The organism is Pseudomonas sp. FG43 (assembly GCF_057809175.1).
This window is the reverse complement of sequence record NZ_JBMDJL010000018.1, coordinates 57,265-145,294: the sequence shown is the minus strand read 5'-3', so window position 1 is coordinate 145,294 and position 88,030 is coordinate 57,265. Positions and strand designations below refer to the sequence as shown.

The window sequence follows — 88,030 nt, the reverse complement described above, 5'->3', positions numbered from 1 at the left end:
AAGGCGCACCTGCCCAGACTGTGTGAACGTAGCGCCTCTTGATTCCCAAAAAAAAGCCCGGCCAAAAGGCCGGGCCAAAGAGGCGCAAGCCTCAGGCTTGCTTATCGCGAATCCCGCAATTGATATCGGAAACGATCTGTCCGTCGGCCAGCTTGATGATGCGGTCGGCCAGCTGGAAGTACTGATCGTCATGGGTGATGATCAGGATCGTCTTGCCGCGTCGCTTCAGGTCAGGCAGCAGTTCCTCGTAGAAGAACCGTTTGAACGGTGGGTCCTGGTCAGCAGCCCACTCGTCGAGGACGTAGACCGGACGGTCTTCCAGGTAAGCACAGACCAGCGCCAGGCGTTTCTGTTGTCCATAGGAAAGCGCCTTCAGCGTCGAATAACCGTGCCCTTCGATCTTGATCTTGTCAGCCAGCCCCAGGGTCGTCAGGTACTTCTGCGCCAGCGCGCTGCTTGCTTCCTTTTCGTCCGGACCAATCAGGCGGTTGAACAGATGGAAGTCAGAGAACACTGCCGAAAACATATCCCGGTAGTCGCTGCGGTTCTTGTCGGTAACGTCGACACCATCGATCTGCACATGGCCCTGACGCGGGATATAAAGACCGCACAGCACTTTGGCCAGGGTACTTTTACCGCAGCCGTTGCCGCCGACGATATAGATGAGCTCTCCCGCATGAATGTCCAGATCCACAGGCCCCAGGGCGAACCCCGAACCTGCATCGGCATTCTGATAATCCATCTTCACGCCCTTGAGCGAGATGGTATCCCAGGCTTTTTGCGGGAAGTGCAGCAGCTTGGGCACTTCCGCTTCCACAACCTGTGGGTGCTTGTCATTGATACCAAAGCCGAACTCCGCCAGCCGGCTGCTTGCAACACGCCCCTGGGCCAGGATCGGCATGGCAGTCACCAGCAGAGAGAGCGGCCCCATGATGTAAAGCACGGCCAGTACGCTGGCAGTCAGTACGGCCGGATCCAGAGCTGCCACTTTAGGTGCGGCGAACAACAGGCAGCCCAAAAGTACCGACAATGTCAGTTGCCCAACGTTGTCACCGGCCGTGAACCAGACACGTTCGATGAAGTTGAAACGCGCCACCCGGGTTGAGGAAGCATCAATGGCCGAGCGACTGAACCAGTTGCGGCGAATACGATTGAGCTTCAGCTCCTTGAGGCCGAACACCAGCGCATGGGTGTATTCGTTGAACGAGGTGAATTCGTCACGCACCCGGCTCGACACCTTTACGCCACTGCTGAAGAAATACAGATAAAGCACCACTCCCGCGAACATCAGCGACAGCGTGACCGCAAACACCACCCAGGACAGGTAGGCAAGGTAAGCGATACCGAACAGGAATACCGTCGTCTCGACCAGCACGGTGGGCATCACGACCAGCGTGGTATTGAGTTGGGGAATGTCATTGGTGAGCATGGTCAGCACATTCGCCGGCCCGCGCTTGTCCACTTCTTCAAGGGGAGTGCGCAGAATCTTGCGGCACAGCGCGATGCGCAGCCTCGTCATGATGTGCATGCTCGCATAGGCCGGAAAGAACGCTGCGGCATTGCGAAAGACGAACGCCACGACGCTCAGGCCGATGAACCAGTACAGCACATGGGTCCGTGAACCCTCCATATGGATCGCCTGGTTGATCACGTTGACCACTGCAATCGAAGCGACCCCGCTGATGACACCGGTCACCAGAGTGAAAAGGGTCAGCCAGGGATGGCTGCGCCATAACAGGCGCATGATCGAACCCGGACTGGGCTTTTTCTCTTGCTCGTTGCTCATTGCTCAATATCCTTGCATGGACGGGCCAGATGGCAGTACCGATTACGAATCGCTGGTGCATGAACGCTCCAGCTCGTTCGGGAAAAACAGTGAAAGATCAAAAGCCAGTGTACGGACGAGACGGCTCGCAGCTGTCCCGGACTCCGAGTACAAGCGTCAATCATTTGCGTGGCCAGATGGCGTCTCGCGTGGTCATCTCGCCCATGGCCACTGCGATGACCCTTGGCTCTTCATAGGGGTCGCGCGCATGTGCAGCGAGCATGTTGTCGAGCATGACCAGATCACCCTTCTGCCACTGGAACCTGACCGCACAGGCCTCGTAGGCTTCGCCGACCAGGGCCATGACTTCATCTTCGATAGGGCTGCCATCGCCGTAGCTGACCATGCGCGGCAGACGGTCTTCACCAAACATGTCGAACAGGTCTTCGCGCATTTCCTCACCCAGGCAGAACGGGTGATGCAACTGGACCTGATTGAAGAAAGCCGCCTGCCCGGTGACCGGGTGATGAATGACCGCCGGACAATGGGTGTGGATTTGCAGGGTGTCGGCATCCAGCCACTCGAATGCCGTGCCTTGCTCGCGGCAACGAGCCTCTGCCACCTCGGGCCGGTCGGTGCCGAAAAAGCTCTGCCAGCTGGGCTCTACACCTGAGGTAAAGGTACGGATATAGCGCAGCGCCTTGCGCTCGAATGTATCGACCACTTCGGCAGGCAGTTGCAACAGCATCTGGCGAATGTCCACCAAGGGTGTCGCACCGCCCACTTTCGATGGCAGCTCACAGTAGAACCATTGCTTGCGCGGCCAGCTTTCCAGGTGCGAGCTTTCATTGTGATAGAGGATCATTTCCCGCTCGGGATAAGGTGTCGAGCGATACACATTGCGCCCGCCCTCCTTCTTCGGAAGATCACCGTATCCGCCGTGCAATCCCGGGGACAATGCCTCGGCGAAACTCTCGAACAAGGGCACTGTATCGAGACCGAAACCCCGGAACAGAATCGCCCCGTGCCGGCACAGCAACGCTTCGATGCTTTCACGGTTTTCGGCGGCCCAGGCCAGCGGCTCCAGCCCGGCTTCGACGGGCTCGATCACTACTGGCAGGCTGCTTTCAGGGTCCAGCAGCGACAGGCGCACCTTTGCGTCGCTACGGCTGTCCGGCCAGCGCAACGGCTCGGTAATGTTCGCCTGCAAACCGGCAGGCGACGCGATGGTTTCAAGGTTCATGCATAACTCCCGGGCGATGGGTATCGAGGGTCGCGCCTGATCGAGAAACCTCCCGTACCGGCACGCTTTGCGCCAGCATGTAAGCATCGCCCGATACGCCTGTCTGTCACCGCAATCGGGGACATTACGGCCCCCGCAGCGCGTCACCAACTGTCCCCATTTCCCTCGACAGACACCCTTGCGGGTTCGGTGCTGAAATGCCTCCGCTGCGCAGATACGAGCGGTTCGCAAGTACCTCACACTCTTCGGTACGGGCTGCAGAACCTGGTTTCCGAATGCGTCCAGCGCACTGCAACTTGTGATCAAACAGGAGTGTTATTCATGCCGATCAACCCGACTGGCAAAGGGGCAGACAAGCTGTCAGCCCCACTGCGACCCGGCACCTTGCTGCACGAATTGTTCAGTGCCAGGGCCAGAGAATTTCCCGAAAGAACAGCGCTATCCGATGAAACCCGAGCCGTCAGTTACGCAGAGCTCGACGCAGCGTCTTCGTCGCTGGCAGCCAGCCTGCGCAAGCGCGGCGTCAAGGACGGCAGCCTGGTCGGCCTGTGCCTGGAGCGCGATGTCGATCTGGTCATTACCCTGCTCGCCATCCTCAAGGCCGGTGGTGCCTATGTTCCGGTCGACCCGGCCTACCCTGCAAAACGCATCGAGCACATCGTTCAGGACAGCGGCCTGCAACTGATCGTCAGTTCCCGTGACTTGTGCAGCATTCCCAAGACGCCTTCGCTGCAAGTGCTGCTCCTGAACGAGCTGCTGGCAGAAAAGAACCCTGGCGAATTCAAGGCCAGCAGCGCCGATGCGTCTCAGGCTCCGGCCTACGTGATCTACACCTCGGGCTCCACGGGCGAACCCAAAGGCGTACTGGTAACCCATGCCAACGTCAGCAGCCTGCTGGAAAGCACTCAGCGCATCTACCATTTCACTCAAAATGACATCTGGTCGATGTTCCACTCCATCGGCTTCGACTTCTCTGTCTGGGAAATCTGGGGCGCGCTCGCTCACGGTGGACAGGTCGCCATCGTGCCTTACGAAATCTCCCGCTCGCCTGAGACCTTCAGAAAGTGGCTGATCAGCAATCAGGTCACTGTCCTGAGCCAGACGCCATCGGCCTTCCGCGGTCTTGACGAAGCAGATAGCCAGGCCAGCAAGCGTCTGTCGCTGCGTTACGTGGTATTCGGCGGCGAAGCATTGCCCGCCACCGTGCTGCGTCCATGGGTCGAACGTCATGGTGACGCGCTGCCAGCCCTGATCAACATGTATGGCATCACCGAAGCCACTGTGCACACCACCCACAAACGGGTACGCGGCCAGGACCTCGAAACATCGGCTACCGTATCTGTCGGCAAACCGCTGGATGGCTGGAGCCTGCACCTGCTGGATGAAAAACAGCAGCCGGTGAACACAGGCGAAATCGGCGAGCTGTATATCGAAGGCGCCGGGCTGACCCTGGGCTACCTGAACCGTCCGGGCCTGACGGCCGAACGCTTTGTCACCCTGCCAGGCAGCGGCATCCGTGCCTATCGCACCGGCGACCTGCTCAAGCTCGACGAGCATGGCGAATACCACTACGCCGGGCGTAGCGATCAGCAACTCAAGGTTCGCGGCTTCCGTATCGAGGCCGGCGAAGTAGAAGCGTCCCTGCAGTCGAGCAAGAGTATCTCCGCCAGTCACGTTACCGCGTACGACTACGGTCAGGGCGATTTGCGTCTTGTGGCCTACGTCGTTCCCGCCGATGGCTCACAGACCGTGACCCAGGAACTGCGCAGTGAACTGGCGGCCCTGGCCGCACAACAGTTGCCGGACTACATGCGTCCCTCGACTTACATTGGCCTGGCGGCACTGCCGGTCACCGCCCACGGCAAGATCGACAAACAGCAACTGCCTTCGCCGCTTGAGCACGTCAGCGCCATAACCGACCAGGACAACCTGTCGGAGCAGGAACTGCATGTACTCAAGGTCTGGTCCGACGATATCGGCCTCAAGGGCATTGGCCTGAACGACGACTTCTTCGATCACGGCGGCACCTCACTGGCCCTGATCCGTTCACTCAGCCTGCTCAAGGCTCACTACAAGGTTGACCTCAACCCTGGCGTCCTTGCGGACGGAGCCACAGCCAGGATCCTTGCCAACAGCATTCGTACCTCCCTTGCCAAAATCGATCAGGGCAACCTGTCGGAACAGGAGCTGCATGTACTCAAGGTCTGGTCCGACGACATCGGCCTCAAGGGCATTGGCCTGAACGACGACTTCTTCGATCACGGCGGTACCTCACTGGCCCTGATCCGCTCACTCAGCCTGCTCAAGGCTCACTACAAGGTCGACCTCAACCCTGGCGCTCTCGCGAATGGAGCCACTGCCAAGATTCTTGCCGACAGCATTCGCACCTCCCTTGCCAACGCCCATTGACCGAAAAGGAACACGCACATGTCTGAAACAGCAATCAAGCGATTCCACCTTTCCAAGGAGGAACGCGCCACATTCGAGAAGAACGGTTTCATCGGCCCTTTCACAGCCTATGACCAGGATGAAATGAAGGAAGTCTGGAAACGCCTTCGCCTGCGCCTGCTGGACCGCAGCCATGCGGCCTATCAGGATCTGGACGCGATTTCCGGCGGCACCAACATCGCCAACTACGACCGCCACCTGGATGACGACTTCCTGGCCTCCCATATCGGCTGCCCGGAAATCTGTGACCGCGTACAAAGCATCCTCGGCCCGGATGTACTGTGCTGGCGCACCGAGTTTTTCCCGAAATACCCTGGCGATGAAGGCACCGACTGGCACCAGGCAGACACCTTTGCCAACGCTTCGGGCAAGCCGCAGATCATCTGGCCTGAAAACGAAGAGTTTGGCGGCACCATCACTGTATGGACGGCCTTCACCGACGTGAGCATTGCCAACGGCTGCCTGCAGTTCATTCCCGGCACGCAGAACAGCATGAACTACGACGAAACCAAGCGCATGAGCTACTCGCCGGAAACCTCCAACTCGGTGGTCAAGGACGGCGTACGCCGTGGTTTCTTCGGCTACGACTATCGCCAGTTGCAGATCGACGAGAACTGGAAACCCGACGAAGCCAGCGCTGTGCCCATCCAGATGAAAGCCGGCCAGTTCATCATTTTCTGGTCGACCCTGATGCACGCCTCGTACCCGCACAGCGGCGAAAGCCAGGAAATGCGCATGGGCTTCGCGTCCCGCTATGTACCGTCCTTCGTCCACGTCTACCCGGATTCCGATCACATCGAGGAATACGGCGGCAAGATCAGCCTGGAAAAATACGGCGCGGTGCAGGTCATCGGTAATTCCACTCCTGACTACAACCGCCTGGTGACTGAAACCACTCGCGGCAAGAAGTTCAGGGAAGACTGAGTCATCGGTAATCGAGGCGGCAGGTCACCACACATGTCTGGTAAGGAGCGTTTAACCATGTCCAACTTCACTGACGCGGCGACGCGCCTGTGCGAGGCAGTCAGGATGCTCCGGCATCTGGCGACCAACCTCCCCGAACCGATTCGTATCGGCTTCCTCGGGGCCGAGGATGATCGTTCGATCATCGCCGGCCCCGGCGTAGCAGCAACACAGAAGGCGGTCAGCCTGGTTTTCGAACGCCTGGGCGTCCGACACCTGGAATACTGCCACGATGCCATTGCGCAACTGTCCTCTTTTGAATTGTTCATCAGCAGGAAAATCAGTGCCGCGCTGGATTTCAACTATGAGCTGTTTGGCGTTGCCGAACCGGATCCGGCGCAACAGATGCTGATCCAGGATTTCGACTTCAGCCCTCCTCTGCCAGGCATCGCCCGATCAAGCCTGATCACCCGCGACGGTGTCCTGCTCAATACTTACGCCAGTGCCAACCGGCAACTGGCGCCCATCGTACTTGCACTGCCGTGCGGCCTGCCTTTCGAGCTGTGCCGCGAATGGTTCCAGGCGCTGGGCGAACGCTACTTCGTCATGGCCTGGGAAACCCGCGGGCTCTTTGGGGCCTGTATCGACTTCGATCGTCTGGAGGTAGATGCCGACGCTCAGGTTGCGGACCTGTTCGCAGTCATGGATCACTTCGGCCATGACAGCGCACACCTGATGGGGATCTGTGGCGGCGCAGCGATCGCTTTGTGCGCAGCCGCCGCCAATACTGAGCGCGTTCGTTCGCTGAGCCTTTGGCACGGTGATTACAACCTGGCCGATGACAATCTGCGCACAGCTCATCAGCGCAATTTCGAGTGGCTGATGGAAGCCGCCGCAGCCGACCGTAACGAAGCTGCAGATCTGCAGATGCTCTTCGTCGATCAGGCCACGCTGGTCACTACTCCGGAACCCATTGCCCACGTGGCCCTGTTTCCGTACACCAATGCGGAGCTGTTCTACCGCTACTCGAAACTCAATGATGCACTGAACAAGACTGACCTGAACGTGCTGCTCGACCAGATCGTCGTGCCGGTGCTGGTGGTGGCTGGCGACAGCGACCAGACCACGCACATCGGTGGCTCACGGCATATTGCCCAGACTATCGACGGGGCACGCCTGCATGTTGAAGAAAACGGCAGCCACCTGGCGTTTTTCGAGCATGCCCCGCGTTCGTGCGCTACCGCGTTTCGCTTCATGGAAGAACTGGAAGAACCCGCACTGATTTAAATCGGAAATGCATCCATGCAGAATGCGAATTCATTCGCGAGAAGGCATTCAAAACGACATATTTCTGTCTGCCCTTCGCGAATGAATTCGCTACGCCTCAATCAGGCCTGCCCCACCATATGCTGCTCGCGATAGAACTCCATATACATCACTGTCCTTACACCATTCGATGCATTGACCGCAAAGTGATCGAGTGAGCCATCAAACACCACCAGATTGCCGTTGACGCTCTGGCTGAACTGGCCATTGACGTTCAGGTAGTTGTAGTTCTGCCGGGTCGGCGCATCGATGGTCAGTTGCATGTGCAGCAAGCCCTCTTCCCAGGTCCCGCCATGGGAATGTGTGCCCAGGAACACATTGGGCTCCAGGCGCAACAACGCACACAGTTTGATGCCTGGCGTGTTGCTCAGCAGCTCCAGGGTGCGAGGCATCTTTTGCTGGGCAAACGGGATGGGCTGGTCGTAGGCCACCAGCGCGTATTGCGTCCAGTTGGTCATCAACTGGTCGTTGTCGCCCCACCCCCAGAGCCAGCCGTACTCGCCGCCGTTATTGACGTGCTCGGTCAGTTCCTCGAACAACTCGGTGATGGACTTGTTCACGCGATTTATTTCCAGGGTCGGCGCATCCAGAGCCTGAAATTCATCGCGAATCACTTCCCAGTTTCTGGCCAGGTTTTCAAGTTGCGGGAAACGGCTGGCTTCATAAAACGATGGGCGCATGGCACCTCCTTCATCAGCAATTACTGGAAGACCTTCAAGGTGAGGTCATTTGCCTTTCGCCAGGCGAATGCAAGGCGATCAAGCCATTTGGCCTGCGCCACCATGGGCTGTCTGCCACCGTATTCGGGTACACCGATCCACCCGTGCTGCGCCTGCTGTTTGTCCCCACTTCCGGCGACAGACAGTCCAGAACCGATCCTCTAATTTCCAACCATTGCTCCCCGGAAGCGCCCGGTACCCAGGCACGGGATGGTTTGCTCGATTGCGCATTCTTCTCTCGAAAAGCCGGTTCACCGACTGCGACCGCCGAGACGACTTTTATTGATCGAACCTCATGATTCGTCACGCCGATGGGTAATGTCCGCATTGCAGCCTGCCTGCCCACCGCCCGTAGACGAGCCTTCACTGACTGCGCAATACAGGTGATCCAACATGGCCTCGTCCACTCCCCAGGTGCTTGAACAAGAAACCCCGGCGTACGGGCTCGCCTCCGTCCAGCAAGGTATCTGGCTCGATCAGATGGCTCATCCCGAGTTGCCTTACTACAACATAGGCATGGCGATGGAGATCCGTGGCGAGATCAATGTCCCGCTGTTCGAGAAGGCCATCCAGCTGGTTGTGGAACGTCACGATTCCCTGCGCCTGAGTTTCGATGTACAGGACGGCGTCGCCTGCCAGCGTGTCCTGCCTCGGGTCGATGTGGCATTGGAAGTGGTGGATCTCTCCGGCGAGCAGGACCCGGAAAAAGTCGCCAGAGCGTACCTGCAGGAAGAGTTCCGCCGCCCCTTTGCGTCGCTGACCGGTGTGCTCTGGAGTGTTCGTCTGGTGCGTTGCGGGCCACAGCTTTATTACTGGCTGACCCGCTATCACCACCTGATGACCGATGGCATCAGCGTCATGCTGATGGGGCGCGCAGTGGAGCAGGCTTATAACGGCCTGCTCATTGGTGAAGACGATCCGGCCCAGGGGCCATCCTATCTGTCCTTCCTCGAAGAGGATCGCGGCTACCTGGAATCGAGTCGTTTCGAGCGGGACCGGGCGTTCTGGCAGGAAGTCTTCGCCGAGTTGCCACCGCCGCTGCTGCAACAGCGTTTTGCAGTCCCTGGTAACGGCGTTGCACCCAGCGCCCAGGTGCAGACGATGATGCCGCGCAAACTGTTCAACGAACTGGCCGAGTTCGCTACTGGCCAGGGTCTGTCCCTGGCTCACGTGTTCATGACGGTGATCAGCACCTATTTCTGTCGCACCACGGGCGTAGACTCCATCGTGATCGGCATGCCGGTCCACAACCGTACCAATGCCCGGCAAAAGGCGACCGTGGGTATGTTCTCGTCGGTCAGCCCGATCCGTCTGGAAGTCGATACCCAGGCTTCGCTTATAGACCTGATGCAGGTCACGGCAGGCCAGTTGCGCCGTTGCTATCGGCACCAGCGCTTTCCGATTGCCGAACTCAACCGCACCTTGAAGCTTGCCCAGCAAGGTCGTCGGCAGCTTTTTGACGTGTCGATTTCATTTGAAAGCCTCAATGGCGACGCGACGCTGGGCGGTCAGGAAACCGAGATTTTCACCCAGGACAACGGTTACGAGCGTTTGCCACTGGCAATCTTCGTCCGTGACTACCATGCCTCAGACGATGTTTATCTGGACTTCAACTTCAACACCGCCTTCTTCACTCAGGAAGAAGTCCAGGTCATTCAGGGCCGCATGGTGTCGATGTTTGAAGCTCTTATCGAGCACCACGCGCTGCCTGTCGCGCAATTCCCGATCATGCCGCAAACCGAGCAGGACCGCGTGCTGCACACCTTCAACGCCACACAGCATGACTACCCTCGCGATGAACTGATCCACGGGCTGTTCGAGCAGCAGGTCGAACGTACGCCTGATGCGGCTGCGGTCAGCGACCATAACGGCCGGTCGTTGAGCTACGAGGCGCTTAATCAGCGTGCCAACCAGTTGGCCCATCAACTGATCAAGCAAGGTGTAACACCGGATGCCCGGGTCGCCGTGGCCCTGCGCCGTAGCAACGAGCTGGTGGTCGCGCTTCTGGCAATCCTCAAGGCCGGTGGCGCGTACGTGCCGATAGACCCGGACCTGCCGGACAATCGCCGGGACTATATGCTCGACGACAGCGCACCGGTGGCGATGCTGACCTCCGAAGCCCTGCTGGATAACGTGGCACGGGCAGACATTCCCGTGCTGCTGGTTGACGAAGACATCGACCACTCCGCGTTTCCGCACACCAACCCAGACCCGGCATTGCTGGGCCTTCAGGCCACCCATCTGGCTTATGTGCTGTACACCTCAGGCTCCACCGGCAAACCCAAAGGTGTGATGAACGAACACCGGGGCGTGGTCAACCGCCTGCTATGGGCACGGGACGAATACCGAGTCAATGAAACCGACCGGGTGCTGCAAAAGACGCCTTTCGGCTTTGACGTTTCGGTCTGGGAATTCTTCCTGCCGCTGCTGACCGGCGCTCATCTCTACATGGCGCGCCCTGGCGGCCATCAGGACCCAGCCTATCTGGCCCAGGTAATGCGCGAACAAAACATCACCCTGTTGCACTTCGTCCCCTCGATGCTGGAAGTGTTTCTGGAGCATGGCGACAATCAGGGTTTTACCGCCCTGAGCCGCGTGTTGTGCAGTGGCGAAGCCTTGCCTCGCAGTCTGCAGAAACGTTTCGAGGAGCAACTGGCGCCGGTCGAGTTGCATAACCTCTATGGCCCGACCGAAGCCGCCATTGACGTCACATCCTGGCAGTGTCGCCCGAGCGACGAAGGCGACAGCGTGCCGATTGGCCGGCCTATCGCCAATATCCAGATCTATATCCTCGATCCCCATGGCCAGCCAACACCTGTGGGTGTTGCGGGTGAAATCAACATTGGTGGCGTGGGCGTTGCCCGTGGCTACCTGAACCTGCCTGAACTGAGCGCCGAACGCTTTGTGCGTGATCCGTTCTCCAGTGACCCGCAGGCTCGCCTGTACAAGACCGGCGACCTGGGCCGCTGGCTGGACAATGGCGCGGTCGAGTACATCGGCCGTAACGACTTTCAGGTCAAGATCCGTGGTCAGCGTATCGAGCTGGGCGAGATCGAAGCCAAGCTGGCCCTGCACGAGGCCATCAAGGAAGCTGTGGTGCTGGCTCGCGACGAAGCGTCCGGCGAGAAACGTCTGGTGGCCTACTTCACCTCGACCAGCGACTCGCCGCTGGATATCCGTGAACTGCGCGACCACCTGCACGCCCAGCTTCCCGCCTATATGGTGCCTGCCGCTTATGTCGGCCTGGAAACCCTGCCGCTGACTGGCAACGGCAAACTGGATCGCGGCCTGCTGCCAGCACCGACAGCAGACGACGTGATCAGCCGTCGCTATGAAGCGCCTCAAGGCCAACTGGAAAACGCCCTTGCCGAGTTGTGGCAAAACCTGCTGAAAGTCCCTCAAGTGGGACGTGAAGACCACTTCTTCGAGCTGGGTGGGCATTCGTTGCTGGCCATTCAACTGATTTCCCAGATGCGCCAGCAACTGTCCATCGAGTTGGACCTGGCGGAGCTGTTTGCCCACCCGACACTTGCGGATCTTGCGCAGATTGCGGCAAGCGCAGGCAGAAGCAGCCTGCCGGACATCACGCCGGTTGACCGTGAAGCAGACCTGCCGATGTCGTTCGCCCAACAGCGCCTGTGGTTTCTGGCGCAGATGGAAGGTGCCAGCGAGGCTTATCACATGCCGGCGGGCTTGCGCCTGCGTGGCACGCTCGACGTTTCAGTACTGCAGAGCGCGCTGGACCGTGTGGTCACCCGCCATGAGGTATTACGCACCCGTTTCGTGCCCCATGCCAGTCAGCAGGCGGTGCAAGTCATCGATGCCGAGAACATCGGCTTTACCCTGAAACGCATCGACCTGTCGGGCCAGGCAGATGCAGAACAGCAGATGCAGGCCCTGGCCCATGAAGAAGCTCTGGCACCTTTCGACCTGGAGCGCGGCCCGCTGGTGCGTGGCACGCTGATTTGCCTGGGTGAAACCGAACATGTACTGCTGGTGACGCTGCACCACATCATCTCCGATGGTTGGTCGATTGGCGTGCTGACCCGTGAAGTGGCCGCGCTCTATGACGCGCTGCGTCAGGGTCATTCCGACCCATTGCCGCCTCTTGCGTTGCAATACGCCGACTACGCCGCCTGGCAGCGTCGCTGGCTGACCGGCGAGGTGCTGGAGAAGCAAAGCCGCTACTGGAAGGAAACACTGGCCGATGCGCCAGCACTGCTGACCCTGCCAACCGACCGGCCACGCCCGGCGGAACAGAGCTATAGCGGCGCCAGCTTGCCGGTGGCCTTTGACGAAGAGCTGACCCAGGCCCTCAAGACGTTGGGGCAACGTCACGGCGCGACCCTGTACATGACCGTAATGAGCGCCTGGGCCGCCCTGCTCAGCCGCCTTTGCGGGCAAGACGAAGTGGTGATCGGTTCACCCATGGCCAACCGGACCCGTTCCGAGGTCGAACCTTTGATCGGCTTCTTCGTGAACACCCTGGCGATTCGTGTCGACACCTCGGGACAACCCGATGTCGGATCGCTGCTGGCACGGGTCAAGGCCCAGACCCTGGCTGCCCAGCGTCATCAGGATCTGCCTTTCGAGCAGGTCGTGGAAATCGTCAATCCGTTCCGCAGCCTGTCCCACACCCCGATCTTTCAAGCCATGCTCAGTTGGCAGGACACCGGCGTCGGCCAGGCCGAACTGGGCGAATTGCTGCTTGAAGACCTTGGCCTGTTGAACGATATCGCCAAATTCGACCTGTCCCTTGACCTGGGTGAAACCAATGGCCGCCTGAGTGGCAACCTCGAATACGCCACCGCCTTGTTCGATGAAGCCACAGCACAGCGCTATCTCGGTTACTTCGAGCGCATTCTGCGAGCGATGGCCGACGACGACCGTTCGGTGGTTGAACATATCGAACTGCTCGACGCCAGCGAGCGTCAGCGGGTGCTGCAGGATCTGAACCCCACCCGCACAGCTTACCCCCACGACCGGACCATCCATCGTCTGTTCGAGGATCAGGCCAGCGTGCGCGGCGATGAGCTGGCAGTGGCTTTCGAGGGCCAGCGCCTGAGCTACAGCGAACTCAACCGGCAGGCCAACCGCCTGGCGCATCACCTCATCGGCCTGGGGGTTCGACCAGACGACCGGGTGGCGATCTGCGTAGAGCGCAGCGCCAGGATGGTGGTCGGTTTGCTGGGTATTCTCAAGGCGGGCGCGGCCTATGTGCCGCTGGACCCGGATTACCCTGAACAACGCATTGCCTACATGCTGGAAGACAGCGCGCCCTCGGTGCTGGTCAGCCAGCACGAGGTCCTGGGGCGCGTGCCGCAGTTGTCGATCCCGCTGGTGCTGCTGGATGAGCCCATCGAGGGCCGCGATGACAATCCGTTCGTTGCCGACCTGAAGCCTGAGCATCTGGCTTATGTGATCTACACCTCCGGCTCCACCGGCAACCCGAAAGGGGTCATGATCGAACACCGCTCACTGGTCAACTACAGCCTCGATGCGGCCCGTCTGTTCGAGCTGAGCACCCGCGACACCGTGTTGCAGCAGAACACCCTGAACTTCGATCTTTCCATCGAAGAAATCTTCCCGGCCATGTTGGCTGGCGCGACCCTGAAACCGACCCGCAGCCTGTTCGGCACCCGGCAGGATGACGATGAACCCGTCGCGACCATGGTACACATGACCGCCGCCCACTGGCACACCATGGTGGGTGAATGGCACCTGAATGCCGAGTTGGCCACAAGGCAGTTGAAAGACGTGCGCCTGATCAACGTGACCGGCGATGCGCTGTCCGCACAAAAGCTGCAACAGTGGGAAACCATCCGCCCGGCCCATGTGAAGCTGGTCAATACCTACGGCCCGACCGAAGCGACGGTGTCTTGCACTGCCGCCTATGTGCAGGGTTCTGCCGACGATAGCGAAGCCAGCGGCAATGCCACCATCGGCACACCCATGGCCAACACCCGGATCTATCTGCTGGACGAGCAGCAACAACCCGTACCGTTCGGTGCTTCGGGGGAAATGTTCATCGGCGGCGATGGCATAGCCAGAGGCTATCTGAATCTGGAGTCCATTACTCTGGAGCGTTTCCTGGCAGACCCGTTCAGCGATCAGCCTGACGCCCGCATGTACAAGACCGGTGACCTGGCCCGCTATCTGCCGGACGGACGTATCGAATATCTGGGCCGCAATGACTTCCAGGTCAAGGTGCGGGGCTTCCGCATCGAACTGGGAGAAATCGAGGCCCGTCTGGGCAGCCTGCCGGGCATCAAGGAAGCGGCAGTGATTGCCCGCGCCGACAGTGCAGGTGAAAAGCGTCTGCTGGCCTATGTCGTTCCCCGTGACGGCCAGAGCATCGAGGCGTCAGAGCTGCACGCGCAACTGACCCCGCTACTGGCTGAATACATGATGCCCGCTGCGTTCGTGAGCCTGCCGGCCTTCCCGTTGACCGCCAACCGCAAGCTGGACCGCAAGGCGCTGCCCGAGCCCACCGCCGAAGCCTATGCCAATCGCGCACACGAGGCGCCCCAAGGTGCCACCGAAACCCTGTTGGCGCAGGCCTGGCAAGAAGTGCTCGGCATTGAAACCGTAGGCCGTAACGATCACTTCTTTGCCTTGGGCGGGCACTCACTGAAAGCCGTCAGCCTGATCGAGCGTTTACGTGAGCAAGGGTTGGTCGCCGATGTACGGGCCGTGTTCAGTACACCACTGTTGCGGGACATGGCCACAGCCATCGAGGGCGGCAACGACTCGCTGTTCGTCGCCCCGGAGAACCTGATTCCCGATGGCTGCACGGCGCTGACGCCGGACATGCTGCCGCTGGTTCAATTGAGCCAGCAACAACTGGACACCCTGGCCCAGCGAGTGCCGGGCGGCGCAGCGAATGTCCAGGACATCTACCCGCTGGTGCCATTACAGCAGGGCATTCTCTATCACCACATGCTGGGTCACGAGGGCGACGCCTATCTGGTGCGCTCGCTGATCGAATTCGACGACCGCACCCACCTGGATGCCTTTCTCGACGCCTTGCAGCAGGTCATCGACCGCCACGACATCCTGCGCAGTTCCGTTCAGTGGAGCGGCCTGCCACAGGCGGTGCAGATCGTTCAGCGTCAGTCCACCTTGCCGGTAGAGACACTGGCACTCAAAGGCCACTCGACAGCCCTTGAACAACTGCAACGGGCAAGCGACCCGCGCCATCTGCGCATGGACCTGACCAAGGCACCGCTACTCAGTGCCCGGATCGTCCAGGACCCGCAATCCCGGCGCTGGCTGCTGGCGTTGCTCGATCATCACCTGATCAGCGACCACGTCAGCCTTGCGATCATTCTCGAAGAAATCCAGACGATCATGCAGGATCGCAGTGATCAACTGCCGGTACCGATGCCTTACAGGGATTTCGTCGCCCAGACCCTGGCCAGCACGCCCGAGGTTCACGAAGCCTATTTCAGCGAACGTCTGGCAGTAATCGATACACCTACCGCCCCTTTCGATCTGCTCAATGTGCAAGGCGACGGAGCCGACGTCAGCGAAATCAGCCAGTACCTGGAACCGGAGCTGGCCCACGCCATCCGCGAGCAGGCCCGCCGCCAGGGCATGACTCCAGCAGTGCTGTTCCATGCAGCCTGGGCGCAGGTTCTAGCCCGCTGCACCGATCAGAGCGACGTGGTGTTCGGCACTGTGGTGTCGGGCCGTCTGCAAGGTTCGTCCGGCTCCGAACGGGCGCTGGGGGTGTTCATCAATACCCTGCCGGTGCGCATCAGCCTTGCCGGGCAAGGTGTCCGCGAACTGGTCAGCGAAGTGGCCCGGGATCTTGGCCAGTTGCTCGGTCACGAACAGGCCTCGCTGGCGCTGGCCCAGCGTTGCAGCGGCGTACCGGCGTCTCTGCCGCTGTTCACCACCCTGCTCAACTATCGCCATCAGACCGATGGTGGATCTCTGGCCAATGACGAGGCCGTACTGCAATGGAATGGCGTGCGTTTCCTCAGCAACGAGGCACGCACCAACTATCCGATTGAAGTCGCCGTGGCCGATGAAGGCCAAGGTTTCTCACTGACCACCCAGACAGCCGCCGGTGTCGATCCGCAGCGTGTTGCCAGCTATTTCATCCAGGCTGTCAGTACGCTGGTCGACGCTTTGGAACAGACGCCGCTGCGTCTGGCTGACACCCTCGACATCCTGTCCGAAGCTGAACGCCAGCAGGTACTGACCGGTTTCAACCAGACTGCCATCGACTTCGGTACGCCAAGACCCTTGCAGACCTTGTTCGAGGCTCAGGCGCTGACCCGACCGGATGCCATCGCTCTGGTTTTCGAGCAACAACAGCTTACCTATGCTCAGTTAAACCGCCGCGCAAACCAGTTGGCCCAGCGTCTTCTGGTACACGGCATTCAGCCAGAACAACGGGTCGCCATCTTTGCGGATCGCGGCGTCGAGATGATCGTGGCCCTGCTCGCGGTGCTCAAGGCCGGCGGCGCTTATGTGCCAATCGACCCCAATCACCCGGCTGATCGCATCGCCTTTATCCTCAAGGACAGTGCCGCCCGTTTGCTGCTGTGCCAGAAGACCCTGACTCCTCACCTGCCTGCAGCTCGCTATTGCCCGGCGCTGATCCTGCTCGATGAGCACGACCCGGCAGTCATCGATGACGATCCGCAGTACGACGAGAACTTTGACCCGGAATCCGTGGGCTTGAGTGCCGAGAACCTGGCTTATGTGATCTACACCTCCGGCTCAACCGGGCAGTCCAAGGGTGTGATGGTCGAACACCGTTCGGTGTTCAACTTCAGCCACGTCATGGCGCAGACCACCCACGCCCATTGCCCACCACAGGCCAATATCGCGCTCAATGCTGGCTTCTACTTCGACATGTCCATCAAGGGCATCGCGCAACTGTTCTTCGGCCATCGCCTGATCATCATTCCACCGCTGATCCGGGCCAGCGGCCATGAACTGCTGGATTTCCTTGAGAAACATCAGGTCCATGCCTTCGATTCCACGCCATCACAGCTGGATACCCTGCTGGCGGCTGGCTTGCTGGAGCGTCGCAGCTATCAGCCAGTCAGCGTCCTGCTGGGTGGCGAAGCCCTGAATGCTACAACCTGGGACAAACTGCGCCAGAGCCAGAATATCCGCTTCTACAACATGTACGGCCCGACCGAATGCACGGTCGATGCCTCTTTGGGCCTGATCAGCGAGCTGGGCGACCGCCCGAGCATCGGCAAGCCGCTGTCCAACATGCAGGTGCTGGTACTCGACAAGCGTGGTCAGCCAGTGCCGGTGGGCGTGACCGGGGAGCTGCATATCGGCGGTGCCGGTGTGGCCCGCGGCTATCTGAATAACCCGCAACTGACTGCCCAGCGTTTTATCTCCAACCCGTTCTCCAGTGATAAGCAGGCACGCTTGTACAAGACCGGCGACCTGGGTCGCTGGAAAGCCGACGGCAGCCTGGAATACGCCGGGCGTAACGACTTCCAGGTCAAGATCCGGGGCTTCCGTATCGAACTGGGCGAGATCGAAAGCGCACTGCTGGCTTCTCCAGCGGTGCGTGAAGCGGTAGTGATTGCCCGTGAAGACAACCCCGGCGAAGCTAGCAGCAACCGGTTGGTGGCTTATGTCTGTGGCGAGCCGACTTCTGCCGAAGAGCTGCGGGCACGTTTGATCAAGCGCTTGCCGGAATACATGGTGCCCAGCGCCTTCGTGCAACTGGACGCCATGCCGCTGACCGCCAACGGCAAGCTCGACCGTCGCGCCCTGCCCGCTCCGGGCCAGGACTCGCTGGCAAGCCGGGCCTATGAAGAACCGCAGGGTGAAGTGGAACAAGCGATTGCCAACATCTGGCAGGACTTGCTGCATGTGGAGCGAGTCGGTCGCAACGATGGCTTCCTGGAGCTGGGCGGCCACTCGCTGCTGAGCGTTCAGTTACAGGCTCGCCTGCACACCGAACTGGGTGTTGAAATCGACCTGCGTACGCTGTTCGCCCAGTCCTCGCTGCAGGAACTGGCGGCCTATGTCGCCCAGGCCGATCAATCCCGTTCGCAACCGATTCCTCTGGCAGACCGCCAGCAAGCGTTGCCGGTGTCCCTGGCCCAGCAGCGTCTGTGGTTCCTCGACCAACTGGACCGCAACGCCAGCGCTGCCTATCACATCCCGGCACTGCTGCGCCTGACCGGCAAGCTGGACCGCGCTGCTCTGCAACGGGCGCTGGCCAGGATCGTGGAGCGCCACGAAAGCCTGCGTACCACCTTCGAGCGCCATGGCACGCAAGTGCAGCAGCATATCGCGGCGCCAGGCAGTGGCATCGTCATCAGTGAAACCACCGTCACCCATCCAGTGGACCGGCTCACTCTGCAACGCATGGCCGAGGAAGAAGTGGCCAAGCCTTTCGACTTGGCCAAAGGGCCGCTGGTCAGGTCGCATCTGGTCATCCTGGGCGATGACGAGCATCGGCTCTGGGTAACCCTGCACCACATCATTTCCGACGGTGCTTCGCTGGGCGTGCTGATCGACGAGTTCAGCGCGCTTTACAGTGCTTTCGCCAAAGGCGAGACCGATCCGCTGCCTTCTCTGGCCATCCAGTACGCCGACCATGCCGTCTGGCAGCGGCAATGGCTGTCGGGCTCACGCTTGCAGGCGCAGAAGGATTACTGGCAGCAACACCTGCAGGGCGCGCCTACCCTGCTGGAACTGCCCACCGACCGCCCTCGTCCACTGGTCCAGAGCCATGCAGGCGGCCAGTACAACGTCGCGTTGCCCACTGAACTGACGTCGGGGCTTCGTGCCCTGAGTCGCCGCCATGGCAATACCCTGTTCATGACTCTGATGGCGGGCTGGGCAGCGTTGCTGTCACGCCTGAGCGGACAGACCGACATCGTGATCGGCACACCGGTCGCCAACCGGCAACGCGAGGAAACCGAGTCGCTGATCGGCTTCTTCGTCAATACCCTGGCGATCCGCGTACGGCTGGACGACGAACCGACCGTCACGCAACTGCTTGAGCAAGTGAAAGCCAGCACGCTGGGGGCTTTCAGTCATCAGGAACTGCCTTTCGAGCATGTGGTGGAAACCCTGAACCCGGCTCGCAGCCTGGGCCACAGCCCGGTCTTCCAGAGCATGCTGGCGCTGAAGAACGGCGACGCCGAACCTGCCCTGCAACTGCCGGGGCTGACGCTGAGCGCCGAGGACTACGAGCACCGCAGCACCCAGTTCGACCTGTCGCTGTCACTGACCGACGACGGCACCGACCTGACCGGCAGCGTGGAATACGCCAGCGACCTGTTTGACGACAGCACTATTGCTCGCTTCATGTCCCACTTCCAGACCTTGCTTGACAGTCTGCTGGGCAACGACCTGCAAGCGGTCAGCCGCCTGCCGCTGCTCAACGAGGAGGAGCGCGAGCAAGTGCTGCATGGCTGGAACGCAACCGAACGGCCATTACCGGGCAATCCCTGCATCCATGAGCTGTTTGAACAACAGGTTCGCAATCAGCCTGACGAACTGGCACTGATCTTCAAAGACCGGCACCTGAGCTACGCCGAGCTGAACGCCGAGGCCAACCGCCTGGCCCATTACCTGCTGGCCACCGGCATCCAGCCCGATGACCGTGTGGCACTGGCCATCGAGCGCAGCCCGCGCCTGATCGTCGCCTTGCTGGCGATCCTCAAGGCGGGTGCAGCCTATGTGCCGCTGGACCCGGCGTACCCTGCGGAACGCCTGGCGTACATGCTGCGTGACAGCGCACCGCGTGCCTTGCTCTGCGAGCACGGGGCCTTGCAGCGTCTGGGCGAACTGCCCGCTGGCCTGCAAGTGATTGCTCTGGATGACGAGTTCCAGCCCTGGAACACCCTCGATGACAGCAACCCGGATGCTGCTGCGCTTGGGCTGACGGCATCGAACCTGGCCTACGTGATCTACACCTCCGGCTCCACCGGTACACCGAAAGGCGTGATGCTTGAACATGCGGGCCTGCGCAACGAAGTGGCGGCAATCTGCAAGCTGACCGGCCTGGTCGCTGGAGAACGCTCGCTGCAATTCGCGTCGGTCAACTTCGACGCCTCTACCGAGGAGATTTTCGGCGCGTTGATCAGCGGCGCCACGCTGGTCTTGCGCAACGATGACTGGCTCACCTACGCCAGCAACTTCTGGGCCTTGTGTGCGGAAAACAGGTTGAGTGTGGTGAGCCTGCCCACGCGTTTCTGGCAACAACTGGCTCAGGACCAGAAGGCACCGATTCCCGAGCAGGTGCGCGTGGTGGTCATCGGTGGCGAGGAATTGAGCACTGAGGCCGTGCAGCAGTGGTTCGCACGCCCTGGCCATACTCCGAGGCTGCTCAATACCTACGGGCCAACCGAGGCGACCATCGTGACGACTGCGGCTGAAGTCCAGCCACAGGACACCCCGAACCGAAGCATTGGACGGCCATTGGACAATACCCGGGTCTACGTCCTCGACCGCCATGGCGAACCGCTGCCCACTGGCGTGGTCGGTGAGCTGTATATCGGCGGTGCCGGGGTCGCACGTGGCTACCTCAATCAGCCACAACTGAGCGCCGAACGCTTCCCGATCTGCCCGTTCGGCAACGATCGACAACGCATGTACCGCACCGGCGACCTGGGTCGCTGGTTGCCGGACGGCACCTTGCAGTTCCTGGGCCGTAATGACGATCAGGTCAAGATCCGTGGCCTGCGCATCGAGCTGGGTGAAATCGAAAACGCCCTCGCCGCCTGTCCGGGCGTGCGCCAGGCGGTGGTACTGGCCAGGGACGACACGCCCGGACAGGCCAGGGACCTGCGGCTGGTCGCCTACCTGTGCGGCGAATCACTGTCCGTGGAGCAATTGCGCGCGCAACTGCTTGAACGGCTCCCTGATTTCATGGTGCCCAGCGCCTTCGTTCAGCTCGATGCGTTACCACTGACCCCTAACGGCAAGCTCGACCGCCGCGCCTTGCCAGTGCCCGATCAGCAGGCCTTCACCAGCCGCCGGAACGAAGCGCCCCAGGGCGAAACCGAAACCGTGCTTGCCACGCTCTGGCAGGAACTGCTGGGGCTGGAAAAAGTCGGGCGCCATGACCGGTTCTTCGAGCTGGGCGGTCACTCGCTGATGGCCGTCACGCTGATCGATCGTCTGCGTCAATTGGGCCTGAACGCTGACGTGCGCAGCGTATTCACGGCGCCAAGCCTGCACGAACTGGCTGCGACCTTGCAGCACGGCAACGTATTGCAATTCGAGACACCGGCCAACCCGATACAGGCCGGTTGTACAGAACTGACCCCGGACCTGCTGCCGCTGGTGGAGCTAAGCCAGTCGCACATCGACCATATCGTCATGCAAGTACCGGGCGGCGCGGCCAATATCCAGGACGTCTATCCACTGGTGCCTTTGCAGCAGGGAATCCTGTTCCACCATCTGCTGGACCAGGAAGGCGACGCCTATCTGGTGCGTTCGGTCCTCGAATTCAGCGAGCGGGCAACCCTCGATGCCTTCCTGGAGGCGCTGCAACAGGTCATCGACCGGCATGACAGCCTGCGCACCTCAATACACTGGAGCGGCCTGCCGCAACCACTACAGGTAGTACAGCGCAACGCACGACTGACCGTGAACAGTCTGGACTTCACAGGCGACGACATTCGCGGGCAACTGGAACGCGCCACCGAGCCGGGCCGTCAGCGTATCGATCTGGGCAAGGCACCGCTGATCCACGCCCACATCACCCATGATGTAGACACACAATGCTGGCTGCTGACACTGCTTGACCATCACATCATCAACGACCATGTGAGCCTGGGCATCGTCCTCGACGAAATCCGCACGATCATGGACGGCGACGCAGCCCGCCTGCCTGAACCCCAGCATTATCGCGAGTTTGTCGCGCAGACCCTGGCCAGCCCGGTCGAACTGCATGAGGACTACTTCCGTCGGCGTCTGGCAGACGTGGACAGCCCGACTGCGCCATTCGACGTGATGGATGTGCAGAGCGACTTCCAGAACCACATCCTGACACTCGACGAAGACTTCACCCAGAGCCTGCGCACCCAGGCCCGAAGCCGCGGCGTACTGCCCGCGACGATCCTGCATGCAGCCTGGGCGATGGTGCTGGCACGTTGCACTTGCCGCGATGACGTGGTGTTCGGCACCGTACTCTCCGGCCGCCTGCAAGGCGGTGCCGGGGCGCAAAGTGCCGTGGGCATGTTTATCAATACCCTGCCGGTGCGCGTACAACTGGCAGGACGAAGCGTTCAGGGCCTGATCGGCGAAACTCATCAGGACCTGAGCGAGTTGCTGGGCCACGAACAGGCTGCACTGACCACCGCCCAGAGTTGCAGCGGTATCGACACTGGCCTGCCGCTGTTTACCAGCCTGCTCAACTACCGCCTGCATGCCCGGGCTGCCGAAGGGCTGGCGGACTGGCCCGGCATACGGGTGCTGACCGACGTCGATAACGGCGACTATCCGCTGTCGCTGTCGGTGGACGATTATCCTCAGCACCTGACACTCACCCTGCAAAGTGTGCCGGTCATGGATGCCCGGCGCATCGCCGACATGACACTCAAAGCCCTGAAACTGTTGGTCCAGGCACTGGCGGAAAATCCGGACATCGAGCTTGCCGACCTGGACCTGCTATCGGACGAAGAACGTCAGCGAGTGCTGGTCGAACTCAACCAGTCTCAGACGGCCTATCTGCAGGACACCTGCATCCACCAGCTCTTTGAAGCACAGGTGCTGCGCCAGCCCGAGGCGATTGCCGTCCGGGACCGCGAGCGGAACCTGAGCTATCAGGAACTCAACCGTCAGGCCAACCTCGTCGCCCACCAGTTGCTGGCCCAGGGTCTGCAACCGGACGATCGGGTCGCCTTGCTGCTGGAGCGTGGCCCGGAACTGATCATCGGCATGTTGGGCATTCTCAAGGCCGGTGGCGCCTATGTACCACTGGACCCCGATTATCCGGCCGAGCGGCTGGCGCATATTGCGACCGACAGCGCACCGAAGGTCTTGCTCAGCCGGGCTGGACGGCTGAATTCGCTGCCTGAGCTGTCGATCCCGACATTGCTGATCGATGCCGGGTTCCTGACCCGGAGCAACCCGGAACAGGAGCACAACCCGGACTTGGCGTTGAGTTCCAGAAACCTGGCCTACGTGATCTATACCTCGGGTTCGACCGGCCTGCCCAAAGGCGTAATGATCGAGCACCGCAGCCTGGTCAATTACAGCCTGGATGCAGCCAGCCTGTTCGAACTGACCTCGGACGATCTGGTATTGCAGCAGAACTCGCCGAACTTCGACCTGTCGGTCGAGGAAATTTTCCCGGCCCTGCTGGCAGGCGCCACTTTGATGCCGACGCAGGAGATTTTCGGCACTGACGGGCTGATCGGCGAAGCGGCTCCAACGGTGCTGCACATGACATCGGCCCACTGGCACAGCCTGGTCGGCGGCTGGCACCCACAACCGGAGCGCGCCCTGGCCTGCCTGGGCAATGTGCGGCTGATCAACGTGACCGGCGATGCTCTGTCGGCGCAGAAGCTGGAGCAATGGGCCAGGATCCGGCCGGCTCACACCCGACTGGTGAACACCTACGGCCCTACCGAGGCGACCGTATCCTGTACCGCCGCTTATGTGGGCGAAGCAGCAGGCGACCGGCCGATGGAAGCCTTGGTGAGCATTGGCAAACCCATGGCCAATACCCGTATTTACCTGCTGGACCCACACCTGCGCCCCGTGCCTTTCGGTACTACGGGGGAAATGTATATCGGTGGCCACGGGGTCGCTCGCGGCTACCTGAACCTGGAAACCGCCAATGCCGAACGCTTCCTGGCCGACCCGTTCAGCGACGAAGCCGATGCCCGCCTGTACAAGACCGGCGATCTGGCCCGTTACCTGAGCGACGGCAGCCTGGCGTTCATGGGCCGTAACGACTTCCAGGTCAAGGTCAGGGGTTTCCGGATCGAGCTGGGGGAAATCGAATCCCGGCTTGCCGGCTGTGCCGGGGTCAAGGAAGCGGCCGTCATCGCCCGCGAAGACGTGCCCGGCGAGAAACGGCTGGTGGCCTATGTGGTCGCGCAGGCCGGTCATGTCCTCAGTGCCACGGCATTGCGCGAAGAACTCGCGCCGCAACTGGCCGAGTACATGCTGCCCGGCGCTTTCGTGATCATCGATGCCATGCCATTGACCCCCAACGGCAAGCTCGACCGCGCACGGCTTCCAGCACCGGACCAGCAAGCCTTTGCCCAGCGCGCCTATGAAGCCCCGAGTGGCGAGACCGAGCAATTGCTGGCCAGCCTGTGGGCCGACCTGCTCGGTTTCGAGCACATCGGTCGTAACGATTCGTTCTTCGAGCTGGGCGGTCACTCCCTGACAGCGGTGCAATTGACCCTGCGGATTCGTGAGGAAACCGGCGTCGACATTCCTCTCAGAACCCTTTTTGAACAGAACTCGCTGATGGCTCTGGCCGACCACATCAACACCTTGCAACTGGCGCTGTACGACGCCGACGACCTGCTCGCGCTCGAACAGGAACTGGCTTTGCTCTCTGAAAGCGACCTGCTCGCTATTGTCTCCAAGGATGCCTGAATTGAACGACCGTAACGAAAGTCTCGACCAGTTGAAACGCGCCGCCCTGCTGCGCCTGCTCCAGCAACGTGGCGCCAGCCGTACCGAACGGGCACCGCAGGATGCAATCGAAGCGGCCGACCGCAGCGCCGCGCTGCCGCTGTCATTCGCCCAGCAACGCTTGTGGTTCCTCGACCAGCTCGATCACACCGCCAGCGTGGCCTATCACATGCCTGCGGCCTTGCGCCTGACGGGCAGTCTGGACAGATCGGCACTCAAGTCCGCACTCGACCATCTGGTGGCGCGTCACGAAAGCCTGCGCACGACCTTCAAGCAAGAAAACGAGCAACCGGTGCAAGTCATCGCCGCTGCCGACAGTGGCTTTGTGTTGGTGGAGCAGGATCTGCGTGAGCAGTCGCCCGGACAGGCACGCCTGAGCGCCACCCGGATCAGCGAAGCCGAAGCCGCCGAGCCTTTCGACCTGTTGGAAGGGCCGCTGATTCGCGGTCGCCTGCTGCAAGTGACCGATGAAGAACACCTGCTGCTGATCACCCAGCACCACATCATTTCCGATGGCTGGTCCATTGAAGTGCTGGTCCGGGAGTTCTCGGCGCTTTATGAAGCCTTTGTCGGCAACCAGCCGAACCCGCTGCCGCCCTTGTCGATCCAGTATGCCGATTACGCTGCCTGGCAACGTCAACGCATGAATGGCGACCTCCAGACACAACATGTGGAGTTCTGGCGTAATCACCTGAGCGGCGCACCCGTCCTGCTGACGGTTCCCACTGACCGGCCTCGCCCGCCAGTACAAAGCCATGAAGGCAGCACCCTGAAATTCACTCTGCCCAAGGAGCTGTCTCGCGCAATCGGTGCCTTTGCCCAGTTGCGCGCCGCAACGCCATTCATGACCCTGATGGCGGCCTGGGCCGTGCTGTTGACCCGCATCAGCGGCCAGCAGGACGTAGTGATCGGCACTGTCGCCGCCAATCGTGACCGCCAGGATGTACAAGGTCTGATCGGCTTCTTTGCCAACACCCTGGCGTTGCGTGTCCGTTTGCAGGCTGATCCGAGCCTGGATGAAGTCATGGCCCAGGTGCGCAACCTGATGCTGGAATCGTCGAGCTATCAGGACACGCCTTTCGACCTTGTGGTCGAAGCACTCAAGCCGCCGCGCAGTGCCAGCCACAGCCCGATCTTCCAGACCATGCTCTACACCAACGCCGGCAATGACGCAGAACAACTGCGCCTGCCGGGCCTGACGCTGGAATTCCTGTCTTCACGCCAGGAAGACACCCAACACGATCTGTCTCTGCACATTGACGAGGGCGGCGAGCAACTGGTGTGCAGCCTGTCCTACTCCACGGCGCTGTTCGACGTCTCGACCATCGAACGACTTTCCCGGCGCTTCGAGCGAGTACTGCGCTATTTCACCGATGCACCACAAACCCGGGTCGGCGCGCTGGACCTGGACCCGGATCTTGAACTGCCACAGGTACAGCCTGTCAGCCACGATGCTCTGGAAACGCCATTGTCCTGGCACCAGGAACGTATCTGGTTCGTCGATACCTTTGAAACCGGCTACCTGTATGCCGCCAACCCGATCTACCACAATATCCCGCTGTTGCTGGAGCTCAGTGGTGAAATCAATACCACCGCGCTGCAAACGGCCCTCAATGGCTTGATGGCTCGCCATGAAATCCTCCGTTGCCGGGTGCTCAGCGATGGCGCCAGGGCCTGGCAGCGTTTTGAAAAGAACGCCGCACTGCCCCTGAACTGTCTGCAAGCCGCAACCGGTCAATGCACCGCCGTTGCACTGGAAGATGCGACACAGCCGCTGCATATGGACGGTGGCGGTCTGGTGCGGGCGACGCTGGTACAAGACGGTACTCAAGAGGCCGTGCTGGCCATTACCGTTCACCACCTGTTGGCCGATCGGGCCTCGATGCAGATCATCAAGCGCGACTTGCTGGAGCTGTATGACGCGGCCTGCTCGGAGCGCGAACCGCAGCTTCCGGAACTGCCAGTGGCCTATCGCGATTTCGCCCAATGGCAGCGTCAGTTGCCTGCCGCCACCCGTGAATCCCTGCGTTCGTTCTGGGCCTACCAACTGCGCGGCAAGCTTCAGCCCATGGAGCTGCCTCTAAACCGTCCTCGCGCAGCGGTTCACGTATTTACACCGGCCACCCATGCCTTTGCCCTCACGGCCAGGCAGGTCAAGGCTATCGAAGCCGTTGCGCGCCGCGCTGGCGTTTCCAGCCAAAGCCTGGCCCTGAGTGCATTCACCGCCCTGCTGCGTCGCTATGCCGGGCACGACGAACTGGTGATCGGCACCACCGCTGCCTGCCGCGAAGACGTGGCCTTGCAGGACATGGTCGGCCCGGTCGGCAACCTGCTGGTGCTGCGCGGTGCCTGCGATGAAAACACCTCGCTGCAAGGCTTGCTGACCCAGACCTCGACAAAACTGGCTCAGGCCCACAAACACCGCTACATGCAGTTCGACCAACTGGTGCTGGCCATCAACCCCGACAAGGACATGAGCCGCACCGCGCTGTTTGATGTGCTGTTCAACTTCGAGCAGGCTCGCCAGACGCCTGATCAGGTTGCAGGCCTTGGAGTGCGTACCCTGGAAACCAACCTGGGTTACGGCAAGAACGACCTGCATCTGTTGATCGTCGCCAGCGAAGCGCAGTGGCAGGGTCATATGACCTACAACGCCGACTTCTTCGATCAGGACTTCATCGCGCAACTGATGCAGCATTTCGTGCGCCTGCTGGATGCTTTTGCTGAAGATGCCGAACAACCGGTGGATGACATCCCGCTGCTGGATGAACAGGAAAAACTCCTTCAGGCCTTGCATTGGAACGACACCGAAGCCGCTTACCCGACGGATGCAACACTGCACCAACTGTTCGAGGCGCAGGTGCTGGCCACACCGGAACATATTGCAGTCAACAGTAGCGAGGGTCAGCTCACCTATAAGGCCCTCAATGAGCGGGCCAACCGCCTGGCTCATCGCCTGCGTGCCAGCGGAGTCGTCGCGCAGGAATTGATCGCGATCCTGCTGGACCGCTCGCTGGACATGATTGTCAGCACCCTGGCCGTGCTCAAGGCCGGAGCAGCCTATGTCCCCATCGACCCGGCCTCGCCTGCCGACCGCATGGCCTACATTCTGAAAGACAGCGGCGCGCGCAAGATCATCGCACGGGCAGAGACAGCTGCATCCCTGGCAGACCAGGATCTTGAAGTCTTCGATCCCGCCTCGACGAACGGAGAGCGCATCACCGCCACAAACCTGGACAACCTGACGGCGCCGGGCCACTTGTGCTACGTGATCTACACCTCGGGCTCCACCGGCCAACCCAAAGGCACTCTGCTGGAACACCGCAACGTGGTGCGCCTGCTGCACAACAGCCGCAGCCCTTTCAGCTTCGGCAGCGACGATGTCTGGACACTGTTCCACTCCAACGCCTTCGATTTCTCGGTATGGGAAATGTTCGGAGCCTTGCTGCACGGCGGGCGTCTGGTGCTGGTGCCGGAACCCGAGCGCCGTGATCCGGCGCTGTTCCTCGACTTCCTCAAACGCGAGCAGGTCACGGTCCTCAACCAGACTCCCTCGGCCTTCCTGCCCTTGAGCGAAGCCGCGCTGGGACGCAAGGAAACCGCTCTGCACGCATTGAAATATGTGATCTTTGGCGGCGAAAGCCTGGAGGTGAACCGCCTGGGGGCGTTCCATGACGCCTTCCCCGAGGTGGCGCTGATCAATATGTACGGCATCACCGAAACCTGCGTGCATGTGACCTTCAAGCACATCAAGGCCGATGACATCAACGCCGGCATTTCCAATGTGGGACGGCCGATCCCGACCACCGTGACCTACGTCATGGATGGCAAACAGCGTCTGCTGCCGGTGGGCGTACCGGGGGAAATCTGTGTCGGTGGCCTTGGGGTCGGGCGCGGCTACCTGAATCGTCCGCAACTCACTGCCGAGCGTTTCATCGACGACCCGCTGCGCCCCGGTGAGCGCCTGTATCGCTCGGGTGACCTGGGCAAATTGCTGAGCAATGGCGAGATCGTACACCTGGGCCGCATGGACGCTCAGGTCAAGATTCGTGGCTTCCGTATCGAACTGGGCGAGATCGAGGCCAAGTTGCTGGCCTGCGAAGGCGTGCATGAAGTGCGCGTACTGGCCCGCGACGATGCCCGTCAGGGCAAACGCCTGATCGCCTACCTGATTCCCGAGCCGGGAGCCGTGATTGAAGTGGCGGCCCTGCGCAAGCAATTGGGCGCGACCTTGCCGGACTATATGGTGCCCAGCGCCTTTGTCAGCCTGAACGCTTACCCACTGACCGCCAACGGTAAACTGGATCAGGATGCCCTGCCCGCTGCTGGCGTAGATTCCATGTCCGAGCGCGGCTATGAAGCGCCACAGGGCACCACCGAACAGGCACTGGCGCAGATTTATCAGGAACTGCTGGGCGTTGAGCGTGTGGGGCGTCGTGACGGCTTCTTCGAGCTGGGTGGCCACTCGCTGCTGGCCGCGCAACTGGTGTCACGTGTCCGTCAGGTGCTGGGCGGCGAACTGATGCTGCGTGAGCTGTTCAGCCATCCTACCGTCGAAGAACTGGCCAGGGTCATCGGTGCGCTGGAACAGACCACAGTTGCAGAGATTCAGCCCGTGGACCGTGAGTCCCCACTGGTCCTGTCCTTCTCTCAACAGCGCCTGTGGTTCCTCGATCAACTGGACCCCAATGCCAGCATCGCTTATCACATGCCGGCGTCCCTGCAATTGCGCGGCGACCTGAACACTCAGGCCTTGAAAGCTGCACTGGATCATCTGGTGGCACGTCACGAAGGGCTGCGCACCACCTTCAAGCGTATCGGTGAACAGCCGGTTCAGGTGATTGCCGCCACCGACAGCGGCTTCAGCCTGACCGAACACGACCTGCGTGCCCTGCCTTTCGAGGAGGCACAATCCAGCGCGGCACGTATCGCCCAGCGCGAAGCGGCAGCGCCGTTCGATTTGCAACACGGCCCGCTGATTCGCGGCAGCCTGGTGCGTCTGGCCGATGACGAATATCGCCTGCATATCACCCAGCACCACATCATCTCCGATGGCTGGTCCGTGGGTGTGCTGGTCAAGGAGTTCGCGCAGCTTTATGAAGCCTTTGCCAACGGCAATACCCCATCGCTCGAACCACTGACGATCCAGTACGCCGACTATGCCGCCTGGCAGCGTGAAACCCTTTCAGGCCCGCAACTGGTCAACCAGCTTGAGCAATGGCGCGAGCACCTGAGTGGCGCGCCGACACTCCTGACCCTGCCAGCAGACCGCCCGAGGCCTGCGCTGCAAAGCTATCGCGGTGCCGACGTGCCACTGGCATTGAGCCCGCAACTGCTCGCTCAGGTGGAACGCTGCTGCAAGCAACACGACGTCACGCTGTTCATGGTCCTGCTCAGCGCCTGGTCGGTGCTGATGGCGCGGCTGGGCAACGAGCGCGATGTGGTGATCGGCGTGCCGACTGCCAACCGTGGCAACGCGCAGGTCGAATCCCTGATCGGCTTTTTCGTCAACACGCTGCCGGTGCGGGTGCAATTGCAGGACAGCCCGAGCGTCGCGCAACTGCTGGCGCAGGTCCGGGACACACTGCTGGCGGTCCATGAACGCCAGGAAGTACCTTTCGAGCATGTGATCGAAGCCCTGCAACCGCCCCGTTCCCTGAGCCATAACCCGTTGTGTCAGGTTGCACTGTCCTTGAACAACACCCCGGACGATGGCCCGCTGAACTTGCCGGGCCTGACCCTGACAGCCCTGAATCAGGCTCAGGAAACCTCGCAGTTCGACCTGATGCTGTCGCTGGCGGAAAACGCCGGAACGCTGGGCGGTGCCATTCAATACGCCACCGACCTGTTTGATCGTGCAACCGTGGAGCGCTTCGCCCAATCCTTCCAGGTACTGCTGGAAGCCTTTGTCCGTGAAAGCGAACAACCGGTCATGGCATTGCCGCTGCTGACGCCTGCCCAGCGAGAAGCGCATCCGTCACTGCGCCCTCCTGTGGCGAGTTTCGGCACTCATACCCTGATTCATCAGCGTTTCGAGCAAATGGCGGAGCAACAGCCGCACGCCATTGCGCTGCAATTCGCCGAACGTCAGGTCAGCTACCAGGAACTCAACCGTCGGGCCAACCGCATTGCCGGGCAACTGCTCGACCTGAACGTCAAGCCCGATGATCGGGTCGGTATTCTCGCCGAACGTGGCGTGGACATGCTGTGCGCCATTCTCGGCGTGCTGAAAGCCGGTGCCGCTTACGTCCCGCTGGACCCAGCCTATCCGCAGGCGCGCCTGACTTATCTGCTGGAGGACAGCCAGCCAGTTGCCCTGCTGGCCCAGCCCGCCAGCCTGGATGCACTGGGCGCCCGTCCCGACATTGCGCTGATCGAGCTGAACCCGCAAACCGACAGTGACACGGCAGCCGACGCCACCCTGGACCGCAATCCGGCCCCGGACCTTGGTCCGCAGCACCTCGCTTACGTGATTTACACCTCCGGCTCTACCGGGCTGCCCAAAGGTGTGCTGGTGGAACACGGCAATGTGGCGCGACTGTTCGATGCCACACAGGCCAGCTTCAGTTTCGGCAGTGACGATGTCTGGACGCTGTTCCACTCCTTCGCCTTCGACTTCTCGGTCTGGGAGATCTGGGGAGCCTTGATCTACGGCGGCAAGCTGGTGATCGTGCCCACCGAACTGGCACGCTCGCCGGGTGACTTCCATGCACTGGTCTGCCGTGAGCGGGTCAGCGTGCTGAACCAGACGCCGAGCGCCTTCCGCCAGTTCATCGAAGCCGCCGGGCGCAGCGACGAAGCACACAGCCTCAAGGAAGTGATTTTCGGCGGCGAAGCCCTGGACGTTCGTACCCTGCGTGCATGGACACAGAACACGCCGCTGACCCGCACCCGACTGGTAAACATGTACGGGATTACCGAAATAACCGTACATGCCACCTTTCATGCCGTCAGCCAGGCGGAAATCGATGCAGGTGATAACGGCCTGATCGGCGAACCGCTGCAGGACCTGTGCCTGCGCATTCTGGATGCCTTCGGGCAGCCGGTGCCGGTCGGTGTCGAAGGCGAAATCTATATTGGCGGCGCAGGCGTCGCTCGCCACTACCTGAACCGTCCTGAACTCAACTCAGAGCGTTTCATCGCCGATCCGTTTGCCAGCAGCCCTGAAGCACGCCTCTATCGCACAGGCGATGTGGCGCGCTATCGGGCCGATGGCGGAATCGTCTATGTGGGCCGCAACGACTCACAGATCAAGATCCGCGGTTTCCGTATCGAACTGGGCGAGATCGAAGCCCGTCTGCAAGCCTGCGACGGCGTGCGTGAAGCCGTGGTGATCGTGCGCGAAGATGCGCCCGGTGACAAACGTCTGGTGGCTTACCTGATCGCCCATGAACAGGCGACGCTGGAGTCGTCGGCCCTGCGTTCGCAACTGGCCAGTACCCTGGCCGAGCATATGATCCCGAGCGCTTTCATGCCCCTGTCGGCATGGCCGCTGACCACCAACGGCAAGCTGGATCGCAACGCACTGCCCGCGCCGGATCGCACTGCAACGGCAACCCGCGAGTACGAAGCGCCTCAAGGCACGCTGGAAATTGCCCTGGCGTCGGCCTGGCAGGAACTCTTGGGTATCGAGCGTGTGGGGCGCGAAGATCACTTCTTCGAGCTGGGCGGGCATTCGTTCCTGGTAATCAGCCTGATCGAGCGCCTGCGCCAGGGCGGAATCGTGCTGGATGTGCGCAGCGTCTTTGCCGCACCGACACTCAAGGCCATGGCCGCAGTGCTGTCTACGGATACCGAGCTTGCCAGCACCGCAATTCCGCCAAATCTGATTCCTGACGGCTGCACGGAAATCACCCCGGACATGCTGCCGCTGGTCACGCTCACTCAGGCGGAAATCGAGCAGATTGTGGCTGACGTACCGGGTGGTGCCGGCAATGTGCAGGACATCTACCCGCTTTCGTCGCTGCAGGAAGGGATTCTCTTCCACCACCTGTTGCAGGGCCAGGGCGATGCGTACCTGATGCGTACTGTCGTGAAATTCAAACAACGCGAGCGTCTGGACGAGTTTCTGGCGGCGCTGCAAAGCGTGATCAATCGCCATGACATCCTGCGCACGGCCCTGCGCTGGTCCGGCCTGCCGAAACCGGTGCAGATCGTGCAGCGCCAGGCAACGCTGCCGGTGAATGTGCTCGACAGCAGTCAGGCTGCCGATCCGTTGCAGATGCTCCATGAGCACACCGACACCCAGACCCTGAGCCTGGATCTGCAACAGGCCCCGCTGATCGCGGCGTACATGACCTGGGACCGGACCCGGGAGCAATGGCTGCTGGCGCTGCTGGATCACCACTTGATCAGCGATAACGTGACCCTGCGCCTGATCATGTCGGAAATCTACGCCATCGTGCATGGCCAGGGTCATCACCTGCCACCGTCGCATCCTTACCGCAACTTCATTGCCCAGGCGGCGATGGTTTCCCAGGAGGAGCATGAAGCCTATTTCCGGCAACTGCTGGGTGACGTCGACGAAACCACTGCGCCCTATGGCGTGCTGAACGTACAAAGCAACGGCGCCGGCAATACCAAGGCGCTCCGTTACCTGAGCGATGAGGTCAGCGCGGCGGTGCATCGCGTGGCCAAGGCCCGTGGCGTGCCCAATTCCGTGCTGTTCCATGCGGCATGGGGCCTGGTGGTCGCAGCCACCAGCGGGCGCGACGACGCGGTATTCGGCACCGTGCTGTCAGGCCGCTCCCAAGGAGCCAGCGGTGCGGATCAGGCACTGGGCATGTTCATCAATACCCTGCCGATGCGGATTCGTCTGGAAAACAGCAGCGTCAGCGATATCGTCCAGGACGCCTATCAGCAATTGAGCGAGCTGCTGACCCATGAGCAGGCGTCACTGGCCCTGGCCCAGCGTTGCAGCGCGGTGGATGCCTCGATGCCGCTGTTCACGGTCATTCTAAATTGCCGGCATGGCGATATCGTCACTGCCGACGGCAGCAATATCCAGGAAATGGACCACTGGGAAGGCATCGAATTCGTCGCCTCGGAAACCCACACCAACTACCCGATCGAAATCGCCGTAGCAACCGAAGGCGGCGCGATTTCCCTGACCTCCCAGACAGTGGTCGGCATCGACCCGCAGCGCATTACCGATTACCTCGCCCAGGCGGTTGCCGTACTGGTCGAAGCCCTGGAGCAATCGCCGCAGCGTCTGGCGAGCACCCTGGACGTTCTGCCCGAGCCTGAGCGCCAACAGGTACTGGCCGGTTTCAACCAGACCGCCAGTGATTTCGGCACACCTCAGCCCTTGCAAACGCTGTTCGAGCAGCAGGTTCAGGCTCAGCCAAATGCCATTGCGCTGGTGCATGAGCAGCAACAGCTCACCTACGCCCAGCTCAACCGTCGGGCCAATCAGTTGGCCCAGCGTCTACTGTCCCACGGCATTCAGCCAGAACAGCGGGTCGCCATCTGCGCAGAACGTGGCATCGAGATGATCGTGGCCCTGCTTGCCGTGTTCAAGGCCGGCGGCGCTTATGTGCCCATCGACCCGGATCACCCGACTGACCGTATCGCCTTTATCCTCAAGGACAGCGACGCTCAGGCATTGCTCTGCCAGCAGGCTCTGGTCGCTCACCTGCCTGCCGAGCCCAACCGTCCGATGCTGATACTGCTCGATGAGCATGACCTTGAATCGATCGATAACGACTCGCAATACGACAGGAACATCGACCCTGCCAGCATCGGCCTGACCGCCGAGAACCTGGCCTATGTGATCTACACCTCAGGCTCAACCGGGCAGTCCAAGGGCGTGATGGTCGAACACCGCTCGGTGTTCAACTTCAGCCACGTCATGGCGCAGACCACACATGCCCATTGCCCACCACAGGCCAATATCGCGCTCAATGCTGGCTTCTACTTCGACATGTCCATCAAGGGCATCGCGCAACTGTTCTTCGGCCATCGCCTGATCATCATTCCACCGCTGATCCGGGCCAGCGGTCATGAACTGCTGGATTTCCTTGAAAAGCATCAAGTCCACGCCTTCGACTCTACGCCGTCGCAGCTCGATACCTTGCTAGCAGCAGGTCTGTTGGAACGTCACAGCTACCAGCCGATCAGCGTCCTGCTGGGTGGCGAAGCCCTGAATGCCGTGACCTGGGACAAGCTGCGCCAGAGCCGGAACATCCATTTCTACAATATGTACGGCCCGACCGAATGCACGGTCGATGCCTCTTTGGGCTTGATCAGCGAACTGGGCGAGCGCCCGAGCATCGGCAAGCCGCTGTCCAACATGCAGGTGCTGGTACTCGACAAGCGTGGCCAGCCGGTGCCGGTGGGTGTGACCGGAGAACTGCATATCGGCGGTGCCGGTGTGGCCCGTGGTTATCTGAACAACCCGCAAATGACCGCCGAGCGCTTCTTCAGCAATCCGTTCTCCAGTAATCAACAGGCTCGCTTGTACAAGACCGGCGACCTTGGCCGCTGGAAAGCTGACGGCAGCCTGGAATACGCAGGACGCAACGACTTCCAGGTCAAGATCCGGGGCTTCCGTATCGAACTGGGCGAGATCGAAAGCGCGCTGCTGACCTCTCCGGCAGTACGTGAAGCAGTAGTGATTGCCCGTGAGGACAACCCGGGCGAAGCCAGCAGCAGCCGATTGGTGGCCTATATCTGTGGCGAACCGACTTCTGCCGAGGAACTGCGCGCCTTGCTGCTCAAGCGCCTGCCGGAATACATGGTGCCCAGCGCCTTCGTGCAACTGGAATCCATGCCACTGACCGCCAACGGCAAGCTCGACCGCCGCGCCCTGCCCGCTCCGGGCCAGGAATCGCTTGCCAGCCGTGCCTATGAGGCACCACAGGGCGAGGTGGAAGAAGCCATTGCCAAAATCTGGCAGGACTTGCTGCATGTGGAGCGAGTCGGCCGTAACGATGGCTTCCTGGAACTGGGCGGCCATTCGCTGCTGGCAGTGCAATTGCTCTCCAGGCTGCGCCGCAAGCTCGGCACCCGGCTGACCTTGCGTGAGCTGTTCGACGCCCCGACCGTGCGCGGTCTTGCGGCCAGGGTAGAATCGGCTTCGTCCGAACAAAGCCAGACCATCCCGCTGGCCAACCGCAAGGAAAAGCTCGCCCTGTCGTTCTCCCAGCAACGCTTGTGGTTCCTCGATCATCTGGACCCGGCAGCCGGTGCCGCCTACCACCTGCCTGTGGCTCTGCGCCTGAGTGGACAGCTGAACCCCGATGCCTTGCAGGCCGCCCTTGACCGTCTGGTGGCCCGCCATGAAAACCTGCGGACTTCGTTTGCACTGGTCGATGGCCAACCGGAACAGAAAATCGCACCTGCGGACCGTGGCTTCTCGCTGACGCGGCATGATTTGCGTCAGTTGCTGGCCGAGGAACGTCAACGGACCATCGAGCAACTGGGCGAAACCAATGCCGGCACGCTGTTCGATCTCGGCAACGGGCCGCTGCTCAGAGGCTGTCTGGTACAGACTGGCGACAATGAGCATGTGTTGTTCATCACCCTGCACCACATCATCTCGGACGGCTGGTCCAACAGCGTTCTGGCCCACGAGATAAGCGTGCTTTACAGCGCCTACAGCCAGGGGAACAAGGACCCGCTACCAGCCTTGCCGCTGCAATATGCCGATTACGCCGTCTGGCAACGGCAGTGGTTGCAGGGTGCAGCCCTGCAGGCCCAGACCGACTTCTGGCACAAGCACCTGCAAGGCGCACCCGCCTTGCTGAACCTGCCACTCGACCGGCCTCGCCCAACCGTGCAGAGCTATGCCGGCGGCATCCTCGACTTCACTTTGCCCGCAGCGCTGAGCGAACAGTTGCGTGCCTTCAGCCAGGCACAGGGCACCACCCTGTTCATGACCCTCCTGGCTGGCTGGTCGACTCTGATGACTCACCTCAGCGGCCAGGATGATGTGGTGGTCGGGACACCGGTCGCCAACAGGCAGCGTACCGAGCTGGAGCCGCTGATCGGCTTCTTCGCCAACACCCTGGCCTTAAGGGTCAAGGCTGAGCGTGAGACGAGTGTTTCCAGGTTGCTGGTCAGCATCAGAGACCTGACTCTGGCAGCCTTCAATCATCAGGATCTGCCTTTCGAGCAGGTGGTCAGCGCGCTGCAGCCGACCCGCAGCATGAGCCACAGCCCGCTGTTCCAGGTGATGCTCAGCCTCAACAACACCCCGCCAGCACCGCTGACGCTGCCGGGCCTTGAGATCGAGTCGCTGGAAAGTGCTCACCACACGACCCAGTTCGATCTGTCGCTGTCTCTTACCGAGGATCAAGGCAGCTTGTACGGCAGCATGCAGTACGCCAGCGACCTGTTCGATACCGCAACGGTGCAGAACATTCTCGATCTGTTCACCCTGAACCTTGAGAATCTGATCGCGGATGCCCGGCAACCGGTCGGCAAGCTGCTGGAGCAGTTGCCAGCGCTGGTGCGTGCCGAGTCCGCGCCGCACCTGCCCGCCTCGGCACTGGATGCACAAGAAGCAGAAGCCTTGCCCTATGAGGCCCCGCAAGGCGATACGGAACTGGCGATTGCACGCATCTGGCAAGAGCTGTTCAAGACCGAGCAGATCAGTCGCCACGATGATTTCTTCAAACTGGGCGGCATCTCGCTGATGGCCGTGCAAATGACCTCAAGGCTGCGCAAGGTGCTGGGCAAGGCAATCGCGGTCCGTGATCTGTTTGTCGAACCTACCGTGGCCGGTTTCGCCCGGACTCTGGACCAGAAGGCTGGTCAGGCAGCACAGAGCAATCTGGTGCCTATCCGTCGCAGCGGCAGCCAGCGGCCACTGTTCCTGGTCCACCCATTGGGCGGCGAAGTGCAATATGCAAGGGATCTGGCACCGGAGCTGAATGTCGAGGTGCCGGTCTACGGGCTGGCGGCCAGTGGTTTCGCCGCCGGGGAAAAGACCCCGAACACGATCCAGGCCCTTGCCGCCAGCTACCTGACAGCGATTCGCGCCGTGCAGCCCAAGGGGCCTTACCGCATTGCGGGCTGGTCGGCTGGTGGTCTGATCGCCCATGAAATGGCTCATCAGGCCATTGCTGCGGGCGAAACGGTGGAGTTCCTGGGGATTATCGACACCTCGGTACACAAGACCGCGCCTGCCGAACAGCCCATCAGCGAAACGCAATTCCTGCTCGAATGGCTGCCGGAACGGATCGAACCGGCCATCAGAAACGAGCTGGATGCCCATGCCGCTGCCAACAGGATCGAGCAGATGCTTGCGCTGTGCCTGGCCAACGACCTGTTGCCGCAGGAACTGGGCAAAGACATCGACGCCCCGTCATTGCGCACTCACCTGAAGGTTGCCTATGCCATTCGTCAGGCGGTCGATGCCTATGTCAGCCCTGTGACGGCAGTGAACGTATCGCTGTTTACCGCCAAGGACCAAGAGCGTGTCGATGCGACTCTGGGCTGGAGCGACCTGCAGGGCAACCGCCTGCAAGTCACCCCGCTGCGCGGCGAGCACAATACGCTGGTAACGGCACCGTATGTCAGGGCATTGGGCGAGGCCATCTCTCTGGCCTTGAAGCGTCTATAACTTCCAGCAGCATCGGCGACCTGGTGCTAGAAGCACCAGGCCGCCATTCACCGGGTTGGAACGAGGTCTTTTCTGTGAATGGAGCATCTGCAACGGCAATCAACTTTGCCGACAAGTTTTCCCTGTTTTCCGAGCAATGGACCCCCAAGGTCATCGCGCAGATGAATGACTACCAGTTCAAGCTGGTCAAGGTCGAAGGCGAGTTCATCTGGCATAGCCATGCCGACACGGATGAAGTCTTTATCGTCCTGGAAGGCGAACTGGAGATTCACCTGCGCGATGGCAAGGTCACTTTGGGAGCAGGAGAAATGTATGTGGTCGGCAAAGGTGTCGAGCACAAGCCTTGTGCGGCGCGGGAGGCCAGGATTCTGCTGGTCGAACCCCGTGGCGTCATCAATACCGGCGAGCACACTGGCGAGATGACCGCCGAGAATGACCGCTGGATCTGAAGCAGCGCTCCCGCATACTGCGCGGGAGCCTTCAGTTTGAAGCCCTCAGCCTGAAGCATGAATCAGGAAACCACCGCCTTGACGGGCGGCTGGGTACGACGTCCCAAAACACCGGCACCTGCTGCCACCAGACCGGAGATCACCAGCGTGATCAGCAGAATCCAGGCCGCCTGTGAAATGCGCTTGGCGGCAACTTCGGCGGTTTCACGGGCTTTCTGCTCGGCCTGGGCCTTCAACTCCTCATACTTGGCATAAGCCTCGCGGTAACTGGCCTGAGCCTGATCGACGATCTGGTTGGCTTCTTCATCGGTCTTGTTGCCACGGGCCTTGATCAGATTGACCAGCGCCTGACGGTCGGCCGCATCCCAGGCCTGATCGCCCTTGGCCTTGATCCGATCCATCAGACCACCCAGTTGCTCATCGGCTTGTTGAGGGTTCTGAGCACCTTGTCGGGCAGTATTCTGCGCGTCCTGTTGGGTGGACTGGGCCTCCTGCCTGACATTATCGGGGTTCAGTTCGGGTTTTCCGGTCTGGCGCATGGCGGTTTCGATTTCACCCTGAATATCGTTGAGGTTGAAGTCGATACCTTGCGCACGCAGTTGCTCCTGAATCTTGCCGCCCAGCGCAGGCGCGACCTGAGCAATGCCGCTGCCCAGTGCCGACATGCCGCTGCCAGCCAGATTCAGACCACCGCGTACCACGCCCGTAACAGCACTGGAAACCAGATAGACCGTGATCAGCGAAACACTGGCCCACACCAGCAAGCCGTGAAACGCACCTTCACGCTGAGCCAGACGCCCTGCCGCCCAGCCCCCGACAAACAGCGAGATCATGGAGCTGGCGACCAGCCAGATACCGGCACCAGTACCGATCCCGGACATGGGGTTGGCTTCCTGGACAGGGTCGATGCTGGCACTCCCGATAGCCGTCCCCAGCAGGTTCAGCAGCAATGAAACAACCATGGCCAACACGACACCGGCCAGTATCGCACTCCAGGAAATACGCTTGAGCAGCGGTGCAATGGTATGGGTGTCTTGATGGGCATAGGCGGGATCAACGCCCGGATTGATACGGTCATCGCGAATCATGATGGTAGTCCTTGAAGTCAGTGGCAGAACACGCAAAAAGCCTGCGCTTAGTCCAGTGACCTGAAGGCAACTCAGGAAGTTTAATACTTCCGTCGAAAAGTTTTAAATAATCAAAAACGTTACAGAGTGCGCTTTATACACATAAATAAATATGACTCACCCATGTTACAGCCTGGGGCCTGACATGCACTGCACTTTATATTCTTAACATTCTCTGCCACTCGACTCGCCAGGCCACTCACGATCAGATTAATTTCTAACAATATTGTAATAATCGGCTCATCTTCCCGTTAGCCTTCACGACGTACCATCACGCTCAAGTCCTCAGGTTCAACGAACAGAATCGCAGTGAAACTTCACGGCTGGTCAGTGCGGATGAAAAACCTCGTGCCGAACAGATAAATAAGTCGGAAGGCTGAAAATCAGATTTCCAGAACTCACCTTTATAGCTTTACAGCTCCTTTGGTAAAGGTGAATCTTCAAGCGTCCTCAGGGACGCTTTTTTTTGGGTACGTTTTCAGTGATGTATAGCAATACTTCACTCTGCATGTCAGAAAGGAATAAAAAATCCGCCCCCTTACAGCGATCGAGAGTGCTGAAACATGAGCAGAATGGATCAAGTTTCAACATGCGTCGCTTCTGAAAAATACTGACGATTCGATAAATGGAAAATAGCCGACGACTCAGAACCGCCTTGAAAACTTCTTGAGAAGCTCATTCTCAAGGATAGGCCTACGCTCAGCCCCTCTCCGGTGCCCTGCCGCTTGACTACAAAGCCCTCGCTGGAGGGCTTTTTCATTCAAGCCCCCGAAATCGGCAGCCAGCAGGCCGATCTCACCGCAAAAAATACCAATCAAGCATAATAAACAAACCGTAAATCACAAAAATGTATATTAGCTTAAAACCAAAAAGACTTTTACAGCCCCTTCTCAGACGAATAAGGTCTTAAAAACCAGCCTGAAGCGCTGTTCGACTTGAAGAGGATTTCTCATGCACCGCACTCAACATCAGGCATTGCCAGCCAACCCCGCGGACCAGGGGACGCAGCAATGATCAAACGCCCTCTTCCCATGCGCCTGTTGTTTGCCGCTGCCACTGCCGCCACTTTGCTGGGTTGCTCCCCTGCCGGTCAGGACAGTCAGGCGGCCAAGACGCTCAAAGTCGCTTTTTTCAGGGATAACACCATATTGGTCAGCGTCGATCCCTTCCAGGTCTACTGGCTGGAGCATCGGGTAGTGCTGCGCAATGTCGTCGAGTCATTGACCGATCAGGACCCACAGACCGGCAAGATCATTCCCTGGCTGGCAGAGCGCTGGGAGGTAAGTGACAACGCGCTGGAATACACCTTTCACCTGCGCAAGGACGTGACCTTCAGCAATGGCACGCGCTTCGACGCTCATGCGGTGAAGGCTGCTTATGACTCAAACAAATCTTTCGCCGCAGAGTTGCCGAGCACCTTTGGCGCGACTTATCTGGCGGGCTACGATCACGCCGAGGTCCTGGACGACTTTACCGTCAAGCTGGTACTGGCCAAGCCCAATGCCGGCTTCCTGCAAGCCACGTCCACTACCAACCTCTCAATTCTGGCTCCGGAATCCTACAAGCTCAGCGCCAAGGAGCGCTCGTTGGGCGCGATCATTGGCACCGGGCCTTTTGTGCTGGAGCGCTATACGCCGGAAAGCGGTCTGCTCCTGACCAAACGCAAAGGCTACGCCTGGCCATCAGCCAATGCCCAGAACAAGGGCGAAGCGCATCTGGATAAGGTCGAAGTCAGTTACGTGCCGGAAGAAAGCGTGCGCAACGGTCAGTTCGTACAGGGCCAGGTCGATATTCTCTGGCCGCGCAACCCGTTTTCCGAAGTGGACCTGAACCTGTTCAAGTCCAAGGGCGCCACCATCCAGAGCCGCTCCCTGCCTGGCCCGGCCTTGAACATCTACCCCAATACCCGTGGCTCGCGCATTCTGGCTGATCGCGATGTGCGTCTGGCGCTACAGAAAGGCATCGACCGCAAGACTTACGCCGCCACGGTTTATAGCCCAGAGTTCCCTGTGGTTTCTGGCATCTATGACATCACTACGCCTTATTACAAGAACCAGAGCGACAAGCTTGCCTATGATCCCCAGGGTGCCGAGCGACTGCTGGAAGGTGCGGGCTGGCAGAAAAATGCCGATGGCTATCGCTACAAGGACGGTAAACGGCTGAAGCTTTCCTACAACCTGTCGCCTTCCGAAAGCGCTGGCGATGTGCTGATCCAGGATCAACTGCGCAAGATCGGTATCGAACTCAAGCTCAGCGTCGTGACGACGGCTGAATGGGCGGCGACCAACGCCGCAGGTAACTACGACCTGACCTTCGCCTATATGACCCGCGCAGACCCGATCGTCCTGCAGAGCATCCTCGATCCGCGCAGTGCCAACAGCTCGACCCTGGCGACCAGCCTTTACGAGCCGCAAACGCTGCCAAGAGCACTGGAGCTGTTCGATGCAGGGCTGACCGCTACCCGCAGCGAGCAAAGGGCGCAAGCCTATGGCGACTTGCAGGACCTGCTGATCGACGAAGGCTCGGCATTCCCTATCTATGAGCGGGTCTGGCAAGCCGCGACCGCCAAGAAGGTGCGTAATTTCCACTGGACCGCCGAAGGTTTCGCACTGTTCAACGACATCGAGATCGCAGCACCATGAGCCGTTACGTCCTTGGCCGGATTGCCCAGGCGCTGCTGGTACTCTGGGGTGCCTACAGCATCACTTATTTCATTCTGTATCTGCTGCCCGGCGACACACTGTCCATCATGCTCAGCGCCTCAGGGGTCGAGATCGATGCTCTGTCAGAGCAGGACCTCGCTCAGGCCAGGTCCTATTACGGGCTGGATCGCAGCGCCTTCGAGCAATATGTCGATCTGCTATGGGGCGCGATCCACGGTGACTTCGGCAATTCGCTGACGCTCAACCGCCCCGTTTCAGAAGTGCTGGTCGAGCGGCTGCCGCAAACCATGGCGCTGGCAGGCCTGGCCATTGTCCTGTCGCTGATCGGCGGGATCGGCCTGGCGTACCTCACCGCGTATGTACGCTGGCAGCCGTTGAAGGTCGCCCTGTCGCGCTTGCCTTCGCTGGGCTTCTCGGTACCGGTGTTCTGGATGGGATTGTTGCTGATCCAGTTGTTCGCCTTCAGCCTCGGCTGGTTTCCGGCAACCGGCAATGATGGCTTTTCCAGCCTGATATTGCCTGCGGTCACTCTGGCGATTCCCAGTGCCGCGGTTTACGCCCAGGTTCTGCTGCGCGGCTTTCAGGGTGTCTGGAAAGAGCCCTACATCATCACCGCCTACGCCAAAGGCCTGAGCCGCGCTCAGGTCCAGGCACGTCATGCGTTCAAGAACGCGGCCTTGCCACTGCTGACGCTGATCGGCCTGCAGGTGGGCAATACCGTTTCCGGCGCAGTACTGGTGGAAACCATCTTCGCCCGCTCTGGAGTCGGTCGTCTTGCCCAGGAAGCGGTGCTGCGCCAGGACATTCCGGTGGTACTCGCCATCGTCGCCGTCTCGGCTGCCGCTTTTGTATTGGTCAATCTGATCGTTGACCTGCTCTACCCTGCGCTGGATCCGCGCATCGCCCACACGCCAAAGGTCTCCTGACACCATGACCATTTTCGATAATCGCCTTGCGCGTCTGGCTCGCGTTGTCAGCCGCAGTGAAACACCGCCTGCGACCCAGTGGCGGCGGCGCAGCAGCCTGAGCCGGGCTTTCGATGCCGCAAGACCACTGTTGCGTCGCCCCGGCTTTCTGCTGGCGGTGGCTATCGTTGCCTTTGCGTTGCTGGCAGCAATAGCTCCGACCCTGCTCAGCAGTTATGCCCCCTACGCCACCTCGCCGACCGACAAGCTCACGCCGCCCAATGCCGTACACTGGTTCGGCACCGACGAGCTGGGGCGCGACCTTTATACCCGCGTCGTGCATGGCTCCAGCCTGTCTGTGCAGGCGGCCTTGCTGGCCGTCGGCATCGCCATGGCCGGTGGCCTTAGCCTTGGGGTGATTTCCGGCTTTGCGGGCGGCCGTATCGATGCCGTGATCATGCGTTTCATCGATGTATTACTGGCCCTGCCCGGCCTGTTGCTGGCTTTGGCCATTGTCACGGCTATCGGCTTCGGCACCATTCCGGTGGCCATCGCGGTGGGTGTCGGGATCATCCCCGGCTTCGCCCGCACCACCCGCGCCGAAGTGCTGCGCGTCAAGACCTTGCCCTACGTCGAGGCGGCACGCCTGGGCGGTGCTAGCTGGACCCGAACCTTGCTGCGACACATCCTGCCCAACGCCTGGGGCCCGGTTGCCGTGCTGGCCACTCTGGACTTCGGCGCAGCGATTCTGGCCACCGCCGGCCTGAGCTTTCTCGGCTTTGGCGCAGAACCACCAGCCGCCGAATGGGGCACGCTGATTGCCAACGGCCGTCACTTCCTGATGACCGCGCCCTGGGTGTCACTGTTGCCTGGCCTGTTTCTGGTCGCCGTAGTGTTCAGCTTCAACCATATCGCCCGCACCCTGGAAGAGACTCAACGATGACCGATACGCCTCAACTGATCGATCTCCAGAACCTGAGCGTGACCTATCGCTTCAACGGGCAGCTCACTCAGGCCGTGCGTAACGTTTCCTTTCAAGTGGCAAGAGGCGAAACCGTGGCGATTGTCGGCGAGTCCGGCTCCGGCAAGTCCACCATCGCCAACTCGATACTCGGCCTGCTGCCGGATAACGCAACCATCACCCACGGCGAACTGCGGGTCGATGGCAACGACCTGAGCCACGCCTCTGAACGTGAAAAACGGCAGATCCGCGGCAGCATTATCGGCCTGGTTCCCCAGGACCCGATGGTCAGCCTCAACCCGACCTTGCGCATTGGCCAGCAGATTGCCGAAGCACTGATCCAGGCCCACGGCCGTCGCTACCCGGCCATCGATGCCGATGTCGTGGAGTTGCTGGAACAGGTCGGGCTCGACAAACCGGTGCTGCGCGCCCGGCAGTACCCGCACGAACTGTCAGGTGGCATGCGTCAGCGGGTGCTGATTGCCATTGCTCTGGCGGGCAATCCGCGATTGATCATCGCCGACGAGCCGACCAGCGCGCTGGATGTCACGGTGCAACGCAAGATTCTCGACCACCTGCAACGCCTGGTGGGCGAGCGTGGCATTTCCCTGCTGATCATCACCCACGACCTTGGCGTGGCGGCTGATCGCGCAGACCGGGTGCTGGTGATGAAAAGCGGTGAGCTGGTGGAACAAGGCCCGCCACAGCAGATTCTCATCAAGCCAGAGCACGCTTACACCCGCGCATTGATTGCCGCAGCGCCTGCTTTCGGACAGCGCAAAAGCCCGGCCGCGCCCCGCAATATCTCGCCCGACGCTACGCCGTTGCTGACCTTGAGTAATATCGGCAAGACCTATCGCCTGCCTTATGTGAAAGGAGAAGACGCCGACTTCCAGGCCTTGCAGGATGTCAATTTCAAGGTTTATCCGGGGCAGACACTGGCCATTGTCGGTGAGTCCGGCTCAGGTAAAAGCACCGCGCTGCGAATCGCACTGGGCCTGGAAAAGCCGACCCACGGGCGAGTACTGTTCGAGGACCGCGATGTCACGGACCTTGGCTGGAACGAGTTCAGGCCGTTGCGGCGGCGTATCCAGCTGGTTCAGCAGAACCCGTTCGGCGCCCTCGACCCACGCTTTACCTTGTTTGAAAGCATCGTTGAGCCACTGGTTTCCTTTGGCCTGCTCAAGGGGCGCGAACTGGAACAGGCTGCACGCCAGCTTATCGAGCGGGTTCACCTGCCAACCGCCTATCTGGATCGACTGCCCCGCGAGCTGTCAGGCGGACAACGGCAACGGGTTGCAATTGCCAGAGCCCTGGCCCTGCAACCGGACCTGCTGCTGCTCGATGAACCTGTCTCGGCACTCGATGTTTCGGTTCAGGCGCAGATCCTTGACCTGCTCGTCGAGCTGCAAAGTGAACTGGGCATCGCTTATGTGCTGGTTTCCCATGACCTTGCGGTGGTTGCCAGCGTCGCCCATCAGGTACTGGTGCTCAAACACGGCAAGACCGTCGAACAAGGTCTCGCCAGCGACGTCTTCGAGCGGCCCGAGGCGGCTTACACGCAAGAGCTTATTGCCGCGATACCGGGCCGGAGCCTGGAATTGCAGGCTGCGTCATAGGACCAGCCGCATAAAATAATTTATGGGGCTCTGCAAATAACGTTGTTGGCTGCCAACCAGCCAGACCTCTAGGATGCCTTATCGCTCATCGCCTCAAGGAAAGACCATGATAAGGCTGCATCATCTGAACCAGTCTCGCTCCATCCGCATTCTCTGGCTGCTGGAGGAGATTGGCGCGCCGTACGACATCGAGTTTTACCGTCGCGACGGCAAGACCCATTTTGCACCCGAGTCCTTGAAGGCCATCCATCCTCTGGGCAAATCCCCGGTTATCGAGCTTGATGGCAAGGTCGTTGCCGAATCCGGCGCCATCACCGAGATTCTCATCGAACGCTTCGCGCCGCACCTTGCCCCTGAAAAATACACAGGGGATTATCTGGACTACCTGCAATGGCTGCACTTCTCCGAAAGCTCCGCCATGCTCCCACCGCTGTTGAAAATCTTTGCACAGCGCGAAACGGCCACCCTCTCCTTTCTGCCCGGCTATGCGCAGGTCGAATGCGAAAAAGTCTTTGGCTATCTGAACCAGCAACTGGAAAACAAGACGTTTCTGGTCGGCGAAAAGCTGAGCGGTGCGGACTTCATGATGTTTTTTGTCGCTGAACTGGTGGAGCGGCTGGAGAAGCCGCAGGCCTACGCCAATATTCAGCGCTATCTGGCCACGCTGAGGAACCTTGATAGCTGGAAAAGTGCGCAGGCGCGTGAGACCGGGTTTTACGGGTAGGCATAAGCAGTCGCTTCATGACTCCGTCGGCACTTACTCATAAAACACTGGTGCCAGAATCTGGCACCAGTGGGCGTTAGGCTTGCCTCAACTCCCCATGAGTACCGCACCTATCATGAAGCGTATCCAGTACCACAATTACGGCGATGCCAGTGTCATGCAGCTTGAGTCATTCGAACTGGCCTCACCCGGTCACTCCGAGGTCGCCGTAAAGGTCCGGTTTGCAGCCATCAACCCTATCGACTGGAAGCTGCGTCAGGGCCAGATGAAACTCATTACAGGCAAGGCGTTCCCCCGTGCGATGGGTATGGATTTTTCGGGGACAGTCATTGCCACAGGCACCGGCGTGACGCGCTTCAAGGTCGGTGACGCCGTTTTCGGGCTTGCCCGTTTCAAGGAAAGTGGCGCATTGGCAGAGGCTGTGATCACCAGGGAAGCGCTGCTGGCCAGGAAACCCGATGAGGTGTCTTTCGAGGATGCGGCCTGTCTCGCAACACCCGGAGTCACAGCCTGGAACGGCCTTGCAGACAAGGCAAGACTGACGGCAGGCCAGCATGTTTTCATCAATGGTTGTCGCGGCGCAGTGGGTGAAGCCGCCGTGCAGATAGCACGCATGACCGGCGCAAGGATTTCAGGCAGTTGCAGTGCTGGCGGCATGCAGCAGGCAAAGCTCCTTGGCGTTGAAACCGTTTACGACTACCAGACGACAAACCTTGCTGACATCAAGGAGCGTTTTGACGTGGTGTATGACACGGCAGCCACGATGACGACCGCCACCGGGTTTGGAATGCTGCGCAAGGGAGGCGTATTCCTGGATCTGACACCCAGCCCCGGCAAGTTCATTCGTGCCATTATTGACCGGCGCCTAAAACCCGTTATCTGCACACCGCGCCCCGGTATTCTTGACGACCTTGCCAGCGCCGTAAAGAATGGCAATTTCCGGGTTTCCATAGCTCAGACCGTTCCCCTGAACGAAGCCATCCCGCTTATCGCCGCGTTGGAGGGGGGCCGAAAGATCAATGGCAAGGCCCTTGTAGCGATGGATTGAAGCGTGTCACGAAGCCATAGATTATTCGACCTCATGCAAGTGCTCCGCCGCCACCGCAGCGCAGTTTCCGGCGAAGTGCTTGCGGGCGAACTGAAAGTTTCACTGCGCACCATACGCCGTGATATCGCCACTTTGCAGGCCATGGGCGCAGACGTCACCGGAGAGCCTGGCGTGGGCTACATGCTGCGTCCGGACTTCCTTCTGCCACCCCTCACCTTTACCGAGGAAGAGATCCAGGCACTGGTGGCTGGCGCACTGTGGGTCAGCCGCCAGACCGACGAAGGCCTGGCTCACGCCGTCGATAACGCCCTCGCAAAAATCCATGCGGTCCTGCCGCCGGATATGCGGCGCTCCCTGGACGACAATACGATCTATATCAACCGCGACAGGAAGGACTCCACAGTCCTGGATATGACCAAGGTCAGACAGGCACTGCGCGAGCAACGCAAACTGCACATCCGGTACACCGACAAGAATGGCGCAGAGTCACAAAGAATCATCTGGCCCATCATGCTGGGGTTCGTCGAATCACGCCTGTTTATTGCAGGATGGTGCGAGCTGCGCGAGGGCTATCGAATTTTCCGGACCGACCAGATAGCAGAAGTGGACTTCCTCAAGGATCACTACTCTCGCCCTCGCCAGCAACTGATCAAGGAATGGCGGGCTCAGGAAGCTCATCCCTGTAACCAGAGTGATTGCAGTTGATGGAGTGCAGCGCAAGCCTGCGCAAAGTGCCAAGGGATCACGAACTACATCAGTACTGCCAGGACTATAAGCGCCAAGACGGCAATACCTGTCAAAGACGTCAAGTTGGCCTGCGGGGTTTCTGAAAGCAAAGAGCCTTTCACTGGGTACTTCCCTAGCGTGAGAGCCTTCATCACAGGCCAGCCGACAAAGTAGAAAACAGCTCGAAAAACGACTTCAACCAGTATGTCAATCACAGCCGACAATCCTTGATCTGCTTAAAAGAGAATGGGCGCGTAAATTACCACTTCACAACAGATTGCCGAAGGCCTGCGTTAAGCTTCAGTTTCCTGCCTTGCGCTCTTCCCGCCGCTGAACAAGCACGCAAACACTCATCAAGACGACACCCGATACCGCAAGGATGCTTCCTACCCAGCCGGTGGACGCCCACCCGAAACCGGAGGCAATGGCCAGCCCTCCAAGGCTTGCGCCTACGGCATTGGAGATATTGAAGGCGCTGTGATTGAGGGCGGCGGCAAGGGTCTGCGCTTCACCCGCGATATTCATGAGGTGAACCTGTAGCGCTGGCACGAGTGCAAAGCCACAACCGATGAAAAACAGAACCGTCAGCGAGCCCCAGGTCGAAGACGCATAGATGGAAAAAAGCCCGAGAAAGACAACGTTCCAGATCATGATGCAGAAAATGGCGGGGATCAGTGCCCGGTCTGCCAGCCAGCCTCCCGCCAGGTTACCGACGATCATGCCAAGCCCCCACAGGGCCAGAACCATCGGCACCTGATCCACGCCAAAGCCGCTCACTTCAGTCAGTGTCGGCGTGATGTAGCTGTACACCGCAAACATTCCACCGAAACCAATCGAGGCCGTCGCCAGAGTCAGCCATATCCGAGGCCGCTTCAGGCCGCTCAACTCTGCCTTGGGGCTGGCTTTTTCATCTTTGGGGATCGTGGGTACGAAGTACCAGAACAGCCCCATCGAAACCACTCCGGCAGCAGCAAGTGCAGCAAAGGTCGCGCGCCAGCCCCAAAGCTGTCCGATCCAGGTCGCAATCGGTACGCCGATCACGTTAGCCGCCGCCAGCCCGGCCATCACATACCCTGCTGCCTGAGCCTTGCGGTTCTCGGCCACCATGGCTGCTGCCACCAGACAGGCTACGCCGTAATACGCGCCATGGGGCAAACCAGCCAGAAACCGGGCTCCGAGCAGCGACATGTGACCCCAGGCCACCGCGCTTGCTGCATACCCCAGTGCAAACAAGGCCAGCAACGCAATCAGCAGAAGCTTTCTCGGCCAGCGCGCAGCCATGATCGCAATGGCAGGAGCACCGATCACCACGCCAAGCGCATAGGCACTGATATAGCCACCGGCAGTCGGCACCGAGACATTGGTACTCTCTGCCAGGCCCGGCAGGAGACTCATTGAAACGAACTCGCCCGTGCCGATGAAAAGCCCGCCGAGACCCAGCGTCACAATCGCGGCGGTTACGCTATGAGGAGCCGTAGTCGCTGATAGATCGCCGACCGCAACGCTGTCTGAATGGCTCATGAAAATCTCCTGCAAAGCGGTTAACGAGATGACTCGGCACGAAGGGCGAACCCGGTAGTTTTCGCCGGTACACCCGGGCGGACAGGAAAACCGTTCTGCAAGCCCGTGCCATTGCTTGTGTAAAGCAACCTGTCGCATCATTGAATTTTTCTAATGATAAACTCTGCATCCTTCGATTTTGTTTAGAGCAATCGAAGGAAGCATTGAGCAAAACTCAACAATGAGAACCCATGATGCCCGTGCTTCCCACTACCAGACTGTCACGAGCAGACCTGGCCGACCTGAATGCATTCCTGACCGTAGAAAGCCATCGAAGCTTTTCCAAAGCCGCCGTCGAGCTGGGCATCACAACCTCGGCCCTCAGCCATTCCATCCGCAATCTGGAAACCCGTCTTGGCGTGCGGTTGTTGAATCGCACCAGCCGCACGGTTTCTCCTACGGATGCGGGTACAACCCTGGCCAAACGGCTTGCAATCGGTTTTCAGGAGATCGGCGGCGCACTGGCTGAAGTAGACAGGCACCGTGACAGGCCTTCGGGACGTTTGCGCATCAACGTTCTCAATGACGGAGCACGCCTGCTGTTCACTCGATGGCTGCCACCGTTTCTGGACGCTTACCCCGACGTGTCGGTCGAAATAGCCGTGGACGACCGTATGATGGATATCATCGCCGCAGGTTTCGATGCAGGTATCCGGTACGGGGGCACCATCCCGGAGGACTTCATCGCCGTGCCCGTCAGCGGCCCCTTGAGGTGGGTTGCGTCAGCCTCTCCACGGTATCTCAACCGCTCACCGCGCCTTGTGCATCCCGAAGATCTGAAGAATCACAACTGCATCCAGATCCGCACTGGCAACGGAACGATTTACCGCTGGGATTTCGAGAAGGACGGGGAGCATCAGGCAATTGATGTGACCGGGCAGTTATGTGTCAACGAAACCGAATTCGGCATTGAAATGGCCCTGGCTGACAGAGGGATCACGTACTGCCTGGAAGATCGCATACGCGGTCATCTGGAACGGGGTGAACTGCAAGTGGTGCTGCCTGAGTGGTCTCCCATCGAACCTCCTTTTCATATCTACTACCCGGACCGCAGGCAAATGCCGCCGGGCCTTCGGGAGCTGGTCGATATGCTGCGAACCGAGGCTGGTTCATGGTCAGGCCCGCCTAGCGAAAGGCATCAGCACTGATCCCGAACCGGTTCATTTTGTTATACAGCCCGCCGCGAGATACCTTCAGGTGCCTTGCCGCCAGCCGGATATTTCCATTGGTGTGCTTCAGGGCACCGATGATCGCATTCATTTCATGGGCTCCCAGATCAGGCGCCTCGTTATATTCAGGGCGTGATGTGTGTTGTGCGCGCAGCGATGACTGCATGATTTCCAAAGGCAGATCACCTGGCTGGATCAATACCGTCGCAGCCAGATTGGTGGCCCGCTCGATGGTGTTTTCCAGTTCGCGTACATTTCCCGGCCATGAATACGCCATGAGCACTTCCAGCGCCGGGGCAGAAATGCCCGACACCGCCTTGCGCAATGACTGAGCGCAACGATCGAGAAAGTGCTGCGCCAGAAGGGAGATGTCTTCCTTGCGCATCCGCAACGGAGGCACGGTGAGGTTCAGGACATTGAGCCGGTAATAGAGGTCTTCCCTGAACGCGCCTTCAGCCACGGCCTGACTCAGGTTGCGATGGGTCGCGGCGATGATACGAACATCCACCTGCCGGGATTTCCTGGCACCGACCCGAGTTACCTCGCCTTCCTGCAAGACCCGCAACAGGCTGACCTGGGCGTCAAATGACATGTCACCGATTTCATCGAGAAAAATGGTGCCGCCATCCGCCAGCTCGAACTTGCCCGCCGAACCACCGCGGGCCGATCCGGTAAACGCGCCTTCAACGTGGCCAAACAGCTCACTCTGCACCAGCTCACGGGGAATGGCGCCACAATTGACCGCCACAAAGGGACCGCTGCTACGCTCGCTGGCGTTATGAATGGCCTGAGCGAACAATTCCTTGCCGGTTCCGCTTTCTCCGAGAATTAGCGTGGTGGAGTCGCTGCGACTCGCAATCCTGCCAAGGCGCAGCGCGTCCTGTATGACTCTGGAGTTGCCCTGAATGCTATCGAAGGTATAGCGAGCCTGAGCCCCCATGATGCGGCGGGTGATTTCGCGGATGCGCCGGTTTTCACGCAGCGACACGACCCGACCACCCTGCCCGGCCAGACAAACCGAGACCAGACATGCCAGTTGAGTGCCATCGTGGAGCTGAAAGGTACAGTCCAGATCCCGCAACGCTTCGCCCTGGCGCTGCATGATTTCCTCGTTCAACTCACTGTGCCCAAGTTGCAGGAACGGGCGCTCCAGCAGTTCAGGCCCGACCCGGAACAACTGGCGGGCATAGCGATTGAGTGCCTTGATACACCCTTTGTCATCAAGGACCACCAAGCCTTCATTGAGCACTTCCAGAACGCTGCGCTGTTCGTCCAGCAGAGCCTGCAACGCCATTTGCCGCGAAACGGCTTCAGCCGCCGCCTGCACGGTGCCCAGAGTATGGAAATGAAACCAGCCAGGTTCGGCTGTCAGGGTCAGGATTGCCAGGGTTTCACCACTGGCATTGCGGATCGGCGCAGCGGCGCAATGCATTCGGCGCTGCCGCAGGCCATTGGCAAAGTTTTCCTCGGCCAGCACGTAAACCAGACGGTCCTCGGTAATTGCCAAACCGGTGCAATTGGTGCCCTGGATGGATTCCGAGAGGCGACTGCCTACCGGGGTGATGTCCAGCCCGCAGAAACTCAGGGTCGTGCCCTGAGGATCGGTGAGGTTGATATGGCCTCTGGGGTTATAGGCGAGCAGACCACGCATCACTTCCCGGGCTGTCTCGATCAATAAGGCGTTGCCGGTCAGTTTTTCAACAAGAGCCGTCGGCGTGACGAACCGGTATTCGGCATCTTCAGGGTCGATCCCCTTATCGACACTGCGCCGCCATGAAGCCCAGATGACCGGTCTGACCTCAGGATGAGGCTCGACCCTGCCTGCAAGACACTCGCGCCAGGCCTGTTGCAGTTCGGCCATCGGCCCGTCACTCAGGGCCAGCGGGCCGATGGCAGTGATGTAGTCCAGCTCATCCTGAGGCAATGTCAGGAACGAATGATCGGCCATATCCAGCTCTCTGAGTGTTCATATCTTTGACATGTCATTGTAGACATGTCTTTCAAATAGACACTCTCTAGAATCAAAAACAATAATTCTCCTTAAATATCAATCAATTAATAAATGGCACAGCGCTTGCTCTCCTCTCAGCAGAGCGAATGACCCCACTCGCTCATCCAACTACAACAACAAGGAACGCATGCATATGAGCAAGATCATTCGCCTGGGACTCATCGGTGCAGGCCGCATGGGCAGTTTTCATGGCCAGACGGCCGCCCTGCATATTCCGGGAGCCAGCCTGGCTGCCATTGCCGACCCGACACCGGGGCAAGCCGCCCGCCTGGCTGAAAAGCTCAATGTCCAGCGGGTCTACACAGATCCGCAGCAATTGCTGGATGACCCTGAAATCGATGGTGTCCTGATTGCGGCTCCGGCTCGCAGCCACGCCGAACTGGTCATCGCAGCCGCCCGGGCCGGGAAAGGCGTCTTTTGCGAAAAGCCCATGGCAATCACGCTTGATGAAGCCGACCGGGCCATCGCCGCAGCCGCCGACGCACGGGTGCCTTTGCAAGTGGGGTTCAATCGACGCTTTGCCAGAAGCTTTCGTCAGGCGCATCTGGATGTCGTCGCCGGCCGGATTGGTACACCGCAACTGCTGCGCTCGGTCACCCGCGACCCGGCATTGAATAATCCGGCCGGCATCGGGCAGTGGGTCATTTTTCTGGAGACGCTGATCCACGATTTCGATGCCCTGCTCTACCTGAACCCCGGCGCCAGGGCCGTGGAGGTGAATGTCATGGCCGATGCACTGGTCGCTCCGGCCTACAAGGACAAGGGCCTGCTGGACACCGCTGTGGTGACGATCCGTTTCGATAACGGCGCCATCGCGACTGCCGAGGCCAACTTCCAGGCGGTCTATGGCTACGATGTGCGGGGTGAAGTCTTTGGCAGCGCGGGCATGCTGACCATGGGCAGCGTCGCCCAGTCCGAACTGGTGCGTTATCTGGCAGATGGCATTCAGGCCGATACCCAGCGCATGGACACCGATCTGCTGCGCGATGCCTACATCGCCGAACTCAATCACTTTGTCGACTGCCTGCGCAGTGGCGAAAAACCACTGGCAAGCGGTGAAGATGCCCGGGCGGCACTGGCCATTGCCCGCGCCTGCATCGAGTCAGTCCAGCAGGGCAAGACAGTCCAGATACAAGGAGAACCGGCATGAGTTTCTGCCCCTTCAAACTGGCAGTCAGCGCCGAAATGGTGTTTCTCGACCTGCCCTTCGTGCAACGTGTCCAGCGTATCCATGAGCTGGGATTCAGTGCCGAAATCTGGGACTGGACCACCAAGGACATCGCTGCGCTGAGTGCCACTGGCGCTGATTTCACCTCCATGACCGGCTATATCTCGGGCAACCTGACAGACGCCGAAGATATTCAGCGTTTGCTGGACAGCGCCAGAGAATCACTGGCCGTTGCCGAGCGCCTGAACTGCCCCAGCCTCAACCTGCATGGCACCGGCCTGGATAACAAGGGCCTGCCGGTCAAACCTGTTGGCCATGCCAGCGGGCGCATGTGGCTGAACGCCTGCAAGACCCTGGAGAAAATCGCCCGGCTTGGAGAGGAGCATTCCAGGGTATTCCTGCTGGAAAACCTCAATACACAAGTCGACCATCCCGGCACGCCCTTCTCCCGGGCCGAAGATACACTGGCCCTGATCGAAGCAGTGGATAGCCCTCATCTGAAAATGAATCTGGACCTCTATCACGCGCAAATTGGCGAGGGAAACCTGATCGAACTGATCCAGCGTGCAGGCACCGCCATCGGAGAAATCCAGGTGGCGGATGTGCCTGGGCGCATGGAGCCCGGCACCGGGGAAATCCATTACCCGGCCATTGCCAAAGCCCTGCATCGAACAGGCTACAGCGGCGTGGTCGGCCTGGAAGGCTGGGCCAGCGGCGACCCGGACATTGCGCTGCACCGTTTTCGCCAGGCCTTTACTCTGGAGGAGTGAATATTCAAAAGCCTCTGGCCCGGCCATCGAGCTGTCCGGCGCGGGCCAGAAGCACCGTTTACTTGATGAATTTCAACTCATAAAAACAAAAGGAAAACCATCATGCGTCACTCACTTGTACTTGCCTTCCTGACCCTGCTGTTCAGTCATGCGGTGCTTGCCGATTACCGGATCGGCGTCAGCATCGCCAAGGTCGACGATAACTTCATGACTTACGTGCGCAACGGTCTGAATGACGCGGCGAAAAAAGAAAACGTGAAGATCCAGTTCGAGGATGCCCAAGGGGACGTGGTTCGCCAGCTCAGCCAGGTCGAGGGCTTTATCAGCCAGAAAGTGGATGCGATCATTGTATTGCCGGTCGATACCGCTGCTGCCGTCAATATCACCCGTGCCGCCACCAAGGCCACAATCCCGCTGGTCTACGTCAACCGCCGCCCCGACCAACAGACACTGCCAGCCGGCGTTGTGGCCGTAGCCTCTCAGGACATCCAGGCCGGTCAGCTACAGATGCAATACCTGGCTGAAAAGATGGGCGGCAAAGGGAATCTGGCGATCATCATGGGTGATCTGGTGCAAAACGCGACCCAAGGCAGAACCGAAGGGGTCAAGCAGGTTTTGAAGCAGTATCCCGACATCAGGATCGTGGGTGAACAGAGTGCCATGTGGCAGCGTGACAAAGGCATGGACCTGACCAGCAACTGGTTACTGGCCGGAGTCAGGATCGACGCGGTCGTGGCCAACAATGATGAAATGGCAATCGGTGCCGCCATGGCACTGCAACAGGCCGGGCAACGCTCGACACCTGTTGTAGGTATCGACGGCCTTCCCGATGGTCTTGCAGCCATCAAGCGCGGTCAATTGGCAGCATCGGTGTTTCAGGACCCGCAGGCCCAGGCCAGCAGTGCCATCACCGCCGCGCTACGGATGATAAAGGGAGAGCCCGTAGAGTCCGATATATGGGTGCCCTACCAATTGATCAGGCCGGATCAGGTCTCGACCTTCGCACAACACTTCAAGTAGCCCGACAGAGATAGTTCTCAAGCAGCGTGACGACTTCTGCGACAAAATCCGGATTGCCGAGCAGGTCTGGCCTGTCGGCAGTCACGGTATGGATGATGCCGTGCGCAGCGATAGCCATCAGGTAGATCGAAAGATCCGGGTCGGGGACATTCTTCATGAACGGCTTCAGCACCTCAGCGAACTGTTTGCGCATTTGATCCGGGTCATCCGCCTGCCTCACCGTATGGGGCAGCTCCTCATGGATTGCCTTGTGCAATGCCGGCGCAACACGGTGTTCGTTGACGATCATCTCGACAATCAGGGTCAGTGCGTCGCGCAGAGAGGGCTGCTGCGGCAAGACTTCCAGCGCTTTGAGCAAGTCAGTGCGCGTGGCCACCGCGTGGCGCCGCTGCAATTCGGCAATCACGGCTTCCTTGTTCGGGAAGAACTGATACAGCGAACCGATATTGACGCCCGCACGTTCTGCAATGGCATTGGTCGTCAGGCCTTCCCAGCCGACCCGGATCAAAATGTAAGTCGCCGCCTGAATAATCGCATCGACCGTGGCACGGGAGCGCGCCTGAGCCGGGATTTTCCTGGGGTTTACGGCTGCTCGACCTTTGCTCACGGGCGGCTCCAGAACATGAGTATTTAAAACATAAGCTTTAACTTACGATTTTGAAGCGTGGACACACAACACCCTTCATGTTCTTGAGAGCATTTCCAACCATGAAAACACCAGACTTCGTGAGTGCCTGGGACGGCTTCCAGACTGCAAATCACTTTCGCAGAGCCATTCGCAAATTCAACTCCAGCCCCATTGCAGAGGATGACGTCAATGCACTGCTCGCTGAAGCGGCTTATGCGCCGTCCAGCGGGAACATGCAGCCGTACGAGCTGCACTGGATCCGGGACCCGGCCTTGAAAACCAGTATGGCGGCGGCCTGCAATGGGCAGAAAGCGGCTGCATCGGCAGCAGAATTCATTGTCGTAGTGGCAAGCCCCGCACTCGGGCTGCGCACCGCCAAAGCGCAGCTTGAACATGTCGAAGGCTCATCGCTGCTGGGACAGAATTCCAAAGCCTATTACCGCAAGCAAGTGGGGATGTTTCAGAAGATCCTCGGGCTCGGATCTTCTGCCCTGTGGTCACCGCTGGTTTTTCTTGCGGCACTTATTCGCCCCACCTTGTCCCTGATCCCCATAGGTCACATCGGCGGCCGTCAATGGGCTGCGCGCAACGCCATCTTCGCAGCCCAGACACTGATGCTCGGAGCTGCCGCAAAAGGAATCGACTCCTGCCCGATGGAAGGCTTTTCCGCCTCTCGGGTTGCCAGTCTTTTAAAACTTCCACGGGGTTCAGTGATTCCGCTCGTTATAGCACTCGGGTATCGCGCCGATGATGCAAGAATCGAAGAACAGTGGCGCCAGACAATAACGGAGCTTGTGGTTTCGCACTGAATCCGGGTAGCAGCAGCCCCGATCAATATGGGCTGCTGCAACCACTTTAAACTGATAATAAGTCTCACTAACAAACGATAAATACTTTTATAAACTGCCTGATCATCCCCCTGAAAACACTCTTCCGACCCCATAGAACTTCGCCTTCAAATTCTGTCATTTCACATACTTGCAAAACGCTAGCACTGAACTACATTGCTATTCATTCCCAGCCTGCATAGTCAGGCGCCCTACCCGTTTGGTTGTATAGACAGGAGTAATGCCTGCCCCGGATGCAGTTTGAAATATCTGACAAGGACATTCCGTCATAACAATCAAGAGGGATGCTTGATGAAGCATAGTCAGTTGTACCGTGCGTTCTCTAAAACAGGAGTCGCCGGAAGTTGGTGGCTGTCGTTGCTGTGTTTTTCGATTCTGGTCATCGCCAGTTTCATGCTGTTTGGTGAACAGATCGAACAATTCCTGACAGGTTTAAGCCTGACGATTCCGTCAGACCCTATTCAGAAGTTAAACCTCGCACTTCTGTTGATTGCACTGCTTGCTTTCGACGTCGTACTGCCCGTGCCCTCCAGCATTGTGGCGCTGCTGGCGGTGGCTCTGCTTGGAAGTATGGGCGGTTATTTCGTCATCTTCATCGGCCTTTGTCTCGGTGCCGGCATTGGCTATGCCCTTGGCGCGGGCTACTTTCGCTTGCTGTCCGGGCGTCTGTCGGTCAATAAGCGCAGTACCGGGCAACTGGCCTATCAGCTCAATACCTTGTCGTTGATTTGCCTTCGTGGCGTGCCGGTTCTGGCCGAAACCTCAGTGGTCGCTGCCGGCATGCAGCGCTATCCGCTGCGTCAGTTCCTGTTGGTCACCACCCTGGCCAATGCCGGACTTGCCCTGGCCTACAGCGCTATCGGCACTTACCTCATGGAGAAGAACGCACTGCTGGCCACGGTACTGGCCAGTATGGTGCTGCCTGGTCTGTTCCTCGTCGGACGAAGCCTGTTAAAGACGGCAAAAGCCCGCCTTGTAAAAGACACCGGCCGCCCTTTGCAGGGCCGCTTCGAGGTCAGTTACAACTACCCCGTGGTCTTTACCGATCACCTGTTCGACCCGAAAAATGACTGCCTGCGTGAACAACTCACCACCCAGCAGGCTGGCCGGGTAACGGTGCTGATCTTTGCCGACGAGCAACTGCTCAAATCGTCGCCCCATCTGCTGCCGCAAATTGATGCCTACTTTGCCGCGCACAGCCACGACTTGCGCTTGCAGACCGCTCCCATCGCGGTGCCTGCGGGCGAATCGAGCAAGACCCCGCAAGTATTGCATCAGCTCTATGAGCACATGTTGCAGCACGGGCTGGACCGGCATTGTTATGTGCTGGCCATGGGCGGCGGTGCCGTGCTGGATGCCGTGGGTTATGCCTGCTCCACCTTCCATCGTGGCATGCGCCTGATTCGTATCCCGACCACGGTGCTTGCGCAGAACGATGCGGGTATCGGCGTCAAGAACGGCATCAATGCCTTTGGCCAGAAGAACCTGCTTGGTGCGTTCTGCCCGGCCAATGCGGTTATCAACGACTTTCAGATGCTGCTCAGCCTGTCGCAGCGTGACAGGATCGCCGGGCTGGCCGAAGCCGTGAAAGTGGCCTCCATCAAGGACTCGGCCTTTTTCCAGTGGATGGAGCAGCAAGCCAAGGCGCTGGCGGACTTCGAACACAACGCCAGCCGTTACGCCATCCGCCGTTGTGCGGAGCTGCATCTGGGGCATATCACCGGCGCAGGCGACCCGTTCGAGCGGGGCAACGGTCGGCCGCTGGATTATGGCCACTGGTCCGCTCACAAGCTGGAAAACCTGAGTCAGCACCGTTTGCGCCATGGTGAAGCGGTTGCCGTGGGCATGGCGCTGGACGCGCTGTACGCCAATGCGGTGGGGCTGCTGTCGGACACCGATACCGAGCGCCTGTTGCACTTGCTCGTGCAGCTCGGTTTCAGCCTCAACCCGCCCGAGCTGCTGCTCAAGGACTCGCAAGGCCGCTCGCTGATCGTGCAAGGGCTGGAAGAGTTCAGGCAGCACCTTGGCGGCCAGCTCTCCATCCCGATGCTCACCAGCCTGGGTGAGTCCACCGATCTGCACGAGATCGATTTCGCTCTGATGGAGCAAGCCCTGCAGCGCCTGTCGTCCTACAGCACATCGCCCCTCGGATGGACCAAGAGTTGCCCTGAATGAATCAGACCTCCTTGAAGACCTGGATGACTCTGGGTCGAGTCTCCAACCTGCCGACGGTATGGACCAATACCCTGGCAGCCGCATTGTTGGCCAGCAGCGCTGGCGCCCTCGCCCCACCCTCGCTGCTGGTCTGGGGCCTGCTGCTGGTCGTGCTGTCGCTGCTTTACCTGTTCGGCATGCTCTTGAACGACCTGCTGGATGCCGACTGGGATCAGAAACACGATAACCCGCGCCCCATCACCCTCGGGCTGGTCAGTCGCCAGCAGGTCGCACTGGCCGTCTGCGCCCTGATTCTGGTCGCCGCGGTTTCGATACTGGGCCTGAGCCAGTTGATCGAAGAACCGAACTGGCTACTGGGCAGCGCTGCGCTGTTGCTGGGCTTTATCCTGGCCTACAACCTGCTGCACAAGAAATACCCCCACAGCGTCTGGTTGATGGGCGCCTGCCGCTCGGCGCTTTACCTGACAGCGGCTGCCAGCCTGAGTGTGCCACCCGAACCCATCTGGCTTTGCGCGGCGCTGCTGGGAGCCTATATCAGCGGCCTGACCTATCTGGCCCGCCAGGAACATCGCAATCAGTTACTCAGCCGCTTCCCGCTGATTCTGATGCTGAGCCCGCTGATCCTGGTCAGCTACGCCAGCAACGGCATGTTCTGGCTGGTGTTGCTGATCTGGCTCGCCTGGCTGGGGCGCAATTACTGGCGTCATCTGGCCAACCCGCAGCATCGTCAGGTTCGCGCCTTCATCGGTGCCGGTCTGGCGGCGCTGCCTCTGTTCGACGCCATGGTTCTGGCATTGGCAGATCAACCCTGGGGCAGTCTGCTGTGTGTCCTGGTGTTCTTTCTGCTCCCTCGCTTCCAACGCTGGATCAAGCCGACATGATTGAAATCGCCCCGAATGGACTTGCGGCACTTGAACTCAGAGAAGAGATACTGACCGAACAACTGCAACGCTTCACCCGTCATCTGCAGATCTCCGAGTTGCAGTGGTGGGAAGGAGCACTGCAACAGATCGCGAAGAACCCGACGGCCAATACCCTGGTATTCCTGAGCAGTCAGTGCAAACGCTATCTGGCCGAACAGGCGACAACCGATAACGCCATCTGGACAAAGACCCAGAAGGCACGTGTGCAGTTGTTGGCCGAGGCCTTGAAGCATCAGGAACCGGGTAATCGCTCTCCTCTGCTGCGTCAGTTCTATGCCTGGGGCGACGATCAGGAAAAGATTGCGATCCTGAAGGCTCTGGACTGGTTCGATGCCAGCGGGCAATGCCTGGACCTCGCGCTTCAGGCCGGCCGCACCCATAACAGCCAGGTATTTGCCGCCATTGCGCTGGACAACCCCTTCCCGTCGAGCCATTACAACGAACGCGCCTTCCATCAACTGGTACTCAAAGCGCTGAGCATGAGCCTGGAAATCCAGCGCCTGCTGGGCCTGCCGGAACGTCGCAGCAGCTCGCTGAACCAGCTTGCCCTGGACCTGATGGAAGAACAGCTTGCAGCCGAGCGCCCGGTCTCAGTCGGCCTGGTTCACGTCATCGCCTTTGCGCTGCTCACGGCGTCGCAACACCAACGACTCGCCCAGCTGAATCAGGCGCAACGCCTGCCGGCCGAATGGGCAGATCACTTTTACCAGTACGAAACCCGACTCCCCCAATGATTGCCCCTTTCTGACTGCGAGGATGTTCCATGCTCAAGTACTTCGATCCGCACATCCACATGGTAAGCCGTACCACGGACGACTATCAGAACATGGCCGCCGCTGGAATCACCGGAGTCATCGAGCCGGCTTTCTGGCAGGGCCAGGCGCGCACCAGTGTCGGCAGCTTTGTCGACTACTTCGATACGCTGCTCGGCTGGGAGCGCTTTCGTGCCAGCATGTTCGGCATCCATCACTTCTGCACCATCGGCCTCAACCCCAAGGAAGCCAATAACCTCTCGATAGCCGAAGAAGTGCTGGAGATCCTGCCCCGCTATCTGGTCAAGGACGGCGTGGTGGCGGTGGGCGAAATCGGCTACGACGACATTACACCCGACGAGGACCGTTTTCTGGCCGCCCAACTGGAACTGGCCAAGCAGTTCCACCTGCCAGTTCTGGTCCACACCCCGCATCGCGACAAGATTGGTGGCACCAAACGCACTCTGGCGGTGATCCGGGAAGTCAACATTCCCGAGCATCTGGTCATCATCGACCACCTGAACGAACTGACCTTGCCTCTGGTGCTGGAAACCGACTGCTGGCGCGGCCACTCGATCTACCCCAACACCAAGATGTCGGAACAACGCATGGTGGCGCTACTCAAGGAGTACGGCACCGAAAAAATGGTGGTCAACAGCGCTGCCGACTGGGGCATCAGCGACCCGCTCAAGGTACCGAAAACCGGTCAGGCAATGCTCGATGCCGGCTTTACCCAAGCCCAGGTTGAACAAGTGCTGTTCCATAACCCGGTGGACTTCTTCGCCCAGAGCGGACAACTGGACAAGACCCTGGTCAGCACCCCGCTGCCCATTGACCAGCGCAAGCAATGGCAGGAAAACTCGGCCCTGCGTGGCCAGGAACCGGTGGTCAAATGAGCGCCGCCTCAGGCTGGACCGCCGCCCAGATAGGCTATTGCAGCAATGTGCATCCCGCGCCCGGGCTGGCTGAACTGTGCGCCTCCATCGAGCAGCATTTCCAGGGTGTACGCCAGCAACGCAAGCTGGTCGAGCAGGAAAGCGGGCTATGGATCAGCGCCCAGGCAGCTCAGGAGCTGCAAGATGATTCAGCGCGCAAGGCCTTTCTGGACGTGCTGAAAAACTGCGGCGTGCGGCTGACGTCACTCAACGGTTTTCCCTACGGCCAGTTTCACAAGGGCGCAGTGAAAGCCGAGGTTTACCTGCCCAGTTGGGCTGACGCCGAGCGACTGGCTTACAGCCTGCAACTGGCGGAAATTCTCGCCCAGGCATTGCCTGCAGATTGCGATCAGGGCGTGATCTCGACAGTGCCATTGGGTTACGCCGCCCACTGGAGCCCTGAACGGCAACAGCGTGCCGAACAGTTTCTGGGGCAACTGACCTCTTCTCTGGCCAGCCTGCGGCAGAAGACCGGCAAGAAGATCGTGATCTGCCTGGAAATGGAACCGGACTGCGTGCTTGAAAACACCACGCAGGCCATCGAGTTCTTTCACCGCCTGCAAGCCCGCGATCCCCATCACGAGCATCTGGCCTTGTGCTTCGATGTCTGCCATCAGTCGGTCGTCTTCGAGCACTGCTACGAATCCCTTGAAAGTCTGCGCAAGGCCGGGGTTCCAGTCGGCAAGATCCAGTTATCCAATGCCATGATCTGTCGACTGCCCGCCGAGGATGACAGTCGCCGTGAGCAGGTTCTCGACGCTCTGGGCGACTTTGCCGAAGCCACGTATCTGCATCAGGTCAAGACCCTGGACCCGCAAGGCCGATTGAAAGCCTGGGCCGACTTGCCTGCGGCACTTGAGAACCCCGAGCAAAGCACCGAGCTGAGGATTCATTTCCACGTGCCGCTGTTCAGCGAGCAATTGCTGTTGCCGGAGCTGAGCGGCAGCCAGATTGCCCTGGCCCAGACCTTCGACTTCCTGGCAGACCACGCCGACTTCCGTCCGGTACTGGAGGCGGAAACCTATAGCTGGAACGTCCTGCCTTCGGCCATCAGGCCACAGACCGAACGGGCCTTGCTGCTGGGGATCGCTGCCGAACTGCAATGGGTCGAGGCGCAACTGCGCCAGCGGGGATTGTTGCTGCCCCACACCAACAGACAAAAGGCGTATGCGGATGCGATCTGACCTGCCGCCGCTGTTGCTGATCAACGTGGTGGGGCTGACACCCGGCTTGCTGGGCGATGCCACACCGCAGATCAACGCTTTACTCAAGAATGCACAGATGGCCAGTCTGCAACCGGTCTTTCCGGCAGTGACCTCGACTGTGCAGGCATCCATTCTCACCGGCCAGCCGCCATCGAAGCATGGCATCGTCGGCAATGGCTGGTATTTCCGCGATCAGGCCGAAGTGCGCTTCTGGCTACAGCCCAATGACCTGATACAGGGCGAGAAAGTCTGGCATGCCCTCAAACGTGAGCATCCTGACTTTCGCAGCAGCCAGTTGTTCTGGTGGTTCAACATGTACGCCGACGTGGATGCCGCCATCACGCCACGCCCACACTACCCCGCTGACGGTCGCAAGATGTTCGGCCTTTACTCGTCGCCGGCGTCACTGCACGAAGTCATAGAACAACAGATTGGCGAGTTTCCATTCCCCGGTTTCTGGGGACCCGCTGCCGGCATCTCGTCCAGCCGCTGGATCGTGGATTGCGCCATGGCCGAATTCCGCATCAACCGGCCCAATCTGCAACTGGTCTATCTGCCGCACCTGGATTACAGCCTGCAACGCCACGGGCCGGATCATCCGTCGATTGCCGATGAAGTCAGGGCCATCGACCATGAAGTCGGACGTTTGCTGAGCTTTGCCGAGCAGCAAGGTGCCAAGGTCATGCTGCTCTCGGAGTACGGGATCGAAGCGGTTCAACAGTCGATATCGATCAACCGGGTGCTGCGCTCGGAAGGCTTGCTGCACGTGCGGCAGTCCCTGTCCTGGGAACTGCTGGATCCGGGTGCCAGTGCGGCCTTTGCCGTCACCGATCATCAGATCGCCCATATCTATGTGAGGCAGGCGCAGGACATTCCCAAAGTCAAAGCCCTGTTGCAACGTCAGCCGGGCATCGAGCAGGTGCTGGATAAAACCGAGCAGCAGGCCTGGCAACTCGATCACCCCCGCAGCGGCGAGCTGGTGGCCATCGCAGAGGCCGGTTACTGGTTCGATTACTACTACTGGTTCGATGATCGCAAGGCACCCGACTTTGCCCGCACCGTGGATATTCATCGCAAACCCGGTTACGACCCGCTGGAGCTGTTCATCGACCCGGCCATTCGTTTCCCGAAACTGAAAGTGGCGCGCCGCCTGCTGCAGAAAAAGCTCGGCTTTCGCTACTACATGGACTTGATCCCTCTCGATACCCGACTGATTCGCGGCAGCCATGGACGCTTGCCCAGCGACGAACAGTCAGGCCCGTTACTTATTACAAATTGCGAACTGCAGCTGCCGGAGCGTCTTCCTGCAACAGCCGTCAAGCAACTGCTTCTGGAGTACTTCCGGGGGCACCAACACCGTGATCAGGCCAATGCCAAGGAGATTTCATGCGGCGAGCCCTTTGTGTAACCGTTCTGAGTGCTGTAGCCGGTCTGGCTCAAGCGCAGACGCCGACCCCAGCCAATTTCGATTGCACCAACCTTTTCAAATTTGGCAGCAGCCCCGCCACGACCTGGACTGCATTCCAGCAGAGCCCTGAAACCATGGCCTGGAACTGGTTTGCCTGCCTGAACCAGCCCGCAGCCCAAGGCAACCCCAATCGTGTCTGGGAAACCCTCAAGCCCAGCGATCAGGTCTATCTGGGCAATGGCGCACAGCCTCTGCCCTATGCCCAGCGCGAACCGTTGCCAGCCGATGTGAGCAAACAGGCCCAGACACTGGGCCTGAACATGCAGCGCGCTTTCCAGAACCTGGACAGCGTGCAGCAGGTGGACGGGCTGATTCTGCAAATGGGCAACCAGGTACCTGCAGCGCAACGGGGCCAGCCGGTGCGTTTTCACCTGCAGATGAGTGAAGACACCTTCAATTACATCATGCAGCAAAAGGTCTACAACGCGAACGGCCAGGCGGCCCTGACCAGCAGCCTGAACTTTCCCTCCACAGCCTGGGAGCTGAAAACTTCATGGCTGTGGATCGGTGCCGATCAGACTTTCATGCAGCAACTGACCAATGATGGTTACTACATCATTCAGGCCTATTACCTGGAGGACGACGAGAAAACCTATAACGTGGGTTATGCCGCCCTCAGTGGCATGCACGTCATCAACAAGCTGTCGCCAAGCTGGGTCTGGACAACCTTTGAAAACAAGAACAACAGCAAGTACAGCGTGACCAATGACACTCCGGCAAAGCCCATGACCAATATCACCGGGCCAACAGCGGCGGCAAAACCGGTCAACGCCACTTTCCAGGCTCAATACCCTGCGCTGGCGCAATACGAATTGATCGGCGTCCAGTATCAGAACGATGGACAGTTGCTGGCCAACTCGCAACTGGAGTCGGCTTTCCAGAGCAATTCCGACTGCCTGGCCTGTCACAGCACAGCGGCCTATTCAACGAAGACCAAGACTTATTTCAACTTCGCGCTCGACCAGAATGGCGGCCTCGCCTACCCGGTCAAGGAGCTGCCCGAGTCGGCCTATGCCGGTTACGAAAAACTGGACTTCGTCTGGTCGCTGAAACGCGCCCAGTGGCAACGACCTTAAGGAGCATGACCCTATGAGCGTGTTGAATTTCCCTCGTATCTATTTCAATGGCCACATGTTCTGGAACCCGCCGACGGCCAACAACAACGACATGTTTCCGCTGTACGACGCGGTCAAGATGCAGATGAACTGGCCGTTTCTGGCCGAGTACGGCATCACCCCCGAAAACGCCGCCAGCACTCTGCTGCCCTGGACCATCGCACCGATCCCCACCGTTCCAGACTATGTGCTGCAAGTACCCGGCAACGCTGCGGCGAGCGGTATCCCTGGCGAATGGAACCTGTTTGGCGATAACAGCTGCGGCACGGTCAGCCACAACCTTACCCAGTCGCTGGTCATCGGTGGCGAGTTGCAGACCAACAGCTATATCAGCCAGGACAACCTGGTCAACAAGAGCTACCAGTTGACAGGCAACCCCTTTGGCGGCACGGCCCCCTCCGCGGCACGTTTCGTTGATGTCAGCCCCTGGCAGAACACGTTCACGGCGCTGTACTTCGACAATCTGGTCATAGGCGACAACCAGTGCGGCCTGACCCTCAATCGCCAGCACCGCATGCTCGACCGTTTTCTGAACTTCAACTGGGGAGCCTTCGGCGGCCTGAGTTATGTCACCACCACCTGGCAGACCTGTTTTCCCAAGGAAAACCTGCAATGGGTGATCGGCGACTCGGTTCTATTGCAGAACCTGCAGCAGCAGATGGAACAGCAAAACGCCAAAGGCCTGATGTTCCGCTTCTCGACCTATCTGACCTACTACGACAAGAACGGCATCTTCAACGACTACCCGCCCTTTATCACCCACCCGACAGGCAACGAAAGCCCGGCAAAAATACTGGCAGAAATGCAGGCCATGTATCAGAAAGGTCTGGATAACGTCGCCGATATCTTTTTCAACCCGGCCTACAGCCGCACGGCCGGCACACTGGGGTTATGGTTCGAGGATGAATTCCCGACCGCACCCGCAGGGCAGCGTCTGGTCCCGGCCTCGCCTATCAGCGTTTACAAGACCAAACCCGGCGATACCCCGCTGCCGCCTGGCGTGGCTATCCAGCTTGGGGTGATTTCGGCTCAGGTGCAGCCTGAGAACAACACCCTGTCGCTGGACCTTGGAACCGGATTCCCGTTCTATCCGGTCGACAGCAAGGCGGCCATTCCCGTTGCGGAAAAATTCCAGGCCGGTGACTACCAGGTGGGCGTACGCAATAACGGAAAATTCACTCCGGTAGCGAACTTCGGCTTCGAGCAGTACCGGCAGTTTGCGTTCGACAAGCGCGCCGGTATTCTCGACTTTGCCCTGAGCGCCGATGACATCGCCACGCTGCAAAGCGGGCCGCTGGAACTGCGTTTGCTGGGCTCGTCACCCAAGACCGCCGCCACGCAACAGATGTGGACTGCCGAGGTAGTGGAAAGCGCCAGCTTCATCGATGTGGGTGATATCAAGACCCTGAATATCATGGTCCAGTACGACGGCAAGCCGGCAGTGGACACAGTGATCTGGGTGGCGGAATACAACAACGCCTTCTCGGTAACCACCAGCGACTATTATCTGGCCTTCCGCAATGATCCGGACTTCACGCTGTTCACCAACAATCCATTGGACTACTCGCAGAACCAATCCCGACTGCCGCAATTTATCGATACGCCCCTGGTAGTGAGTCAGGCAACCAAAGGCAGCGGCCGCAGCCTGAGTGCCGTACATTCTGCGGCAATCAACACGGGAACCAATGGCGATAAAGTCAGCTATCAGGCCTATCTGCACGAACCCACAGCGCTGTCCCTCAAACATTGCCTGACATTTGCCAATGCCACCCAGTTGCAAGGCACCCTCCAGGGCAACACCACGGTGGATTACAGCGTGGTACAGATCAAGACCGACGCCAAAGGCATTGCCCAGGTGATGATCAACGCCACGGCAGCCGGCTTTCCCACCCTGAGGTTCTTTGTCCAGGAAGGCGATCAGCCTCCCGCGATCCCTTTCAGCTTCAACTACATGGAAGCCTACACCGACTTCCTGGCACCGTTGCGGGTGCTGCCTATGGAGCCCAAGTTGCAAAAGGACTTCGTCGACTACTGGAACAGCATCTGTACGCAACAGGATGCCCGTGTATTGATCTGGGAACAGTTCATCTATCCACGAATCCTCGAACCCTTCTATTACCTGTACCCGATCATGACCAAGTACATGCCTCTCAACTCCCTGAAACGCATCGAGGGCGCGGTCGATCAGTTGATCAAACTGATCGGCAAGCCATACCAGGAAGAAAGCACACTGGCGATGCCCATCACCCGTGACATGCCGCAAAGCCGACGCGCCGTGCTGGAGCTTTGGGCGCAATCGCTGGTGAAGGCGAACTACCCGCCCATGCCGCTGAGCATGAGTAATTACCCTCAAAGCTGTTAAACCCGGCAGGAAAGCGGGTGGCTGAAAGGCCATCCGCGCTTGCAAAGGAGTGTCGTATGAAGTCCAGCATTTTGATTCGGCTGTTCATGTTGTCGAGCCTGCTGTTTTGCAACACCCTGTTTGCGCAGGACGGCGGCGATGTCTACTTCAGCATGGGTGTCCATAACACTTCGGGCTGCACCGAAAAGAATGGCAATTGCATTGCCAAGAGGAATCCGGGCGACCCAAGCGATCCGTTTTTCCCCGCGTACTGGGTCAGCAACTGGACGATGTACCGGGTGACCACCGACAGCTACAAGACCAACCCGCCGCCTTACAGCAACCCACCCGCCACCTTGAAAACCAGTGACTACAGCGTTTCCAAGGGCACCAGCTATTACGACACGACCTATATTCCGGCCGATGGCGATGGCTACGGCGCAATGATGGAGCACTACGAGAAATACTGCCTGCCGATCTTCCCGATCAAGGACAACAACTACACGTGCAGCTTCGTGTCGCTGGGCAACAAGGCGTACTTCCTGACTTACGAGCAGGACCGCCCCAAAGGCATGCCCGCCTGCTGCATGTTCTCGCCCATGAACCACCCGCCGCGCCAGGACTTCATCCAGCATTTGCCCTATAGCGCCGAGCGCAGCAAGAACCTCAACGCCAGCGTGCAAGCGTATGCCCTTGATGTGCCGGGGCCGGACGGTCCGATCCTGTTCGGTTATTCATTCTTCAAGGCCGCCACCAGCAGCCAGAAAGGGCAACCACCTTACCGGCTTCCTCAATCCTTCTTCTTTTCGGGCGATGTCTCCACCGCCAATGCCCCTATCGTCAGCCAGAACTACACCAACTTCCGCATAGCCAAACCGGACCCGGCCACTACCTGGGCACAGGTGGCGAAGATGTGCCCGGCAAACCCCGAGCCCTGCCAGTTGTTCAATCCGCCGACCACACTGAGCAATGGCAAAAAGGCGCAGTGGAACAACCTGATGCCCAACAAGCCCTGACAGACAAGGACGCATGCCATGAATAACCGATATCGTCTTGCCCTGGCGCTGCTGGGCAGTGTCAGCCTGCCTGCGCTAGCTCTCGAACAGCCAATGCCGGATGTGTCTGTGACGAGTCTCAACTGCCAGCTTCCCGGCAGCGCTCCAGCCGCCAAAAGCGGCCAGGACCTGTTCGATCTGTACAGCTGGCAGATGTTCATCGCCCTGAACTGGCCCGTAACGGATGGTCAGCGCGGAACCCCCGATTGCAACAAGAAACCCGGAGATGCGGGTTACACCGTCTGGCAGAGCTACAAGAACGTCAGTGAAATATTCCCGGCGGACGGCAGTAATCCAGGCCCCTGGAATACTCCGTTGACCGGCAGAAATCTGGGCATGATCAATATTTCGGCCCTGAAAAACACCGGCGTACTCCAGGCGGTCGATCAGGCCGTGGGCGGCTGGCTGATCGATCAACGCGGTAACCCGACCTACTACGACATCTCGGCCAACGAGGTTTCGTACAACTACATCGTGGACAACAACTTCTACAACGCTAATGTCGTGTCCAAAGCCAGCAACATTTCATTCCCCAACGAAGTCATCGAGGTCAAGTCGAGCTGGCGTATCCTCACACCCGCCGACAACGCCAGTCGTTACCTGACGATTCATTCGCAGGTCGATCTGTTCGATGATCAGGGCAAACCCACCGGTGCTGTTGCAGATGCCTATCTGGGTCTGGTGGGCCTGCACATCATCACCAAGGTGCAAGGCTATCCACAGTGGATCTGGTCCACTTTCGAGCAGATCGACAACGTGCCACCCAAGAAGGAGTCGGGAGGCCAATGGATCGACAACCCGGCACCCGGCATCAACTACTCCTACTTCAACCCCCACGCCGATCCTGCCAGCCTCAATCAGTCCCCGTGCGACTGGCAGACGCAAGACAACAAGATGGTGTGCGTGCCCAAGGCAGGCACCACCTTCCAGACCCCGAACCCGCTGAACCGGGTGACGCCGATTGCTCTCTCCACCGAACTGATCAACAAGGGGTTCCAGCTCAATCCCGGCCTGCAGCAAAGCGCTCTGAAGTACTACCAGCTCGTCACGACCCAGCGTCCGTTCAACCCGAACAACCCCGGTAATCCGTTGGGCCAGCCGACCCCGGCACTTTCGGCCAACGTCACGATGGAAAGCTATATCCAGGCCAACAGCAGTTGCATGGCTTGCCATTCCATGGCGACACCGGTCGGCAGCCCTTACAAGGCCGATTTTTCCTACATGTTCAAATTTGCACAGCCCGCCACCCAAGGCCCCAAGGACGAGAAATAGACCATGAGCATTCTTAATGGACCACGAGTGAACTTCTGGGGTGGCATCAGCACGGATGTGAGCGTGCCGAACAATTCAGCAACTGTGCCTCAGAACGATACAAAAGGATTCAAGCTATTTGATCCGGCGACCTCGACTATTGCCCCAGAGGCACAGTCCTACACCGATGAGCAATTGAACGAAAAGATCAATGCGCCCTCCAGTACTGCGCCAGCCAGCGGTTACACCCAAGGTGGCTGGAATCACTATGGCCAGCATCTCGTCGAACTGGATACGCAGATCAGTTCACAGGGCAATCCGGGAGCGATCAGCAAGCAAGGCGACCTGGTGGGGCAACCCGTCTATCTGCTCGGTTCACTGGACCCGGCAACCGGCCAACGCAGCTCCTCAGGTCCGATGATGGTAGATCTGGACCCGACCTCAGTGGTGACTACCCAGATATTTGTCGGCGGTCTTCAGATCGGCAACATCGGCGATGTCCAGTTGCTGATCAACTGCGATACCGTGTGCAGCAGCCTGGATGTGAAACAGCGAATACTGGGGCCTGAGACCATGGATGCTCCAGGATCCTTTGCCCTCAGCGGCACATTCCAGTTGACCTTCCCGCTGGACAGCATCGTCAGTTACAACCAGCAGAGCGAAATCCTGCAATCGATCATCAAGGCTCCCGGAGCAACCGGTATCGTCCTGCGCTTCGTCATGTTCGAGATGTGTCCGACCCTGACCACAAAACAACTGAATGCCGATTATGCAGCCAGGAAATACACACCCAATCCAAGCATTGGCAGGGTTATCGGCACATTGGCACCGGCCTTTGCCGACGAGCCTGTCATCTGCCCAGCGGGCCGGCTGCTCGTCAACCAGAACACAGGAGGTACCGGTTTTGCAGACCTGAGCGACAACGGGTTATTGAGCATCGATATGGTGAACCTCATTCCTGAGGAGACGTTCAGGTCCGACCGTACTGCCATTACCAGTCCCATCGGACCCAATGCCGATTACGGTCCTGTCAACTTCTGCGCGGGTACTACAACCCTCACGACTCTGACTCCGGACAATGAGTACCTGCAGAATTATTACCTGTACGGCGGTATCGTGGATTTGCCGCTTGATGCAGGCACAGTACAGCAGGTCAAGACCCAGCCATTGACCATCACGGCTCCAGACGAGGTCATGAACTATAGACTTGATCCACCTGCAAAGACGTCTCTACAAATCGCCGAGTCGCCCTACAGACTCTACACCGACCAGCGAAATATCTATCTGGAAGACCATCCTGACGGCCTGACGATTCCATTGCAGGTCAGGTATCTGGGTGGGCCTGTTCCTTCCGACACCTCTATTAAAATAGCCATTGGCACAAGCCTCGATTGCCTGAACTATCCGTCATCGGTTTCCGTACCCGCCAATCAACATTCGGTCAATATCGATATCAGCCTGAAAAACGGGACCGAAGCGTTGGCGGGCTTTCCCAAGCTGACGTACACCCTTGCGGATAACAGTCCATACTTCAGCGCCTTCCGCAAATACTCCCAGACAGACTTCGGAATCCCTGAAGGCAGCATCATCACCTGGGATCAGGTGTACCCCAACGTGCTGCGCTATCACTATCTGGCGTTCCCTGCCATGTCGCGCTACGTACCGCTCAATCAGCCAGATGCGGTCATGGGCGCCAAGAATGCCATCCTTGCGCGCACCTCGGACAAGTACAAAGGCACCACTCTTTATATGCCGGTCGTGCGTTCGATGTCGCCCAGCCAGCGCGCACTGCTCAGCGCCTACCTGACAGGTACGCCATGGCAGCCGCAGCAATGAGTGCCCCACCCATGGCTATGGAGAGCTTCATGACTGTTCCCATTGAAATTCCCGCTCACCCCGTTGAGCGTCTGTGTGCCAGCACCTTCATTGCAGAAGGTTTGCTGAACCCGCGTGGGTTGTGTGTACGACCCGACGGCAGCCTGCTGCTGATCGAAGCCGGATCGGGCTTGCCCGATGCGACTTTCAGTGGCTGTATCAGCGTGCTGCGCCCGGACCCGAAAAATCCAGAGGCTTACCTGCCTGCCGAAACACTGGCGCAAGGTTTTCGCGCCATGAACATGCAGCCTCGCATGCTGCGGGACGAGATCATGGGCGTCTCGGACATCGCCTTGGGTGACGGGCGCTGCCTGGTCAGCCAGACCGACTATGTGCAGGGCTCGAAGATCCTGGATATCCAGTACTCGCCGCCCGAGCCGGTATTTCACAGCCAGGGCAACCTGAATTCCCTGTGCTATCACCCGGCTCGTCATAGCTGGCTGGCGGTCAAGCCTGATACCAACCAACTGGTGGAATTCAGTCAGGGCAATGAAGGTGAGCGCATCCTGGCTCAGTTGCCTGATCTGGCTCAAGGACAGGAAGCGGTGCCCGTCACACTGGTCTATGAGCCTGCGACCGGTGCGGTCCTGATCAGTCTGTTCTCCGGGGAGTTGCGCAGCGATCCTGCCAGACAGGGTATCGATTTTGTCGACCGGGCCGGCCAGGTGATACGAGTCTGGCCGGACACCGGCAAGATCGAACTGCTGATCAGCGGGCTGCAATTGCCCACCGGCCTGGCAATACGCCCGGATGGCAGCGTTCTGGTGCTGGAACTGTGCGACCGGCTGCTACAACCCTTGCGCCCCGACTGGGCCGGCGAACCCTTGCATGGTGGTTTCGAGCGCTTCAGCGGCAGGCTATTGAGCTGCGACCTGCAAAGCCGAGAGGTTGTCGTTCTTGCAACAGGGCTGGATACCCCCTCCAACCTGTGCCTTGTGGAAAATGCCGTAATCGTCAGCGAAGGCATGGGACTCACCGGACGTCTACTTCCCGGCCGGGAAAATACAGTGGTGACGCTGACCGGGAGGTTACGGCGAGTGCATGTATTGTAGAAACCTAAGTATTCTCTGATCAAGTTCAGCACAGCGCCATCTGCTGTGCTGAAATAGTCCACCACTCCCGCCAAAATCAGCAGCCAGTCCCATGAATCAGGTGAGCTTTTCCGACTTCGAGTACTCTGGCAAACGCAAGCAGACCCGTCGCGAGCGCTTTCTGGCCGAGATGGAGCAAGTCGTTACCTGAAGCAGATGGGCTGAAAGCACGCTCATTAAGACGTGAAAAGGTCGAATCTGCCCACGATGGTCCGGTGATGCTCCTGATTATTAGCTTCTGAGCGGCAAAAGCTAACTTGACCGGAGGTTCCTTGACTTCCAGAAAGCCCTCCGTGCAATACGGGAAGGTCGTACCTGCCTCACCCCAGAAGATATTTGCAATCCCCCCTTACTGACCGAGAGCGCTAGAAAGACCAATATGCTGCGATGACCATTGACTTTTCAGGCCATAAAAATGCACTTTAGTCGACTCACGCATCAAAAGGCATTATCGACATGGAACAACCTTCAGAACCTATAATTGTCGGCACAGAGTTCAAATCCCCGTATCAATGGGCAGCGAAGATCGCACCAAAAGACCTACTGATACCCTATAAAAATGCATTATTATGGCTTGAGGGCATGGCCTTCAACTCCATTGAGGATCTAGAAGAAAAAATAAAGGAGGTAATGTATTACCAAGAACATGGATGCATGCCCTACGAGACAACTCCAGCGCCTTTTACCACAAGCAACAACAACAACAACAACAACAACAACAACAACAACAACTTCTTCTTCCCCCAAAGCTCTTCATCAGTCACAGACACAACGGAATGGAACACCGTAAAAGCCTCCTCCCGCAAAAAACCGTCCCCAAGCCTAAAATCACAGATGATGAATTGGCAACCCGAATAATGCACCAAGCACATAACATATTCAAAAATGGCTGGCACTACGCTGGGCCAACATTAAGGATTAGCGACGTTTACGAGCATTTTGAAAAACACAAAACAAGCTATAACTCCAACACCTTAAAAAACAAAATAAGACTTGAGATGATAAAAAACACATACACAATAAAAGCTGGCTACCACTATGAAGTTGGCAGCAGCCTCGGAAAAGGCAACGGCTTCAACATAAAAATCAAAAAAACACTCAAAGACCCGTCAAAGCAAGCAGAAGAAAAAGCTTTCGCGCAGGTACATATAACCTGGGAGTAGCTCCATGGTGAGACTCATGAATAACTCCCTCAGTCGTAGCTGCATATCAATATTTTGCCTAAATGGATTATTACAACGAATGCAGCAAGTGACGCCATCCCTCTGTCCGGCATCGAATACCTATTCTGCGGCACAGCGGTCGTTCTCAAGGAACAAGGCATATGCACTTGCAACACACTCCACCTTTCCCCCTATCTCGTCTGAGCACTGCGAAACTGCTGGGCCTCAGCGCCGCCCTCGCCTGCGTCAATATCGCTCACGCCCAGAGCAGTGATGAAAACACCGTCAATCTGTCGAATATCGAGGTTTCTGCCGGTACGGTCAGTGCCGCCGAGGTATCGCGGGAGGAAGTGAAGAAGGTGCCGGGTGCCACCAATGTCGTGGACCTGAATGACGTCGAGCAAGGCCGGGTAGCCAACAATGAAGATGTCTTCAAATATCAGGCCGGTATCTACGCCAAGGCGGCCAACAGCGAAGGCGCGAAAATTTCCATTCGCGGCTCGGGCATCAACCGGGCGCCGGGCGCACATGCTTCAGGGCTGTTTGAAATGCTCGATGGCCTGCCGCTTACCGGTCCAGGCGGGACGCCTTATGAACTGAAGGAGCCTCTGTGGCTGAGCCATGTGGACGTGCGTCGTGGCGCCAACGGCTTCGATCAGGGCTCACTGGCCCTGGGCGGCTCGATCAATTACCTCACCCGTACCGGCTATGACGTCCCCAAACTGCAACTGCGCTATGAAGCTGGCAGCCATGGCTATACCAAGCGGCAGATCAGCTCCGGGCAGGTGCTGGGGGATCTTGATTACTACGTCAGCCTGACCGACTCGAACTATGACGGTTTTCAGGATCAAAGCGCCGGTGGCAGCAAAGGCATTGCCGCCAACGTCGGCTACCGCTTCAACCCGAATATCGAGACCCGTTTCTACTTCCGCTATCGGGAAACCGACAACGATACGCCGGGCAGGCTCACTAAAGACCAGATCCGTCACGATCCGCGGGCGGCCAACACTCTCAATGTGGCCCGCGACTCCAAACGTCTGCAGCCGGGCAGCACCTGGCTGGCCAACAAGACCACGTTCTATCTGGATGACAATTCCAGAGTGGAAGCCGGTCTGGTCTATCACGACTACCCCATGGACCTGCGCGAAGGCACCAACCGGCTCAAGGTTGCCTACACCGATATCAGCGGCACACTGAACTATATCCGTCAGGACCAACTGGCCGGTCATCAGAGCATCACCACCATCGGCCTGCGTACTACCAAGGGTTTGCCGAATAATGGCGCTTCCGAATACGTCCGTATTCCCACCGGCAACACCGCCGGTTTTGCCGTCGGCACCAAGACCCGGGATTACAGTTACCTGGGCTCCGACACGGCCCTGCACCTGAGCAACGACCTGGAACTGGTCCCCGACCTGTGGCTGACCACCGGCATCGCCGCCATCTATACCCGCCGCGAGACAGAAGTCACCTATCCCGAGGTCAACGACCCGGTCAGCACCCATGACTGGGATTACGCCGCCCGCCTCGGCCTGCGCTACGACTTCACCCCGCAATTGCAGGTGTACGGCAACCTCAGCCGTTCGGTCGAGCCGCCTCATGCGTGGTCGATGATCTGGGGCTCGAACAAGTTCTTCCCGGCCGGAAGCGGAGCCGCCACCGGTCTGCAACGTGCAGGTGTCGAGCTTGAGAACCAGACTGCCACCACTCTGGAGCTGGGCGGACGTGGTGAAAACGGCTTGGGTCGCTGGGATCTGGCCTGGTACTACTCACAGGTACGCCACGAACTGCTGAGCATCGAAACCCAGGCAGCGACCCAGACCACTTCGCAGATCATTGCGGAATCCAATGCCAGCCCGACGATTCATCAAGGGGTCGAGGCCAGCCTGGACAGCCCGCTGTGGCAAGGCGGCGCGGCAGGCAAGCTGGCATTGCGTCAAGCCTATACCTATAGCGATTTCCACTACCGCGATGATGATCGTTTCGGTGACAACCAGTTGGCTGGCATTCCCAAGCACTATTATCAGGCCGAATTGCGCTACAGCCATCCCACCGGTTTCTATATCGGGCTGAACACCGAGCATGCATCAAAGATTGCCGTGGATTACGCCAATTCATATTACGCAGACCAATACACGCTGCTGGGTGCAACGCTGGGTTATGCCTCGCCCAAGGATGACTGGCAGACCTGGCTGGACTTGCGCAACCTGACCAACAAACGTTACGCCAGCACCGTGACGCCGGGTTATGACGACCGAGGGCAGGATGTGGCCCGTTCGACACCGGGCGATGGCATGGGCGTCTATGCCGGGGTTTCCTGGAGCCTGCGCTGAGATGACTGCACCCCCATCGACTTGCCCTGTGCAAGCGATGGGGACGGGTCAGAAGTTTGCAGGCGTGTTGGCGCTGATGATCTCGGCCTCGTCCTGGCCGATGTTGCGAAAGCGATGGGGCAAGGTAGAGGGGAAATAGTAGCCATCGCCAGCGTTGAGGATATTGGTCTGGCCGTTGATGGTCAGCTCGACCGTCCCGCGCGTGACCAACCCGCACTCCTCGCCTTCGGCGTGCACGATAGGCTCGTCACCGGAACTGGCGCCCGGCGCGTATTGCTCGCGCAGAAAGCGCATCTGCCGGCTCGGCAAGGTCGCTCCGACCAGAAGCAGGCGTAACCCGTTGCGCCCCAGATCAGGCTGGTCATTGGCCCGGAACACATACTGGTCCTGCCCCGGCGGCTGATCGAAGGTGAAGAAATCCGCCAGAGTCATGGGAATACCCTCAAGCAGTTTCTTGAGGGAACTGACTGAAGGGCTTACCCGGTTCTGCTCGATCAGAGAGATCGTGGCATTGGTCACACCGCTGCGCCTGGCCAGCTCGCGCTGAGACAACTTGTAGCTTTCGCGTACCAGCTTGAGTCGTGCTCCTGTGTCCATAGCCGCCTTACATGAGAAATATTCGGTGAATTAGGCGCGGTTGATGGCAGACACCACAACCCCACAAAAGCCGCGTATTAAATCACGTTTGTCAGCGTACAGAACATGTCCTGACTCTTACTGGCTGCGGCGTTGCGCATAAACCTGACAGGCTTCGCGAAATGCCTCGAACAGACGCAACGACACCGGATTATCCAGGAACTGCCATTCAGGGTGCCACTGCACACCCAGCACGAACCCGGGCGCTGTCGGCAGGGAAACCGCTTCGACCAGACCGTCCGGCGCCAGAGCCTCGGCGCGCAAATCAGCCGCCAGCCGGTCGATGCCCTGGCTGTGCAGGCTGTTGACTTCAAAGCCTGGAGCCAGCCCAAGAGCGTCGAGTACACCACCGGGCTGCACCTGAACCCCATGCTGCGGGGCATATTGCTCTTCCAGCAGCTCACTTTTCGGCTCGCGATGGTCCATGTAACCCGGCAGTTCATGGACACGCTGATGCAGGCTGCCGCCCAAGGCCACGTTCAGTTCCTGAAAACCCCGGCAGATACAGAAAACCGGGACGCCTTGCGCAATGGCCTGCCTGAGCAATGGCAAGGTGTTGTGATCCCGAAATACATCATGCTGGGTGCCTTCGGCGCTGGGAGGCCCCTGATAGTGGCGTGGCTCGACATTGGAGGGCGAGCCGGTAAACAGCAGGCCATCCAGATGGGCCAGTAATTGCGCAGGATCGCTGGGCGTTGCCAGCACCGGCAAGACCACAGGAATACCGGCAAATGCAGCGGCCTCGACGTATTTGTCACCCGCCGTATGGGAGGAATATTTGCCCAACTGCTGACGGCAGGCAGTAACGCCAATCATTGGAGAGTTCGACATGATTCAACCTCTTTGACGATGCACGCGCAGGGCCTGTAAAGCCACTATCGCGCAGAATGGCTACGAGTCTAAGATAGTCATTACCGCAATTGGCATGGGCATTCTGGCAATGGAAGTATGCAGCGATGCAATATGAGATCAGTCACGCCGACCTGTCACTGGTGCTGGCATTGGTGCGCGGACGCACACTGGCACGTGCCGCAGAGCTGCTGCATGTCGATATCTCCACAGTATTCCGCTCCATCAGACGGCTCGAAGCGGCATTGGGTACGGCACTGTTCGAGAAAAACCGTCGTGGCTATATCCCCACCGACACGGCACAGGCCATGTCCGAACAGGCTGAACGCGCAGAGCTGGCCCTCAATGCTGCCCGCGTGGCCCTGCAACAAGGGGAAAACGTGGTCAGCGGCACAGTACGCCTGACCTGCACCGACGCCGTATTGCATAGCCTGTTGCTACCCGCCCTCGCCCGCTTCATGCCGTCCTACCCGGCGTTGACCCTGGAACTGGCGACCTCCAACACATTCGCCAACCTCAGCCGCCGCGATGCGGACATCGCCCTGCGCCTGACCAATACCCCGCCCGAGCATCTGATAGGCCGACAACTGGGCAGCGCCCACTATGTCATTTGCGGCCATTCTGACTATCGCGAGCCACTGCAAGACTCACCGGCTTGCGTGCCGTGGATCAGCCCCGACGACTCAATGCCGGACCACACCTCAGTGATCTGGCGCAGGCAGGCATTCCCTGCCGTCGTACCTCGCTATCGATGCAGCAGCATGTCAGCCGTCTCACAACTGGTGGCCGCCGGGCTTGGCGTGGCAGCCATGCCCGACTTCACCGCCCGCAGCCTGCCAGACACCGAAGTGCTGAGCCCTCCCCTGGAAGGCTGCAGCACCGACCTGTGGTTACTGACACGCCCCGACTGCAGGGCATTACGCTCGGTTCAGGTGCTGCTTGACGAACTGACGCCGCTGCTGCGCAGCGCGATTTAAGCTTCAAGCTGTAAGCCTCAAGCCTCAAGCCTCAAGCCTCAAGCCTCAAGCCTCAAGCTTTTGACTTATAGCTTATAGCTTGTAGCTTGTAGCTTGTAGCTTGTAGCTTGTAGCTTTCAGCTTACCCCCCTCCCTCCAACCGTACTTCAAACCGGCAGCCATTAGGCTCCCGGCTGGTCAGCAGTACTTGCCACTGCTGGTTGGCGCAGATGCGTTGTACCAGTGAAAGCCCCAGCCCCAGTCCATCGCCGCGCTGTTCATCCCCTCTGATAAAGGGTTGAAACATCTCTTGCTGCTTCTCGGCGGGAATTCCGATGCCGCTGTCTTCCACCACAAAGCTGTCCGCCTTCAGGGTCAGGCGAATGAAGCCCTGATCGGTGTAGTGCCAGGCATTGCGCAGCAGGTTGCCCATGACCGAGTGCAGGAGTGTCGCGTTATACAGCGTGTCCGAGGGTTCCTGGGGTTCATGGATCAGCTCCAGACCTTTTTGCCTGATAGGTTCTCCCCAGAGCTCGACCAGTTCATTGGCCACCATCGACAGTGTCGAACGCGGTCCCTGGTTGGGTTGATTGCTTTCGGCACGGGCCAGCAGCAGAAAGGTTTCCACCAGTTGTTGCATGGCTGCACTGGCCCTGGCAATGCGCACAACCTGTGAATGGGAGCGCTTGTCGAGGCTCGGGTTTTCCAGCAGCAGCTCACTGGAACTGATGAGGATCATCAAGGGAGTGCGCAGTTCATGGCTGACGTCACTGGTAAACAGCTTCTCGCGCCCCAACGCCGCACGTAACTGGCCCATGGTCTTGTCGAATGCCACGGCCAGGGTGCCCACTTCGTCCTTGGCATATTCCGGGGCCAATGCAGGCGCCTGCCCCATGAACTGCTCTCGCTGACGAACCTGGCGGGATAGCCGTATAACCGGCGCGATTACACGATGTGCCAACAAACGTCCCAATAGAATGGCCAGCAGCACACTCAACACAAAGCTGATGAAAACCACGACCAGCAGAATTCGCTCACGCTTGATGGAGCTATGCAGGTCGCGCAATAAAACGTATTTGCGACCACTCACCGACTCGACCATGGCGTAATAAGGACGGTTCTCCCGGGTCAGCTCATGAAAACCTTCGTCAAGTGCCTCAAGAGACGGCGTCATCGCCAGATCACCCGCTCCGCCCTGAACATAGAACAGCGAACGCTTATAAGGCCGATGCTGCCAGTCATCTGCGTCCTCCATCATCAATAGCCGATGAAGTTCACTGCCAAGGGTGATGATGGACAGCCGCTTCTCGACAACATGGACTGTAACAACAACACCTGCTGCAAATACGCCAGCAATCAAGGCGCTCATCACTGCAAAAACCGTGACGATGCGTTGCTTCAGGCTGTGTTTGTTTTCCATGGACTTTCCGACAACAGGACAATGCTCGACGACCCGAAATCACTCAAGCCTTCAGGCGTGAGTGATTATCGGGGAGCAGATGTCATGATTTCGTCAAGAAATGGTGCTGACCACGCGCAACGCCAGCCCTTCATAGGCATCGAGGGTAATGGTGAATTCGCCCTGTTGCGTCAGATCCCCTTCCACGCGCTCATTGATGATGTCCACCACCGGCCCCGGCGCGATATCCGGCAAGTGCAGGGTTTCGACAATGGTCTGTGCGCTGAAGTTGAGGGCCGTGATCTGCGTGCCTTTGCCGGCGGGCAACTCATGGACCATGACCAGCAGGCCGGGGTGCTCCACATCGGGAATCAATATCTGGCGACTGGCGGCAATATCATAGGCACGGCGTACCGCAAGTATCTTCTTGAGTTGCGAAGCAAACGAGTCCGGCTGCTGCAACTGGCTGATCAGGCTGCCGTACAAGGTTTTGGGACGGGGCATGTTGCCCGCGGAAAACTCAGCTTCGGGGTCGAGGTCCGCCAGATCGTAGGCCCCACGGTGAATCCAGCGGGTGTCGCCATCCTGCATCAGGTGCTGAACCTGCTCGGCGGGCAGCGGTAATGCACCGACCAGGTCCCACCCGGACAAGGCAAAAACCCCGGGCTGCATCGCGTTGTACATCACCAGCAACAAGTGAATGTGCTGGATCTGCTTGATGTCTGCCTCCTTGATCGTGTCGAGGTCACGAATCCCCAAGGCTGCAGTGATGATACTGGCCGTGGTGCAGGACACGCCGTTGGTGACGAACTTGAGGTTGTAGGGCGCATGCTCGCCCGCCAGATGCTCATACATCTCTTCGCGGATATGCTCGCGCAGGATGTTTCCGGGAAAGGTCTGACCTTGGTAGTGATAGGTGTCATGGGCATGCAAGGTCCAGAAATGCACCAGCTCCAGGGTCAGTTCATCATGATTCTGCAGGGCATGGATCAATGAAGCAGGGTCGATTCCGAATACATGCACCTGACGCAACATCAGGCGCAGGAACTCGGTTGTGCCGGTCAACAGCGCATGCTGATAGGCAGGCCGGGTGATGAAGTCGTAGGACAGATCGGCACCGCCATGGGACATGGCCGCAATATCGTCCAGAGTCAGGTTCAGTTCCTGAAAGCTGAAGCCGCCCGCCTTGCGGATTGCGCCGCCCAGCAACTGGTTGCCGGTAATCGACAGCGGGTGGCTTTCCGACCAGGCCGAGCCTTCAGCCTTGCGCTCCACACCCAGAAAGCCATTGGCATCCAGGCGCAGGATCCTCGCGCCCATGACGTCAATGGCATGCAGTGCGTCGCCAATGATCATCTGCTGCGCAGCAAAGCTTGGGTCCAGCCAGTTGAGCGATGGCTGGCCCTCCTTGAAGTAATGCAGGTAAACCCAGCGCCGGGCCTTACCATCCACGCCCTGAACCACGGCCGTGGCACTCCAGTCGGTTTCCTTGACACCCGGCTCGAAGAAAATGACGCGCTGCAATTGCCCGACGATGTAATGCTTGTCCCGAAGCTGATCGACCACCTCAGGCATCAGGTTGACCGCATCACGTCCAGCGGGCACGTCAGGCAACAGATGCCAGTCTTCCTCACGGATCTCGACCATATGGTAGAGGCCGGGATAATCCTCGTAAGCCATTTCCGCCAGCCGAAAATCCGCGCCCTTGCCGGTGTGTGACGGAATCACGTCATCAATGATGACGGCGTTGTGCGCGGCAGCGATGCGGCTGAGGTTCAGTAACTGGGCTTCGGTCCCCAGTTGCGGGTCGATGCCGAAACTGATCCGGTCAAAATTGCCGTCGATGCTGGGCGTAAGATTGCGGCCTTGCAGGCCACCGGAAAGTTTGAGCGGGCCGTTATGAATGCCCTGAATGCCGATTTCGGACAAGGAATGCCAAAGCGCTTCATCCCCCAATGCCTCCAGAACCGAGCCGCCTTCGCGGGTAATGATGGAAGCCGGATAGGCCGTGAACCAGACAGAGGCTATCGCCGAAGCATCCCTGGGACGAGCATGGGCGAAAGATCGCTGCCATAACCTGCCCTGCCCGCCATAGGATTTGGCACGCTGCCTTGCGGCATTGAGCATTGATTGTTCAACCAGCCAGTCCAGATACTGCTTGTCCGGTGTCGTCATAAGGTTCAGTCATCCACGTCCATTAGGGTGGCTCAAGACAGACCGCAAGCGCCCCGTCCCGAATTCATTACCTATGGGTATGAGCGCCAGCGATGGAAAACGTTGCATCCGGTTTTATGTGAGCAATCGCTTGGTCGGGATGATCGATGGCTTCTTCAATGTCTGCAGCACGGCATTGGCCGCATTGGACAATAGCGATGTGGGCCGTGCGACGACGCTGATATGACGCATGATCGTCAAGGGTAGCGGAACGGGCACAAGATTGCTGAAACGGCCGGCCAGCAAGGCGCTGGGCAGTATCGAAATGCAATGCCCCTTGGCAATCAGGTCCAGCAATGTTTCCAGGCAACTGAGCTCCCCGCGATGGCTGAGGCGCAACTGGGCCGAGGCAAGATGATTGTGCAGACGCTCAAGGCCTGGATGACGCCAGGCAACATAGCGCACGGTTTGCGAGAGTTCAGTGAAGCTGTGTACGGAAGGATGCCCGTTCCTGGCGCACACCAGCACGTAATAGTCGGACCAGTGATGATGCTCGATATAGTGCTCGCTCTGCACGGTGCTGGGCAGGATCAGGATATCGGCCAGTTCTTTTCTCAAGGGGTCCAGAGAGGGGTTTTGTTCGTTGCTGTGCACAACGCTCAAATGGATATCCGGGTAAATCCGGGCCAGAAAATCCAGCGACGTATCCAGGCTTGTTTCGAGAATGTGTGTGAAATAGTGGATTGTTACAGTACCGCTGGCCCTATTTTTTTTAGTTGTTCAAGCGTCGCCATGATACTGCCGAGGGTCTGGGTGATGACTTTTCCTTCCGGGGTCAGGGTGCAGCCTGTGCGGCTGCGGATGAACAGGCGCTTTTCGAAAAAATCCTCAACCTCCTTGATGGCGTAGCTGATATTGGACTGACTACAGCCCAGGATGGCCGCAGCCTCCGAGAAAGAACCATGCATTGCAACGGCTTGAACGACTTTGAAGAAGTGGGTTTTCATATTTCCTGCACTCTGGACGTGGCGATAGTGGGCGCGGGCCTGCAATTGAGCAGGTTGGTGAAGGGAATACAAGAAGCCCCGCAAACGCAATCCCGCAGCCTGCCGCAGGGCAACACAGAGGGATGTGTCAGACGGGGTAAAGCGACCGCTGCATTTTTCGAGAAAGGTGCGTTACGCACAAGCGCGTAACGAAATCAGTGATATTCCCTGCGCGGCTCAACGGCTGTGAGGCAGAGGGAATATCGGCACCGATGCTTCTGAAAAAACAGGAAAAAACGCAATGACAGGATGGCCCAGGGTTTGTACGAAAACTCGGCGAGCGACGCTCAGGCAAGGCGAAAACAGGCGAGGAAGCGGAGTTTACGTGTTGTAAATGAGCATTCCGAGCCTGTTTTCAACGCAGCATGAGCGACGCGCAGCCAGTTTGCGTGCGAAGCCTAGTCGTTTTCGGTCCAGTCGAAGTCTAGTTGCAGAGCGGTGCGTTCCGCCAGTTCGCGGCTGTGCAAGCGTTCAACCAGGTGCAGGCTCATGTCGATACCGGCGGAAATGCCCGCCGAGGTCACGAAGGAACCTTCATCGACCCAGCGCAGAGTGCTCAGTACATCGATGGAGGGGAACATTTCCTTGAGGTCGGCGATGTCTTCCCAGTGAGTGGTGACTTGCTTACCCGCCAGCTTGCCGGTCTTGGCCAGCAAGAAAGCGCCGGTGCAGACGGCAGCAACCACACGGCCGGGCACGGACTGATCACTGATCCAGTGGATGACATCCGGTTTTTCCAGTTCGGCGTTTACAACGCCACCCGGTACAATCAGGCAATCCATGGCCGGATGATCGTGGATCGAATAGTCCGGGTCGACCTTCAGGCCGGCCCTGGCGCGTACCGAAGCGGTGCTTCGGCCAATGGTGAATACATTGAACAATGGCCGTTCGTCGCGGCTTTTGCGTGCATGCATGCGCGTTGCAGTGGTGAACACTTCATAGGGCCCTGCGAAGTCCAGGACTTCGACATCGTCATAGACGTAGATACCGATATTGAGTGACATGAAGGGGCTCCAGAGTACTTGGTGACAGCCGTCAGATTACCCAGTAGCATCACACCGAACTACTGTCGGTAATGCCAATATCCGGTAACATCGCGCCATGAAAAATCATCTCGTCGTTGCCCTCATCTACAACCAGCTCTGCACCTTCGAATTTGGTTGCACGGTGGAAGTCTTCGCCCTGAAAAGGCCCGAGCTAGGCGTAAGCTGGTATGAGTTCGCCACATTCCCGGTAGATGACGGCCCGATCACAGCGGCGGGCGGCATTACCATCGTCCCAACGCCCGGTGATGTGCTGCTGGAAAACGCCGACACCATCATCGTCCCCGGCTGGCGCGGGGTGGAATCCGCCATTCCTCAACGACTTATCGAACAGCTTCAGGCAGCCCATGCACGCGGGGCGCGCATCTGCTCTATCTGCACCGGCGCCTTTGTGCTGGCAGCGGCCGGTCTGCTCGATGGGCACAAGGTAACCACTCACTGGCGTTACACCGATCTGTTGGCCACCATGTATCCGGGCCTGACCATCCAGCCCAATGAGTTGTATGTCGATCAAGGCAATATCGTGACTGCTGCCGGGTCTGCAGCAGGCCTGGACATGATGCTGCATCTGGTGCGTAACGATCACGGCTCGCGTGTTGCCAATATGGTGGCGCAACGCATGGTGATCCCGCCCCATCGCGAAGGCGGACAATCGCAATATGCTTCCCGGCAACTGGTCGCGGCCAACGATGGGCCGATCTCCAACCTGATGGACTGGATCCGCAGCGACTTGCAGCGCCCGCACACCATCAAGGAAATGGCCTCCCGCGCCGCCGTCAGTACCCGCACCCTGCACCGCAGTTTCATGGAAAGCACCGGCCTGACGCCTTATGACTGGCTGCTCGGTGAACGAATCGCCTACGCCAAGGAATTGCTGGAATCCTCGCGACTGCGCCTTAACGAGGTAGTGGACCGGGCAGGCTTTGGTTCGGAAGAGTCTTTCCGTCGGCACTTCCGCAATCTGGTGGGCATCAGCCCCAGCAGTTACCGCAAGCAGTTTGCCAGGGCTTGATACTGGCCGGTTCTAGCCGTAGATGGCCTCGACCAGCCCATCGGCAAATGCACCCCATGCCCCGGCCACGGCGGTATTGGTCAGAGCAACCATGCTGATCCCGGCCTGCGGATCGACCCAGTAATGGCATCCATATAAACCACACCACGACCAGGTACCCGCGCCCTGGGGATGCCGAGCCAGTTCAGGATCAGCAAGAACCACCGGACCAAGCCCGAACTTCCAGCCTGCTCCCCTGCCCGCCAGCCCGATATCACCAATGGCATTGCCCAACAGGCTGGCGGTACTGGCAGCGCTCAATACCGGTGAACCGCCCAGCCTCAGGCACTCCAGCAGACGCAGATAGTCATCAGCCGAGCCCAGCATGCCCGCGCCCCCCGAAGCATAAGCCTCAAGCTCATAAGCCCGACTCGACGACAGCCAGGCATGCCCGCTGTCGAGCACCAGCACATCATGGCGGCCCACCCGCTCCGGGCCACAAACTCCGTCCTTGTAGGCGCTGGACAGCGGTTGATCGCCATCGGGACTGAAACCTGTCGCACTCATGCCCAAGGGCTCCGTCACCCAGCGAGCAACCGCTTGGGGCAACGCAAGGCCGGTAGCCTGCTCGATAACCGCACCCACCACATCCGTAGCCAACGAATAACCCCAGCCAGTCCCCGGCTCGAACAACAGAGGCACACTGGCCAGACGTTGCAGGTTTTGCTGCAGGCCCATGGCGACAAGATCCAGCCCGTCCGACACTCCGGCCAAGGCATAGGCATTCCCCGGGGGTTGCTCAAAGCCATAGCTCAAGCCCGAGGTGTGGGACAGCAAGTGCCGTAAGGTGATAAACGGCTCGCGACCATCCGCCAGTTGCGGGCGAAAGTCCTTGAGCCAGGCTGTCACCGGAGCCTCCAGTGACAATACCCCCAGCTCACAGAGACGCAAGGCCGTGACCGAAGTCAGCAACTTGGTCAGCGAAGCCAGGCGGAACCGGGTATCGCGCCGGGCCGCTATGCGGCTCTCACGATCCGCCCAGCCACGAGCGGATGTGTAGCGAATCTCGCCTTCCTGAGCCACCAGCAGCACACCGCCGACAATCGAGCCCTGATCCACAAACCCATGCCAGACCTCGGCCAGACGCTCGATAACCCGCGCATCGATAGACGCCATGAGCTACTACCCTCTGACTGCATGGCTGAATATCTGCGCATAGACCTGCGCCGAGTGGCGGATCGGATTGGTGTGCGAGCAGCCATCGGCAAATGCCATGCGCCCCACCAGCTCTGCATCACGTTCATC

51 protein-coding genes (1 of these 51 cut by a window edge) are annotated in these 88,030 nt (G+C 59.3%); 35 read left to right on the top strand and 16 right to left on the bottom strand.

What is annotated here, in order from left to right; all coding sequences use genetic code 11:
* Positions 1-91 precede the first annotated feature (91 nt).
* Both ACODS3_RS19985 and ACODS3_RS19980 read right to left on the bottom strand, forming a co-directional pair.
* On the bottom strand, positions 92-1,786 hold the full coding sequence (locus ACODS3_RS19985) for a cyclic peptide export ABC transporter (RefSeq protein ID WP_201000666.1): 1,695 nt from the start codon (positions 1,784-1,786) through the stop codon (positions 92-94).
* A gap of 160 nt (positions 1,787-1,946) precedes the next feature.
* Positions 1,947-3,008 carry a TauD/TfdA family dioxygenase gene (locus ACODS3_RS19980; protein ID WP_489035902.1) on the bottom strand — a complete coding sequence of 354 codons (1,062 nt, stop codon included), beginning with the start codon at positions 3,006-3,008 and terminating at the stop codon, positions 1,947-1,949.
* A 321-nt stretch (positions 3,009-3,329) separates the two neighbouring features.
* On the opposite strand from ACODS3_RS19980, the gene ACODS3_RS19975 reads away from it, so the two are divergent.
* From ACODS3_RS19975 to ACODS3_RS19965, 3 genes are read left to right on the top strand one after another with little or no spacing between them, the layout of a single operon-like run.
* Positions 3,330-5,417, top strand: a complete 2,088-nt coding sequence (locus ACODS3_RS19975) for an amino acid adenylation domain-containing protein (protein WP_489035900.1) — start codon at positions 3,330-3,332, stop codon at positions 5,415-5,417.
* Positions 5,418-5,435: 18 nt separating this feature from the next.
* Positions 5,436-6,380 carry a syringomycin E biosynthesis L-threonyl-[L-threonyl-carrier protein] 4-chlorinase SyrB2 gene (syrB2, locus tag ACODS3_RS19970; RefSeq protein WP_201000669.1) on the top strand — a complete coding sequence of 315 codons (945 nt, stop codon included), beginning with the start codon at positions 5,436-5,438 and terminating at the stop codon, positions 6,378-6,380.
* Between the two features lie 57 nt (positions 6,381-6,437).
* Positions 6,438-7,646 (top strand): alpha/beta fold hydrolase, encoded by a 1,209-nt coding sequence (locus ACODS3_RS19965; RefSeq protein WP_489035898.1) that lies wholly within the window; start codon positions 6,438-6,440, stop codon positions 7,644-7,646.
* Positions 7,647-7,747: 101 nt separating this feature from the next.
* On the opposite strand, the gene ACODS3_RS19960 is transcribed toward ACODS3_RS19965, so the two are convergent.
* Positions 7,748-8,365, bottom strand: a complete 618-nt coding sequence (locus ACODS3_RS19960; RefSeq protein WP_201017139.1) for an aspartyl/asparaginyl beta-hydroxylase domain-containing protein — start codon at positions 8,363-8,365, stop codon at positions 7,748-7,750.
* Here ACODS3_RS19960 and ACODS3_RS19955 point away from each other — a divergent pair.
* The 4 genes from ACODS3_RS19955 to ACODS3_RS19940 all read left to right on the top strand — a co-directional run bounded on the left by ACODS3_RS19955 (position 8,356) and on the right by ACODS3_RS19940 (position 39,022).
* The gene (locus ACODS3_RS19955; RefSeq protein WP_201000672.1) at positions 8,356-8,703 is read left to right on the top strand and encodes a hypothetical protein; all 348 of its coding nucleotides are present in this window, start codon (positions 8,356-8,358) and stop codon (positions 8,701-8,703) included. The genes ACODS3_RS19960 and ACODS3_RS19955 overlap by 10 nt on opposite strands.
* A 94-nt stretch (positions 8,704-8,797) precedes the next feature.
* On the top strand, positions 8,798-24,967 hold the full coding sequence (locus ACODS3_RS19950; protein ID WP_489035896.1) for a non-ribosomal peptide synthetase: 16,170 nt from the start codon (positions 8,798-8,800) through the stop codon (positions 24,965-24,967).
* 1 nt (position 24,968) lies between these two features.
* Positions 24,969-38,573: an amino acid adenylation domain-containing protein gene (locus ACODS3_RS19945; protein WP_489035894.1), complete on the top strand. Its 13,605-nt coding sequence runs from the start codon at positions 24,969-24,971 to the stop codon at positions 38,571-38,573.
* A 74-nt stretch (positions 38,574-38,647) separates the two neighbouring features.
* A complete protein-coding gene (locus tag ACODS3_RS19940) occupies positions 38,648-39,022 on the top strand; it encodes a cupin domain-containing protein (protein ID WP_122370706.1) in 375 nt (124 codons plus the stop codon).
* Between the two features lie 62 nt (positions 39,023-39,084).
* Here the strand turns inward: ACODS3_RS19940 and ACODS3_RS19935 are convergent, their stop codons facing one another.
* Positions 39,085-40,110, bottom strand: a complete 1,026-nt coding sequence (locus ACODS3_RS19935; RefSeq protein ID WP_304575617.1) for a hypothetical protein — start codon at positions 40,108-40,110, stop codon at positions 39,085-39,087.
* A 1,049-nt stretch (positions 40,111-41,159) separates the two neighbouring features.
* On the opposite strand from ACODS3_RS19935, the gene ACODS3_RS19930 reads away from it, so the two are divergent.
* From ACODS3_RS19930 to ACODS3_RS19900, 7 genes are all read left to right on the top strand, one after another.
* Entirely contained in the window at positions 41,160-42,791 is a 1,632-nt protein-coding gene (locus ACODS3_RS19930) for an ABC transporter substrate-binding protein (RefSeq protein WP_489035892.1), read from the top strand.
* Entirely contained in the window at positions 42,788-43,738 is a 951-nt protein-coding gene (locus ACODS3_RS19925) for an ABC transporter permease (RefSeq protein WP_304575619.1), read from the top strand. The genes ACODS3_RS19930 and ACODS3_RS19925 overlap by 4 nt, the downstream gene beginning before the upstream one ends.
* Before the next feature lie 4 nt (positions 43,739-43,742).
* Complete coding sequence (locus tag ACODS3_RS19920; RefSeq protein WP_201000684.1) at positions 43,743-44,660, top strand: ABC transporter permease; 918 nt, start codon at positions 43,743-43,745, stop codon at positions 44,658-44,660.
* On the top strand, positions 44,657-46,297 hold the full coding sequence (locus ACODS3_RS19915; protein WP_201017145.1) for a dipeptide ABC transporter ATP-binding protein: 1,641 nt from the start codon (positions 44,657-44,659) through the stop codon (positions 46,295-46,297). The genes ACODS3_RS19920 and ACODS3_RS19915 overlap by 4 nt, the downstream gene beginning before the upstream one ends.
* Positions 46,298-46,403: 106 nt before the next feature.
* Positions 46,404-47,021 (top strand): glutathione S-transferase family protein, encoded by a 618-nt coding sequence (locus ACODS3_RS19910; RefSeq protein ID WP_304575622.1) that lies wholly within the window; start codon positions 46,404-46,406, stop codon positions 47,019-47,021.
* Between the two features lie 115 nt (positions 47,022-47,136).
* On the top strand, positions 47,137-48,069 hold the full coding sequence (locus tag ACODS3_RS19905; protein WP_489035907.1) for an NAD(P)-dependent alcohol dehydrogenase: 933 nt from the start codon (positions 47,137-47,139) through the stop codon (positions 48,067-48,069).
* Positions 48,070-48,072: 3 nt separating this feature from the next.
* A complete protein-coding gene (locus ACODS3_RS19900; RefSeq protein ID WP_489035889.1) occupies positions 48,073-48,774 on the top strand; it encodes a helix-turn-helix transcriptional regulator in 702 nt (233 codons plus the stop codon).
* Between the two features lie 321 nt (positions 48,775-49,095).
* On the opposite strand, the gene ACODS3_RS19895 is transcribed toward ACODS3_RS19900, so the two are convergent.
* Positions 49,096-50,316, bottom strand: coding sequence for an MFS transporter (locus ACODS3_RS19895; protein WP_489035887.1), 1,221 nt, complete (start codon positions 50,314-50,316; stop codon positions 49,096-49,098).
* Between the two features lie 233 nt (positions 50,317-50,549).
* Between ACODS3_RS19895 and ACODS3_RS19890 the strand changes: the two genes are divergently transcribed.
* The gene (locus ACODS3_RS19890; protein WP_489035905.1) at positions 50,550-51,503 is read left to right on the top strand and encodes a LysR family transcriptional regulator; all 954 of its coding nucleotides are present in this window, start codon (positions 50,550-50,552) and stop codon (positions 51,501-51,503) included.
* Here ACODS3_RS19890 and ACODS3_RS19885 read toward each other — a convergent pair.
* Complete coding sequence (locus tag ACODS3_RS19885; RefSeq protein ID WP_304575624.1) at positions 51,481-53,472, bottom strand: sigma-54-dependent Fis family transcriptional regulator; 1,992 nt, start codon at positions 53,470-53,472, stop codon at positions 51,481-51,483. The genes ACODS3_RS19890 and ACODS3_RS19885 overlap by 23 nt on opposite strands.
* A 190-nt stretch (positions 53,473-53,662) precedes the next feature.
* On the opposite strand from ACODS3_RS19885, the gene ACODS3_RS19880 reads away from it, so the two are divergent.
* The 3 genes from ACODS3_RS19880 (at position 53,663) to ACODS3_RS19870 (ending at position 56,493) form a co-directional block, all read left to right on the top strand.
* Entirely contained in the window at positions 53,663-54,685 is a 1,023-nt protein-coding gene (locus ACODS3_RS19880; protein ID WP_304575625.1) for a Gfo/Idh/MocA family oxidoreductase, read from the top strand.
* On the top strand, positions 54,682-55,473 hold the full coding sequence (locus tag ACODS3_RS19875; RefSeq protein WP_304575626.1) for a TIM barrel protein: 792 nt from the start codon (positions 54,682-54,684) through the stop codon (positions 55,471-55,473). Before ACODS3_RS19880 ends, ACODS3_RS19875 begins: the two co-directional genes overlap by 4 nt.
* 102 nt (positions 55,474-55,575) lie before the next feature.
* A complete protein-coding gene (locus ACODS3_RS19870) occupies positions 55,576-56,493 on the top strand; it encodes a sugar ABC transporter substrate-binding protein (protein WP_489035884.1) in 918 nt (305 codons plus the stop codon).
* Here the strand turns inward: ACODS3_RS19870 and ACODS3_RS19865 are convergent.
* Complete coding sequence (locus ACODS3_RS19865) at positions 56,486-57,100, bottom strand: TetR/AcrR family transcriptional regulator (protein ID WP_304575627.1); 615 nt, start codon at positions 57,098-57,100, stop codon at positions 56,486-56,488. The two genes, ACODS3_RS19870 and ACODS3_RS19865, sit on opposite strands and share 8 nt — an antisense overlap.
* A 50-nt stretch (positions 57,101-57,150) precedes the next feature.
* Here ACODS3_RS19865 and ACODS3_RS19860 point away from each other — a divergent pair, with 50 nt between their 5' ends.
* From ACODS3_RS19860 to ACODS3_RS19790, 15 genes are all read left to right on the top strand, one after another.
* Positions 57,151-57,930: a nitroreductase family protein gene (locus tag ACODS3_RS19860; RefSeq protein ID WP_489035881.1), complete on the top strand. Its 780-nt coding sequence runs from the start codon at positions 57,151-57,153 to the stop codon at positions 57,928-57,930.
* A gap of 330 nt (positions 57,931-58,260) precedes the next feature.
* A complete protein-coding gene (locus ACODS3_RS19855; protein ID WP_489035879.1) occupies positions 58,261-60,144 on the top strand; it encodes a 3-dehydroquinate synthase in 1,884 nt (627 codons plus the stop codon).
* Complete coding sequence (locus tag ACODS3_RS19850; protein WP_201000703.1) at positions 60,141-61,025, top strand: UbiA family prenyltransferase; 885 nt, start codon at positions 60,141-60,143, stop codon at positions 61,023-61,025. The genes ACODS3_RS19855 and ACODS3_RS19850 overlap by 4 nt, the downstream gene beginning before the upstream one ends.
* Positions 61,022-61,801, top strand: a complete 780-nt coding sequence (locus tag ACODS3_RS19845) for an EboA domain-containing protein (protein WP_201017155.1) — start codon at positions 61,022-61,024, stop codon at positions 61,799-61,801. The genes ACODS3_RS19850 and ACODS3_RS19845 overlap by 4 nt, the downstream gene beginning before the upstream one ends.
* Positions 61,802-61,830: 29 nt before the next feature.
* Positions 61,831-62,715 carry a TatD family hydrolase gene (locus ACODS3_RS19840; protein ID WP_201017156.1) on the top strand — a complete coding sequence of 295 codons (885 nt, stop codon included), beginning with the start codon at positions 61,831-61,833 and terminating at the stop codon, positions 62,713-62,715.
* Entirely contained in the window at positions 62,712-63,938 is a 1,227-nt protein-coding gene (gene eboE, locus ACODS3_RS19835) for a metabolite traffic protein EboE (protein WP_201000709.1), read from the top strand. Before ACODS3_RS19840 ends, eboE begins: the two co-directional genes overlap by 4 nt.
* Complete coding sequence (locus ACODS3_RS19830; protein ID WP_489035876.1) at positions 63,928-65,367, top strand: alkaline phosphatase family protein; 1,440 nt, start codon at positions 63,928-63,930, stop codon at positions 65,365-65,367. Before eboE ends, ACODS3_RS19830 begins: the two co-directional genes overlap by 11 nt.
* Entirely contained in the window at positions 65,346-66,503 is a 1,158-nt protein-coding gene (locus tag ACODS3_RS19825; RefSeq protein ID WP_201017159.1) for a hypothetical protein, read from the top strand. The genes ACODS3_RS19830 and ACODS3_RS19825 overlap by 22 nt, the downstream gene beginning before the upstream one ends.
* 13 nt (positions 66,504-66,516) lie before the next feature.
* A complete protein-coding gene (locus tag ACODS3_RS19820; RefSeq protein WP_201017160.1) occupies positions 66,517-68,904 on the top strand; it encodes a hypothetical protein in 2,388 nt (795 codons plus the stop codon).
* A gap of 56 nt (positions 68,905-68,960) precedes the next feature.
* A complete protein-coding gene (locus ACODS3_RS19815; RefSeq protein ID WP_201017161.1) occupies positions 68,961-69,899 on the top strand; it encodes a hypothetical protein in 939 nt (312 codons plus the stop codon).
* An 18-nt stretch (positions 69,900-69,917) separates the two neighbouring features.
* Positions 69,918-71,210, top strand: coding sequence for a hypothetical protein (locus ACODS3_RS19810; protein WP_489035873.1), 1,293 nt, complete (start codon positions 69,918-69,920; stop codon positions 71,208-71,210).
* Positions 71,211-71,213: 3 nt separating this feature from the next.
* Positions 71,214-73,025 carry a hypothetical protein gene (locus ACODS3_RS19805; protein ID WP_489035871.1) on the top strand — a complete coding sequence of 604 codons (1,812 nt, stop codon included), beginning with the start codon at positions 71,214-71,216 and terminating at the stop codon, positions 73,023-73,025.
* A 29-nt stretch (positions 73,026-73,054) separates the two neighbouring features.
* Complete coding sequence (locus tag ACODS3_RS19800) at positions 73,055-74,116, top strand: hypothetical protein (RefSeq protein WP_489035869.1); 1,062 nt, start codon at positions 73,055-73,057, stop codon at positions 74,114-74,116.
* Positions 74,117-74,805: 689 nt separating this feature from the next.
* Positions 74,806-75,318 (top strand): hypothetical protein, encoded by a 513-nt coding sequence (locus tag ACODS3_RS19795; RefSeq protein WP_489035867.1) that lies wholly within the window; start codon positions 74,806-74,808, stop codon positions 75,316-75,318.
* A gap of 161 nt (positions 75,319-75,479) precedes the next feature.
* On the top strand, positions 75,480-77,651 hold the full coding sequence (locus ACODS3_RS19790) for a TonB-dependent receptor family protein (protein ID WP_489035865.1): 2,172 nt from the start codon (positions 75,480-75,482) through the stop codon (positions 77,649-77,651).
* Positions 77,652-77,699: 48 nt separating this feature from the next.
* On the opposite strand, the gene ACODS3_RS19785 is transcribed toward ACODS3_RS19790, so the two are convergent.
* Both ACODS3_RS19785 and ACODS3_RS19780 read right to left on the bottom strand, forming a co-directional pair.
* Positions 77,700-78,248, bottom strand: coding sequence for a cupin domain-containing protein (locus ACODS3_RS19785; RefSeq protein WP_201000722.1), 549 nt, complete (start codon positions 78,246-78,248; stop codon positions 77,700-77,702).
* A 117-nt stretch (positions 78,249-78,365) separates the two neighbouring features.
* Positions 78,366-79,118, bottom strand: a complete 753-nt coding sequence (locus ACODS3_RS19780) for a gamma-glutamyl-gamma-aminobutyrate hydrolase family protein (RefSeq protein ID WP_489035863.1) — start codon at positions 79,116-79,118, stop codon at positions 78,366-78,368.
* A 125-nt stretch (positions 79,119-79,243) separates the two neighbouring features.
* Between ACODS3_RS19780 and ACODS3_RS19775 the strand changes: the two genes are divergently transcribed.
* Positions 79,244-80,113 carry a LysR family transcriptional regulator gene (locus ACODS3_RS19775; protein WP_201017167.1) on the top strand — a complete coding sequence of 290 codons (870 nt, stop codon included), beginning with the start codon at positions 79,244-79,246 and terminating at the stop codon, positions 80,111-80,113.
* Positions 80,114-80,234: 121 nt separating this feature from the next.
* Here ACODS3_RS19775 and ACODS3_RS19770 read toward each other — a convergent pair whose 3' ends face one another.
* From ACODS3_RS19770 to ACODS3_RS19750, 5 genes are all read right to left on the bottom strand, one after another.
* Positions 80,235-81,512: a sensor histidine kinase gene (locus ACODS3_RS19770; protein ID WP_201017168.1), complete on the bottom strand. Its 1,278-nt coding sequence runs from the start codon at positions 81,510-81,512 to the stop codon at positions 80,235-80,237.
* A gap of 93 nt (positions 81,513-81,605) precedes the next feature.
* Complete coding sequence (gene treS, locus ACODS3_RS19765; RefSeq protein ID WP_489035860.1) at positions 81,606-83,666, bottom strand: maltose alpha-D-glucosyltransferase; 2,061 nt, start codon at positions 83,664-83,666, stop codon at positions 81,606-81,608.
* Between the two features lie 114 nt (positions 83,667-83,780).
* Positions 83,781-84,356: a LysR substrate-binding domain-containing protein gene (locus ACODS3_RS19760; protein ID WP_236250141.1), complete on the bottom strand. Its 576-nt coding sequence runs from the start codon at positions 84,354-84,356 to the stop codon at positions 83,781-83,783.
* A 35-nt stretch (positions 84,357-84,391) separates the two neighbouring features.
* Complete coding sequence (locus tag ACODS3_RS19755; protein WP_201017170.1) at positions 84,392-84,652, bottom strand: LysR family transcriptional regulator; 261 nt, start codon at positions 84,650-84,652, stop codon at positions 84,392-84,394.
* A 437-nt stretch (positions 84,653-85,089) separates the two neighbouring features.
* Positions 85,090-85,695, bottom strand: a complete 606-nt coding sequence (locus ACODS3_RS19750) for a DJ-1/PfpI family protein (RefSeq protein WP_025260303.1) — start codon at positions 85,693-85,695, stop codon at positions 85,090-85,092.
* Between the two features lie 97 nt (positions 85,696-85,792).
* Here ACODS3_RS19750 and ftrA point away from each other — a divergent pair, with 97 nt between their 5' ends.
* Positions 85,793-86,746, top strand: coding sequence for a transcriptional regulator FtrA (ftrA, locus tag ACODS3_RS19745; RefSeq protein ID WP_201000731.1), 954 nt, complete (start codon positions 85,793-85,795; stop codon positions 86,744-86,746).
* A gap of 12 nt (positions 86,747-86,758) precedes the next feature.
* Here the strand turns inward: ftrA and ACODS3_RS19740 are convergent, their stop codons facing one another.
* Entirely contained in the window at positions 86,759-87,901 is a 1,143-nt protein-coding gene (locus ACODS3_RS19740) for a serine hydrolase domain-containing protein (RefSeq protein ID WP_489035857.1), read from the bottom strand.
* 6 nt (positions 87,902-87,907) lie between these two features.
* Positions 87,908-88,030: the 3' portion of an iron-containing alcohol dehydrogenase gene (locus ACODS3_RS19735; protein ID WP_201017173.1), read on the bottom strand. The gene runs 1,029 nt beyond the window's last position; the window shows 123 of its 1,152 coding nt (coding positions 1,030-1,152); its start codon lies beyond the right edge, outside the window; it ends in the stop codon at positions 87,908-87,910.

Coding starts and splice junctions, on each gene's coding strand:
- syrB2 (WP_201000669.1), top strand. CDS start 5,436: ATGTCTGAAACAGCAATCAAGCGATTCCACCTTTCCAAGGAGGAACGC.
- ACODS3_RS19855 (WP_489035879.1), top strand. CDS start 58,261: ATGAAGCATAGTCAGTTGTACCGTGCGTTCTCTAAAACAGGAGTCGCC.
- eboE (WP_201000709.1), top strand. CDS start 62,712: ATGAGCGCCGCCTCAGGCTGGACCGCCGCCCAGATAGGCTATTGCAGC.
- treS (WP_489035860.1), bottom strand. CDS start 83,666: ATGACGACACCGGACAAGCAGTATCTGGACTGGCTGGTTGAACAATCA.
- ACODS3_RS19785 (WP_201000722.1), bottom strand. CDS start 78,248: ATGGACACAGGAGCACGACTCAAGCTGGTACGCGAAAGCTACAAGTTG.
- ACODS3_RS19830 (WP_489035876.1), top strand. CDS start 63,928: ATGCGATCTGACCTGCCGCCGCTGTTGCTGATCAACGTGGTGGGGCTG.
- ACODS3_RS19780 (WP_489035863.1), bottom strand. CDS start 79,118: ATGTCGAACTCTCCAATGATTGGCGTTACTGCCTGCCGTCAGCAGTTG.
- ACODS3_RS19825 (WP_201017159.1), top strand. CDS start 65,346: ATGCGGCGAGCCCTTTGTGTAACCGTTCTGAGTGCTGTAGCCGGTCTG.
- ACODS3_RS19840 (WP_201017156.1), top strand. CDS start 61,831: ATGCTCAAGTACTTCGATCCGCACATCCACATGGTAAGCCGTACCACG.
- ftrA (WP_201000731.1), top strand. CDS start 85,793: ATGAAAAATCATCTCGTCGTTGCCCTCATCTACAACCAGCTCTGCACC.
- ACODS3_RS19890 (WP_489035905.1), top strand. CDS start 50,550: ATGCCCGTGCTTCCCACTACCAGACTGTCACGAGCAGACCTGGCCGAC.
- ACODS3_RS19920 (WP_201000684.1), top strand. CDS start 43,743: ATGACCATTTTCGATAATCGCCTTGCGCGTCTGGCTCGCGTTGTCAGC.
- ACODS3_RS19845 (WP_201017155.1), top strand. CDS start 61,022: ATGATTGAAATCGCCCCGAATGGACTTGCGGCACTTGAACTCAGAGAA.
- ACODS3_RS19980 (WP_489035902.1), bottom strand. CDS start 3,008: ATGAACCTTGAAACCATCGCGTCGCCTGCCGGTTTGCAGGCGAACATT.
- ACODS3_RS19880 (WP_304575625.1), top strand. CDS start 53,663: ATGCATATGAGCAAGATCATTCGCCTGGGACTCATCGGTGCAGGCCGC.
- ACODS3_RS19850 (WP_201000703.1), top strand. CDS start 60,141: ATGAATCAGACCTCCTTGAAGACCTGGATGACTCTGGGTCGAGTCTCC.
- ACODS3_RS19910 (WP_304575622.1), top strand. CDS start 46,404: ATGATAAGGCTGCATCATCTGAACCAGTCTCGCTCCATCCGCATTCTC.
- ACODS3_RS19805 (WP_489035871.1), top strand. CDS start 71,214: ATGAGCATTCTTAATGGACCACGAGTGAACTTCTGGGGTGGCATCAGC.
- ACODS3_RS19870 (WP_489035884.1), top strand. CDS start 55,576: ATGCGTCACTCACTTGTACTTGCCTTCCTGACCCTGCTGTTCAGTCAT.
- ACODS3_RS19770 (WP_201017168.1), bottom strand. CDS start 81,512: ATGGAAAACAAACACAGCCTGAAGCAACGCATCGTCACGGTTTTTGCA.
- ACODS3_RS19875 (WP_304575626.1), top strand. CDS start 54,682: ATGAGTTTCTGCCCCTTCAAACTGGCAGTCAGCGCCGAAATGGTGTTT.
- ACODS3_RS19820 (WP_201017160.1), top strand. CDS start 66,517: ATGAGCGTGTTGAATTTCCCTCGTATCTATTTCAATGGCCACATGTTC.
- ACODS3_RS19800 (WP_489035869.1), top strand. CDS start 73,055: ATGACTGTTCCCATTGAAATTCCCGCTCACCCCGTTGAGCGTCTGTGT.
- ACODS3_RS19965 (WP_489035898.1), top strand. CDS start 6,438: ATGTCCAACTTCACTGACGCGGCGACGCGCCTGTGCGAGGCAGTCAGG.
- ACODS3_RS19915 (WP_201017145.1), top strand. CDS start 44,657: ATGACCGATACGCCTCAACTGATCGATCTCCAGAACCTGAGCGTGACC.
- ACODS3_RS19795 (WP_489035867.1), top strand. CDS start 74,806: ATGCATGCCCTACGAGACAACTCCAGCGCCTTTTACCACAAGCAACAA.
- ACODS3_RS19925 (WP_304575619.1), top strand. CDS start 42,788: ATGAGCCGTTACGTCCTTGGCCGGATTGCCCAGGCGCTGCTGGTACTC.
- ACODS3_RS19930 (WP_489035892.1), top strand. CDS start 41,160: ATGATCAAACGCCCTCTTCCCATGCGCCTGTTGTTTGCCGCTGCCACT.
- ACODS3_RS19960 (WP_201017139.1), bottom strand. CDS start 8,365: ATGCGCCCATCGTTTTATGAAGCCAGCCGTTTCCCGCAACTTGAAAAC.
- ACODS3_RS19950 (WP_489035896.1), top strand. CDS start 8,798: ATGGCCTCGTCCACTCCCCAGGTGCTTGAACAAGAAACCCCGGCGTAC.
- ACODS3_RS19810 (WP_489035873.1), top strand. CDS start 69,918: ATGAATAACCGATATCGTCTTGCCCTGGCGCTGCTGGGCAGTGTCAGC.
- ACODS3_RS19955 (WP_201000672.1), top strand. CDS start 8,356: ATGGGCGCATGGCACCTCCTTCATCAGCAATTACTGGAAGACCTTCAA.
- ACODS3_RS19750 (WP_025260303.1), bottom strand. CDS start 85,695: ATGTCACTCAATATCGGTATCTACGTCTATGACGATGTCGAAGTCCTG.
- ACODS3_RS19740 (WP_489035857.1), bottom strand. CDS start 87,901: ATGGCGTCTATCGATGCGCGGGTTATCGAGCGTCTGGCCGAGGTCTGG.
- ACODS3_RS19790 (WP_489035865.1), top strand. CDS start 75,480: ATGCACTTGCAACACACTCCACCTTTCCCCCTATCTCGTCTGAGCACT.
- ACODS3_RS19975 (WP_489035900.1), top strand. CDS start 3,330: ATGCCGATCAACCCGACTGGCAAAGGGGCAGACAAGCTGTCAGCCCCA.
- ACODS3_RS19885 (WP_304575624.1), bottom strand. CDS start 53,472: ATGGCCGATCATTCGTTCCTGACATTGCCTCAGGATGAGCTGGACTAC.
- ACODS3_RS19905 (WP_489035907.1), top strand. CDS start 47,137: ATGAAGCGTATCCAGTACCACAATTACGGCGATGCCAGTGTCATGCAG.
- ACODS3_RS19815 (WP_201017161.1), top strand. CDS start 68,961: ATGAAGTCCAGCATTTTGATTCGGCTGTTCATGTTGTCGAGCCTGCTG.
- ACODS3_RS19755 (WP_201017170.1), bottom strand. CDS start 84,652: ATGAAAACCCACTTCTTCAAAGTCGTTCAAGCCGTTGCAATGCATGGT.
- ACODS3_RS19895 (WP_489035887.1), bottom strand. CDS start 50,316: ATGAGCCATTCAGACAGCGTTGCGGTCGGCGATCTATCAGCGACTACG.
- ACODS3_RS19775 (WP_201017167.1), top strand. CDS start 79,244: ATGCAATATGAGATCAGTCACGCCGACCTGTCACTGGTGCTGGCATTG.
- ACODS3_RS19935 (WP_304575617.1), bottom strand. CDS start 40,110: ATGATTCGCGATGACCGTATCAATCCGGGCGTTGATCCCGCCTATGCC.
- ACODS3_RS19985 (WP_201000666.1), bottom strand. CDS start 1,786: ATGAGCAACGAGCAAGAGAAAAAGCCCAGTCCGGGTTCGATCATGCGC.